70 protein-coding genes (1 of these 70 running past the window's edge) are annotated in these 90,923 nt (G+C 56.3%); 35 read left to right on the top strand and 35 right to left on the bottom strand.

The window, feature by feature from the left end; all coding sequences use genetic code 11:
- Nucleotides 1-221: 221 nt before the first annotated feature.
- Nucleotides 222-1,412 carry a S8 family peptidase gene (locus EQG79_RS14970; RefSeq protein ID WP_129602263.1) on the bottom strand — a complete coding sequence of 397 codons (1,191 nt, stop codon included), beginning with the start codon at nucleotides 1,410-1,412 and terminating at the stop codon, nucleotides 222-224.
- 109 nt (nucleotides 1,413-1,521) lie between these two features.
- Entirely contained in the window at nucleotides 1,522-3,360 is a 1,839-nt protein-coding gene (locus EQG79_RS14965) for a hypothetical protein (protein ID WP_240699356.1), read from the bottom strand.
- 165 nt (nucleotides 3,361-3,525) lie between these two features.
- On the opposite strand from EQG79_RS14965, the gene leuS reads away from it, so the two are divergent.
- Together leuS and EQG79_RS14955 are read left to right on the top strand one after the other, a co-directional pair.
- A complete protein-coding gene (gene leuS / locus EQG79_RS14960) occupies nucleotides 3,526-6,399 on the top strand; it encodes a leucine--tRNA ligase (protein ID WP_129602262.1) in 2,874 nt (957 codons plus the stop codon).
- Nucleotides 6,400-6,465: 66 nt separating this feature from the next.
- Entirely contained in the window at nucleotides 6,466-8,724 is a 2,259-nt protein-coding gene (locus EQG79_RS14955; RefSeq protein WP_129602260.1) for a fused MFS/spermidine synthase, read from the top strand.
- Nucleotides 8,725-8,792: 68 nt separating this feature from the next.
- On the opposite strand, the gene EQG79_RS14950 is transcribed toward EQG79_RS14955, so the two are convergent.
- Together EQG79_RS14950 and EQG79_RS14945 are read right to left on the bottom strand one after the other, a co-directional pair.
- Complete coding sequence (locus tag EQG79_RS14950) at nucleotides 8,793-9,809, bottom strand: LLM class flavin-dependent oxidoreductase (RefSeq protein ID WP_129602258.1); 1,017 nt, start codon at nucleotides 9,807-9,809, stop codon at nucleotides 8,793-8,795.
- A gap of 191 nt (nucleotides 9,810-10,000) precedes the next feature.
- Nucleotides 10,001-10,369, bottom strand: coding sequence for a hypothetical protein (locus EQG79_RS14945; RefSeq protein ID WP_129602256.1), 369 nt, complete (start codon nucleotides 10,367-10,369; stop codon nucleotides 10,001-10,003).
- A gap of 186 nt (nucleotides 10,370-10,555) precedes the next feature.
- Between EQG79_RS14945 and EQG79_RS14940 the strand changes: the two genes are divergently transcribed.
- Nucleotides 10,556-11,413, top strand: a complete 858-nt coding sequence (locus tag EQG79_RS14940; RefSeq protein WP_129602254.1) for a glycerophosphodiester phosphodiesterase family protein — start codon at nucleotides 10,556-10,558, stop codon at nucleotides 11,411-11,413.
- A 49-nt stretch (nucleotides 11,414-11,462) separates the two neighbouring features.
- Here the strand turns inward: EQG79_RS14940 and EQG79_RS14935 are convergent, their stop codons facing one another.
- A complete protein-coding gene (locus tag EQG79_RS14935; protein ID WP_129602252.1) occupies nucleotides 11,463-12,107 on the bottom strand; it encodes an NAD(P)-dependent oxidoreductase in 645 nt (214 codons plus the stop codon).
- Nucleotides 12,108-12,168: 61 nt separating this feature from the next.
- Complete coding sequence (locus EQG79_RS14930; RefSeq protein ID WP_129602250.1) at nucleotides 12,169-12,579, bottom strand: RrF2 family transcriptional regulator; 411 nt, start codon at nucleotides 12,577-12,579, stop codon at nucleotides 12,169-12,171.
- Nucleotides 12,580-12,690: 111 nt separating this feature from the next.
- Between EQG79_RS14930 and EQG79_RS14925 the strand changes: the two genes are divergently transcribed.
- Nucleotides 12,691-13,140, top strand: a complete 450-nt coding sequence (locus tag EQG79_RS14925) for a ribosomal maturation YjgA family protein (protein ID WP_206445589.1) — start codon at nucleotides 12,691-12,693, stop codon at nucleotides 13,138-13,140.
- 50 nt (nucleotides 13,141-13,190) lie between these two features.
- Here EQG79_RS14925 and EQG79_RS14920 read toward each other — a convergent pair whose 3' ends face one another.
- Genes EQG79_RS14920 through EQG79_RS14905 form a run of 4 tightly spaced genes read right to left on the bottom strand, consistent with a single transcriptional unit; the run spans nucleotide 13,191 to nucleotide 19,407 of the window.
- A complete protein-coding gene (locus EQG79_RS14920; RefSeq protein ID WP_077919809.1) occupies nucleotides 13,191-14,789 on the bottom strand; it encodes a carbon-nitrogen hydrolase family protein in 1,599 nt (532 codons plus the stop codon).
- The gene (locus tag EQG79_RS14915; protein WP_077919808.1) at nucleotides 14,789-15,826 is read right to left on the bottom strand and encodes a threonine aldolase family protein; all 1,038 of its coding nucleotides are present in this window, start codon (nucleotides 15,824-15,826) and stop codon (nucleotides 14,789-14,791) included. The genes EQG79_RS14920 and EQG79_RS14915 overlap by 1 nt, the downstream gene beginning before the upstream one ends.
- On the bottom strand, nucleotides 15,816-17,717 hold the full coding sequence (locus EQG79_RS14910) for a hypothetical protein (protein WP_077919807.1): 1,902 nt from the start codon (nucleotides 17,715-17,717) through the stop codon (nucleotides 15,816-15,818). The genes EQG79_RS14915 and EQG79_RS14910 overlap by 11 nt, the downstream gene beginning before the upstream one ends.
- A gap of 52 nt (nucleotides 17,718-17,769) precedes the next feature.
- Nucleotides 17,770-19,407, bottom strand: coding sequence for a hypothetical protein (locus EQG79_RS14905; RefSeq protein WP_129602248.1), 1,638 nt, complete (start codon nucleotides 19,405-19,407; stop codon nucleotides 17,770-17,772).
- Nucleotides 19,408-19,662: 255 nt separating this feature from the next.
- On the opposite strand from EQG79_RS14905, the gene EQG79_RS14900 reads away from it, so the two are divergent.
- The 3 genes from EQG79_RS14900 to EQG79_RS14890 all read left to right on the top strand — a co-directional run bounded on the left by EQG79_RS14900 (nucleotide 19,663) and on the right by EQG79_RS14890 (nucleotide 21,992).
- Nucleotides 19,663-20,643 (top strand): OmpA family protein, encoded by a 981-nt coding sequence (locus EQG79_RS14900; RefSeq protein WP_129602246.1) that lies wholly within the window; start codon nucleotides 19,663-19,665, stop codon nucleotides 20,641-20,643.
- Between the two features lie 70 nt (nucleotides 20,644-20,713).
- The gene (locus EQG79_RS14895; RefSeq protein ID WP_077919804.1) at nucleotides 20,714-21,205 is read left to right on the top strand and encodes a hypothetical protein; all 492 of its coding nucleotides are present in this window, start codon (nucleotides 20,714-20,716) and stop codon (nucleotides 21,203-21,205) included.
- Between the two features lie 76 nt (nucleotides 21,206-21,281).
- The gene (locus tag EQG79_RS14890; RefSeq protein WP_129602244.1) at nucleotides 21,282-21,992 is read left to right on the top strand and encodes a hypothetical protein; all 711 of its coding nucleotides are present in this window, start codon (nucleotides 21,282-21,284) and stop codon (nucleotides 21,990-21,992) included.
- Between the two features lie 50 nt (nucleotides 21,993-22,042).
- On the opposite strand, the gene EQG79_RS14885 is transcribed toward EQG79_RS14890, so the two are convergent.
- The 5 genes from EQG79_RS14885 to EQG79_RS31545 form a co-directional block, all read right to left on the bottom strand.
- Nucleotides 22,043-22,762 (bottom strand): endonuclease III domain-containing protein, encoded by a 720-nt coding sequence (locus EQG79_RS14885; RefSeq protein ID WP_077919802.1) that lies wholly within the window; start codon nucleotides 22,760-22,762, stop codon nucleotides 22,043-22,045.
- Between the two features lie 50 nt (nucleotides 22,763-22,812).
- The gene (locus EQG79_RS14880; protein WP_129602242.1) at nucleotides 22,813-23,514 is read right to left on the bottom strand and encodes an SIR2 family NAD-dependent protein deacylase; all 702 of its coding nucleotides are present in this window, start codon (nucleotides 23,512-23,514) and stop codon (nucleotides 22,813-22,815) included.
- A 67-nt stretch (nucleotides 23,515-23,581) separates the two neighbouring features.
- Nucleotides 23,582-25,858 carry a glycoside hydrolase family 20 protein gene (locus EQG79_RS14875; protein ID WP_129602240.1) on the bottom strand — a complete coding sequence of 759 codons (2,277 nt, stop codon included), beginning with the start codon at nucleotides 25,856-25,858 and terminating at the stop codon, nucleotides 23,582-23,584.
- A 114-nt stretch (nucleotides 25,859-25,972) separates the two neighbouring features.
- Nucleotides 25,973-28,642, bottom strand: coding sequence for a type I DNA topoisomerase (gene topA / locus EQG79_RS14870; protein WP_129602238.1), 2,670 nt, complete (start codon nucleotides 28,640-28,642; stop codon nucleotides 25,973-25,975).
- Between the two features lie 416 nt (nucleotides 28,643-29,058).
- On the bottom strand, nucleotides 29,059-29,874 hold the full coding sequence (locus EQG79_RS31545; protein WP_129602236.1) for a CHRD domain-containing protein: 816 nt from the start codon (nucleotides 29,872-29,874) through the stop codon (nucleotides 29,059-29,061).
- 499 nt (nucleotides 29,875-30,373) lie between these two features.
- Here EQG79_RS31545 and EQG79_RS14860 point away from each other — a divergent pair, with 499 nt between their 5' ends.
- Nucleotides 30,374-32,656 carry an aconitate hydratase gene (locus EQG79_RS14860; RefSeq protein WP_077919797.1) on the top strand — a complete coding sequence of 761 codons (2,283 nt, stop codon included), beginning with the start codon at nucleotides 30,374-30,376 and terminating at the stop codon, nucleotides 32,654-32,656.
- A 117-nt stretch (nucleotides 32,657-32,773) separates the two neighbouring features.
- On the opposite strand, the gene EQG79_RS14855 is transcribed toward EQG79_RS14860, so the two are convergent.
- Complete coding sequence (locus EQG79_RS14855; RefSeq protein WP_129602293.1) at nucleotides 32,774-34,306, bottom strand: helix-turn-helix domain-containing protein; 1,533 nt, start codon at nucleotides 34,304-34,306, stop codon at nucleotides 32,774-32,776.
- Nucleotides 34,307-34,526: 220 nt separating this feature from the next.
- On the opposite strand from EQG79_RS14855, the gene EQG79_RS14850 reads away from it, so the two are divergent.
- The 3 genes from EQG79_RS14850 to deoC all read left to right on the top strand — a co-directional run bounded on the left by EQG79_RS14850 (nucleotide 34,527) and on the right by deoC (nucleotide 36,512).
- Nucleotides 34,527-34,916, top strand: coding sequence for a hypothetical protein (locus tag EQG79_RS14850; RefSeq protein WP_129602235.1), 390 nt, complete (start codon nucleotides 34,527-34,529; stop codon nucleotides 34,914-34,916).
- A 79-nt stretch (nucleotides 34,917-34,995) separates the two neighbouring features.
- A complete protein-coding gene (locus EQG79_RS14845; RefSeq protein ID WP_129602234.1) occupies nucleotides 34,996-35,709 on the top strand; it encodes a GntR family transcriptional regulator in 714 nt (237 codons plus the stop codon).
- 29 nt (nucleotides 35,710-35,738) lie between these two features.
- The gene (gene deoC / locus EQG79_RS14840) at nucleotides 35,739-36,512 is read left to right on the top strand and encodes a deoxyribose-phosphate aldolase (protein ID WP_129602232.1); all 774 of its coding nucleotides are present in this window, start codon (nucleotides 35,739-35,741) and stop codon (nucleotides 36,510-36,512) included.
- Nucleotides 36,513-36,595: 83 nt separating this feature from the next.
- Here the strand turns inward: deoC and solA are convergent, their stop codons facing one another.
- Nucleotides 36,596-37,759 carry an N-methyl-L-tryptophan oxidase gene (gene solA / locus EQG79_RS14835; RefSeq protein ID WP_129602229.1) on the bottom strand — a complete coding sequence of 388 codons (1,164 nt, stop codon included), beginning with the start codon at nucleotides 37,757-37,759 and terminating at the stop codon, nucleotides 36,596-36,598.
- Nucleotides 37,760-38,009: 250 nt separating this feature from the next.
- On the opposite strand from solA, the gene EQG79_RS14830 reads away from it, so the two are divergent.
- The gene (locus tag EQG79_RS14830; RefSeq protein ID WP_129602227.1) at nucleotides 38,010-38,408 is read left to right on the top strand and encodes a T9SS type A sorting domain-containing protein; all 399 of its coding nucleotides are present in this window, start codon (nucleotides 38,010-38,012) and stop codon (nucleotides 38,406-38,408) included.
- 220 nt (nucleotides 38,409-38,628) lie between these two features.
- Nucleotides 38,629-40,593: a response regulator gene (locus EQG79_RS14825; RefSeq protein ID WP_129602225.1), complete on the top strand. Its 1,965-nt coding sequence runs from the start codon at nucleotides 38,629-38,631 to the stop codon at nucleotides 40,591-40,593.
- 51 nt (nucleotides 40,594-40,644) lie between these two features.
- Here the strand turns inward: EQG79_RS14825 and EQG79_RS14820 are convergent, their stop codons facing one another.
- Nucleotides 40,645-41,517 carry an AraC family transcriptional regulator gene (locus tag EQG79_RS14820; RefSeq protein ID WP_129602223.1) on the bottom strand — a complete coding sequence of 291 codons (873 nt, stop codon included), beginning with the start codon at nucleotides 41,515-41,517 and terminating at the stop codon, nucleotides 40,645-40,647.
- Between the two features lie 133 nt (nucleotides 41,518-41,650).
- Here EQG79_RS14820 and EQG79_RS14815 point away from each other — a divergent pair, with 133 nt between their 5' ends.
- The 5 genes from EQG79_RS14815 (at nucleotide 41,651) to EQG79_RS14795 (ending at nucleotide 49,758) form a co-directional block, all read left to right on the top strand.
- Nucleotides 41,651-42,667 (top strand): zinc-binding alcohol dehydrogenase family protein, encoded by a 1,017-nt coding sequence (locus EQG79_RS14815; protein WP_129602221.1) that lies wholly within the window; start codon nucleotides 41,651-41,653, stop codon nucleotides 42,665-42,667.
- A 44-nt stretch (nucleotides 42,668-42,711) separates the two neighbouring features.
- Nucleotides 42,712-44,370, top strand: a complete 1,659-nt coding sequence (locus EQG79_RS14810; protein ID WP_129602219.1) for an alpha-L-fucosidase — start codon at nucleotides 42,712-42,714, stop codon at nucleotides 44,368-44,370.
- A gap of 354 nt (nucleotides 44,371-44,724) precedes the next feature.
- The gene (locus EQG79_RS14805) at nucleotides 44,725-47,757 is read left to right on the top strand and encodes a SusC/RagA family TonB-linked outer membrane protein (protein WP_129602217.1); all 3,033 of its coding nucleotides are present in this window, start codon (nucleotides 44,725-44,727) and stop codon (nucleotides 47,755-47,757) included.
- Nucleotides 47,758-47,780: 23 nt separating this feature from the next.
- Nucleotides 47,781-49,214, top strand: a complete 1,434-nt coding sequence (locus tag EQG79_RS14800; protein WP_129602215.1) for a RagB/SusD family nutrient uptake outer membrane protein — start codon at nucleotides 47,781-47,783, stop codon at nucleotides 49,212-49,214.
- Nucleotides 49,215-49,488: 274 nt separating this feature from the next.
- Nucleotides 49,489-49,758 (top strand): hypothetical protein, encoded by a 270-nt coding sequence (locus EQG79_RS14795; RefSeq protein WP_077919784.1) that lies wholly within the window; start codon nucleotides 49,489-49,491, stop codon nucleotides 49,756-49,758.
- Here the strand turns inward: EQG79_RS14795 and EQG79_RS14790 are convergent, their stop codons facing one another.
- The 5 genes from EQG79_RS14790 to EQG79_RS14770 all read right to left on the bottom strand — a co-directional run bounded on the left by EQG79_RS14790 (nucleotide 49,759) and on the right by EQG79_RS14770 (nucleotide 59,372).
- Nucleotides 49,759-50,658 (bottom strand): FHA domain-containing protein, encoded by a 900-nt coding sequence (locus EQG79_RS14790; protein WP_129602214.1) that lies wholly within the window; start codon nucleotides 50,656-50,658, stop codon nucleotides 49,759-49,761.
- Between the two features lie 65 nt (nucleotides 50,659-50,723).
- Nucleotides 50,724-54,701, bottom strand: a complete 3,978-nt coding sequence (locus EQG79_RS14785) for an FtsW/RodA/SpoVE family cell cycle protein (RefSeq protein WP_129602212.1) — start codon at nucleotides 54,699-54,701, stop codon at nucleotides 50,724-50,726.
- Between the two features lie 55 nt (nucleotides 54,702-54,756).
- Complete coding sequence (locus tag EQG79_RS14780; protein ID WP_129602210.1) at nucleotides 54,757-56,421, bottom strand: serine/threonine protein kinase; 1,665 nt, start codon at nucleotides 56,419-56,421, stop codon at nucleotides 54,757-54,759.
- Nucleotides 56,421-57,866, bottom strand: a complete 1,446-nt coding sequence (locus EQG79_RS14775; protein WP_077919780.1) for a PP2C family protein-serine/threonine phosphatase — start codon at nucleotides 57,864-57,866, stop codon at nucleotides 56,421-56,423. The genes EQG79_RS14780 and EQG79_RS14775 overlap by 1 nt, the downstream gene beginning before the upstream one ends.
- A 507-nt stretch (nucleotides 57,867-58,373) precedes the next feature.
- Nucleotides 58,374-59,372 carry an FHA domain-containing protein gene (locus tag EQG79_RS14770; RefSeq protein WP_129602208.1) on the bottom strand — a complete coding sequence of 333 codons (999 nt, stop codon included), beginning with the start codon at nucleotides 59,370-59,372 and terminating at the stop codon, nucleotides 58,374-58,376.
- Nucleotides 59,373-59,721: 349 nt separating this feature from the next.
- Here EQG79_RS14770 and EQG79_RS14765 point away from each other — a divergent pair, with 349 nt between their 5' ends.
- The 3 genes from EQG79_RS14765 (at nucleotide 59,722) to EQG79_RS14755 (ending at nucleotide 67,238) form a co-directional block, all read left to right on the top strand.
- A complete protein-coding gene (locus tag EQG79_RS14765) occupies nucleotides 59,722-60,486 on the top strand; it encodes an MBL fold metallo-hydrolase (RefSeq protein WP_165358906.1) in 765 nt (254 codons plus the stop codon).
- A 748-nt stretch (nucleotides 60,487-61,234) separates the two neighbouring features.
- Nucleotides 61,235-62,632, top strand: coding sequence for a tetratricopeptide repeat protein (locus EQG79_RS14760; RefSeq protein ID WP_129602204.1), 1,398 nt, complete (start codon nucleotides 61,235-61,237; stop codon nucleotides 62,630-62,632).
- A gap of 109 nt (nucleotides 62,633-62,741) precedes the next feature.
- Complete coding sequence (locus tag EQG79_RS14755) at nucleotides 62,742-67,238, top strand: DUF2610 domain-containing protein (protein ID WP_129602202.1); 4,497 nt, start codon at nucleotides 62,742-62,744, stop codon at nucleotides 67,236-67,238.
- A 177-nt stretch (nucleotides 67,239-67,415) separates the two neighbouring features.
- Here EQG79_RS14755 and EQG79_RS14750 read toward each other — a convergent pair whose 3' ends face one another.
- On the bottom strand, nucleotides 67,416-68,393 hold the full coding sequence (locus tag EQG79_RS14750; RefSeq protein ID WP_129602200.1) for an AraC family transcriptional regulator: 978 nt from the start codon (nucleotides 68,391-68,393) through the stop codon (nucleotides 67,416-67,418).
- Between the two features lie 240 nt (nucleotides 68,394-68,633).
- On the opposite strand from EQG79_RS14750, the gene EQG79_RS14745 reads away from it, so the two are divergent.
- Both EQG79_RS14745 and EQG79_RS14740 read left to right on the top strand, forming a co-directional pair.
- The gene (locus EQG79_RS14745; protein WP_129602198.1) at nucleotides 68,634-69,032 is read left to right on the top strand and encodes a nuclear transport factor 2 family protein; all 399 of its coding nucleotides are present in this window, start codon (nucleotides 68,634-68,636) and stop codon (nucleotides 69,030-69,032) included.
- A 47-nt stretch (nucleotides 69,033-69,079) separates the two neighbouring features.
- Nucleotides 69,080-69,454, top strand: coding sequence for a hypothetical protein (locus EQG79_RS14740; protein ID WP_077919773.1), 375 nt, complete (start codon nucleotides 69,080-69,082; stop codon nucleotides 69,452-69,454).
- A gap of 196 nt (nucleotides 69,455-69,650) precedes the next feature.
- On the opposite strand, the gene EQG79_RS14735 is transcribed toward EQG79_RS14740, so the two are convergent.
- Entirely contained in the window at nucleotides 69,651-70,493 is an 843-nt protein-coding gene (locus EQG79_RS14735; RefSeq protein ID WP_129602196.1) for a hypothetical protein, read from the bottom strand.
- A gap of 270 nt (nucleotides 70,494-70,763) precedes the next feature.
- On the opposite strand from EQG79_RS14735, the gene EQG79_RS14730 reads away from it, so the two are divergent.
- Genes EQG79_RS14730 through EQG79_RS14720 form a run of 3 tightly spaced genes read left to right on the top strand, consistent with a single transcriptional unit; the run spans nucleotide 70,764 to nucleotide 73,695 of the window.
- The gene (locus tag EQG79_RS14730) at nucleotides 70,764-71,723 is read left to right on the top strand and encodes a hypothetical protein (protein WP_077919771.1); all 960 of its coding nucleotides are present in this window, start codon (nucleotides 70,764-70,766) and stop codon (nucleotides 71,721-71,723) included.
- A 39-nt stretch (nucleotides 71,724-71,762) separates the two neighbouring features.
- Nucleotides 71,763-72,350 carry an RNA polymerase sigma factor gene (locus EQG79_RS14725; protein ID WP_129602194.1) on the top strand — a complete coding sequence of 196 codons (588 nt, stop codon included), beginning with the start codon at nucleotides 71,763-71,765 and terminating at the stop codon, nucleotides 72,348-72,350.
- Nucleotides 72,319-73,695, top strand: a complete 1,377-nt coding sequence (locus EQG79_RS14720; RefSeq protein ID WP_129602192.1) for a hypothetical protein — start codon at nucleotides 72,319-72,321, stop codon at nucleotides 73,693-73,695. The genes EQG79_RS14725 and EQG79_RS14720 overlap by 32 nt, the downstream gene beginning before the upstream one ends.
- Nucleotides 73,696-73,877: 182 nt before the next feature.
- Here the strand turns inward: EQG79_RS14720 and EQG79_RS31625 are convergent, their stop codons facing one another.
- Nucleotides 73,878-74,126, bottom strand: a complete 249-nt coding sequence (locus EQG79_RS31625) for a DUF4113 domain-containing protein (RefSeq protein ID WP_369822681.1) — start codon at nucleotides 74,124-74,126, stop codon at nucleotides 73,878-73,880.
- 217 nt (nucleotides 74,127-74,343) lie between these two features.
- On the opposite strand from EQG79_RS31625, the gene EQG79_RS14705 reads away from it, so the two are divergent.
- Nucleotides 74,344-75,213 (top strand): alpha/beta hydrolase, encoded by an 870-nt coding sequence (locus EQG79_RS14705; RefSeq protein WP_165358905.1) that lies wholly within the window; start codon nucleotides 74,344-74,346, stop codon nucleotides 75,211-75,213.
- Nucleotides 75,214-75,531: 318 nt separating this feature from the next.
- Here the strand turns inward: EQG79_RS14705 and EQG79_RS14700 are convergent, their stop codons facing one another.
- Complete coding sequence (locus EQG79_RS14700) at nucleotides 75,532-76,140, bottom strand: hypothetical protein (protein ID WP_129602188.1); 609 nt, start codon at nucleotides 76,138-76,140, stop codon at nucleotides 75,532-75,534.
- Nucleotides 76,141-76,162: 22 nt separating this feature from the next.
- Here EQG79_RS14700 and EQG79_RS14695 point away from each other — a divergent pair, with 22 nt between their 5' ends.
- From EQG79_RS14695 to EQG79_RS14670, 8 genes are all read left to right on the top strand, one after another.
- A complete protein-coding gene (locus EQG79_RS14695) occupies nucleotides 76,163-76,462 on the top strand; it encodes a hypothetical protein (RefSeq protein ID WP_165358904.1) in 300 nt (99 codons plus the stop codon).
- Between the two features lie 14 nt (nucleotides 76,463-76,476).
- Nucleotides 76,477-76,719, top strand: a complete 243-nt coding sequence (locus tag EQG79_RS14690) for a hypothetical protein (RefSeq protein ID WP_129602184.1) — start codon at nucleotides 76,477-76,479, stop codon at nucleotides 76,717-76,719.
- A gap of 3 nt (nucleotides 76,720-76,722) precedes the next feature.
- Complete coding sequence (locus tag EQG79_RS31015; RefSeq protein WP_165358903.1) at nucleotides 76,723-76,878, top strand: hypothetical protein; 156 nt, start codon at nucleotides 76,723-76,725, stop codon at nucleotides 76,876-76,878.
- Nucleotides 76,871-77,155, top strand: a complete 285-nt coding sequence (locus tag EQG79_RS14685; RefSeq protein WP_129602182.1) for a hypothetical protein — start codon at nucleotides 76,871-76,873, stop codon at nucleotides 77,153-77,155. Before EQG79_RS31015 ends, EQG79_RS14685 begins: the two co-directional genes overlap by 8 nt.
- The gene (locus tag EQG79_RS14680) at nucleotides 77,145-77,537 is read left to right on the top strand and encodes a hypothetical protein (RefSeq protein WP_129602180.1); all 393 of its coding nucleotides are present in this window, start codon (nucleotides 77,145-77,147) and stop codon (nucleotides 77,535-77,537) included. The genes EQG79_RS14685 and EQG79_RS14680 overlap by 11 nt, the downstream gene beginning before the upstream one ends.
- Before the next feature lie 1,029 nt (nucleotides 77,538-78,566).
- Complete coding sequence (locus EQG79_RS14675; protein WP_129602178.1) at nucleotides 78,567-79,295, top strand: hypothetical protein; 729 nt, start codon at nucleotides 78,567-78,569, stop codon at nucleotides 79,293-79,295.
- A gap of 18 nt (nucleotides 79,296-79,313) precedes the next feature.
- Nucleotides 79,314-79,487, top strand: a complete 174-nt coding sequence (locus tag EQG79_RS31010) for a hypothetical protein (protein ID WP_161492709.1) — start codon at nucleotides 79,314-79,316, stop codon at nucleotides 79,485-79,487.
- A gap of 2 nt (nucleotides 79,488-79,489) precedes the next feature.
- Nucleotides 79,490-79,855: a hypothetical protein gene (locus EQG79_RS14670; protein WP_077919756.1), complete on the top strand. Its 366-nt coding sequence runs from the start codon at nucleotides 79,490-79,492 to the stop codon at nucleotides 79,853-79,855.
- Between the two features lie 15 nt (nucleotides 79,856-79,870).
- Here the strand turns inward: EQG79_RS14670 and EQG79_RS31005 are convergent, their stop codons facing one another.
- The 8 genes from EQG79_RS31005 to EQG79_RS14630 form a co-directional block, all read right to left on the bottom strand.
- Nucleotides 79,871-80,020, bottom strand: a complete 150-nt coding sequence (locus tag EQG79_RS31005; RefSeq protein WP_165358901.1) for a hypothetical protein — start codon at nucleotides 80,018-80,020, stop codon at nucleotides 79,871-79,873.
- A 764-nt stretch (nucleotides 80,021-80,784) separates the two neighbouring features.
- On the bottom strand, nucleotides 80,785-81,087 hold the full coding sequence (locus EQG79_RS14660; protein WP_129602174.1) for a hypothetical protein: 303 nt from the start codon (nucleotides 81,085-81,087) through the stop codon (nucleotides 80,785-80,787).
- Between the two features lie 86 nt (nucleotides 81,088-81,173).
- Nucleotides 81,174-81,713 carry a hypothetical protein gene (locus tag EQG79_RS14655; protein ID WP_129602172.1) on the bottom strand — a complete coding sequence of 180 codons (540 nt, stop codon included), beginning with the start codon at nucleotides 81,711-81,713 and terminating at the stop codon, nucleotides 81,174-81,176.
- Between the two features lie 608 nt (nucleotides 81,714-82,321).
- A complete protein-coding gene (locus EQG79_RS14650; protein WP_129602170.1) occupies nucleotides 82,322-82,954 on the bottom strand; it encodes a hypothetical protein in 633 nt (210 codons plus the stop codon).
- On the bottom strand, nucleotides 82,951-83,730 hold the full coding sequence (locus EQG79_RS31000) for a hypothetical protein (RefSeq protein WP_165358900.1): 780 nt from the start codon (nucleotides 83,728-83,730) through the stop codon (nucleotides 82,951-82,953). Before EQG79_RS31000 ends, EQG79_RS14650 begins: the two co-directional genes overlap by 4 nt.
- Before the next feature lie 2,064 nt (nucleotides 83,731-85,794).
- Nucleotides 85,795-89,262 carry a phage tail tape measure protein gene (locus tag EQG79_RS14640; RefSeq protein ID WP_129602166.1) on the bottom strand — a complete coding sequence of 1,156 codons (3,468 nt, stop codon included), beginning with the start codon at nucleotides 89,260-89,262 and terminating at the stop codon, nucleotides 85,795-85,797.
- Between the two features lie 54 nt (nucleotides 89,263-89,316).
- Entirely contained in the window at nucleotides 89,317-89,787 is a 471-nt protein-coding gene (locus tag EQG79_RS14635) for a hypothetical protein (RefSeq protein WP_077919750.1), read from the bottom strand.
- Nucleotides 89,784-90,923, bottom strand: the 3' portion of a protein-coding gene (locus tag EQG79_RS14630; RefSeq protein WP_077919749.1) for a hypothetical protein. The gene runs 960 nt beyond the window's last position; the window shows 1,140 of its 2,100 coding nt (coding positions 961-2,100); its start codon lies beyond the right edge, outside the window; its stop codon occupies nucleotides 89,784-89,786. Before EQG79_RS14630 ends, EQG79_RS14635 begins: the two co-directional genes overlap by 4 nt.

Genomic DNA, 90,923 nt, shown 5'->3' with positions numbered 1-90,923 from the left:
GCTGGGTACCCAGAACCGGCAATCGGCACCGAACTGCTTCAGTGCCGATTTATCGGTTACGGGTAGCTATCTCGAATGCCTTGATGGTAGTCTTTGCCATCACTCAAAATTCGGGATGACTCATGTTAGAAAAGAAGCATATACTGAACTTTCAGTATATGCTTCTTTTCTAAGAAACGTTCTGTACTAATTGGGTTTCCGTCCTCTGCGTTTAAACGTATTTACTCGCCGGCAATAGGGTCCGGCGTGCCGTCTGGGTCGCCGGTGACGAAGCCGCGCGTTGGGAGTTTGCTGCCCCGGATCAGCAACAGGCCGGCCACGTGCGGAGCTGCCATGCTGGTACCACTCAGAACCGCGTACCGGCCATCCTTGTAGGTCGAGGTGATACGAACCCCGTAGGCACAAACGTCAACGCTGGAGCCGTAGTTGGAGAAGCTGGCAAACCGATTGGTTCGGTCCATAGCCGATACGGTGAAGACGTTGGTAGTATTGAGCCGGGCGGGAGTGGCTTCGTTGGCGTTCTGGCCGTCATTGCCGGCTGCGATGGCGAACAGGATACCGCTGTTGGCTGCCTGCCGGATGGCGTTTTCCAGCGTTACCGATACCCCCTCGCCACCCAGGCTCAGGTTCACGACATCACCGGCTTTGCCATTCTGACGAACATAGTTTACGGCCTGAATAATACCCGATAGCCGCCCTTCGCCCAGCTGGTTGAGCACTTTCAACGCTACCAGCCGTGCCCCCGAAGCCACCCCCGTTACCCCAACGCCGTTATTCCGGGCGCCGATAATGCCGGCTACGTGGGTGCCGTGCCCGTTCTGATCGTCGGCCGAGATAACCCCACTCACAAACGAGCGGCTACGCTCCGTGTCGACGTTCAGATCGGGGTGGTCGAGGTCAATGCCAGTATCGACTACCCAAACCGTTTTGCCGGTCTGCAAATCGCCCCGACCGTAGCCGGTCTGCTGAACGTTCCAGTACACGGTGCTGGGCGCGGCCACATCGACGCAGTTGCAAATCGACATAATCCGATCTGGCTCGACCATAGAAACGGTCGGGTCCTGCCGGAGCTGCTTGGCTTCGGCAGCGGACAGATGGGCCAGGAAACTGGTCTGCTCCGTGGAGGCCAGCAGCTCCGGCGCATCGTCTTCGATGCGGTGGCGAGCCAGTAGCTGGTCAATCCCGGCGCGGGCGGCACTTATCCGGGCGTTGGGCGAGCCGGGCAGCGACTGCTCAGGCTGGTACGTGACGATGTACGAACCCGCGATGGCCTGGCCGTTATTCGGCGAAGCCTTAACAAGACAGTCGGCCGAAAACGTAGGGTTAACATCGCGGTCGGAACGGCAACCGAACACAGCAAGCCCCGCCAGCACAACATACGTAGCCGTTGTAGAGAAAATAAAACGTTGCATGAACGAGTCAGGAGGATAAAATTAGCCTGAGAAAACAGTGGGTACACCTAGCTCATACGCGAATCAACAGTCAACCGTTGCGGCTGTTACTAAAACGTTAAACCGGGGTTTATGGTGCAGCTAGGCGGCTCTTTTCTGCCAGTGGCCGGATCGGAATGAACACCACCCGTCCGGCAACGGGGAAGTGCGTTTCGATCATGGGCTGGCCCAAACGCCGGTAGAACTCCGCCACCTGGTCCGGCGTCAGTAAATCGGGGTAGAGATTGATACCCGCGAAGTTATTTGTCCGCAAAAAATTGATAAAAAAGCGCCAGTCAGCTTCCGTGAATGACCTTCCAGGTGTCAAAAGCCTCGGCCAGCCATCGCGCAGGAAGGGTTGAATCTGGCTGGGGTGAAGCCGCCCGAAATACTGACCGACTACGTGTTTGTCGTAAAACCGACGAAAGGTGAAAACTGCATTCTGTTGTTTGTAGTAGGGACAAAGCCCTTCGGCCATGCCGGGTCCATCGGCTCCGACGGCGCAGAAGGGCCAGTCGAGAACGGCCTTACCCGGCTGCTGACGGATGGTCTGGCAATAGCGGAGCAGGTCATCAGAGGCCACGAGCGTAGGCAGCGTGGTGCGCAGGTACAAGCCATATGACCATTCGCTGACCATTAGCAGCAACACCCCAGCCGTGGCGATCAGACCGGTTCGGTTGGTAGGCCAGCGGAGCGGTAAAGCCAGCAGGACCAGCAGAACCGGATAAACCAGGCTGGCCCGGCCGCCGTGCCGGTTGAAGCTAAACCAGGGAAACAGCTTGAGCGTAGGCAGTACCGCCGGATGATACAGCAGACACAATACCAGCATCAGCACCACTGGCAGCCACAGTCCAACCTGCCGCCGGGTCTGCCACAGTACCACGCCAGCAAGAATGGTCAGGTATAACCCCGGGCTACCCTGCCCGTAGCTCTCGAACGTATCCCGCAGCCACGACTGGTAAGGCACAACAAAGGCGTCCAGGCCCGGGAGATGAGGTAGAAACAGCCGTAACGGATGCGACCAGGCGCGGAGGGGAGGCATGGCGGCAAAATCGAACTCCCAGGCCGTGAAGGCGATCTGGAGGGTGAGCGGCAGGTACAGAAAGGTGCTGATAAGAATCAGAACCAGCATCAGTAGCAACAGGCGAGACTGGCGGGTCCAGGAAGCGGCCAGGTACCGACTCAGCTGCGCCATCCATTGGGCCGGACGGGGGTGTTGTCGGTAGAGAACGACGCCCGCAACGGGCAGCGCCAGGGTGGTGAACGTAAGCGCATAACCCGCTACATAGCCCAGCTCTTGGCTCAGCACCTGCACATGGAGCCATACCCACAGCAGAACGAACACCAGCGAAACCAGTTGTCGGTTCACAAGGTCGTGAAGCAGGCAATAGGTGGCTATCATACACAGGATAGTCCAGTGGCCGACGCAGACGTTCATATGGACCGGAAACTTGAAGATCGCATAGAGGTTGAAAACCGACACGATCAGCCCGGCTGCAAACGATCGGCCGGTGCCAAAGCGGGGCTGAAGCAGCAGGTACGTTCCCAGCGCGGCTACCAGCAGACTGTAGATGTAATAATACTGGAGATAGGGACCGGCATGCTCACCGTGAAACTGGTAACACAGGGCGTACCAATAGTCGCGCTCAAACCCCCAGGGCAGAAACACCTGGTTCAGGCCATAGGGGTAAAACGATTGGTTATTAACCAGATCGAGATGGGGGAAGGGCCACAGAGAGAGATTTTTGCCGAAATAATAGCCCGCGTACTCGTACTGATCCGTGTCGTCGCCGTCGGACAGGGGGCGGCTGAAATCATCCACGACCCAGGCGCCCAGGATAGCCGTAAGGATGGTTAGAAACAGGGGCCAGTGCCAGCCAGCGGCAGCGTGGGCGGGTCGGTGAATCGAAGCGGAGGAAGCAGTGGGCATGGGAGTGGACAGGCGATTGTCGGAAGGAGGTGGGCAAAAGTCTCAGTAAACGGCTATTTTTGCAAACCAGAGACCGGGCCAACCGACTCGTTTGGCCCGCAAGCCAAGTATCTGACAGACATACATACGATTCAGATGGGCTAAAAAACCCATCCCTCCTTACATATGGCCGATTATAACCACCGCGAAACCGAGCAGAAATGGCAACGGTTTTGGGACGAAAACCAGACGTATCGCACGCAGACCAGCACCGGCAAACCGAAATACTATGTGCTCGACATGTTTCCGTATCCTTCCGGAGCCGGACTGCACGTTGGTCACCCGCTGGGCTATATCGCTTCGGATATCGTGTCGCGGTACAAGCGGCTGAAAGGCTATAATGTCCTGCACCCGATGGGATTCGATAGCTTCGGCCTCCCCGCCGAGCAGTACGCTATTCAGACCGGTCAGCATCCGGCCCTGACCACCGAGCAGAACCTGACGCGCTATATCGAACAACTCAAAAATATTGGCTTCAGCTACGACTGGTCGCGCGAGGTGCGAACCTCCGATCCAGCTTACTACAAGTGGACGCAGTGGATTTTTATGGAACTGTTCCGGTCGTGGTACAACAAAGACACGGACCGGGCCGAGCCCATCGAGACCCTGCTGGAGAAGTTTGCCACCAACGGGACCACCGATGTCAACGCTGTCTGTGACGACGACCGCGAGGGCGGAGCGCCCCTGACGTTTACCGCTGCGGAGTGGAACGCCATGTCGGCCGAAGAGTCGTACGAAATTACGCTCAGATACCGCCTGACCTACCTGGCCGATGCCGTTGTGAACTGGTGTCCGGCCCTCGGTACGGTGCTGGCCAATGATGAAGTGAAGGACGGCGTTTCGGAACGGGGCGGCTACCCCGTTGAGCAGAAACTCATGCGCCAGTGGATGATGCGGATTACGGCCTATGCCGACCGGTTGCTCACTGGTCTCGACACCATCGACTGGACCGAATCGATCAAGGAACAGCAGCGGAACTGGATCGGCAAAAGCGTTGGCGCCAGCGTGAAGTTTCCCTTGCCCGACGCGCCGGTGGCGGGTGAGCAGCCCAAAACCATCGAAGTATTTACCACCCGTGTCGATACCATCTATGGCGTAACCTTTATGGTGCTGGCTCCCGAACATGAGCTGGTGCCGGGCCTGACTACGCCAGAACAGCGCGACGCGGTTGACGCCTACGTAAATGCCGCCAAACTGCGTTCCGAGCGTGATCGTATGGCCGAAACCAAAGTCGTATCGGGCGTATTCACGGGGAGCTACTGCCTCAATCCGCTCAACGGGGAGAAGGTGCCTGTTTTCCTGGCCGATTACGTGCTGGCCGGGTACGGTACCGGTGCTGTTATGGCCGTTCCGTCGGGCGATCAGCGCGATTATCTGTTCGCTAAGCACTTTAATTTGCCAATTGTGCCGGTGCTGGACGCTCAGAAAGAGATAGATATCCAGGCCGACAATACCAAAGAAGGGCGGTACATCAACTCGGGTATCATCAACGGTATGACCTATGCCGAAGCCGTACCGACGCTGATTGCCTGGCTCGAAGCCCGCGGACTGGGCCGTGGAAAGGTTAATTTCCGGATGCGCGACGCCGTTTTCAGCCGCCAGCGCTACTGGGGCGAACCCGTACCGGTCTATTTCAAAGAAGGAGGGTCAACGGGACGGCTGCCCTATCTGATCGACGAACAGGATTTACCCGTTGAACTGCCGGCGGTTGACAAATACCTGCCCACCGAAACCGGCGAGCCCCCGCTGGGCCGCGCCGAAGGCTGGAAGTACAAAGGGCAGTATGAGTACGAGCTGAGCACCATGCCCGGCTGGGCGGGCTCGTCGTGGTACTGGTACCGTTACATGGACCCGCAGAACGAGACCGAGTTTGCGAGCCGCGAAGCCATCAGCTACTGGCAGAACGTAGACCTGTACATTGGTGGTACCGAACATGCTACCGGTCACCTGCTCTACAGCCGTTTCTGGAATAAATTCCTGAAAGACCGGGGCTACGTGCCGCAGGAGGAGCCGTTCAAAAAGCTCATCAATCAGGGCATGATTCAGGGCCGGAGCAACTTCGTCTACCGGCTCAAAGGGACCGGGCAGGAAGGGCAACCCGCCGTTTTTGTGTCGCTCAACCAGATTCAGGGTAGAGAGGTGACGCCCTTGCACGTGGATGTGAACATCGTTGAGAACGACGTACTCGACATTGACGCGTTTCGCAACGCCCGGCCCGACCTGACCGAAAACGCCGAGTTCATCTGCGAACCCGACGGCCGCTATGTTGTAGGGGCCGAAGTCGAGAAGATGTCGAAGTCGAAGTTTAATGTCGTTAATCCCGATACGATTGTGGAGCGCTACGGGGCCGACGTGCTGCGTTTGTACGAGATGTTTCTCGGACCGCTCGAACAGGCTAAACCCTGGAACACCAACGGAATAGATGGCGTATACCGGTTCATCCGTAAATTCTGGCGATTGTTCTATAAGGACAATGCTGCCGGGGCATCGGATGCCGGATCGAGCCAGTGGATAGTGACCGATGAGCAGCCGACCCCCGCCGAGCTAAAAATTCTGCACCGGACCATCAAGAAAACGCAGGACGACATCGATGCCTATTCGTTCAACACGTCGGTAAGCTCGTTCATGATCTGCGTCAACGAGCTGGCCTCGCTCGACTGCCATAAGCGCTCGGTATTGCAGGACCTGGTGCTGCTGCTGTCGCCCTTTGCGCCCCATATTACCGAAGAGTTGTGGGCGGCATTGGGGAACGAACCAGGAACCGTTTCGCAGGCCAGCTTCCCGGTTTTCAACCCGGCCTATCTGGTTGAAGATGCCTTCGAGTACCCGATTCAGATTAACGGCAAAGTGCGTACCACGATCAGTTTCGCCATCGACCGCGCGCCGACCGACATCGAACGGGAGGTGCTGGCCGACGAGATCGTTCAGAAATGGCTCGAAGGAAAGACGCCCAAGAAAGTGGTTGTCGTGCCAAAGCGTATTGTCAATGTGGTGATATAGACGATTTTGAGCCATATTGGGCCCAGTTTCCTGATAGTCGGGAGGCTGGGCTTATTTTTTTTAGGCATGTCATCTAACCGTAACCGTCTATTTGTTCTACTTCTATTTTTTCTGTCCGGGTTTGCTGCTTTACTCTACCAGGTTGTCTGGCAGCGGCTCCTGGTGTTCTACACCGGCTCCGATACGGTCAGCATCAGTCTGATAGTTTCAGCTTTCATGACCGGGCTGGGTATTGGCTATCTGGCCGGGGGGCGGCTGGCCGACCGGTCGGCACCGCCGGTCAATTTGCGTTACTTTATCGGGGCCGAGCTGGGCATTATGGGCTTTGCTGCGGGTAGCAAATGGCTCCTGTATGACTTTCTCTACGCGTCTGCTCCACCCCTGGGCGATAGTCCCATTATCCTGTACGCTATTGTGTTCGGAGTTCTGCTGGTGCCCACGTTTCTAATGGGGCTATCGTTGCCGGTGCTGTCCCGGGCGTTCCGGTTCGGCGAAATGGACCAGCAGGCGCGTTACATCAGCCTGCTGTATTTCATCAATACGCTGGGAGCATCGCTGGGGGCCCTGATCACGGGATTCCTGCTGGTCCGGCGGCTCGGGTTCGACCAGGCTATCTGGGTGGGTGCGGCCCTGAACGGCGTTTGTGCGGCATCTGCATATCTGCTGAGTCGACAGGCATCTTTGTCCGGGGAGGTGTTGGTCGGCGGATCGGATGCGGGCCCAAAAGTGCCCCTGCGGCTTACGCCGGTCCTGACGATCTGGTCGGTACAGTACTTTATGTCAGGGCTGGCAGCGTTATCACTCGAACTCATCTGGTTCAGGATACTGGAAACCCTCATCAAGTCGGTGTCGCTGACGTTTGCCGTGCTGTTGGCCATCTACCTGGGGTCAATGGCTATCGGTACCGTAGTGGGCACCCGGTTCGGCAACCGGTCGGCCCGTTGGCGTGAACGTCTTTTCCTGGTGTGTCAGCTAAGCCTGTACGCGTACACCATTCTGGCCCTCACGGCGTTTTTGTACGGTATTGCCCATTGGCCGGTCCTGCGGTTTCTGTGGGATTACTTCGCCAGTGGAGAGCCGGTTCTGACTCCGCGTTTCAGCATCTTCACCTACGGCCTAGTACCGGTCTTTCTGCTGTTTTTACCCACCTTCCTGATGGGAATGAGTTTCGCCTTGTCCCAGTCTCTACTCCAGGACAAGCCCGATGAAGTGGGCCGCCGGGTGGGCTGGTTACAGTTTGTGAATATTGCCGGATCGGCCGTTGGAGCATGGGGGATCACGTGGGTGGGCTTCCCGCTGCTCGGTACCGCAATGCTCGTACGAATTATCGGGTGCCTGGGGCTAGTGTACATCATCGTGCTGGCTGTTCGTCGGCACTGGTCCGCTGGTCTGGCCGTCGTCATGGCCGGTGCGCTGGTACTGGTGAGCCTGACCATACCCGATAATGCGCGGTTCTGGCAGCTGATGAATGGCATCGAAACGCCCGATCAGTTCGTCTTCGACGAGAACGAATCGGCAGTGTCGGTGATCAAACGGTCGCCGGATCGGAAGCTGGGTGTCGTTTTCGTCAACGGGTTGGGTCAGAGTGCGCTGCCTTACTCGACCGACGAGATTCATACGTTACTGGGAGCGTTGCCGCTCATGATTCATCCCCGGCCCGAGCGGGTGGCCGTGATTGGTCTGGGATCGGCCGGTACGGTCAACGGGATAGCCGGTCGGGCAGAAACGCAGCGGATCGATTGTTTTGAGATTGCCACTAACCAGGCGGCTGTACTGGCGGAGTATGCGGAGCAGGCAGGCGATTCGGCCATACAAACCCTGCTGCACGACGAGCGGCTGCATCTGATTTTTCGGGATGGGCGATACGCTATCCGTAACCAGGCCATTCGCTATGACATCATCGAAGCCGATGCGCTGCGGCCAGCCTCTGCCTATTCGGGTAATGTATATTCGAGAGAGTATTTTGAGCTGCTCAGGGCGAAACTGAAACCCGGCGGACTGGCTGTTACCTGGTGTCCGACGGCGCGGGTGCTCAATACGTTTCGCTCCGTTTTTCCGTACGTCGCCTACTGCGATAAACTACTGCTCATCGGGAGTAATCAACCCATAAAACTGGACTGGGCCGCCATTCGGCAACGGGCTGGCAGTGTTTACAGCCGGCAGCATTATGGGCGGTCAGGGATACAGATAGAGCCCCTGCTGGCCCGCTACGGCCACGGTATGCGGTTGTTGCCGGCCACTGCGACACGCACGGACGAAATCAATACCGACCTGTTTCCCAAAGACGAATATAGCATCCGGGTCAACGATCGGGCCCGGTTCTGATCGACAGGGGATCGTTCCTGGTAGCAGCCCCACTTACGTGAGCCAGGGCTACTACCAGGGAACCGGCTTTAGTGGACTACCCCCTGCAGTGAGGTATCGGCCAGCGCCTGTCGTACCTGGGCGGTCAGGGTGAGCGAATGTTTGCGGGCCTCGTGGTCGAATATCGGCGCGGTAATAATCAGCTCGTCGGCCTGCGTCTGGTCAAGGAAACTGGCCAGGCCCCGCTGTACCGTTCCGGCCGAACCAACCGCCGAGCAACTCAGCACCGACTCGATACCCGCCAGTTCATAGTCGGGCCACAACGCCTGAATATCGTCGACCGGGGGTTGCATCTGCCGGGCTTTGCCGCGCCGGATGTGAAGAAACTGTTGCTGAACGGAGGTAAACAAGCGCTCGGCTTCCTGATCCGTATCGGCGGCTATGACGTTCACGGCCACCATCGCGTAGGGTTCCTGTAACTGAGCCGAGGGCTTGAACTGCGACCGATAGACCTGCAGAGCCCGCATCAGCTGCGCCGGCGCGAAGTGGGAGGCAAAGGCATAGGGTAAACCCAGCAGGGCGGCCAGCTGAGCCCCGAACAGGCTGGATCCCAAAATCCAGATCGGTATGTCTAAACCAGAGCCGGGAATAGCCTGAACGAACTGGCCGGAGTCGTCGGGTTGAAAATAGCGCTGCAGCTCAATGACATCCTGCGGAAACGTATCGGGCCCTGTGGCGTCCCGGCGTAGCGCCCGGGCGGTAGCCTGATCGGAGCCGGGCGCGCGACCCAGACCCAGATCGATTCGGCCGGGATAGAGCGACTCCAGCGTGCCGAACTGTTCAGCGATGACCAGGGGCGAATGGTTGGGGAGCATGATACCGCCGGAGCCAACGCGGATAGTCTGGGTGCCGCCGGCTACGTACCCAATCACGACCGAGGTGGCAGCGCTGGCAATACCAGGCATGTTATGGTGCTCGGCCAGCCAGTACCGGTTGTAGCCTAGCTCTTCAGCATGCCGGGCCAGATCTAATGTATTCTGTAGCGCCTGACTGGCGGTGTTGCCAGCCACAATGGGCGATAAATCAAGAACTGAAAAGGGAATCATACTACGTTGATGGGCCGTTGGGCCCGGTTTACGGCAACGGGCGGCCTGATCCGGTTGGATGAAGCACCGATGCTTACCTATAGGCAACAACGCAGCTTGCCCGAACGGTTCCTGGCCATAATCAGCCGCGAGCCTGGTCGGGGCGCAAACACAATGGTACGTAAACGGAAGGCTGTAGCTTCGAAGAAAAGTTACTCCTGCGGAAAAACGATCTGATCCTCTCCAGCCTGGGGCTCGAAGACGGAAACCCGAAAGCCGCTGGCCGATTCGTTGGTGGCCGCATCGGGCAGGTTGCCGGTGCTCAGGTAATCGAGCAGCTGTTCGGTCCTGGCGAAGTTGATCGTTTGGGTTGCCGGGCGGTCATGGAGCCGATCCGTGTCTGACGAGTCAGCCTCAACGGGCTGGATCTGTACCGTAACGACGGCGTAGTCATGGGTGCGGGCCATCACCTCGAGCGGAGCACTGTCGGCCTGGTCGGTTTGTCGGTGAACGTTCAGGATGGTGAAGGCATTGCCCTGATTGCCCATGTTGTGCAGCAACCATTCATAGATAGTTTCCATAGGGTACGTTGGTATAGCGGGTGTTCTGCACAAGCTTCAGTGGTAACCGGCTTCGGGTACAACCTGACGGTCCTGATCCTTGTTCAGGGTTTCTACCCGACGGCCCCCGGCCAATTTATCGGAATCGCCATCCCGAATAGCCGGGTAAGCTAGGCCAGACGCTGTTCTTTTTAGTAGGTTTGCGGCATGAAAAACTGCATTGCTGTTAGTCTGCTGGCGCTTTCGCTGGTCACCTGCTCGCCCAAAACCTACACGCGCATTCCTGCCGGTGGGGCCTACCAATTTTTTAAGTACACACCTGGGCAGCCCGCCCGTATTTCAGCCCACCGGGGTGGGGGTGATCTGAAAGGATATCCCGAAAACTGCATCGAATCATTTGCGTACCTGGCTAAACAAACTCCCGTCATCATCGAGTGCGACATCGACCTGACCAAAGACAGCGTACTGGTGATGATGCACGACGCCACCCTCGACCGCACCACAACCGGAACCGGCAAGCTTATCGAAAAAACCTACGCTGAGTTGAGCCCGTACCGGCTGGAAGATAACCAGGGTAATCAGACACCCTACAAAATTCCTACGCTGGAGCAGGTTCTGCGTTGGGGAAAAAATAAAGTAGCCTTTACCCTCGACGTGAAGCGAAACGTATCGTTTGAGAAGATAGTCGACATGATCCATCGCACCGGCGCGGGCGACTATGCCGCTGTGATTACCTATAACGCGCAGGATGCCGGCAAGCTGCACAAGCTCGACCCGGCGCTGATGATCTCCGTCACGATCCGCAACCGTGCTGAATACGACCGACTGCGTGAACTGGGCGTGCCGGACAATCGCATGATTGCTTTCGTGGGCGTCAAAGAACCGGACAAGGCGTTATACGATTTTCTGCACCAGAAAGGGATTGCCTGCATCCTCGGCACCCTGGGTAACCTCGACCGGCAGGCCGCTGCCAAAGGTGACCAGCTCTATAAAAAATTTGCCGACAACGGGGCCGACGTAATGAGTACCGATCGGCCCCTGGAAATGGCAAAGGTGCTGTACTAAACGCTGACGCCCCGGCCTGCTGGTTTCGATCAGGCCGGGGCGTCAGCGTTTAATAGCCGAGCGTGAACCGCTGCCGAACAAACTGGGGTTGCTCCACCTCATTCAGAATAGCCACGGCCAGGTCGGCTACCGAAATGGCTGATCCTCCGTTTTCATCGAAAACGGGCTGGTCAGTGCCGAGTCGGAACGTGCCGGTACGCGCGCCGGGCGCCAGCCCGATGGCCGGACTGATAAAGGTCCAGTCCAGGGTCGTATTTTTCCGAACGATGTTGAGGTAATCGCGGGCCGCCGTAGCGCCTGCCTTCCAGTCGGCCGGAAACTGAGGGGTGTCAACCAGTTGAACACCCGGCGCCACCTCCAGGCTTCCCGCTCCGCCCACAACCAGCAGTCGTTTAACGCCTGCCTGCTCAGTGCCTTTCTCGATTGCTTCGCAGCCAGCCAGAAAATCGGTATACAGGTTCGGGTTTGTCCAGCCTGCGTTGAATGAGTTGATAACGGCATCGTGGCCCGCTACCAGTGTCGCCACCGTATCGGCCTGCTGTGCATCGCCCGGCTGAACGTTCAGGTTGGGGTGGGTGGTCGTGATTTTATCAGGATGGCGAACAATGGCCGTGACCGAATGACCGCGTTCCAGCGCTTCGGTAAGTACGGCAGATCCGACAAAGCCAGATGCGCCAATAAGGGCAATTTTCATACGTATAACCGATTTATGTAAAAAAATGTAATAAAAATTGTTACAGTTATGGGTAAAAAAATTAATCGAACCGGCGGCTGAAGTCGGCCAGTGTGCTGTCGCCCAGTTTCTGAACGAGCGCTTCCTCGGCCTCCTGATAGAGCGCTTCCAGATGCCGGTTGATTTCTTTGCCGACGGGGCAATTGGGGTTGGGTTTGTTACGGGAGGTGCCGAGAAAAGGGCCCTGGCGGGTGGCCAGAAAGATATCCGACACCCGCACCTGATTAGCCGGTTTGGCCAGCCTGCTTCCCCCGTTCTTGCCTTCGCGGCTGACTACCAGCCCATTTCGACGGAGGTTGCCAATCTCCTTACGAACCAGAACCGGGTTTATGTTGATGCTGCCCGCAATCAGATCCGACGACACCCATTCACCCTCAGCCGCTTTGGCCAACAGGGTAAGAATATGCATCGATATCGTGAATTGTCCGGTCATTACTGTAGTTAATAATGTTACAGTTTGTAATGAATAATAATTCCCCCTATCGCTGAAATTTTTTGTAGACTGCATGTACCAACTGCATACAGGCAGCGGGCAGATGAGTACATGGCAACCAATCAGACCGCAACTACAGACCGACAGGAATCCGTGTCGATTCAGCGTAACCGGCTGGCGTACGTGGGTTTTGTTGCTCTTGCGTTGCTGGCAGGGCTGGCTTCCCGTCGTTTTTTCGGCGGCATCCCGTTTATCGGGCTTTATGCGGGTGATGTTCTCTGGGCGCTGATGGTTTTTTTCGGCTTTTGTACCCTCCTCCCCGGTTGGCCTGCCGGCTGGCTGGCGCTGGTGACGCTGTTGTTCTCGTTTGGGATAGAAGCCAGCCAGCTGATTCACGAACCCTGGCTTGAGGCTATCCGGGCAACCCGGCTGGGCGGGCTTATACTGGGCTTTTCGTTTGTGTGGAGCGACCTGCTTTGCTATAGCCTCGGCGCGCTGATCGGGTATCTGATGGACGCGTACCTGATGCCAGGCCGATATCGGCGTATACTAAAGCGGTAACGTCGCGGAGAAAGCAAAAAAGGCCTTCGCTCAGGAAGGCCTTCTGTTCATTAACTGGCTACCACAATGACCGGCGCCACTTCTTCGGGGTCGTTGTCGGGCGAGGCCTTTTTCTGCTTTAGTGCCTTCTTGGCGGCCTTTTTCAGCGTAACATCGTAGAGGTCGGTTCGCCGGTCTTTCAACACCTGTACCGACCCGTGTTCGTGCAGCTCTTTCAGCAGGCTCAGGTCGACGTCGGCGATCAGCACCATTTCCGTATTTGGGGTCGCTTCTGCCTTCACCGCGTTGGTCGGAAACTGGAAGTCAGACGGGGTAAACACCGCCGACTGCGCAAAATTGATGTCCATGTTGTGCACCTTCGGCAGATTGCCGACGCAACCCGAAATTGCCACGTAACATTCGTTTTCGATTGCCCGGGCCTGGGCGCAGTGCCGTACCCGTGAATAGCCGTTCTGGGTATCGGTCAGGAACGGAACGAACAGAATCTGCATGCCCTGCTGAGCCAGAATCCGACCCAGTTCGGGGAACTCAACGTCGTAGCAGATCAGCATCCCGATCTTGCCGCAGTCGGTGTCGAAGGCGCGGATCTCGTAGCCGCCCACCATGCCGTAGTGACGCACCTCGTTGGGGGTGATATGGATCTTTCGGTACTCTTCGTAGGAACCATCGCGCCGGCAGAGGTAAGCCACGTTGTACAGCTTGCCATCACTGTCGACCAGGGGCATACTGCCGCCAACGATGTTCACATTATACGAAATGGCCAATTCGCAGAGTTTGTCGCGCACCTCTTCGGTAAAGTCGGCCAGTTTACGAATGGCTACCGGCTCGGGCAGGTCGTTGAAGTCGGCCATGAGCGGGGTGTTGAAAAACTCCGGCAGCACCATAAAGTCGGCCCGGTAATCACTAACCGCGTTGGCAAAAAACTCAACCTGATCCAGGAAAGCGTTCAGGTTTTTGAACAGCCGCATCTGCCACTGGATAACGCCCAGCCGGATAATGGAGTCGGTATGGGGGCGTTTGTCTTTCTCGACAACGTAATAAATGTTGATCCACTCCAGCAGGGTGGCGTACTCCTTCGACTCCGTATCGCCGGGCAGGTAGCCGCGCAGGACCTTCCGAACGTGGAAATCGTTCGAGATCTGGAAGGTCAGCGTGGGGTCGTAAATTTCTTTCTGCTTTACCTTGGCGATGTATTCGCGCGGGCTCAGCTCGTCAGCGTATTTATTGTAGTTCGGGATACGTCCACCCGCCAGAATCCCTTTCAGGTTGAGGGTTTCGCAGAGTTCTTTTCGGGCGTCGTAGAGCCGTCGGCCCAGGCGCAGGTCGCGGTAGTCGGGGTGCACGAATACCTCGATACCATACATGTAGTCGCCCTCGTCGCTATGCGTTTTGAAGGTATAGCCACCAGTAATTTCGTGGTAGGTGTGGTTGTCGCCAAACTGGTCGTACTTCACCCGAATGGCGAGCGCACAGGCCACCACTTTCCCGTCGACTTCAACGCAGAACTGGCCTTCGGGGAAAATCGTGAGCAGCTTGTTGATCTTACTTTTCTGCCAGTAATCTCCGCCAATGCCGCTGTATACCTCAATCATGGCCTCCTTGAGGTCATCGTAATCATCTTTCTGTAGTGTTCTGGTCTGAATATGCATCAGTAGGTAGTCTCTAAAGTCAATTGCTGGAGTGCCCCGGCCATCTGGTCAATGTGCTCGTCGGTCAGGTGCAGATGGGTAACAAACCGAACCAGGTGCTTACCGAAGGTGATCCCCCGGATACCAATTTGCTCTAGTTTCTGAACATAATCAGCCGCTAAAAGGGTTTCGGATAGTCTGAAAATGACAATATTCGTGTCGATCGGATAGATTTCCTCTACCTCGGGCCGGTTGCTGAACAGCGTCCCGATCCGGCGGGCGCGGGCATGGTCCTGCCGAAGCCGTTCAACGTGGTGGTCGAGGGCGTAAATACCCGCAGCCGCCAGAAAGCCAGCCTGGCGCCAGCCCCCGCCCATGAGTTTTCGGTACCGGCGGGCCTGCCCGATGAAAGAGGCCTTCCCCAGCAGTAGCGAACCGACCGGACAGCCTAAGCCTTTCGAGAGGCAGATACTGATCGAGTCGAACAGTTGCCCATAGGCCTGGGTTGGGTCGCCGGTTTCGACGAGGGCGTTGAAAAGCCGGGCCCCGTCGAGGTGCAGCAGCAGGCCGTGTTCGTCGCAGACCTTGCGGATAGCCGCTATTTCGGGAATGGTATAGTAACAGCCCCCGCCCTTGTTGACGGTATTTTCCAGCACCACCAGCCGCGACAGGGGTTTGTGCGGATCGGCCGGACTGTAGATGTAGTCGCGGATGAGGTCGGGGGTTAGCTTCCCCCGTTTTCCCTGGGGCAGACTGACCGAAGCCAGCGCATTGGCCATGATACCCCCGCCTTCGTACAGATACACGTGCGAGAGCTGATCGCAGATCACATCGTCGCCGGGGCGGCAGTGGGTCCGGATCGCCAGCTGATTGGTCATGGTGCCGCTGGCGCAGAAAAGAGCCGCTTCCATACCGAATATATGAGCAGCTTTAGCTTCCAGGGCATTTACAGTGGGGTCGTCGCCGAGTACATCGTCGCCCAAGGGGGCGTTAAACATAGCCTCGCGCATGGCGGGCGTGGGTTGAGTAATGGTATCGCTACGAAGGTCAATCAGCATAATCAGGTTGTCCGTTACCCGACAAATTTAAGGGATATTGGCGGACATGAACGGTTGGATAAAACAAGCTGGTATCGGCCAGCAGCCGGATGGAGGCCAAACCGGGCAGATGCTGATCCCGCCGTTGCAGAAAATGGCTCATGTTGGTCAGGTTGCGGGGATGAGGTCCAATCAGTAGGCCGCCTTTTAGCAGGGGAATGGCCGTTCGGAAGGTATCGCGCTGGCCAGACCGGTACGTCAGCTCGACATGAAGCGACGGGGGTTGAAAAAGCAGCCGCTGGAGCGCCCCCATGGGGCGATACCGGCAGTCGATCTGCCAGCGTTGCCAGCAACCGTCGGCCGGCCGTACCGGAACAGAATGACCTATCTGGGCAACCTGAGTACGGAACGGGGCCTTGTAGTCGGTTTGACGGATCGGTTTCTTCCCCAGCAGCAGCCAGTCGCCCTGCTGATCAACAACGGCGTAGTGCGTACGAAGGGCCAGCTTGGTGGCGGGTTCGTCGTTAAACGGATCGCGGCCATCGATGGCATCCCAGGCGATCACCACATAGTCGGCCGCGCGGGCTGAGCCGTAGTAAGCCGCGTTGAGCGAGTCCAGGTAAGCATCGGTAACCTGGTAGGTCTGCATAATGGGACGGGGCGTATACCGCAGTTTATGGTGATAAAGCAGGGCCACATCGGCGGGCATAATGTCAACCCGCTTCTGGTTCAGCCGGTTTAGCCAGGATACGGGGAAGCCCATCCGGTTGGTTACCAGCGAGGGCCTGACGGGGTTCCATACATCCTGTCCGTAGCTAAAGGCCTGGCTGACCCAGCGGTACGGAAAACTACTGTCCCAGTTATACGCAACCAGCTTCGGCGCGGCCAGGGCCAGTAGGATCATGGGCAGCACCGCCCACCGGCGAACAGACGAATGAGCCGAAAACAACGCCAAAATCGTGAACGGCAGCAGCCCGTACTTATAAAAGAAACCAATGTGCCCGGCGTCGGCCCGGACAAAGGATTCCTTGAAAAGAACGAAGAGCTGCAACGCTACCAGCCCGAACAGGACGCCTTCCCGGCGGAGGAACCCGGGAAGCTGCCCCCGCTTCAGGAGCTGGTACAACGGCCAGCTCAGCGCGCCGATGGATAGGCCCAGGATCAGGAGGCTTACCAGTATAGCCCGTTTGTTCTGAACCAGGTACATGACGTCGTTGTAAGAATCGATCAGGTGCCACTGGGCAACGAGGTAGGGGCCCAGCTGAACAGGCAGCAGCACCACGCTCAGGGCCAGCAGACCTGCCATGCTGCTCATGCTGATCAGGAGGTGACGGGAGGTCATCTCACCCGTCAGCCGCTGAATCAGGGCGTAGATAACCAGGCTGCCCAGGCTGACAAGGCCCACATTCGCTTTCATGTAGAAGGAAAGGATGGCGATGACCGACGCCCCCACCAGTAACCAGGCCCGACGGGTACGCTGATAGTAACCCAGATAGGCCAGCACGAAGAAGTAGAAGACAAAAGGAATCTCAGTCCCCGCGGCCAGCGTATGCAGGGTGACCAGCCCGGCTACGATTCCGTACCGCAGCCAGGAGAATTGGTTGCCAAGAACAAACCATATGATTATGTATACATGAAAAACGTAAACCAGGTCCAGGAGAACAATTTCCCAGCTCTCTACCGCAATCGGGAGTCGGGTCGTGTACCAGCCCAGGGGGCCATAGGTGAATATGAAGTCGGTACCGTAGTCCAGCCCGGCCGCCCGGGCCAGATGCAGGGCAATGGCCCAGGATCCGTCAAGGCCATCGAGTGGGGTATTATAAACGACCCATCGGTTGAAAACGAGGAGGGTGAATACGAAGCTTACCAGCAGCCTGTATAGCCGCTGACCTGACGCGTGCGTGCCAGTCATGAGTGAATCTGTATGGTGTGGAAGAAAAAAAGCCCTAAAACAGCACAGGTATCTATTGCCCCGGATCGTGCGTGCCGAAATAGCGGAGCGTCAGCACTTCGCCGGGTGCGACAAAAGCCGGACTGTAGTTGTGCGCAATCTCGAACTGCTGCACTACATCTTTCCAGGCAGGATGACCCGTCATGGTTAGTTTGTAGGTGTGCATCTGTCCGTCATTTTGAACGACCAGGGGGACGTACTGATCGTCAGGCCCCCGAATGCCCCTGGGAAACCGGGTTCGGTTCTGGTCCGGATACTGACTGTTGAAGCCGTTGGGTTCCTGCCCGTTCAGCAGCCAGGCCAACCGCAGAGGAACCTGAGCCGGAGCACCGGGCGGGCCGGTATATGCCATACGGATGTACAGGGTTCCGGATTGACTGGCGGGCCAGCTGCCCGTCGTTGAGATGAGTTTAGTACCCCGGGCGTTGGTGACGCCATTTTCGGTTTTGCCGGTGAACATAACCCGCCAGTCGTCGGACGAGAACGGTTCCTGCTGATCATAGCCGCCATCCTGGATGAACCAGCCGTTACGGCCACCGGCTTTGTTGAACGTAAAATCGGGCACCATCTGCCGGGGCTGCGCGTATACGTACTGACGTATATCCTGCTCACTGCCAAGTATATACGTGTAATCTTTGTGCCAGATATTGTCGCTGTCTAAATGAACCATGGGCCGGTTGCCTACATAGGTCAGCGTCAGGCTTCCTTCGCTGTTGTCGGGCGAGGGGGTCAGGGCGGCTACGTTGTAGTTGGCCCGGAAGAAACCGGGGCTATATAACCCAATCAGCCGGTCTGGCGCAATCTCGACGCCTTCCCAGGGTTCGGTCAGGTAGAAAGGCGTGCTTTGCTGGGTAGCCATGCTGCCGATACTCCGTTCAATGCCGTCGCTTACGGTTGTTGGTTCGTTCTGATAGGGGCGTGAGCCGGTGTAGAAATGAACCTTGCGGTGCCCGCTGATCATCATCATGGGCCATTCCTGCTCTTCGACATTATAGAACGTTTTGTCGGGTCGCTGGTGGGTTAGTCTGACCTTGACGTGCACTTTGTTGCTGTCGACGCCAACCCACTGTTCGTAGAAAAAAGGCAGTCGGCGGGCATCCTGATGGGCCCAGGACAAACACTGGGCTTTCGTATAGATCCAGCCGTTCACAATGCCGTGAACCAGGATGGGAGATGGGTTAAATCCATCGTCGCCAGCCTGTAGTGGATTATAACCGATGTTTTTCCAGCGGGGCGAGTCGTCGGCGAAGCTTCGGGGCCCACCGTACGAGGCCATGCCTGACTCGCGGCCCATATCGTAGAAGTTGATGAGGGCCTGGTTGCTGACTTTGTCGTAGATCTGAATGCTCCCTCCGTAATCCCGCCGAACCTCGACCCGTAGTATTGACGATTCGGCCGCCGATACCGGTCCAATGGGTCGGCCGTTGATGGAGTTGGGGTTGGTACCCATCCAGGCGCTCGACTCGGTCGGCGTTTCGTACGTAAAAGGGCGGGTAGGGGGCGGGAGGGGCGGCAGCGCTACCGTTTTGGGAATGTCGGGTGGTTCGGCTGTCTGGTCTACGGCGGTGACGCCGTTTTGACAACGGCTCAGCAGGGCGAACACCATTAACAGCAGTCCCGCACGGAGCAAAGCCGGAAGGATATGGGTCATGATAAGATGGTATGGATGTTAGTTCTATAGAACTACTTACAAAACTAGTCTTTTTCGGTTATGGATAGGTGATGTCGGTAACTAATTGACAGACTGGCTGGGGTTCGTGCTACTATGGGTGGAGACAGCATATTGAGATTCCCTGACAGTCTTGTATTTATACTGCTTGCATGTATTTTTGAGCAACCTTTTCCGGGATCGCCGTCTAATAGCCGCACTCGAAACCGAGAGGTACTTTCTAACCCCACTATCGCTATGTTCACCAATAAAACCCCTTGGATTATCCTGCTGGTGCTTTGGATGATCGGTTCAACCTGGTGGCATGTCTGCAAAATCAAGCAGTTGTGCGTTGACGATCTGCCATCGTCCACCACCTTGCCGACCGTTGCCATGCCCTCGCTAATCATTGCCGACGGTGACCGGTTCAGGCTCGATATGGCTGGCAACTTCAGCTTTGCCAAGTCGGGAGCCAATGCCAATATGAGTGCGCTGGGCGGATCGCTCGATTCATTAACGGCTTATCTCAAAACTACCGGCCGAACCATGGAGATCAGAGGGTATTACGCATCGACGGAAGCGAATACCAGTTCGTTCCCCAATCTGGGCCTTGCCCGCGCCGAGGGCATCAAACAGTATCTGGTGCAGCAGGGCGTTCCGGCGGCATCGCTGACTACGAAAGGCGTATTGCAGGATGATCTGACGTTCACGGCTGCCGGTGACTCGCTGTATGGTGGGCTAAACTTTGTCTTCGACGGAGCCGACAGCGCGTCGCCTGTCGATACGACTCTGACCGATCTGACCACCGATACGACGTCGACCGCTACTGCTCCGGCTACCGAAACCGTGGCTGCGGGCATCACCGAAGCGGGGTTGGCTGCCAAAGAAAAATTCACGACGGTTTTTGAGCCCATCGATCTGTACTTCCCGCTGGGCGAGGCCAACTACATCAAAACTCCCGAAACCGCTAAATTCTTTAAAGAAGCCGTTGCGTACCTGTCAACGCATAAAGAAAAGAAGCTGGTACTGACCGGCTATACCGATAACTCCGGTCCGGACGACGTAAACCTGCGACTCTCACGTGACCGCGCCAACCAGGTCAAGGCCAGACTGCGCCAGTCGGGCATCTCGCCCGATCAGATCGTGACCGACGCCAAAGGGGAAGCCAATCCTAAAGCCTCTAACGACACTCGCGAAGGCCGTAAAGCCAATCGCCGGGTTATGGTCGTAGTCAAGTAATACATCCTCTCATCTGCTCGGGCCGACCAGCCGGTCGGCCCGCAGTCGTACTTTTAACTCCAACAGTCGTATGTTTGACATGAACCCCCTCAACCTGCCCGAGGCCCAGATGCAGCAGTGGATAATGCTGTTTGTGGCCGGAATGCTGGGTTTTATCATTGGTTATGTATCGCGGAAGAGTACGGTCCGTCAGCTCGAAAGCGAGCTGGCTACAACCGAACGGGCCGTTGATGACTGTCAGCGCATGCCCACGGCGTCGGCCAGTAGCAGCACCGAGGAAGCCATCGTGCTGAATCGGATAGCAGCCCGTGCGGGTGAGCTGAATTTTAACCGGATTGGCCTGGCCTCTTTAGACGAAGCCGACGATCTGAAAATCATTGTTGGTATTGGGCCTTTTCTGGAGAAAAAGCTGCACGCTGTGGGCATCTACACGTTTCGGCAGATTGCTAACTTCAACCGGGAAGATATCGATCAGGTAAACGATGTGATCGAGTTCTTCCCGGGTCGTATCGAGCGTGACAACTGGGTGGGGCAGGCAACGGACCTGATTAAAAAACAATAAAACGCGATTTGATGCACAGGTAGGCCTTCATGAGGTCCTACGTACCGAATACTGAAACCTAAAAACAGACAAAATCATGTTTGGATTAGATCCATTGAGTCGCCCGGTTGCCATAGCCGAAATACTGTTGCTGCTGGCGTTTGCCGCGCTGGTTGGCTGGTTGCTGGGACGGTTGATCCTGGCCGGCCGCATCCGGACACTGCGGACCGCACTCACAAACAAAGAAGCCGAGCTGGACGAATGCCGCCGGACCAAGTTTATGTCGACCTCGGGACGGATGCCGGCTGCTTCCGTGCCCGCCCGGCCCGCGCCCGTAGCGGAGGTACCGCCTACCTATGTTCACGCCGACCCGCTCGAGCCGGCCCTGAGTTTCGATACGACCCCGGACCCAATCGATGCCGATCCGCTGGTACCGGTCGTCGCTACCCGGGAGGCCGAGGCCGTTGGGCTGGCCGGTACCGATGCCGGCGCAGTAGCCGAGAACTCGGAAGTGGCCGTGCTGAGCCGGATTGCGGCCCGCGCCGGTGAACTGAACTTCGACCGGATCGGTCGGGCTACAGCCGCCGAAGCTGATGACCTGAAGGACATCGTGGGCGTAGGTCCATTTCTGGAGCGTAAATTACACAGCCTCGGTATCTACACGTTCCGGCAGGTGGCCAACTTCACCAAGGAAGACATCGATCAGGTAAACGAAATCATCGAGTTCTTCCCCGGCCGCATCGAACGCGACAACTGGGTCGATCAGTCAAAGTCATTTTACGAAAAGAAATACGGAGCCAACTCCTGATCTGGCTCGTTCCTTCCTTGTTGCCGTCGTGCCAGTTGCTGGTACGGCGGCTATTTGTTTTTACGGCTGGGTGTGCTGCTGAGAGCCAGGGTCAGGCCAGACTGGAAGTAAACACACTGGTCGCGAAGGACGCATTCGCCACAGCGGGGATTGTACCAGGTACACACCCGCTGGCCATGCCAGTAGAAGTGTTTGTGGAAGTTGAACAAGACGAGAGGATCGGCAGGCAGGCGTTCCAGCAGGAGCGTATGGGCTTTTTCGGCGCTGACTTTAGGACCGATCAGACCGAGTCGCTGGGTTACCCGATGGACGTGGGTATCAACGGGCAGTACCGGTTTCTGAAAGTTGAACAGCAGCAAGAGGGTGGCCGTTTTCAGCCCGATACCCGGCAGGTCGGTTAGCCATTTCATGGCCTCGTCGGTAGACAGGTCGCGCAGAAAGTCGATGTTGGCCACACCGGTTTCGCGGATGAGGTGAGCCAGCAGATTCTGAATATACGGGGCTTTAACCTCGGGATAATTAGCCGTTTTGATGGCGTCGATCAGGTCCGGCAAGGGCGCATCCCGCACAGACTCCCAGCTTGGAAACCGCTCGCGCAGGGTTCGATAGGCTACCACTTCGTTATGGTGGGTAGTCCGGTGCGACAGGATGGTGCCGACGAGTTCATGCATCGGGTCTGCCCGGCCATAGATAGCCTGAACCCCGTAGAACTCATTGAGCCGCTGGTGGGCGTCCAGGGTTTTGGTTGTCTCGTCAGATTGGGATGTCATGGAACAGAAACGTTGAGCGTTTCTGATGAACCCGGTTTGGCTGATACTGTTTACGTCGTGCCCGACAGCAGCTGGTCGGCTAGCTGAGTCAGCCCCACCGTTGCGGGCTCCTGAATAAAGGTTACCTCCGGCGTTTTGCGCATACTGGGTGTGTGTGGGTCGACCACGTAAACAGGAACGCCCTTCCGTACACCATAGACCAGGCCAGCGGCCGGATAAACGTTCAGGGAGGTACCGACCACAATAAAAATGTCTGCCTCCCCGGCAATATCCATGGCCATGTCCATCATCGGTACGGCCTCCCCGAACCAGACGATATGCGGCCTCAGCTGAGAGCCTTTCTCACAAAGATCGCCTTCTTTGAGCTCCCAGCCGTCCATCGAATAAACGAGCGATTCATCGACGGTGGATCGGGCTTTGAACAGTTCGCCGTGCAGGTGTACAACGGTAGATGAACCGGCTTTTTCGTGCAGGTTGTCAACGTTCTGCGTAACGATGGTAACGTCGTACTGCTCCTCCAGCCTGACCAGCGCATAATGGCCCGCATTGGGTTGAACCTGGAGGGCCTGTTTCCGGCGCTGGTTATAAAAATCCTGAACCAAGGCCCGGTTTCGGCGCCAGGCATCGGGGGTGGCTACGTCTTCGATCCGGTGGTTTTCCCACAGCCCATCCGACGCCCGGAACGTGGGGATACCGCTTTCGGCGCTGACCCCCGCCCCCGACAAAACAACAATCTTTTTGCGTGTGTCCATGAAATAAGGCAAGCAGCCGGGCGGAGCAGGTTGGATTTTACCCGGCTGCTTGGCTCCTTAAAGATACCTATTCGACCACGATTTCGTCGGTGGCAAACCAGGTTTTTTTGCCTTCACTGGGGTGCCCGGCTGGGCAGACACCGGCGTTTTTAGCGCGTATACGCACGTAACGAGCCCGACCCGTCCGGAAATCGGCCACCACAGGCAGGATCGACCAGGGGCCGTTCAACTCGTAGGTTACGGGTTGGGCAATAGCCTCTTTGAAGTCCTGCCCATCGCGCGAGAGAGCCACCTCTACGGAGGTCGGCGGGAAGCCTCCTTCCAGAATGATCTTCAGGAAATTGAGCGACACTTTCGAGACACTCGTAACCTCGCCCAGATCCAGCGTCAGGTCCAGGTCGGTGCCGTAGACACTGACCCACTGGCGCCGGTCGCGGGGTGTTTCGCCCCGTACGCCATCGGTCAGTTTCAGGTTGTTGGCGGTAGCATCGCCCTGCGGAGCAGTGGCGTAGGTGTAAGGCTTATTCTTAGCCTTATGCAGGGTGAAGGTTTGGGTGAGCCGGCCCCCCGTCTGGGTGATAGCGCGCAGGGTTGTTGTCTTGGTCAGGGTGATAGGGCCGCTGTATTCGCTGCTCTTCTCGCTGGGTTCTTTGCCATTGGTCGTAAAGAAAATGCGGCTGTCGGCATCGAGCTTGGTTAACTTCACCTGAACCTGCCCCTGCTCATTGGCCTGCGTTTGCGCCGATATATCGAACAGTCGTTTGGCGTAGTTGACCCGGCTGGCGTCCAGTTTGGGAAGGTGATTCTTTAGCCGCATCGCAAAGTCCTCGAAGTTGCGCGGGCCAGCGGGCATCCAGCCGATCTCGGCCAGCGCCAGCGCCCGGGGCCAGACCATATACTCGACCGACTCCGGGGTTGGCATGTACTCGGTCCAGATATTACCCTGCACACCCAGAATATACTTCTGCTGCTCGGCCGTTAGCTCAGCGGGCATGGGTTCGTAGGCATAGACCTTATCGAGGGGCAGGTAGCCGCCAATGGCTAGGGGTTCGGTGGCGGGGTTGCCCTGGTAATAATCCAGGTAGCAGTTATCGGTAGGGGTCATGATGACCGTATGCTTCTGTTTGGCAGCAGCGATGCCACCCGCTGTACCGCGCCAGCTCATGATCGTTGCGTTGGGGGCGACACCGCCCTCCAGAATTTCGTCCCAGCCAATGATACTCCGGCCTTTGCTGTTCAGGAATTTCTCCATCCGCCGGATGAAGTAGCTCTGCAGTTCGTTTTCGTCTCTGAGCTTATTCTTCTTCATAAGCTCCTGGCAGAACGCGCTTTGTTTCCAGGCCGTTTTCGGGCACTCGTCACCTCCTACGTGTATGTACTTACCCGGAAAGAGAGCCACAACTTCGGTCAGTACGTCCTGCAAAAAAGTAAACGTTTTCTCCGACGGGCAAAATACGTCGTCGAAGACACCCCAGTGGGTAGCCACCGTATAGGCTTTGGTGGGTTCGCAGCCCAGCTCGGGATAGGCAGCCAGAGCGGCCCGCGCGTGACCCGGCATCTCGATTTCGGGAACGATCGTGATGAAGCGGCTCTGCGCGTACCGGACTACCTCCCGAATGTCGTTCTGCGTGTAGAACCCGCCATGCGGTTTGCCGTCGTACTGCATGGGGTAGTTCTGGTAAAACTGACCAACGAGGGTTTCGGGGCGCTGGCTGCCGATCTGGGTCAGCTTCGGGTATTTCTTAATCTCGATCCGCCAGCCCTGATCGTCGGTCAGGTGCCAGTGGAAGGTGTTCTGTTTATGCATGGCCATCAGATCGATGAACTTCTTCACGAACGATACCGGCATAAAATGGCGGCTGACGTCCAGCATCAGACCCCGATGGCCGAAGCGTGGTTTATCGGTAATCTGGCAGGCGGGCAGTCGGTTGTCCGTCAGGAGTTGCCGCAGGGTCTGGGTGGCGTAGAACAGGCCCCGTGGAGTTGCGGCTTCGGCAGTTACTTTACCCGGTGCTACGGTCAGTTTGTAGCCCTCGTCGCCCAGGGTTAACTTTTTGTTGATGGTCAGGAAAATATGCGCGCCTTTGGCCAGGGCCGGGCTGGCAGCCGCCAGGGTAAGGGTGGGTCCATTGGCTGCTTTGACCTGACTCGCAAAGGTCTGGGCTACGGCCCGTACGCCCGCATCGGTACCGGGCGCGGTAACCACACGGGTGGTGCTGGTAATGGAAAACTGGCCATCCTGACCGGCAAAACGGGCTGGAAACGGAATGAGGTTATACTGGTTTTCGGGTTGTTGACCGATAGCTGCAAAAGAGAGGAGTAACAGACCAATCAGGTACTTCATACGGAAGATGGGGCAAGAATGAACGGGCAAGGTAAGCACGATCGACCGTATGAAAAAGCAACCCCCCATCCAGATGGTCTGGATGGGGGGGTGAGGCTAGCCATTTTCGTTGGCTTATTTAGACTTGGCCGATGGCTTCTTGACCGTCGTTTTTTTCGCCGTCGGCGCTTTGGCTGTAGCCTTGGTTTTACCGGTTGATCCTGCCTTTTTCGCCGTCGGTTTACCGGCGGACTCTTCGCCCTCGCCGGCCAGTTTCAAACAGTCTTCCAGGGTCAGCGAGGCCGCGTCTACATCCTTCGGGATGCGTACGTTTCGTTTGCCCACGGCCAGATAAGGGCCGTACTGACCGTTTACAATCTTGATCTCGGGCCGCTCGGCAAACTCTTTTATGTACTTGTTGGCTTCTGCCTGCCGCTTCTGCTGGATGAGCTCGATAGCCCGCTCCAGGCTGAGCTCGGCCAGCGACTCATTGCGCGGGATGGAAATGTATTTGTCGAGGTGCTTCACGTACGGACCAAACCGGCCTTTGCCCGTGGTAACCAGTGTGCCCTCAAACTCGCCCAGCGATTCGCTGACCGACTCGGCCCGTTTCTGCTGAATCAGCTCAATAGCCCGTTCGGCTGAGATCGTATAAGGGTCGTCGTCGCGGGTGAGCGATACGTATTTGCCGTCGTGCTTAACGTAGGGGCCAAACTTGCCGATACCGATGGTCATGGCCTGGTCTTCGAAGAAACCAACCTCACGGGGAAGGGCGAAGAGGTTCATGGCCTCGTCGAGGGTAATGGTTTCGATCAGCTGGCCGTCGCGCAGGTTGGCATAGCGGGGCTTCTCTTCGTCGCTGGCTTCACCGATCTGCACGTAGGCCCCGTATTTGCCCAGTCGGGCCGAAACGGGTTTGCCGGTAGCCGGATCTGCGCCCAGCACGCGTTCGCCGGTTTTGAACGACACGCCCGATGAACCCTGTATATCTTCAATGTTCTTGTGGAAATCAACGTAGAAGTCGCCAAGCATGGTTTGCCAGTTAACCTTACCATCGGCAATTTCATCGAACTCTTTCTCGACCGTAGCCGTGAATTTGTAATCGACAATGTCCGGGAAGTACTCGACCAGAAAATCATTTACTACAATGCCCGTGTTGGTCGGGAAGAGCTTGGCTTTTTCGGAACCGAACGTTTCCTTTCCGCTCGTCTCGCTGATCTGATTCTGCTGCAGGGTGTATTCGACGTACTTACGCTCCTGGCCGGGCTTATCCTGCTTGACAACATAGCCGCGGTTGATAATCGTTGATATGGTTGGCGCATAGGTGGAAGGACGGCCAATGCCCATTTCTTCGAGTTTCTTCACCAGCGAGGCTTCGGCGTAGCGGGGCTGCGGCCGGGTAAACTTCTCGGTAGCTTTCATCTGACCGAGGGTCAGGTCCTGTCCGATGCGGAGGGGCGGGAGCATGCCTTTGGCATCTTCATCATCCTCGTCATCTTTCGATTCCATATATACCCGCAGAAAGCCGTCGAACTTGATGACCTCACCCTGCGCAACCAGTTCTTTAGGGAAGCCGGCCGAGTTCGATTTGCCGCTGGCAACGGGCGCATCGAACGGGCTGTCGTCCAGGTTAGCCTGTACCGAAACTGACTGGCCATTGGCAAAACCAATGGCAATCGTCACGGTGGTGCGCTCCAGCTGGGCGTCGGCCATCTGCGAGGCAATGGCGCGTTTCCAGATCAGTTCGTAGAGTCGTTTCTGATCGCGGTCGGCGCCGGCGTTGCGGTCGTTGAAGTTCGTGGGCCGAATGGCTTCGTGGGCTTCCTGGGCCGACTCGTTTTTGGTTTTGAACTGCCGGGTCTGCACGTACTTGTCGCCGAATTCGCTTTCAATTTCGGCTTTCGCTTTGCCGATGGCTTCCTGCGAGAGGCTGGTCGAGTCGGTACGCATGTAGGAAATCTTACCGGCTTCGTACAGATTCTGCGCGATGCGCATGGTTCGGTCTACCGAGTAGCCCAGTTTACGCGACGCTTCCTGTTGCAGGGTAGAGGTCGTAAAGGGGGGCGCGGGCGACTTCTTGGCGGGCTTGGTCTCCAGGTTCCGGATCGTAAATGAAGCGCCAATGCAGGCATCCAGGAATGCCCGGGCATCGCCGGCGGTGGGGAAGTTCTTCGGCAGCTCAGCGTTCAGTACCTTATTGCCGTCGACAATGAACTGGGCCGTAACTTTAAACGACGATTTCGACGAGTGGGCATCGATTTCGCGCTCGCGCTCTACGACGAGCCGCAACGCAACCGATTGCACACGCCCGGCCGATAAACTCTGTCCACCTTTGATCTTGCGCCATAAAACGGGCGAAAGTTCGTAACCAACCAGCCGGTCCAGCACACGCCGGGCCTGCTGAGCATTCACCAGATCGACGTCGATGGTACGGGGCGACTGGATGGCGTTCAGGATCGCGTTTTTGGTGATTTCCCGAAAAACGATGCGTTTGGTGTTGTCGCGCAGGCCGAGGGCTTCTTTCAGATGCCAGGAGATAGCTTCGCCCTCGCGGTCATCGTCCGTTGCCAGCCATACCTCTTCGGCCGACTTAGCCAGCGATTTCAGTTCACTCACCAGTTTTTTCTTGTCGGGCGATATTTCGTACGAGGGCCGGAATCCGTTCGCGACATCGACGGCCAGTCCGTCTTTGGGCAGATCACGGACGTGGCCGAAGCTCGACTTCACGGTAAAGTCTTTGCCTAAGTAGCCTTCAATGGTCTTGGCCTTCGCTGGCGACTCCACAATGACTAAGTTCTTCGACATGTTGTGTGTTCAGGTTGATAATGGCTCCGGGACATTTATCCCGCGGTAGATTACATCAGCATTTCAGTCCAGACCGGGTCAATCTGGCCGACGTCCATACTGGCTGACCTTATGCAGGTCGAGCCAAATATAGGCGCAAACAAATTGACTTATGCAAATGCACAAAATGCGTACGGCGGGAAAAGATCGGAGAATGGCTCCCTTTTATAACGCCATACGGTTGGTCAACGTTCGTTTACTGGGTCGTAAGGCGTGTATAAATCAACGTTTAATTACTTTGTTTTAGTTACTACCAAAATACATGCCTGATTCGGGCTAAATAGCTCCTGATCGGTTGCCTGGTTGAACCCGGAGGGGCCCAAAAAAGGGTATCCCATACTATAGGATACCCTTTTTTGGGACGGGCTGTAGTCCGTCTATGGCTTGATGTCGCCCCGAATCTCACCAGCCGGGTAGGCTGCGGTATGGAGGTTGGCATAGTAAAATCCGTTCAGCAGACTGTCGACCCGGCCAGGCGTTGCCAGGGTCGTAGTGCCGGAGATGGGTGAGCTCAAACTGGTGAAAGGAATCTCAACGGGCCCATTACCAATGGTCGAGTAGGGGGTAATGCGGTGCAGGTGCCCCATAACCGGCGTCAGGCCCGAATAGGTAACGGTATAGCTGAGCACCCGGGTAACCGGATCGACCAGCCCCGTAAAGGTCCCCGTACCCGATGACGTAACGGGCGTGGGTTTTTCCGACGCTCCGTTGAGTGTGGCTTTTAGCCGAATTATCCCTTTAGGCCGAATGTTACCTCGGATCTCACCGGCGGGGTAGGCTACCGTATGGAGGTTGGCGTAATAGAATCCGTTGATCAGGCTATCGACTCGGCTGGTCGTTGCCAGGGTTGTCGTACCAATAATAGGCGAATCGAGGGTAGTAAAGGGGATCTCAACCGGTCCGTTGCCAACCGCTGAGTTGGGCGTGATGCGGTGCAAATGGCCCATGGTTGGCCGCAAACCGGTGTAGGTAACGGTATAGCTGAGCACCCGGGTCGAGCGATCAAGCACGCCAACGAACGAGCCAGTGGCGGCTGTTGTTACCGAGACTGGCCGTTCGGCGGCCCCACTCAGGGTGGCTACCAGCTCAATTCTGGCGTCGGGCGGAGCAGCCTGATGATCGTTACAGGCATAGAAGGTGGCGGCCAGACAGACGAGTAACGCCACGGCCAGCAGGGTAGCTAGTTTGTTCATATAGGTAAAAGAGTAAGGGGTATAAGTAGAGTTTTGTCAAAGCTACTGATACTTATGTAATTACCACTAGAGCCAGCAGGAGATATACGTAAGATTGTGCCGACCGGGTACGGTCTGTTAAGGCTACCGGACAAAAAAAGGGTCTTCATAAAAGTTAGCCCACACAAGAGCTTGTTTGGGGAAGCTATTGGCTGAGGTTAGTCGGCTCGAAAGGCGGGCCTTTTCTACCCCCCCAGCCCCCTAAAGGAACGGTTGGCCGCTGCCGGAGCCCATTCGGCGAGGCTGGGGGTGAGAAATCCGGATATGAATCTTCGGGTTATGATGAGTCAACAGCCCCTGTCGCCGGGAATCTGAGCCGGCTCGGGCAAGCTAGCCGTGAGAATATTTCCAAAACGAAATAGAATCCTCTAATTTTGACCCGCTAACTGGAATCCATTTACTGAATTTGCTGGTTAGCTTACTAGATACCCTATTCAGTACCTTATAATCCGTTATTATCATGGCTTTTGATGTCGACATGATTCAACGCGTGTATGCCGGTTTGGGCGAGCGCATTGAAGCAGCCCGGCAGGTAGTGGGCCGCCCACTGACCCTGTCGGAAAAAATCTTATACAGTCACCTCTTTGCCGGTGCCGGTACCTCGGCCCAACCCACGCAGGCATATGAGCGGGGTAAAGCATACGTAGACTTCGCGCCTGACCGGGTAGCTATGCAGGATGCAACGGCCCAGATGGCCCTGCTGCAGTTTATGCAGGCCGGTCGGCCGCAGGTGGCTGTTCCATCGACGGTGCACTGCGACCACCTGATCCAGGCTGAAGTAGGTGCCGATAAAGACCTCGACATTGCGAAAAGCAAAAACAAAGAAGTATATGACTTCCTGGCGTCGATCTCGAATAAATACGGCATTGGTTTCTGGAAGCCGGGCGCCGGCATCATTCACCAGGTGGTGATCGAGAACTATGCATTTCCGGGGGGCATGATGATCGGTACCGATTCGCACACGCCCAATGCCGGTGGTCTGGGTATGATTGCGATCGGTGTTGGTGGGGCCGATGCCTGCGACGTGATGGCGGGCCTGGCCTGGGAGCTTAAAATGCCCAAGCTGATTGGCGTAAAACTAACGGGTAAACTGAGCGGCTGGGCATCAGCCAAGGATGTGATCCTGCGGGTGGCGGGTATCCTGACCGTAAAAGGCGGTACGGGCTGCATCGTCGAATACTTCGGCGAAGGGGCCGAAAGTCTGTCGGCTACCGGCAAAGGTACGATCTGTAACATGGGTGCTGAGATCGGCGCTACCACGTCGATTTTTGCCTATGATGAGGCCATGGCCAACTACCTGCGGGCTACCAGCCGCGCCGATATTGCCGATGCGGCTGAAGCCGTAAAAGCGCATCTGCGTTCCGACGACGAGGTCTATGCCGACCCGGCAACGTACTACGATCAGCTGATCGAGATTGATCTGAACACCCTGGAGCCGCACATCAACGGCCCGTTCACGCCCGATCTGGCCTGGCCGCTGTCGAACTTTGCCAAAGCGGTGAAAGAAAACGGCTGGCCCGAAAAACTGGAGGTAGGCCTGATCGGTTCCTGCACCAACTCGAGCTACGAAGACCTGACCCGGTCGGCGTCGGTAGCGGCTCAGGCGGTTAGCAAAAACCTGAAAGTCCGGTCGGAGTTCACCGTTACCCCTGGCTCGGAGCTGGTGCGGTTTACGGCCGAGCGCGACGGGCTGCTGGGCACGTTTGAAGACATGGGGGGCGTAGTGCTGGCCAACGCCTGCGGACCCTGCATCGGCCAGTGGGCGCGTCACATGGACGATCCGACCCGCAAGAACTCGATCATCACGTCGTTCAACCGCAACTTCGCCAAGCGGAACGATGGCAACGCCAGCACCCACGCCTTCGTGGCGTCGCCCGAAATCGTGACGGCTCTGGCCATTGCCGGTGACCTGACCTTCAACCCGATGACCGATACGCTGACCAACGAAAATGGGGAGCAGGTGAAACTCGATGAGCCGCAGGGTATCGAGCAGCCCGTTAAAGGCTATGCCGTCGACGACGCCGGTTATCAGGCTCCTGCCGAAGACGGATCGGGGGTTCAGGTAATCGTATCGCCCACCTCGGATCGTCTGCAGTTGCTGGCTCCGTTTGCTGCCTGGGAAGGTACCGACCTGGCCGGTCTCAAGCTGCTCATCAAAGCCAAAGGCAAGTGTACTACCGACCATATTTCGATGGCCGGTCCGTGGCTGAAATACCGCGGGCACCTCGACAATATCTCGAACAACATGCTGATCGGCGCTGTCAACTTCTACAATGAGAAGACCAACAGCGTGAAAAACCAGCTCACGGGCGAGTACGGCGAAGTACCGGCGGTGCAGCGGGCGTATAAAGCGGCTGGCATCGGATCGGTCGTGGTAGGCGACGAGAACTATGGCGAAGGCTCATCGCGTGAGCACGCGGCTATGGAACCCCGCTTCCTGGGCGTTCGGGCCATTCTGGTGCGGTCGTTTGCCCGTATCCACGAAACCAACCTGAAAAAGCAGGGTATGCTGGCGCTGACGTTTGCCAACCCAGCCGACTATGACAAAATTCAGGAAGATGACAGCATCGATATCACCGGCCTGACCGAGTTCGCTCCGGGTCGTCCGCTGGGTATTGTGCTTCACCATGCCGACGGTACCACCGATGAGTTCCAGGCGAATCATACCTACAACCAGGGACAGATCGAGTGGTTCAAGGCGGGTGCTGCGCTGAACATCATCCGGATGAAGCAAAACGCGTAAATCCGATGACGGACCTGCTGTCTGTCATTGACTATAAAAAAACCGGCTGGCGGTCCTTACGGATTGCCAGCCGGTTTTTTTGCATCTCACCCGGACATGAGTAGCTGTTGGATTCGGTTACTTCAATTTTTCAACGGCTTCTTTCAGGCCGGCAAACTGACGTTTCTTCTGAAGAATCGTCGGGGCGGCCACCCGTTCGCGGCAGTCGAAGATCCCGCAGCGTTCGCAGGCTTCGTTCACAATCCGAAAGGGGATGTCGTTGTTGGTCGTCGTCAGGAATTTCATCTTGGCCCGCAGGGCATCGTTGATCGCGAAACACATCGACACGCTCATATTCTGCTGGGCGGTCTGGCCACCCACGCGGGCCTGGAACGGGTGGGCTACCGAAACAATCAGGTACTGTTGCCGGGTGTCGAAATACTCCGATACCTGCGCCCGGCAGAGCGTACCGTCGAAGCCTTTGTTCTGTTGCAGAAACGATAGCTCCTGCAGGATGGTCAGCGCGATCCACCGGCGACAGTAGTGCTCATCGACCATGCCGCGGGGCCCCTGTTGCCGCGACAGGTGCATCTCTTTGGTCAGATGAAAGGTCGTTTGGCCCGCCGTATGGTTGAACCGGTAAAAGAAAAGCTGATCGATGCCGAACGCACTCGGCAGCACGTTGCTGAGCCGGTAGAAGAACCGCTCGGGCGTAGCGCCAAAGTCGGTGATGAGCTGCAGAAAATCGTCATTGCTCCAGGTGTCGCGGGCAAACAGCGCGCTCAGCCGCTCCACCAGCTGGTCGCGCCGGATCAGGATGGCGCCGGCAAAATAAGACGCTTTGTAGTTATTCAGAATCTGCTCGAACGACTCGGCCTCAACCCACGAATAGGTGTAGGGCCGGTTTTTGAGGCTCATGAACTGAAACCCCACTTCGCGGGCCAGAATGAACGACCGCTGCTCGAGCGTAAGGCCCGCGTTGAGGTGCAGGGTTCGCTTTTCGGCCGGGGCATTTGCGGACGATACCGCCCGGCCGGGCCTGAAAATAGACCGCAGGGCCGTCAGTTCGGGCTGCGTGAGCGGGTCGAAGTACTCGATATGAATATTGTACTGGGTCTTGAGCAGGTTGGTCAGCAGGGCTTCGTCGACGGCCTGACCCGAGGGCGCAAACTGATTGAGGAACCGTTCGGCATCAGCTTCGATATCCGGGAAAAAGTTGTCGTGCATTTCCTGATACGAGCGCAGCATGGTCAGGTACAGCCGTTCTACGCTCATGTTGTAGGTGAGGGCGATGTCCATGAACGTACGGATCATGGCACTCACTTTGGCGGGGGCTTCGGCCAGCAGCTCGAGCAGGTCAGACGGGTCGATGCCGAAGAGTTCGAGCGGTACCTCGGTCAGGAATTTTGACCGCAGCAGGTCCGAGATCGGTTCCAGTTTCTTGCTCAGCTTCAGGGAAACCAGCGTGTCATAGTCGACCTGCATGGCATTGGCAAGCGCCGAGATCTTGTCGGCTTTCGGGTATTTCCGGCCTTTCTCTATCTCGGTCACGTACGAGACAGACAGGCCGGCCTGCTGGGCCAGCTCACTGACCGACAGCCCCCGGTCAAGGCGGAGCTGGCGGAGTTTGAGGCCGAATAACAGGCGAATATGGTCAGCGGGTAGGTTCAATGGAATGAAGAACGATAAATGGTCAGAACCAGGTGATGGCAGGCTACTGGCAAACGGGCCAGTGCTGGTCACGTCAGTAAAAGTACGAAAAGTGCACGGGAACCGGTGTCATGTTCTGAAAAGGCTGCGGCTGTTCGGATGGCGTTGAAAAATACAACCCCGGTTCCAACCCTGTGCGGATCGACAGACTCTTCGGTACAACCTGATTGTTCCCGCCACAATGACCTTCATAAACCTAACGACGCTGGTTGTATGCCTGCTGACGCTCGGCGCCTGCCAGTTTACCCATCCTGAACACGAAATTCATTTTCGGGTAACCAACCAAACCGCTTCGGCCCTTGATCAGCTCCGGTTCTCGACAGCCGACGGACAGGGCCAAACGGCGGCTTACCGGCTACCGGCCGGTGCTTCCCTGACGGTTCCTTTTAGGTTCGCGAATATCGACAAAACGGATGGCAGCTACCACATGACCTACGTGCATGCCGCTACGGCTGATACCATAACCAGGGAATTCGGATACTACACCAACGGCCACCCACTCGACAAAGAACTGGTGCTCGACGTGTTCGCCGGCACGGTGCGGATAGGCCGGGTTGCGCATTCGTACTAAGCCAGTATATGACTGCCTGATCGGGAGAAAATAGCTCGCCTGTACTTGTCTAGACAAGTTGGGGTGCCTACATTTGTCTATGCTTACCCGCCCGCGTCAGTACCTGCTTATCTACGAGTCGCTGAAGACCCAGCTGACGGCTGGTGTTTACCCCAAGGGGTCGTTGCTGCCGTCGGAGAACGAGCTGGCGGGTCAGTTTCAGACCACGCGAACAACCGTCCGGCAGGCGCTTACCGAACTGGTCCGGGACGGCTATATTGAACGACAGCACGGGCGGGGGAGTATTGTTCGGTCCGAACGGCAGACCCTGGGTTTGCTGTCGTTCCAGGGGTTTTCGGAGGTGGTAGCCGGTGACCATGCGGTTCGGACTACCTTTCTGAAACCCATCACCCTACAGGACTGGCCGTCGGCCTTCGTTTTTCCGCTGACCGATACCGAACGGGTTCTCGATTGTCTGGCGCTGGAACGGATCCGGTACGCGGATGAACACCCGGTCATGCTCGAGTACACCTTCGTGCCCAACGTCGGTCTCGACGATATGCTGACCAACGACCTGCTGGACGGCTCCCTGTTTCGAACCCTGCACCAGCGCTACCAGCTTGCCATCATCGACATGCAGCAGCGGCTCTATGCCGTGGGTGCAACGGCCCGGCAGGCGGCTGTGTTCGGGTGTGCGCTGCATACCCCTTTGCTGTATATGGAGCGCCGGTATCTGACCAGCCGGCCGGGACTGCACGTGTATAGCCAGTTATACTGCCATACCGATAAGTACGCCATCAGCAATGGTCTGTAACCCTTAAACCCTGTATAAACCACGTAATCATGACGCCTAATCAGACTTTGATCCGCGAGATCGCCAAGATGATCGATCATTCGCTGTTGCACCCCACCCTGACCGACGCCGAACTGCGCGAAGGCTGCCAGCTGGCGCTGCGTTATGAGGTAGCGTCGGTCTGTATCAAGCCCTATGCCGTACCCCTGGCCAGTGAGCTGCTGGCCGGCTCTGACGTGCTGGTGGGTACGGTCATCGGTTTCCCGGCCGGTAACAGTGCCGTTTCCATCAAGGTGGCCGAAACCATTCAGGCCTGCCTCGACGGCGCCGTCGAGATCGATATGGTCGTCAATCTGGGCAAGGTGCTGGCCGAAGACTGGGACTACGTGACCAGCGAAATCCGGTCGGTTAATACCGCCTGTACAGACCATGGCGCTATTCTGAAGGTTATTTTCGAAAATGACTACCTGCCCGATGATCGCTACAAGATTCGTCTGTGTGACATCTGTACCGAGGTAGGGGTCGCGTTTGTCAAGACATCGACAGGGTATGGCTTCGTGAAGGGAAGCGATGGCAAGTACAGCTACGAAGGCGCTACCCTGCCTGACCTGCGCCTGATGCTCGACCACGTTGGCCCCGGTGTGCGCGTTAAGGCGGCCGGTGGTGTACGAACGCTCGATGGGCTGCTGACCGTCAAAGACATGGGCGTATCGCGGCTGGGCGCTTCGGCTACGGCAGCTATTCTGGAGGAAGCGTACCGGCGGTTCGGTGCTGTAGCGGCCGACACGCCCGTAGCGCCCATAACCGAAGGTAAAGGCTATTGATCAGTGGGCCGTAGGCTGGCCACCGGGCTGCTTGCAAAGTATTCGTTCCGGTGGTCAGACTACGCCCGGTTGCTTTACCGTCGTCAGGAGCGGTCGAAGCGGCTTAGCTGGAACGGGCTGATAGTGAACCCGGTCCGGCCCTCCAGGGCCAGCTCGGCCAGCACCTGCCCAACCGCGGCTGAGTGTTTGAAGCCATGTCCCGAGCAGGCCGAAGCCAATAGGACGTCGCGATGCTCGGGGTGCTGATCAATGATAAAGTCGCCATCGGGCGTCATGGTGTAGAGGCAAACGACCGACTTCACGCACTGTGGTCCGATACCGACGAAATTAGGCGCAACGTACTGCTCGTACATCTGCCGGGTTTCCGACTCGCTGACGGTCCGGTCTACCGTGTGCGGACTAGTGGCGTACTCGTAGGTTTCCGTAGCCAGCTTGATCCCTCCCTCTGGGCCACCCACCGCCGGAAACCCGTATACATTCCGTTCGTTCAGGATAAACACCGGCAGGGCATCGGGTGTGTAGCGGGTATAGTCGCCTTCGATGCCGAACCAGTACAGCACCTGCCGGTTCACCGTCAGCAACTCGCGATATGGGGTCTGGCGCAGCGATTCGGTGATCCAGGAACCGGTTGTCAGGATTAGCTTCCGGCCGTGGTAGACCCCCTGATCCGTCTGTACCCGAATGCCGCCATCGGTGGCCGTAAACCCGAGCAGACGCTCCTGCGTACGAACGGTAGCGCCCTGCTGCCGGGCCTGTTCCAGCTGGGCAGTCACGCAGCGTTCCGGCCGCAGAAAACCGGCTTCTTCTTCAAAATACCCAATGTCGCCCGGTCGGTATCGGAACTGGGGAAACTGCCTCCGGAGCGACTCGGTATCCAGTACCTGGTGGGGAATGCCAAACTGCTCGGCGGCCCGGATGGTAGTGTCGAGCCAGCCCGGCTTATGATGCATAGCCACCGTTGAGTTCGGCTGCCCCACGAACAGCCCACCCGTACTGGTCAGCAGCTGATGGCCGGTACGTTGCTCGAGGTCGCGCCAGATGGCATAGGAGCGCAGCGCCAGCGGTACAAAATGGGCACCTTCGCCAATGGCCTGCCGCGTTATTCGGGTATCGCCGTGGGTCGACCCCATCGTATGCGGGGGCGAAAACTGGTCAAAGCCCAGCACTCTGGGCGTATGGGCCGAGAGCTGGTAGAGGGCGGCACTGCCCATGGCACCAAGCCCAACAACAATAGCATCGAAGATCATAGGCTGTACATAGGGGTGGGGTCATGGCCGCAGGGGCACAGGCCAGCCTGCCGGGCAAAAGTAGGGGTATGGGTTTGGTTGGGACGGCCTGTAGCCATAAAAATCAGCGGCTGGAGGACGCCCAACCGGTTCGTCTGGTATCCATTCTCAAAAGTAACAGGGATTGACTCATTTGTGACAGGCGCTCCGCCCGGTCTGGCCGACCTTTGATCTATCCAAAACGGACAAACCGATTCAACTCCATACAATCATGAAAACGCTCATCAAACCCCTGCTCGTTGCCTTTTCGCTGATCCTGATCAGCCTGACTGTTTCGCTGGCCGCTGGTAACCCCGGCCGTCGCCCCGCCCGCATCGCTACCTTCCAGAGCGGTGTCTATATCACCGCCGAAGGGAAAGTTAAAGTGGCTCTCGATAAACAAACCGGTGGCGCCGTTACGCTTCGACTGATGACCGCTGCCGGCCAGGAGCTATTTGTTCAACAGGTTGGCAAGAATCAGACGATGACCCGTATGCAGCTGGATGTGAGCAACCTGCCCGACGGTGCCTATCAGCTGGTTGTTTCCAACGGCGTAGACACCACGACTCACGAACTGACGCTCGCTACCAAACAGCCGGTAGCCAGCCCCCGACGCGTTGTGCTGAACTAAACAGATAATCCGTCTGTAGCCTTTCCTCAGTAACCCGATTAACTACCTCAATCAGGACGGCACGGTCAGGGATCGTGCCGTCTGTGTATAAACCAGTCCGATGGTATAGCTATAGCTGGTCAATCGATTTTTGTGTAGTACATTGGCTCCGGGTTGGGCCTGTACGCACAAGACCGGCTTACCTTTCCCAACGAGCTTATTACGTGCTGCTAGCTGATCGATGAAGACCAAATTACTTCTGGTAGACGATGAAGCCGATCTGGCGGCTCTGTTTCGCCAGCGTTTCCGCCAGGCTATTCAAAAAGGAACCTACGAATTTGTCTTTAGCCAGGATGCGGAGGAGGCTCTGTCGATTCTGGAACAGCAGCCCGATATCGATCTGGTGCTGACGGATATTAACATGCCCGGCATGGATGGACTGACCCTGCTGGATCGCATAACCCGAACCAACCCGCTGCTGTGTACGATCATGATCACCGCCTATGGCAACATGAATACCATCCGGACGGCGATGAACAGGGGGGCCTTCGACTTTGTTACCAAACCCATCGACTTCGAAGACCTTGAAGCAACCCTCGTCAAAGCCACCCACCACGTTCGGCAGATGCGGGAGGCCCGGGAGCTGAAGCTCATGGACGAGGTGAAGACGCGCTTCTTTACCAACATCACCCATGAGCTGCGAACCCCACTGTCGCTGATCGTTTCCCCGGTCGATAAACTGCTGGAGACGGCAGACCTGCCCGACGGTTTGCGCGAGCAGCTGCTTACGGTGCGTCGGAATGCCCGCCAGAGCCTGCGGCTGATTGATCAGCTGCTGGCCATCGACCAGCTCGAAGCCCGGCAGGTAGAGCTGGTCGACCAGATCGGGGATCTGCCCGAATTCGTAGGGCAGGTCGTCGAGCTGTTCCGCCCGTCGACGGCGACAAAAAATCTGCAGCTAGTGTACGAGACCGACCTGCCCGCGGGGAGCTACCGGTTCGACGCCGGCAAATGGGAAACGATCCTGTTCAACCTGCTGACCAACGCCATTCGATTCACCGACGTTGGCTCGATAACCGTTTCGCTCCGGCAAATAACCACGGGCGTTCGCCTGACGGTTCGCGATACCGGCATCGGCATCACGGCACATAAGCTGCCCCATATCTTCGATCGTTTTTATCAGGGCGATAATCTGCGCATCCGGTCCAACGACAGTACCGGGATCAGCCTGGCGCTGGTACGCGAACTGACCCTGCGGCTGGGCGGGGTCATTGAGGTCGATAGCCAGATTGATGGGCCTAACGGCGAGTCGGGTACGGTGTTCGTGCTGGATCTACCCGTTCAGCGCACAAGCGAAGCGCAGGCAACTCCGGCGGCCATAGTCCCCGACCTGGTGATCGACCTGCCGGCGCTACCCGGCAGCGCAGCTAAAAAACCGGCCACCAGCGGTGCTGAGTCGACCCCGCTGGTCCTGGTCGTTGAAGACAATGCCGAACTGCGCGAATTCATGACGACCGAACTGGCTACGAGCTACCGCGTACGGTCGGCGGCTAACGGCTACGATGGCTGGGTTCTGGCCAAAGAAGAACTGCCAGCTATCGTGATTACCGATCTGATGATGCCCCGGCTGGACGGCTACGACCTGATTGAGCGGCTGAAGTCCGATCCGGCCACGGATCATATTGCGGTTGTGTTGCTCACGGCCAGCGTCGGCGAGGAGCAGCGACTGCGGGGACTGAGCCTAGGCGCCGACGATTTCCTGGCCAAACCGTTTCACCTGGGCGAACTGCGGCTGCGGCTACGGAACCTGCTGAACAGCCAGCAACGCCTGCGGGAACATTACCGGCAGCAGCTGGCCCAACCCGATAGCGCCACGCCACTGGATACCGTCGGCGATCAGTTTCTCAAAAAGGTATACACGCTCATCGAAGAACATCTGGACGACTCCACCCTGAGTGTAGAATGGCTGGCCGATAAACTGGCCATGAGCCGGAAAGCGCTGTACCTGAAAATACATAACCTCACCCACCTCTCGCCCGTGGAGCTGATTCGGCAATACCGGCTTCGGAAAGCCATCGATCTGCTCCGGCTGGGTCATAGCGCGGCTGAAACGGCGTATCTGGTGGGTTTTGAAACCCCGTCGTATTTCACGAAAGTGTTCCGGGAGTTTTACAAGCAGACGCCAACCGCCTACGTCAAAGGCTAACCGGCGGAGCTGGGCCGGCAGCAACGGGGTGGCCCGGAGCGTTCTGATCGGTTACAGGGGCCTGGTGGCAAACGAGCGCTGGTACTGGAGGGGGCTCTTGCCGGTAATGTGCTTAAACTTTTTATAGAAGCAGGTAAAATTATTAAACCCGCTTTCGTAACAAATCTGCTTGATACTCATGTTCGTGTTGATGAGGAGCTTGCAGGCATTGCCTATGCGGATCTCCAGCAGGAACTGCGTATACTGCTTGCCGGTTCGGGACCTGAAATAGCGGCAGAACGAATTCGGAACCAGGCCCGCCAGCGAAGCTACATCGTCGAGCCGGATCTTTTCCTGAAAATGGTTGAGGGTGTAAGCGTAGATGGTGTTTATCCGCTCATGTTCCACCTCCGAGGCTTCGTGCTGGAAGCCCATCGACGCCAGCAGGCAGCTTTCGTCGGCCTGGCTGGCCGACAGCAGACACTCCATCAGCGCAATCAGCTGGTACGTTCCTTCGGCTTTATACAGCGTTTCCATCAGGCCGGCCACCCGCTGACCGGCCTCACCCGTGAGCCGGATGCCCCGCCGGGCCCGGTCCAGTACGGCTTTCAGCACCGCGTTCTCGGGAAGACTCAGAAACCGGTCGCCCCAGAAGTTTTCGGTGAAATGGATAACGGTCGAATAAGGTTGCTGGCTGGCTTCGGCCGCGTCGTCCCGGTCGTAGTGCCAGTAGTGAGGCAGGTTAGTACCAACCAGCACCACATCTCCGGGGTGGAACCGGCGAATGTTGTCGCCGACAAACTGGGTGCCGCTTCCCCGGTGAAAGTGAATCAGCTCCACTTCAGTATGGCAGTGCCAGCGGCTGTTGATGTTGGGCAGGTAGTCACGCCGAACGCTGAACGATCGGTTGGGGGCCGTGGCGACCTGTAAACGTTGAGGCTTCATTACATTATTACACGTAAAAACGGGTCTTAATGTTGTAAACAGGTTAAAATAGCTTACTATGTTGGTAATTTACTAATTAATCGGCAAAAAGAAATAGTAGTCCTTTGCGCTGGGGATCACAGCGCCCTTCTGTATGAAAACACTTACCTGCACCGCACCTGGTCAACTGGATTACCGAACCGACTCGCTGCCGGCGCTCCAGCCTGGGCATGCGATCATCCGGGTCACCCGAATCGGTATCTGCGGCACCGACCTGCATGCCTATGAGGGTACGCAGCCGTATTTCAGCTATCCGCGCGTGCTGGGACACGAACTGGCGGGCGAACTGGTCGAAGTCGACGGCGATACGGGCTTCGTTCCCGGCGAGGCCGTTACCATTATGCCGTACTTTCACTGCGGCCGCTGCATAGCCTGCCGGGTTGGCAAGACCAACTGCTGCGAGCGGATGCAGGTTTGCGGGGTCCACATAGACGGCGGTATGACCGAATACCTGATGGTGCCAGCTTACGCGCTGCTTCATGGCCACGGCCTGACCTACGACGAACTGGCGCTGGTTGAGCCGCTGGCTATCGGGGTGCACGGGCTTCGGCGGGCGGGCGTACAGGCGGGTGAGCACGTGCTGGTGGTCGGCGCGGGGCCCATCGGCCTGGGCATCATCGCGTTTGCGCAACTGGCCGGCGCGCAGGTAACAGCGCTGGACGTTAACGACAGCCGGCTTGGTTTCTGTCGGCAGCAGCTTGGGCTGACCCGTACGGTTAACCCCCGTACCGAAGAGGCTCATCAGGCGATCAGTGCCTATACCGGCGGGGACATGCCGACGGTGATTATTGATGCTACCGGTAATCTGAACGCCATTGAGCAGAGTTTCAGCTATCTGGCCCACGGTGGCCGCTACGTACTGGTCGGTCTTCAGCGGCAGCTCATCAGCTTCAGCCACCCTGAATTTCACAAACGGGAAGCCACCCTCATGAGCAGCCGCAACGCGACCCGTGCCGATTTCGATCAGGTCATCGACGCCATCCGGGCTGGTCATATCGAGGCTTCCAGCTACATCACCCACCGGGTTCTGTTCGATCAGGTTGGTGAGCAGTTCAGCAGCTGGCTCGATCCCGACACGGGTGTGATTAAAGCCATGGTGAGCCTACCCTGATCAATACAAACTGATTATTCGTAAACCCTTAATCCAGTATTTTAATGAACAGACGACACATCCTGAAGGGGATAGGGGGCCTCGTACCCGGCTGGTATTTGTCACAGCTGCCCGCCTGGGCACGCCCCGCTGCCTGGTCTGGCCCTGGCGAGCCAATGGCAACGGGAAAGTTCAAGCCCACCTGGGAGTCGCTCCGGCAGTATAGCGTACCCGACTGGTACCGCGATGCGAAGTTTGGCATATGGGCCCACTGGGGCGCCCAATGCCAGCCCGAACATGGCGACTGGTACGCCCGATCGATGTATGACGAAGGCAGCAACGACTACAAGTTCCACGTCGAGAAATACGGCCATCCCTCCAAAGCTGGTTTTAAGGACGTTATTCATCAGTGGAAAGCCGAAAACTGGAATCCTGATCAGTTACTGAGCCTCTACAAACGGGCCGGGGCGCAGTATTTCATGGCGATGGCGAATCACCACGACAATTTCGACAACTACGACAGCAAGTACCAGTCCTGGAACTCGACCCGGCTGGGGCCCAAGAAAGATATCATCGGGGGCTGGGCCCGGGCTGCGCGTCAGCATGGGCTTCGGTTTGGGGTCAGTATACACGCTGCCCATGCCTGGACCTGGTACGAAACCGCCCAGCGCGCCGACAAAAACGGGCCGCTGGCGGGCGTACCCTATGACGGAAAGCTGACCAAAGCCGACGGAAAAGGTACCTGGTGGGAAGGCTACGACCCGCAGGAACTGTATGCCCAGAACCACGCCCTGAGCGAGGGAAGTGAAAAAACCAATACCATCCACCGGCAGTGGGAGTGGGGGAACGGCGCCAATGTACCGACGAGCGAGTACATCGAAAAATTCTACAACCGCACCGTTGACCTGATCAACAAGTACGAACCCGAGGTGGTCTATTTCGATGATACGGCGCTACCACTCTGGCCGGTCAGCGATGCGGGGCTGCGGATTGCGGCCCACCTGTACAACAGCAACATGAAGCGCCACGGTGGTAAGCTGGAAGCCGTCGTGAATGGCAAAATTCTGACGCCCGACCAGCAGAAATGCATGGTCTGGGACATTGAGCGCGGCCAGTCGAACCAGATCGAGCCCTTTGTCTGGCAAACCGACACCTGCATCGGGAGCTGGCACTACGACCGGCGCGTCTACGAGGGTAACCGGTACAAGACGCCCCAGACGGTGATTCATACCCTGGCCGATGTGGTCAGCAAAAACGGTAACCTCCTCCTGAGCGTACCTGTCCGCGCCGATGGCAGCATCGACGAAAAAGAAACGGCGGTGGTAGAAGGCATAGCCAGCTGGATGGCTGTCAATAAGGAAAGCATTTTCGGGACCCGTCCGTGGCGGGTATTTGGCGAAGGCCCCGCCCTCGAATCGGCCGCTCCGCTCAGTGCCCAGGGCTTTAACGAAGGAAAAGGAAAACCGTTTGGCCCCGAAGATATTCGGTTTACCCAGAAAGGGAATACCCTGTATGCGATTGTGATGGGATGGCCGGCCAGTGGTGTCGTGCGTATTAAAAACCTGGGCACCAACGCAGCCGCGGCCCGGGACCAATCCGTAAAACAGGTTGAACTGATGGGACATACCGGCCCATTGTCTATAAACCGAACGGCCGAAGCGCTGGAAGTAACGCTGCCAGCCCGTAAAACCGGCGACTATGCCCACTGCCTCCGGATCGTGTAAGTAAGGCGTAAATCATAAGTGGTTGAAAGCCGGCGAACAGTCTTGTTTGCTGGCTTTTTGTTTTGCTCAGGTATTGAAGGGCTTGTAGTGGGCGACTGACGAAGCTATGGGTAAGGTTTATAAGATTATTCCTACTTAACAAGGGTTAAATACTGTGAAAGGTTAAAATAACTTACTAATCAGATAATATATAAACCCTATAAATTAAGAAATACTTTTCCTTTGTATCGTTCTATTTAGAATTGACTTGTCTGGCCGGACTTTCTGATTATCAGTGTATTTCTTTCATGTGTTCTGTCCTGCCCAGGGGCGGATACTGCTTTCTATTTCAGGCCTTTTTTCACCTATCAACTTATGAAACAGCACGTTTTACGCGTCTGGAAATTGTCCGCGCTTCCGGCCTGTATACTATTCTTCGGAACAGGCAACGGTCTGTCGGTCTATGCCGCTTCTAACCATTCGGTCAGGATAAACTCATCAACCTTGCAGGCTGACCGGCCTGTTACGGGGAAAATAACCGGTGATAACGGGGAAGCGTTGCCGGGGGTCAACATCCAGATCAAAGGCACTACCCGCGGTACTTCCAGCGATGCCAATGGCGCCTTTCGGCTGAGTATCCCCGACGAGACAGGGACGGTGCTGGTGTTCTCGTTTATCGGCTATGTGTCCCAGGAAATACCCATCGGCAATCAGTCTACGGTCGATGTAACCCTCAGGACCGACAGCAAATCACTCAATGAAGTGGTCGTCGTGGGCTACGGAACCCAGCGCAAAGCCGACCTGACGGGAGCCGTGTCGGCCATTTCAGCCGGTGATTTCGATAATACCATCAATACGAACGTGGGCCAGGCGCTGCAGGGTCGGGCTGCCGGAGTACAGGTTACCCAGAACACCGGCAAACCTGGCGACAATGCCATCATTCGCGTACGGGGCGTTGGCACGACTGGTAACAGCAATGCGTTGTACGTTATCGACGGCGTTATTACCGATGGCGGCATTGCCAATATCAACCCCGATGATATCGAGTCGATGACGGTACTGAAAGACGCGGCCTCGTCGGCTATTTACGGCGCCCGGGCCGCTAACGGAGTGGTGCTGATCACGACCAAACGAGGCAAAGCTGGGGTTGGGCGGGTTAGCTTTTCCATGTATTACGGCACCCAGAAAGCCTGGCGGTTGCCGAAGATGGCTAACGCACGCGAGTTTGCGACGTTACAGAACGAAGCCCGTCGAAACGCCGGTCTGGCTCCCTACTGGAATAATCCGGATTCGCTGGGAGTGGGTAACGATAAAATCGGGGAGATTTTCCAGACGGCTCCCATTCAGAACTACCATCTGTCGGTATCGGGTGGGTCCGAGAAATCGCAGTATTCCGTATCGCTGGGCTACTTCAATCAGGTCGGTATCGGCATCGGCGTGGGCTACGACCGGTACTCGCTGAACGTTACCTCAGACCACCAGGTGCTTAAAAAACTGCGATTCGGCAACAGCCTGTCGCTGACGCGCGGTAACCAGACCAGCGGCCAGTGGAACGAGACCTTCGTGAACGCCATTCGGTTCTCGCCCACGATTCCGAAATACATGCCCGATGGGAACTATGGCTATGCTACCCTGCCCGGCGAACAGATCGGATACCTTTCGTCGCTCGGGAGCGCCTACCTGTTTCAGAACGACCTGGCCCGCTACCGGTTGCTCGGCAATGTGTACGGCGAATATCAGTTTACTCCTGAACTGAAGTTTCGGGCTACCATCGGTACTGACATCATCTTTGAGAACGGCACCAATTTCGTACCTACCTACGCGTTCGGCGGTCGAACCAATACGGTCAATTCGCTCGACCGGTCCAATGTCATCAACCTGACGTGGCTCAACGAAAACCTCCTCTCGTACGATAAGAAAATCGGTAAACATGGTATTTCGGCGCTGGCCGGTATTACCCAGCAGTCTAACCGCTTCGAGAATTTCACGGCCCACCGCGAGAGTTTCCCCAATAATGACATTCGGGTGCTGGACGCGGGTGCGCTGAACGACCGGGCCCGGGGAAGCGCATCCGAATGGTCGATTCGGTCGTTTCTGAGCCGGGTTAATTACAACTATGACGAGAAGTACCTGCTCTCAGCCAACCTCCGGGTCGATGGGTCGTCGCGCTTTGGGGCGGGTAATCGGTATGGGGTGTTCCCGTCTTTCGCGGCCGGCTGGCGTATTTCGGGTGAGCCGTTTATGGAAAATGTGCGGCTGATCAACGACCTGAAGCTGCGGGCCAGCTGGGGCCAGCTCGGTAACCAGGAGATCGGGCTGTACTCGTTCACGACGGGTCTGAACCTGGGTCAGAACTACGTGCTCGGCAGCGGCCAGACGGTGGCGCCGGGGGTAGCTCCCACGGCACTGGGAAACCCGGATATCCGGTGGGAAACTACTACGATGCAGGATATTGGTATTGACCTGGCCCTGCTCAACAACCGGGTGTCGGTAACGGCCGACTACTTCATTAAGGATACCCGCGACATGCTGGTGCAGGTGCCTATTCCGGGGACTACGGGGGTTACCACCGCGCCGTACCAGAACGTGGGGGCCGTGCGTAACTCGGGCTTCGAGCTGGCCGTCACCTACCGGCAAAACGCAGGTCCGTTTCGCTGGGACGTGAGCGCCAATATGGGAACCATTAAGAACCGGGTGATCTCGCTGGCGGGTCTGCCCATTATCTCGGGCGTGTTCAAAACCGCCGAGGGGCAGCCGATCAACTCCATATTCGGCTATGTGCAGGAGGGTATTTTCCAGAATCAGGCCGAGATTGACGGTCACGCCCGGCAGCAGAATGCCCAGCCCGGCGACATCAAATGGAAAGATATAAACGGTGATGGCATCATCAATGACCTTGACCGTGACTATATCGGTAATACCATTCCGCGCCTGTCGTACGGTCTGACGGCCAATGCCAGCTACAAAGGGTTCGACCTGAGCATTTTTGTGCAGGGCATCCAGGGGCGTGAACTCTACCTCGACGGAACCGGTGGTCGACGGCTCATGGACAACTTCGACAACACAACCGCCGATTACCTGAGCCGCTGGACCGGACCGGGAACCAGTAACCGCGTGCCCCGGCTGGTTTGGGGCGACCCCAGCAACAACCGGCGTACGTCTAGTTTCTGGGTATATGACGCCAGTTACATGCGGATACGTAACCTGCAGCTGGGATATACCCTGCCGAAAGGGACGCTGGGACTGGGTCGGCTGCGGGTGTACGCCAGCTGCCAGAACCTACTGACACTTACGCCTTATCCCTGGTTCGACCCGGAAGTGGGGGCGGGTATCGATAATAACTTCACCGACCTGATGACCTATCCGCAGCCCCGTACCATCCTGGGCGGTATCAACATCGATTTTTAACGGGTTCCCCAACCATAATCTCTATGAAAAAGATACTCGTAGCAGCCGCACTCTGCCTGGCCGGTTGCCAGAATGATTTCCTGGAAAAACAACCGCTGAATGCGGTGACGGCCGATAACTTTTACCAGACTGCCGACGATGCAGTCCGGGCCATCAACGCGGCTTACAAGCCACTGATGTACAATGGCGTTGGTCAGTTTGGTCTTGCCTATTACGGCAATAACCAGGCGGGCGATTCAAATACCTATGGCGATGATGCCAACTGGGTAGCGATCGAGAATTTTACCGTAAATGCCGATAATCCGGCCGTCAGAAGCTCCTGGACATCGTTGTATCAGGTCGTATTCCGGGCCAACCTGGTGCTCGAACGGGTGCCTGCCATCGCGATGGACGCCAGCCTGAAAGCGCGGATTCTGGCCGAAGCGTCGTTTTTGCGGGGGCTGTCGTATCACTACCTGGTGCTGCTTTTCGGCGACGTACCGCTGATTACCAAACCGCAGTTCAACGCCAGCGAATTTCTGGTGTCGAGAACCCCCGCCGATCAGGTATATGCGCAGATCGTCGCCGATTTTCAGGCAGCCGAGAAAAGCCTGCCGCTTACCTACGCTGCCGCTGATCTGGGGCGGGCTACGCAGGGAGCAGCCAGGGCGTTTCTGGCCAAAGTTTACCTGTACCGGAAGCAATGGGCCGAAGCCGCCAGCAAGGTGAAAGAAGTTGTCGATTCACGCGCCTACAGCCTCACAGATCGTTACTTCGACAATTTCGAACTGGCTACGGAAAACAACCGGGAGTCTATTTTCGAGATTCAGTATGCCTCGTTTCTGGGCGGTCTGGGCAACGCGACCAACAACTACGACGCGCCCCGTGGCTCGGGCTTCACGCTGGACGGCGGCTACGGCTGGGCACAGCCTACCCAGAACTTTGTAAGCTCGTTTGCGGCTAACGATCCCCGGAAAGGCTTCACAATTTTTCAGGCGGGCGATGTTTTTCAGGGAATTACGTTCAATCCGGCTTCGTCATCGACTGGCTACGGCTCGCGTAAGTACGTAGTGGGTAAAGGAGCGAACATCGGCCGAAGCGACGACCCGAAAAATTTCATCCTGATGCGGTATGCCGATTTGTTGCTGATGTATGCCGAAGCCCTGAATGAGTCGGGCAAAACGGCAGAAGCGCTGGCGCCTATCAATCAGGTACGGGCCCGTCCGGACGTCAGGCTGCCGGCCCTGAGTTCGTCACTTTCGCAGGTCCAGCTTCGGCAGGTAATCAAAGATGAACGCCGGGTAGAGTTGGGTATGGAAGGTCACCGCTGGTTCGATCTGGTACGGTGGGGCGATGCTGCGGCTTTCATGCGTTCGATTGGCAAAACTAACTTCCGGGAAGGAATCAGCGAGCGCTTCCCCATTCCTCAGGCCGAGCGGGATGTCAACCCTAATCTGACCCAAAATACAGGCTATTAACCCCCGCGCCGGTTGATGACCAGGTGATCGGCCTCTTCGGTTCAAAATAGTATTACTTACAGCATTGATACTACTGCTGAATTGGTTAGTAATCAGTATGTTGTATAAACATGTAAACTTTTTTTTACATAAAAAACCGCCTTATTTTCGAAAATAAGGCGGTTTTTTATGTTTTGTAAATTTATTTTGTGACTCTTAAAAACTACTTTATGGATCCATTCGTAAGTATTGAGTAACAAAAAAACCTTAGTGAAGACTTATACCTATCTGCACCATGGCAACACGTCCAACGATCTTTGTTAACCACAAACCTGGTGATCTCTACTTTACTGTTAGCTTCCGCAACGACCCTCATTTAACCACTCAGATCGGCAACCTCGAAGGCGCTTTGTGGAACGGCGCCTACTGGGAAGTGCCCGTTTTTGCCCCAACCAAACGCCTGCTCGACGGCAAAATGATGCCGGTCAATCAACTGAAAATGGTTGTCGATCGTCGCCGTCTGCCGGGGCTCATGAGCTACCCCGTCGATTTCACGAAACTGTAACTACTGGAGCTCAAACAGCAACAGCACCTCTCCGCCCAGTTCGATCTGGTCACCCGACTGAAGCGGGTAAACCAGGGTGGCGATATCGGCCCGCTCGATGGTATCATCCGGGTGAATAATCTTGGTTTTATTACCACTGGCGGGCAAGCCGCCCGGATCGACCAGCAGGGCGTAGCGCCGTTGAACGCTATCGTAGCGGATCGACGCGTGGGCCCGGCTAACGGCGCCATTGCCCTTTCCTCGCTGCGCGTCGAAATCGGGATCGTCGTCATTGACGATAACGATATCGTTGGTGCGAACCCGGCCCGAGTTAGTCTGGGTAGTCTGTCCGCGTCCAATACAGAAGCTGGTTTGCCGGGTGGGATCGAGGAGGTATTCAGGCTGCCTTGTCTGGCCCACCAGGGTGATGAGTTTGCCCAGTACGGGCGTATCGTCAGGTTTCGAGCTATCGACGATGAACAGGCTGATGTTGCCGTCGCGGTAGGTGCTGGCAGGCAGCTCGTCGGCGAAGAAGGTATAATCGAACAGCCAGTTTTTGGGCAGTGTGATGTAGTTGTCGGCCAGTTGTCGGCTCAGTTCCTGTTGAAATTTCCCTGGCTGGCTGGCCCATAACGCCACCTTGTACAAGGCCTGTTCTTCCGGATCGCTGCTCAGGATACCCAGCCGAATGCCGACGGGAACCGTATCCGGCTCGTTCTGATAGATCCGTAGTTTGCTGACAATAAACCGGATCAGCTGCTCCCGACGCTGAGCTGCGGGCGGAGGCCCGGCAGGTGCGGGCACAGGGTGGGCAGCAACCGGTTTGTCCGGCAATGGAGACTCCGTTGTTAGGGTAGCCGTGGGGCGCGACCCGGGGGAGCCGAACCCGAACCAGTTTTTTAGGTTTTCCAGTAGACTCATCGCAGTAAGGTATCGTTGGCCCGGCCCGCCGGATTGGTCGGGGAGCTGTTAGTCAGGTTTATAGGTTAAAAACTCCCCAGGTAATTCCGCTGGTTCAGGATCGGTGCCACTACCTCGTTGGCTAGCTGCACGGCATCGGCCGACGACTCACCCAGCTCGATCCGTATGGCCGTGACGGTATGCGAACGGCCGTTGGGAGTCGGGGCAAAAAAAACGTACCAGCCGTCGTTCTGCTGTTCGCCCTGCACGATGCGTTCGGGGGTGCCAGTCTTACCGGCTACCCGGGCCACACTGATTTTAGCCCGTCCGCCCGGATTCGATTGTTCGATCATGAACGAGGTCAGTTGCTGAGCATAGTCGGCCTGTCGGGCCAGGGGTTTGGCGGGGAGCAGGGGTTGTGACTTGCCGGCCCGTTTCAGCACGTAGCGCGAGGGTTGCATGCGCCCGCTGTTGGCGATAGCCGCTGCCATCCGGGCCAGCGACGCGGGCGTTGAGGTCAGTTTTCCCTGTCCCCAGGCCAGCCCCGAAAACTCGCTGCGGTACCGGCGGGGGTACCGGGTGCTCTGGTATAAGTTACGCCGAACGACAAACGACGAGTCGCGCCAGTGCTGCCGTATCTGTTGCTGCTCGGCTTCGGTATGCGTATCCGCGAACGAATAGCCTCCCATCAGGTCGACATTCATCCCCGTGGCCAGGTAGAGGTCGGCGAGTTCGCTGTCGAGGGCGTTGTCGTTGGCGGCCCGGATAAAGTAAACGTTGCTTGACCGGACAATAGCCCGGCGCATGTCGACGGTTTCACCGCAGGGTTCCGATTCCCGCGTGCCGCGCCGGATGATCTCCGCGCACGAAATGGGGTAACTGACTTCAGACGCCGACGTGCCCAGCTTGTTGAACGCGGCCATTGCCGTCAGGATCTTGGCGGTTGAGCCGGGGGCGGTAGCGTAGGTCATACCCAGGTCGCGTTCGGTGACCAGATAGGACAGTTTGAGCCGATCCCGATCGGGTAACAGCATCGTTTCGGGCGTTTTCAGGTTCGGCAGCGGGTACATGGCCGAGGCCAGCACATCGCCCGATGCCGCATCCATCACCACAACCGACAGCCGTTTGGTCGTAAAGTCCGACTGGGCGAGGGCCTTTTGCAGACTAACCTGTAACTCGGCGTTGACGCTCAGGTGCAGATCGCGGTTGCGGGCTTTGCGCTGCTCCACCTCGCGGCTGTCGATACCCGCCCGCAGGGCCGGGGCCAGCTCCCGGTAGTCGTAGACCGACAGGGTGCGGGTCTGCTGAACTGACGGGCTGAACCGGTCGGCGCGGTAGCGGGTGGCAACCAGGGTTGTTTTTCGGGGGCGGCTGTTGAAGCCGCGCAACTCGCTGAAGTGGGTCGCTTCGGCATAGTAGCCGTTGCTCTGCCCCCAGAAAAGCTGGGTATTGAGGTCGCCGGTCCAGAAAAACAGCTGCTCGCCAAACGGGTAATAGCGTTGCAGCCGTTTCTGGGTCAGGCGGGACAACTCCTCGGGGGCCAGCCCGCTCTGCCGCAGCCGGGCGCGCTGCTGGTTGATCAGCTGCGGTGAGCTGGTGGCCAGGACCAGCCCATTCCGGTCGTAGAGCGTACCCGAAGCCAGCACGCGCGTTAGCCGCTCGATTCGGGGGTTGTAGCTATAGACCGGATCGCCGGTGCGGGTAACGACCCGGGCGGGCCGCACAATGTACTCGTCGCCCCGCCAGCCGATAACCGGTATCAGCCTGCCGATCAGGATGACTACTCCCAGCAAAAAACCGGCGATACCGGCCATCAGTACTACGTCATACTGTTTCTCCAGATACTGCCGCTGTTCGGCCTGGCCGGGTCGGTTGGCCACGCTGAAAACGACCCCCATGGCCAGCAGGTTGATAATCAGGGATATTTTGCCATAACTCAGAAACGGTACGCTAATGCCGGTCAGGGGCAGTAGCCCGAGCGATCCGCTGGCGATGATCAGAAACTGGATACCGGTCGAGATGGCGATACCGGCCACCAGGAAAAAGCTGAATGGCTGGCCAGCCCGGCGGGCGTGCAGAAAGAGCCGATGAAGCAGCAGCCCCATCAGCAGAAATACGGCGATGACGCCCAGCCCGCCCAGCTCTTCGCCTACGCTGGGCAGTATCATATCGGTATGGGCGGCTGGCATGGCATTGGCAAATCCTTTGCCGAGACCCTGCCCGGTCCAGCCACCCGATGCCAGGGTCCAGAAGCTATGGGCCAGATGATCGCCCCCGTACACGTCGTTGTCCCAGGGGTTGAGCCACATGGCTTTTCGGTCGGCCAGCCGGTCGCCCACGAAAGGCAGCTGATCGCCGAAGGTGAACATGGCCATGACGAGCAGCAGCAATACCGGGGCCTCGGTCAGCAGAGCGGCCCAGCCCAGTGCCGTCCGCGACCGCGCTTCGCCCTGCCAGACCATGTAGGCAACCAGGGTCGCCAGGGTCAAGAGCGTTGCCAGACTGCCCGGTAAAAACCATAGCGCAACGCCGTAGCCCAGCCCGGTGGCCAGGGTCAGGGGGAGGTTACCGCGGGCAATGCTGTAGAAAAGCAGAAAGGTAAAGCACACAACGAGCGCTGGCCCCATGTCGCCCAGCAGCAGGTACAGCAGCATAAGAATCCCGGCTCCGGCCAGCGCGCCGGCGCTCACGGCAAATCGCCAGCGCAGGTCGGGCAGTTGCCGAAGCTGCTGCTCATGGGCTGCGAAGAACCCGGCAAAAAACAGCAGGAGCAGGTATTTGGTGATTTCGCTGGGCTGAAACGTCAACCCCAGCACCGACAGGTTAACCCGAACGCCACTGCCTTCTGGCCCCGACCCGATCAGCAGGGTGAGGAACGCCAGCCCCAGCGCCAGAACCAGCCAGGTCCAGCCCGACAGCCGCACCGACGACCGGCTTCGGAACGTAACGAGCCAGTCAAACCGCCAGTCGGCGTAAAAACGACCCACATTCAGCTGCGACAGAACCGCCATACCAGTCAGCCCGGCGGCTACGCCCTGTAGCGTTTGCCAGGCGTAGAGCATATCCTGCACCGGGTTCTGAATGGCCAGCAGCGTCAGTATCGAAATGCCCGTCAGCAGCATCAGCACGGGTAGCAGCAGCGGGTCGGGCGCAAACCGCCGGAGCGACCAGAACCCCTGAACGGCCCAGAACGCCAGCAGAAACAGGCCGGCTATGGCCCAGAACTGAGCGGTGAAGGCCGAGGGCGTTCGTACCGTAAAGGCATGATCGGTCTTGAGCTGGCCGTAAACGACAGAGCCAATGAGCCGGAGCTGATGCGGTCGGCCGGTAAACGAAAACTGCGGATCGCGGCTGAGCCGGCTGGTTCCTTTGCGGCTCCCGAACTCAAACCCGGGTTTCATCGGCACCACGCTGTAGCCCGATCCGTCGGTCAGACCCGTGAAGGAAAACTGGCCGTCGGTATCGGTTCGGGCGTAGGTGAAGCGGTCGGGCAGGGTATCGGGGCGGGCCGTGGCGGGGTGTTGCCTGAGCTGCACCAGTACGCCGGCCATCGGTTGGTCGTCGCGCAGAACCCGGCCCGAAAGGCCTACCGTGCCTGTACCGGCACTGACGCTAGCGGCATACGGGCGCGGACTGGTTTGTTCCTGCCGGTATAATACCGAATCGAACCCCATCTGCTGGCGGGATGCCTGGAGCCGACTCTGAAAATCGACCCCGCCAATCCGGCTGCGCCAGGCCACGGGAGCCAGCACGGCGAACTGTCGCTTGTTGATCGCCCCCAGATTCTCGGGCGCACCGTACTGGTTGAGTTTGGTAGCCAGCGAATCGGCAACCAGCGCTCTGTCTTTTGGATCGGTATAGTAGTTGCCGCTATTGAGCAACCGCTGGATAGCGGCCGGTTTGAGGCCGGGCGTCAGGGTGAGGGCCTGCCCGCTGGCCAGGGCGTCGGTGGCGCGGTTCAGGTCAGGGTACAGATTCAGGTACAGCCGGGCAAACAGCAGCAGGAGCATGCCGGAAGCACCGAGCAGATACAAACGTCCTGACGAAGGGGAAGCTGGGGTCATACAGTCAAACGGTGGTGCTTGTGCGCATCAGATGAAGGGAGCAGGTCCGGGACGATCAATCGAGGGAGTCAGACTCGTCGGATTCGTCATCGTCGGGGCTTTCCATAATCGTCATCAACGAATCCAGGTCGGGCGCAAATTGGTGATTAATCACTTTGCAGGTAACCCGAACGCCCCGGTCGCTGTTGGGGGCCGTACGGGTCAGGGTCATGTTGGGGCCAACGGGGCTGAAAAATACGTTTTCTGACTTGTACAGGCCGCCATTGTCCTTGTAGTAATTGACCCGTACCGCCACCGACGCAAAGTCAACCGAGCTGGGGTTGCGCAGCTGAATCTTCACGTTTTTGATGCCCCCGAAGAAGCCAACCTTAAAATCGGTCACCTCGGCGCTCAGTTCACCAACGGCGGCTTTTGCCTGCTGTTTGCGCAGAGCGAGCTGCCGTTCGGCTTCCTCCTGTTGCTGCCGGAGGGTCTCTTCATCCAGCGCAGCGGAGTCGGTGGTGATACCGTCGAGGCCCGTACTTACTGGCGCTTCGGTGCTGGTCTCTGGCCGGTTGCCGTTTTGTTTCGGGAGCAGGAAGAAGTAATACACACCGGCGCCCGCCAGTAACACGGTCAACGCCAGTATCCCCCACGACAGTCCACCCGATACCGACTGACGCGGCCGACGGGGCTGCGGAGCCGGTGTGGCAGCCGCTGCATTCGTGGCCGGGGGCTCGGCTGGCGGTTGAGAAGGGCGCGTTGCGGTGTGTGTTGTGGCTGATACCCCGGCTCCCGGGGTGGCGGGGGCGGGCGAATGCGTGTAGGCGGGACCCGCTACCGTCACCGTTGGCGGAATAGGAACGGGTCGGGCGTTGCTGGCCCGGTTGGCCTGCAGGTAGTTCAGCTCGGCCTGTTTGAGCAGCCACGTCAGCTCGTCGGGGTCACTAATCCGGTCGGCGGCTTTTTTCTGCAGCAGCCCCCGCAACAAATCATTAAAATGGCTGAGCGGCTGACTGACCGCGTCGACCGTCAGCACGGGGGGCGCTTCGGTCAGTACCTTGTTCATGAACGTGACAATACCCGAATGATCGTCGAGCGCGAAAGGTACGCTGCCGTGCAAACATTCGTACAGCACGACCCCCAGCGAGTAATAATCCGTAGCGATGCCTACCCCCTTGGGATCATTGAATTGCTCGGGCGATGCGTATTCATAGGTCATCAGCGACTGGCCGGTCAGGGTGGTCGACTGTTCATGCAGCCGCGCCACGCCGAAGTCGGTGAGGAGAAAATGCAGCTCACCGCTTGGCAGGGGCCGGTACAGGATATTTTCCGGTTTTATATCGCGGTGGATGATGCCCTGCGGGTGGATGGCTTTGAACGCGCTGGCCATCTGTAACCCCAGCCGAATCGTCGTGGGTACGTCGATGCGTTGCTGACCGGCAAAGAGGTTCTTCAGGCTACCGCCTTCGATCAGCTCCATAACGATGTAAGGCAGCTCGGCTTCGACCTGCACCTCCCGCACTTTGACAATATTTGGATGGGCAATGCTGGTCATAATGGCCGACTCCCGCTGGAACCGGCGAATGGTCTCGGCATCGGTGTTGAGCGCGAAGTGCTTGATGGCCACCAGCTCGCCCGTGGCCAGATGACGGGCTTTGAGGATACGGGCGTTGCTGCGCCCCAGCTCACTCAGCACCTCATAGCCAGGAAATCGGGTGTCGAATCGTATGGTGGACATTAGGGACGTACGGGTTTGGGTGAATCGGTCTGGCTTTGTACGCTAACCTGAATAACGGCATTCTGGAAGCTGTCTTGCCGGATTTCTGCGCGAATGGGCAGGTCTACCTGCTGAAAATGGACCTTGACGAGCTGTAGCTTCGTTTCGCGGCTGGTTTCGATGCCTGTCTTAAAGCCACTGATTACTATATTTTCTAAACGAGTCGGTCCCGCACGCAGTATACGTAACGCTACGGCCGACCGCATCGTATCCGCGGGCACCAGTACCGTTAACCGCTCCGTGCCGACAATGCTCTGCAGCGAATCGGCGAGGAGCAGGGGCGAGTTGAGCCGGATGGTGTCGGGGGGCAGCACCAGGCGTTTGTCGGCACTCCGGTACGCCACCCGAAGCAGGGAGTCGAGCGGACTGGCCGGTCGTAGTTCGGTTGCCGGCGCACCGCTGGCCAGGCTGTCGGCTGGAGCGCTTGCATTTTCGGCCGTACCGGTCGGGTCTGCTGCCTGATGTTGGTACCATACAAACCCGGCCACCCCCGCAGCCAGCAGGCCGAGCACCAGCCAGCGTCCCGCCCGGTTGCCGGATTGTTGCCGGGCTGATGCGGAGGGTGCCGGAGCGGGCGCCGTTGCGGGGGGCGGCAGTGGGGTGGGTGCCACCACCCGGTCCGACTGGGGCTGGTCGGCCATGGGCGGGCGGGCTGGTTGGGCGGTGTTGGTAGCCAGCACGACCGTAATATTATCGTTGCCGCCCGCGTCGTTGGCCAGCTGCACCAGATCGGCCGCTTTTTCAGGAAGGGCTTTTTTCGGGTCCAGCACCGATCGGATCTGGGCCTGGGTAATCATATCGGTCAGCCCATCGCTGCAGAGTAAGAGCTGATCGCCCGGCCGGAAATCGGATTCGCCCGATTCGAGGAAATCGGGATCGTCGACCCGGTGGGCGGCCGACCCGACTTCGCGCAGAATCTCGTTTCGGCGGGGGTGCTGCATGGCCTCGGCTTCGGTCAGCTCGCTGGCATCTTCCCGAACCCCAACCAGCGAGTGGTCGTGGGTCAGCTTGGTGAGGGTACCCTGCCGGTAGCGGTACAGGCGGGTGTCGCCCACATGCGCAAAAAAAAGTTTCCCGGACTGGCTATCGACTACGGCAACCGTCAGCACGCAGCACATCTGCGCCAGCGCGCGATCCTGCTGCCGCCGGGTGTTGATCTGGTTATTGGCAAAAACGACCGCTTCGCGCAGCATCGACAGCGGGTTTCCGGTTGGGGTGGTCATGTACTGGGAAATCGACTCCTGCGCAATGGCCGCAGCCTGATCTCCGCCCGCATAACCCCCTACGCCATCGATCACCGCCAGCAGCGCACTGCCTTCCGCCCAGATCGGGGCGCAGATAAACGTATCCTGGTTATCGGTTCGGCGCTGGCCGACATCGGTCTGACCGGTAATTTCTAACGACATCGAATTCGGTTACTGGTTAATAACTGTATAGGTACCTCGTTTACCCCCAGGCACTACTCCCGAAGGAATTGTTTGGGTCGGGCATTTTCTGACTTCTGTTGGCTACCTGCACACCCCCCAACCCGCTAAGAGGTTGTTTGGGGAAGATAGTTGCTGACTTTAGTCGGCTCGAAAGGCTGCCTTTTTCGCCCCCCAGCCCCCTAAAGGGGGAGCCCATTCGGCGGAGCTAACTCCCCCTTTAGGGGGCTGGGGGGTGAAAATCCGGTCTCTTCACGGCTTTACCTTTTTATCAACACTTCCCCAAACAACCCCTTTATGGGGCCGGGGGTAAACGAAAGGGTAAAACTACCAGGAGCAAACCATACCTCCACAGCCCCCACTCAATCGCCATCCACAAATCACTCAATCACAAATCATCACTTACCGGGGCAGGTTTCGGAAGTGCTGAACGACGAGGGCGACGACAAACAGGAGCAGCAGCACCGCAAGCAGGGCATCGAGCATAGGTCAGACTGTACGTTGAAAATGAAGGGTAACCATGTTGTTGAGCAACACCTGCGCCGTATCGGGCAGTGGGTGCCACTGCGGACTGGCGGGTTCGCTTCGCGCAATCAGCTGCTCGTTGACCCGGGTTTCGTTGCGGCTGAACGAGGCTATCTGAAACGAATCGGAAGCGTCGTGGTAGCGAATCCGGGCGTGGGGATTCGAGACGTAGGCCGATTCGAGCAGCAGGTAGTTCGGGAAATGCTGGTTGTCGGGTTCTTTGCGGGCTATCACGATTTCGCGGTCTCGCATCCGGCAGCTGCCTTCCTTATTCAGTTCGGCCAGATAATACGATATCTCGGCCAGCACATCGCCGGGTTTCTGGGGCTGGCTGGGAGCCATGCGGGTGCCGCTGCCTACCGCCGGCCGGGCCGGGGACGCGGGCGTGTCGAACCCAAACCGAACCACAAACGCGCCCGGCTCGCGGAAGTCGATATGCTGGAACATGTTCAGGTCTACGTCTACCTTTTCGTAGCGGTTGGTTTGCCGAACCCGGCGCGTCACGTTGAGCCGGTCGGGCGTCTGGCTCTGTGCGTTGCCGGGCAGAATACCGGTCAGCGCCCCCACCACGAACACATCGGTCGGGCTGACGGGCTCACCACCGAACTCGCGCCCGCCCCCGAACTTAAAAAACCAGCTGGACGCTACCGGCACCACCCGTTCATACGATGGCTGCTGCGCGTCGATACTAGCCCTGAAGGCATTGACGGCTTCGTTGACAATGACCGGAAACGCATTTTGCCGTTCCTCGTAGGTGTCGGGGTGCAGAATGATCAGAAAATGGGCGTTGAACAGCAGGCTGGACCCGACGGACTCGCGCCGGATGGAATCCTCGAACGAGGCAACCAGTTCGTGCAGAATCCGCGTGTTGGTAACGGTAGCGGTCGGGTTGGACTGGGCGTCGCTGGTCGGGACCAGGAGCTTGCCCAGTTTACTAAGCCAGGTCGTTGGCTGATTGGCCATGGATGAATACAAGAAGGATGCTTGCTAGAGGGTTAACGGTGTGGGTGAAAAAATCTGTCAGACCAGGTCGGTTTTTTGAAATCCGGCACGTCTACAGGGTAAAACGAAAACCGCGAAAGATAGTCGGCCTTCGCCAGTTTCGTCGCTAATCTTTGTAAGCGGTGGTTAAAACCGGCAGGCAGCAGCCCTCAGCTGCCCGGCAGTGACGGGGCCTCGACCGTTGGTGAACTGCAATGGGGCCCGTCTATCGGGTTAGTTTCGTAGGTTTGCCACCAACAGGCCGGTTAGTGGCTGCGAGCCCGGCTCCGCAAGCGCCTGCCCATCTTCACGTCTTATTGTCTGTTCATCTGTGAAAACCACCGCACTCCGCGAAGGACTGTTTACGGTAAATGCCGACAAGGTGTTTACGCCCATCGACGATCAAACCGACGTATCATCGCCCGAGCTGGCCGGCAGGGTGGTGGTGGCGGTACAGCCGTTTCTGGTCTGTACGCAGACCGACTTCATCCTGCTCGATACCGGACTCGGCTACAGCCGCGATGGCCAGCTGCAGATTCTGACGGCCCTGGAGCGGGAGGGGGTTACGCCCGGTCAGATCAGTAAGGTGATTCTGTCGCATCTGCACAAAGACCATACGGGCGGCATCGGCCACTGGCTGAGCGACGACCAGTTTGCACTGAATTTCCCGAACGCGACCTACTACGTGCAGGAGCGGGAGCTGGCGTTTGCCCGTCAGCAAACCGGTAACCCGTCGTACCACGCCCCCACGTTACGGGTGCTGGAGAATCACCCTCAGGTCGAGTGGCTGCATACGGACGAAGGCCAGCTGAACGACCAGATATGGTACGCCGTGAGCGGGGGGCATACGCCTTTTCATCAGACTATAACCATTCGGGAGGGCAGCGAGACCCTGTTTTACGGAGCCGACGAGGTGCCCCAGTTCGGGTATCTTCGGCGAAACGTTGCTTACAAGAACGACTACGACGGTAAACGCGCCCGGGATTCGCGCAAACGGTGGGTCGAGCAGGGCGAAGCCGGGAACTGGACGTTTCTGCTCTATCACAACCGCCAGCTACCCTTCGCCACCTTACCGATCAACGCGGGTATTAAATAGCTGACCAGTCGAAAATGGCCGAGCTGGCCGGTGGTAAATGCAGTGCAGAATGTGTGAGCCATCAATAATTCATTCATACTCAATAAATATTCCTAGAAAAAGCCCTCCCAGGCTGTTACTTTTCTCACCCTGTTCGGAATATATCAGAGAGCCTGGGAAAGCAACGGATTTCTGTACAATAAGTAAACGGTCTTGCCATCTCAATGGTGAGCCTCAGGCTCTTCACCACAGTCCGCAGCTAAAGAACCAAAGCCTGTACAGGAAGCAATAGTACAGGCCATTCCATGAACCCAGGGTACCGACTCAACGAGTAAGACAGAAGAGCCAATAACTGATCAGTCTATACTGCGCCCAGCAGTAGCGCAGAACAGGCTGTCAGATTTACTTCGACACCAATACGGGTATATACACCATACCGAACGTGGATTGTGGTTTCCAGAGTAAGCTTTCTTTCTGGCTCCGTATCGGCGGGCGCCGGGGGAAGTTTGCCCTGGAGTGCATTGGGTATCTGCCGGGAAGAGTACGCCAACAAACAACAGTAAACGACCTGCCATGAACGACTGAGCCGACTGGAAAATACAGTCGGCTAACCGATTTTGAGCAAATCGTGACGGTACTGACGTTCAGCGCTGTACTAATCACCTACTTTTTCAAACACGGCTCTGTCTCACCTAACCGGGCCACACTTCGCATCGAGTTTTAACCTGTTCTATAAACGTGTTGTAACCCCTGCCAAACGCTAATTACTATGAAAATCTCGATCTACGGTTTGCTTCTTCTGTTTGCTCTTTCGGTAAAGGTATCGGCCCAACCGGCTGCTGGTTTGGCTCAGGCGTTACGCTACATTAAGGCTGGCAACACGCTGAGGGAAGCTAACCAGTTTACGCAGGCCGCTAAGTATCTGAACCAGGGACTTGCCGGAGCCAAAAATGCCAAAGATGCCTACTGGATGGCGGCAGCCTACGAAAATCTGGGGTGGCTGTACCGGGATATGAATGATGCAACACAGGCTACCTTTTACCTGAACAAAGCGTTTGACCTGTATAAAGGAAAGTACAGCGTCAGCGCATTGGCCCTGCAGAAGTTCGTAGGTGGTCTTAAGAAACAGGAGGAGATTTACGGCGGTATCGACATCGGGGCCAGAGGGGTAAAAGTTTCGGTAATTGCGCTCCAGTACGCATCCAATGGCCGTCCGAATTTTAGAATTATCAAGGCGGAGTCGATTAACACGGGGGCGGCCGAGGGGACGCCTGCTGCTTTTGCCGCCACCGCCAAAGCCGTTCGCAGCTACCTCGATACACTCCTCAACCGACGGAGCATCGTCCGGAATCGTGTTTTTGTCGTAGGCAGTAGCGGACTGAAAACCGTGCTGGAAAATGCCAGCAAACTGCCCGACCTCAACAAAGCCCTCAAATCGGAACTAAGTTCGGTATGGCCCAACGATATTCCTTTTATCGACGCGGCTACGGAGGCTGAACTAACCGTCCGGGGAACCATTGCCCAGAATGAATGGCTCACAACGGCCACCCTCGATATTGGCAGCGGCAACACCAAGGGCGGCTACTTCACGGCGGATAATCAGTTCGAATATGTTGACTTTCCGGGTACGTCGGCCATGACCCGCAAAATTCAGGACAGTGGTAAACCCGTTGCCCAGTCTGCCCAGCAGGTATATACGGACGAGATGCAATCGGTGGTGGGGCGGGAACTGGGGCGCAAGCCGGAGTTTGAAAACCGCCGTAAAATATACGTGTTCGGCGGGATAGTCTATGCCCTGATTACCTACCTGCACCCCCAGGAGACCAACAAAACGGTCGTTCAGTTCAGCTACAAGGATGCGCTGAAGTTTCAGGACCTGGCCATCCGCAATTACGAAGCGCTCACGAATCCTGATATGAGCGGCATCGACAGCGATGACGTTTTCAAAAAAGCACAGGCCGATGTGAAGACCGTTCGGGAAAAAATCTTCAAACGCGACGAAATCATTGCCGGCGCCACCCTGCTACGAGGCATCCTGGAAGAATGTCGTCGGAATAATCCTGAAACCAAAGAGTTTCATTTTCACCGGAACGGTCAGATTGGGTGGATTTCGGGCTTCATCATGAAGATGATCGAAACCGAATATCAGCAGCAGAAAGAACAGTAAATCAGCCCGAACCAGTACATGGGCCGGCGGTCTGAAAAGCTGGTGTTCAGACCGCCGGCAAGACGTTTTCTGTTGAGAACAAACCAACTCGTTAACCTCTCCGATACTCATGAAAAAAGTGCTGGTATTAGGCTGCGCCCTGCTGATGTTGAGCGGTGTAGCTTCGGCTCTTAGGGCTCAGTCAACCGATAAAAAACGAGGCTCTCAGGCGGCCGCGGAAGAAACCTCATCGACCTTTAAAAACATTTACGCGCTGATTGTTGGGGTCAGCACCTACGGCAACCGGGATATTCGGGATTTGGAATTTGCCGACGATGATGCCCAGCTGTTTTACACCTACCTCCTGGCCGCTTACCCCAACCAGGCTAAGCCGGGAAACATTCATCGGTTACTCAACGAGCAGGCTACTGGGGCTGAAATCGAACGAAAGCTGGCCTGGCTCCGGGACCAGGCCAACGAAAACGACCTGGTCATCTTCTTCTTTGCGGGGCATGGCGGCATTGACAACGTCGGCATCAACCGGGGGCAGGCCTACCTGATTCCTTACAAAAGCTCGCTGGCCTCGTTGAACGATTCCAGAGCCATCAAAATGACCGACGTCGATGACTTGATGAATAATCAGATCTCGGTTACTAAAAAAGCGACCACCATCTGTATCCTGGATGCCTGCCATGCGGGGAATAGTACCAATAACCAGCAGATGGCTACCATCATCAACGAACGGCTCAGTCAGCAACAGGGAAACGTTATCAAGATTCTCGCATCACGGTCCAATCAACTGGCCGCTGAAGATCCGTCGCTCTGCGGAGGACACGGGGTGTTTACCTATTTTCTGATAAAAGGGCTGCTCAAAGAAGCCGACAAGGATGGAGATAATCGGATAAGCCTGGCCGACATGAATGATTTCCTGCCGGGCAAGGTGCGCGAGAAAACAAAGGGCAGCCAGGACCCGGTGGTGCAATATCAGAACAATCTGCTGCTCAATGGCTGGCAGGGGGGCAGCAAAACCGAATTCGACTGCCTGCTCGACCAAAAAACGGGAGCCTCCCAGCCCATCGCCTACGCCGAGTATGATGAGAAAAAATTAATTGGTGACCAGCTCAACCCCACCCAGATGCGGCACTATGAGCAGTTCACGAAAGCCCTGGCCGCCCGTCGGTACTTAGAACCGGCAGGTGATAACGTACTACACTACTTCGACATCCTGCGCGACGACCGCGTGGCCCCGGCTTTGCTGAACCAGATTCGGGGACAGTGGAAAGCTGCGTTTCAGGATTATGCCCAGGAACTGGTGCTGGTTTATCTGAACGAACGCCCCATACAGGACCCCACCGAGTATGAGCGGGCTGCCCGGATGATGCGGCACGTGCTGGACGCATCGCAGCCCACCGACGATGAGTACAAGCGCCTGCAGGCCCAGCAAATCTGGCTGGCCAGCTTCAACGAATCCCAAAAAATAACCCTGGGTATCTACCGAAACTCGCAGAACGAGCAACGGAAACAGCGCCAGGCCATTGTAAATGATCTCAAACGGGCCGTTCAGCTAGATCCCGAAGCGGCTTATCTGTTTAATACATTAGGCCGCAACTTTGAAAAGCTGGGCCAGACCGAGGAAGCCAGAAAAGCATATCGAAAAGCGATTGAACTGGCCCCCCGCTGGACCTACCCCCGTAATAATCTGGCTGTCACCATCAACGACCGGGAAGAGAAGATCAAACTTTATGAGGAGTGTATTCAGCTTAATCCCAAATTAGATGTGGCGTACACCAACGTGGCTCAGCAATACCTGGCCAAAGGCGATACGCTGAAGTGCCGGCAGATGCTGGAACAGGCGCTGGTGCTGTGTAATGCAACAAAAGACGCTTACTACCGATACAGTCTGACCTGGGTGTATCAGCAATACGCGGCCCTATACCGCAAACGGGAGAATCGTCAGTTGGCTGAGTACTATTATAAGCTGGCGGTTGACAACAGTGACCCCAACGACATCGATAGCCGCATGACCCTGGCCAACTACTACAGCGAAATTTATGAGACCAATAAAGTAGATGCGCTCCTCAGCGGCATAATGACCCAATGGGCCAACGATGCCCGTCCGTATGCTGAGTTGGGGTATAAATACATGCAGATTTCGGATTGGGCGAACTCGGAACGCTATTATCTGGAAGCGATCAACCGGGACAGCCTGAATGCCAACTACTACGCCAATTTAGGAGACATATACAGAAGCACAAAGCGATATGACAAAGCCCTGGAAGCGGCTAACAAAGCTATCCGGCTTGACCCCGAAGAAGATACGTATGTGAGTGCCCGGGGGAATGTGTTTCTGGAACAGGGCGATTACGACAAAGCCATCAAAGATCATGAACAAGCCCTGCGCCTGAACCCGAATTCAGCGTTTGCGCTCGGTAACCTGGGGCATGTCTATACCATTAAAAAAGACTATGCTAAAGCGGAAACGTACTTCCGGCAGGCGCAGACGTTACGCAGCCAGGCTGAGTATTACTACAGAGGGATGGGATACGCGATGTATCAACAAAAAAAGTACCCGGAAGCCCTGGTCGAGTACCAGAAAGCGTTGAAAATTAGCCCATCCAACAATGATACCTGGTTGAACCTAGCCGATGTGTACCGGGTAACAAACCGGCTCGATAGTGCCGTCACAATGCTTAATCAAGGAGTTGAGCTAAGTGGATACGTTAAGGAGCGCAAGTACAAGGAAGCAAAACAGCAGTTTTTGCGGACGGTTAGCCAGAATGAAAATATATTCTCTTATTACGCCTTAGGTTATCTGGCTGAGAAAGGCTACGGCGAGCCGACCAATCTGTCGGCTGCGGCCCGGTGGTATAGTTTTGCCGCTGAAATGGGAAATGTCATTGCGGCTCAACGGCTTATTCAGCTGTACCAATCGCGTCAGATTCGCATCGACGATGTGAAGGCAGAAATTGAAAGACTCCGGAAAAACACCGAAAAAGGCCGTAAGAAGTTTACAATCCCCGCAACGCTGGCCGATGGAAACAAAGCGCCGGTAGACCTGTACATCGAAGATTTTCCGCCCGATCCCAACGAGCCGATCCTGCACGAACTCCGGCGAATTAAAGAAACCCGCAAAGCCTCCATAGGGCAGGAGGTAATCGACGCTTTTGGGAAGTTATATGCCCTGGCCGTGAAAAACGGAGTTTCGTTTCAGGACCTTTGCGTATATGCGCTCAATGCTGCCAATGAAGATAAGCAGAAGACGACCGCACGGCTGACGAACTATCCGGCCAAAGCGCAGGCCGCTATCCAGAATAACCAGCTAGACAGCCTGAACGCCTATATGCGGCAATCGGTGGTTACCTACCTGGGTGTCGATCTGAACGATACCGAGAAGTCGACCAAACAGCTGGTAGACTCGCTGCGGGCAGGAACCAGCCAGCCCGGTTTGTTCTATTATGCCCTCGGTTATCTGTTTGAACACACGCCGGCTGGCCGGTCGTGGGCAAAAGCGGAAACCTATTACCGCTACTCGTTTCAAACGGGGTATGATCCAGCTTATTACCGGCTTCTGACGCGCTTCACCCGGGAGATCCCGTCTACCTCGCAAGCCAACTGGCTGCGGGATAACTTTAACCGGAAAATTCAGGGATACACAGTAACCGGTAGTCTGGCCGACAGTTCGAGCCGTAAACTGACCATCTATATCCATGATTTTCCGCAGGATGCCCGAGATCCAATCGCCGATGAGCGCCGGCGGTTGCAGGACGTTTTTGGGGCTACACTCTCGCCCGTACTGGTAAAAAATTTCAAAGAGCTGTATGCCCAGTCGCAGAAGAACCGACGGTCGTTTCAGGAGCAGGTCCAGTTGGCTGTTGCGTCGAAGCCAGCTGAGACCAACGCAGAAGGATCAGCCGAAAAACTGGTCAAACAGGGGGATGTGCTTTTCGAACAGGGCAAGTACAAAGAAGCCGCGTTGGCTTATATGGCAGCGGTAAAACAAACGGACAGTAAAACGCAGCGGGCTGAGTACTGGGTCAAAATCGGTAATAGCATGATGTTGCTGAAGGATCATACTATGGCGCAGGGAAGCTATCAACTGAGTGCTTCCCTGCATCCAACGGCCTGGGCGTACTACTGCTCCGGCTACGATTACGCCCTCCAGACAAAATACGATTCAGCCGCAATCCGCTACCAACAGGCCATTGACTTAAATCCGGGCCGGGCGTCGTATCACCGGGAGCTGGGGCGGTTATACTATGATCAAAAGAACTATACGGCAGCGATCAGCGCACTCAGGCGCGCCCAGCAATTAGACTCAACCAACACGCAAACGTTAAACACCCTGGGTATCAGCCTGACCTATGCCAAACGTTTCGAGGAGGGATTAGCCTGTTTTCGAAAAGCGATTGAGTTGAACCCGTCCGAGTCCAGCGTTTACCTGTATAATATGGCGTGTAATTATGCGCTACAGGATAAACGTGCTGATGCATTGAACTACCTCGAAGAAGCCCTGAAAAAGAAATACGCCGATTATGAGGGAATCAATAAAGACCCCGACTTTGCTACCCTTCGCACTACCGATGCGTTCCGGCAGCTCATGGCCAGGTATTTTCCTAACCGGAAGTAAACCCCACCCAAGGCCCGGGTACTAACAGCATAAAAGCCAGGATACCCAATACCCGTCGTCAGCCCATCAGGCTGGACAAGCTGCCGCGTTGATGCGTGAAAAAGGGTAGGGTCATCCGGCTCCGAAGCGTGAGGCCCGCCCCCATTGTCTTTCCTTTGGGATGAGACGTATTGACCTTCACATGCCGTCAAAAAATGGTTGCGTACGCCATTTCTTGACGGCATGGAGGTACGCGCTGGGGCTGGAGTAGCCCAGTACATAGGCGATGTCCTGGGTCCGGAGCGAGCGGCCCTCCTCCAGGTAGTGCGACAACTGCCGTTTGAGATCGTCGGCGATGATCCGAAACGACGTGTTTTCCTGGGTAAGCCTGCGCTGAAACGTTCGGTGGCTCAGGGAAAACTGGGCCACGACCTGGTCCAGCGTTGGCAGTTCGGGGGCGCATAGACTGAGCGTCATGGTACGCACCTGCTGGGCAAATGGCGTTTGGGGGTTGGGCGACTGGTCGAGCAGCTGAAGAAAAATCGGGAGCAGGGTTTCGATTTGCCGGAGGTGTCGGCGGTTGATCGGACCGGCCACTTGCCCTGTCGTCAGCCGGAGCCGGTGCGCGTCGGCCCTTACCACCGAACTCTGACACAGGCGCCGGTACTCGCTCAGGTCGTCGTGGGGAAGCTGCACCTCCGAAACCGGCCCTTCAATCAGTACGCCCAGCTCGCGGTACATCAGAAACAGCACCGAATCCAGGATATGCCGCCGAACGGGCCCCTCGGGCAGGTCGCTCTGTAACGTAATGACCAGATGCTCCGGACCGACATCGCTGGTCAGGCTCACCACCGAAAATGTCTGGTTAAGGTAGTCGTCCAGCAGCCGCATGGCCTGCCCGATGCTGGAGGCCGCCAGCGAAATCTGGTAGATCAGCCCCAGGGCTTTCAGATTCAGGAAACAACCATAATGCAGGCCGAGGTGCGGATCCCGGCTTAGCTGCAGCATCTGCTCCCAGACCTGGCAGTACTCGCTACGACTGACGCGGCCCTTCCCGTCGGTTCGGTCGGCGTCGGGGGTATAGAGCAGGCGTTGCAGGGCGGACCGGTCTATGCCTTTGCAGGCGGCATAGTCCAGCAGGTTGGCCAGATGAAGGGAAGACAGCGTCGTTGCCATAGTCGGTTGCCGTTGAGCGTTGGCGCAAAATACGGCGAATTTGGCGTAAACTATCAATACTCCCCGCAGCGGTCCGCCGACCTTTGTGCTGTTCAGTTACGCAAACCGAAAAAGAGTATGAGCCAAAACCATGTCGCCCTCCGATGGATCTCCCTAAGCCTGCTGTCACTGCTTGCGGTTGGTCGGCCCGCATCCGCACAGGTATATCCGTCACATCAACCTAATCAGTCCGCAAACGCCATGACAAACCAACCCTCCGACGTCGTTGCCCGGTTTTTAACCGCCGTTCAGCGCGGGGACCAGTCCCAGCTGGCCGCGCTGGTAGCCCCCAACATCCACTGGTCGCAGCCGGGCCGCCACCGCTTCGCCGGACTGAAAAAATCCAGTCAGGAGGTCTTCCAGATGGTTGGTGTTATGATGGAAGCGTCGGCGGGGACGTTACGGTTGACCGACGTTAAACCGCTGACGGTTAACGGCAATCAGGTCGCTTGCCTGATGCACTGGCAGGCGGTGCAGCCGGGCGGGGGCACCCTGGACGTCGACAATATTGACGTCTATACGGTCGAGGACGGGAAGCTGGTGGCAGCTACCATTTTTTCGGCCGACCTCAGGCAGGAAGACGAGTTCTGGGGCCGCTAAGCCAACGACGGATATAGCCCATTTTTTTCACTCAATCGATTATTCCAATGATTTCTCTAAAAACAACCCTGCTGATCAATGGCGTAAGCTCGGCCGCAACGGGCCTATTGCTGGTACTACTGGCCGACCCTATAGCTACCCTGTTCGGCGTGGCGGCCACCGATCCGTTCATCGGCGTCGGTCTGTTTCTGCTTGTATTCGGCGTGTTTGTGCTAATCACCAGCCTCAGAACCCCTATTAATCCCCGCGCGGTTAGACTGATTAGTACGCTGGATATGCTCTGGGTGGTAGCCAGTATCGTTGTCGTTGTCTGGCTGGCGGCTACGATCAGTCTGTTTGGTCTGATTGCTATTGCCGCCGTTGCAATATGGGTAGCGGCCATGGCTTACTTACAAACCAAAGGACTGAGCGCTTTTCCCTGAACCACCCGGCTGTACGATACCAGGCCGGTCAGCTATTGCCCATGTTTCCAGTGTCTACAGTCTTCGCCGTAACCCATCCGGCGAAGGCTGTTGGCCGGGTTAGTCGGTCCTCTGTTGGCCGTGAACACCGATCGGCCAGTCTATATGGATGACTTCCCTGGTATCCGGTTAGTAAGATACCAGGGAAGTAGCCGGCTTAATAACTTTCGTATTCATACCGCAGCACAACACCCGGCGAAACCGCCCGGGTAGGTAGTCCCTGCTCGTTGAATTCGTACTGGATGGTGTAAACATCCCTCGGCTGAGCCTGCGTGGGTGAACCAAAATTATCAATCATCGACAGCTTGAGTACATTGTTGCGGCTAAACCGACGCATGTCGCCTATGCCGGGTCCAATTAATCCGAAAAACGGATTTGACCGGTTATCGTAGGTAAAATCAGAGGCCACCCGGCTCGAACTGCCTGCCTGACTGATCGTGCGGCTTAGATTGCCACCGGCGAAGGTTTGCTCATAAGCCGAACTGGCCCCCGACTGGGGCGAGGTGTCTGTGAAACCAATGGGCTGGTTTTGACCATCCATTCTATAAACCGATGTTTTTATGGCTCGGAGTGGTGCATATTGACCATTGATCGTTGTCAGCAGCGAAAGCGTGGCCCGCACCTCCCGCTGGGCGTCGTCATAGGCAAAAATAGTCTGCTCCCCGGTGACATTCTCTCGGGTGGTGTACGAATACAGGATGCTCGTTATGCGGTCATTGGCATCGTAGGTAAATGTAGCCGTATCCCCCAGATAAACATATCCGGATTGGCGACCCTGCTGATCATACAGGAATTCCGTTATGCCGGGAAGGCCCGGCGAGGTGCTGACGGTTCGTTTGAGCCGTAAGCGAGGCTGGCCGGGGTCGTTCGTGCGGGTAGCTCCCAGTCGTAGTAGCTGTGGCGGTTCCGGCTCTACAAGGGATTGATTTTGGGTGCAGGCACTTAGGCCCAGAAACAGGCTTATTGTCAGGCCCGTTAAACTACGCGTGATGTGTACCATGGTTGTAACGATTTGGTTGAGTGAAAAAACAAACCCATTCGACAGGGCGGCCAAAACGGTTGCGGATTAGTCAACTGAAACCCATCACGCTGCCGTCGGGACGATAGACACCCCAAAAGACACAAAGTGTTGCATAGCCCGACAAACGGGCAGGGCAGGCGGGGTGTCAGGAAAAAAAATAGGATTGGTTGCAACAGCGTACCTTAGGTTTCGTGTCTGTGAAGAGGGGACGTAAAGCCCAGGAGGGAATGCACAACACGATACCAACCTATGAACCCGCTCACTCGATTCGTCTGGATAGGCCTGTTGCTTGGCGTAAGCAGCTGTAACCAGTTTGTAGACCAGCAGCCCGAACCTGACGGCGGACCACCGGCAGAAACGGTGCAGGCGCTGCTCCACCGTTTTTCCCAGGCCGAGGAGGTGCGCTTCAGCACCCTACTGAACAACAAACTGTGGCAGGTCGACTTCAGCCAGCATCGGCTGCGCTACCAGGGCCTGATGGGCCCCGGTCAGCTTTTGACAGCGGATCAGCTCCTGGACGGTAACCTGCCCGACTCGCTTACCCGCGTCCTGCACGCAACGGTATTTGCTGGAGGAACGATTGCCCGGCCTCGTCTTCACCTGTACGAGAGAGGCTGGTCTGGTCCCGTGGGGGCGGCTGAGCCAACGGCGTTTGTTTTGGCGGATTACACCTGGCAGCAGCAACCGTATACGGCTTTTTGGCGTGTTTCCGGGCGCAACACCGATCGATCGTGGTATAATGTCACGATAACCCCTTTTCAGCGGGCTTCTTATTCGGCCGAGGGCCAGCAGGAGATTCCGGAACTCATTCAGGCGCAGCTGCGCAACGACAACATGACCTTCCTGTTCGCCCAGGTGCAGGTAGATGCCGCCGGCCAATCCACGTACATCGTATCCGCGTCTCAGCAGGGGCAATTCTGGAACCTTACCTTTACGAGTGACGGACAGTTGATCGCCGTTCGGAATCAGGCAACGGTGCATTTCTTTCAGGAGACGAATCAACTGCCCCCGGCGGCACAAGCGTATCTCCGCCGACCTGAGCTGGCGGGCTTTGCGCTGGCCCGTGGCGGCTCCTACGCCCGCCATTCGTATGGCTCGCTGAACACCTACGAATTTACCGTCGAAAAAGGCACAGAAGCCTGGGATCTGAGGTTTTCGGACTCCGGACAGCTGATCAGTCGTAGCTACCGCCTTTACGGGACTTTTTGAGTCGCGTCTCCTGAGCCCTCTACTCCCCAGTCTTCCTGCATGGCATTTTTTGGTCGTAAGTCCTACAAAACCCTTACCGAACTGGTAGCGGGCTGCCAACGGCAGGAGCCCAGGGCGCAGCGGGCTTTCTATGAACGCTACCAGGAGCGCATGTTAGGGGTTTGCGTCCGATACGCCCGGACCGTGGCCGAAGCGGAAGATATTTTTCAGGAAGCGTTCCTTAAAGTTTTCACCCACATTAACGACATAACGAAGCCCGAATCGGCCGATAGCTGGGTCAAATCAGTCGTGGTGCGTACGGCCATCAACTATTATCACCGCACCACGCTACCCCAGGAACACCTGACCAGCTACGAGTCCAGCCACGAATCATTGGCCAGTGATGAGCACCTGCATATACTGGCCGGTTACAATCTGGAGGTTTTGCTGGGTTTGCTGGCCCGCCTGCCCGATCTGTACCGGCTGGTGGTGAATCTATATTTGATTGAGGGCTATTCTCACGCCGAAATAGCCCTTTTACTCACGATTCCAGAAGCCACGGTCCGGTCGCGCTTTAGCCGGGGCCGACAGCTACTACTAACCGATATCGAACAACATGGCATCCAACGACACGAACTCCTGGGATGAGGACCCCCATGCGCTGATGCGCCAGCGCTGGCAACAGGCGTTTGCGGATCACCGCATGCCGGCCCGGCCTGATTTGACCCGGCGGATCTTTGATTCGCTAAACGCCGGACGTAGACGCAGATGGGCCTACCGGACGGTGAAGCTACTCGGCAGCCTGTTGCTGTTACTGGGGGGCGGAGTTGGTCTAAACCCTTTAGTAGAGCGCCCAGGCCGGTCTACCGGCCAAACGAACAGGATAGAGTCTGCCCAACCTGTTAGTATGACCGGGCAGACTTTACCCCAACCACGGGCCATCGACGCCCGGGCAGATCGAGGCATCGAACAGCAGCGTACAGCGGCTACGACCCTAGCCGACCGGAAAGATATCCATCCCGTTTTACCCACTGAGGGAGTGACTCGCCCAGGCATCACCCGACCAACTCGATTTGGCGGTAAGCCGACACCTGTTTATCGGGTAGCGGCAAAAGAGACTTCCTCGAAGCGCTCCACGCGTTTTGATCTGCCCGGTAAACGACCTTCCGTACAGGATAACCCTGTTCCTGATGAGTACCTGGTCAGCCCAAACGCGCAGCTGACCGATCAGTCGCAGCCAGATATCCTCGGGGCAGCCGTTTCGGGACCGATGGACAGAGTGGTTTGGGAGCGGCTCAAACCACTGAGCCTGCTCCCGCCAACGGGTACATTCGATAACCATCTTCGGCTGCCATCCGCACTCGACGTTACGGTTCAACACCTGACCAGGCCGGTAACCGCCCGACGAAGCGGCCGATGGTTTGCCGAGATTACCCAATTGAGTCATTTTCAACTGATGACCGCCCCGCCCAATGCTACAGCTTATCTGTCGTCAGTAGGCTCTCCGGCCGCTTTTTCGCCCACTACCTGGGGCGTGCAGATGGCCGGCGGGCTACGCTGGTCCCGCTGGCAGCTTCACGGGTCGATTGGTTATCTTCGCCGATGGGCCTATTACACCGTCAGCGAGAACAGCTACCACCTGAGGTCGGCGCCGGACAACGCCTACCAGCTCGTCCGGGAGACATACGCTGTAGCGGAGAATAAGCGATTACCCCTGGTTGGTCTTGGCGTAAGTCAGCAGCAGCTTCTGTTCCGGGGGCGCTATGCGGCCGAGCTGGGGGGGCAGATCTCTTACCTGCCCACTATCAACCAGTCACTACTGGCTTTGCGGGGCGGCATTGCCCGACAGCTTCCGCTCGTTCGGGGGGTGGAGCTTAGGGTGAAGCTGAAGGTCGACTATGGCCTCAATCAGCTCCGGGACGAAGCTAACCAGCTTACCCTGCGTCCACTCATGGTAGGCATTGGCATACAGGTACAACCCCGGCCGAAGTAGCCGATCAACTAAGGCCGTCAGTTTGGGCGTGGGGAAGAAATCGACCAGCAGTCAACAGGCGGTGCTGATAGCCTGGTAAAACGCAGCCGGGCAACAAGAGCAGAAAGGACAATAGCGTTGCCCGGAGAGCCTCTGCTAATGAACTTTCAGAATGTCGTTCCAGCGGGTGGTGTAACACGGACTCAACAACTCCTGTGTCCCCAGTCGGGGGTAAACGACTGACTGGCCAGCCGCACCCGATCCCGGCCGTGGCGTGCGTTGAGCCGGTCTATTACGCCCGACAACGTCAGCAGCCGCTCGTTTGGCCCCTCTACGAAAATGCCCTGTTGCCGATGATCGGCCGGAACGAAGTTCGACAGGATGATGCCGATTTTCTGGTAGTTGTAGCCGAATCGGTATACGGCCCCGCGTGCTGACTCGGTATAGCGCAGCAGCTCAACGGTACTTGAGGTGGGGCAGGCTAACCGTCTGACTGCCGCAATACGGCCGGGCGGTTCGTGGGAACTTAGGCGGCAGGCCTAGTGCTAGTGCGTGTTATACCGCTATATTTGAACTGATCGAAATCGGTATGTCCCCCTATTGTATGAAGCCTTATTCCCGTAGCGGTCATTCGAAAACTTGATGTCCAACTTTGTCATTCTATATAGTATGAAACTGTTTACCTACTCCTCTCGATGGCTGACGAGCCTGTTTTTCGTGGTAGCCTTCCAGGCTCAGGGCCAGCCTGTCCAGCCCTATACCTATCCACCCAGTGAGGTGGTGAAAATTCACTCCAGGCTGTTAAACGAAGAGCGAAAAGTGTATGTGCATTGCCCTAAAGTAGACTCTGCCTATGCAAACAGTCGATTTCCGGTCTTATACGTTCTGGATGGGGACAATCATTTTGAACTCTTTGCTCAGTATGTTGACTATCTGAGTCGGCCCGATGTGTTGGCCATGCCCAAGATGATCGTCATCGGCATCCCAAATACCAAGCGGACCCGAGACCTTACGCCAACAAACAGCATCCTTAACTACGAGGGCAAACCTGATAGTAGCTCGTATCGAGGCAGTGGAGGAAACGAAAAGTTTTTACAATTTATGGCGACCGAGTTGATGCCCGTGATCGAGAAAAAGTACCCAACAGCGCCCTATAAAATTTTGGCCGGCCACTCCTTTGGGGGCCTTGCGTCGCTTCATTGTCTGTTGACCCATCCCGATCTGTTCGATGCGTATGTTGCCGTAAGTCCATCCCTGTGGTGGGACAAGGAGTATGTGTTGAGAATGACCGATGAGAAACTGAAAAGTGCTTCAACCTTACACAAAACGCTTTTTCTTAGTGACGGTAATGAAGGCGGAGCGGATTCGTTTTTTCATAAACATCTATTAAAACTGGAGGCAACACTCGCCGGGAAAAAGCTGAAAAAACTTGATTATCGCTATAAGCATTATCCCACCGAAACCCACATGACCGAACCTGTTGTGGCTTATTTCGATGCGCTGCGCTTTATTTTTAAGGACTGGGAAAAGCAGCACTGAGGACTGAAGCGTCGCTATCGGGCATACGCTGAGAACAGGTAATGAGACAAGAGAAGCCGGAAGCTACAGCCAGCGGCCGTTTTGACGAAGATGCCATACAGATGTCTTTCTGACAACCGGTACTTTGCTTCAACTCCCCCGTTTTTTAGGGTCGCTGAAATCTGCGGTTTCGGCAGGGCACAAAAAAAGCCCGAAACAGTTTTCGTCTCGGGCTTCTGGCGTTATGTGAGGTCTTTTTGCAGAGAGAGAGGGATTCCTCAAAACCTGCCATACATATAGTCACTGCCGTGTTCTCTTGCTTTGAGAACGGGGTGCCACCTACTTTACAATGGGTTGACCTACGAAAGCGTACGATGTACCGAGCATGTTTGTTAAACTTGCTATGTAGTAGTCACGCATGTTTAGATCGAATTTGAAATCCCCAGTGGAAAGCGGCAAACAGATAGCACCCTCAGGCTTTCCCAATAGATCCAGTAACTTTTCAATCTGTCGGTCTTTCGCCCTCAATTGCTCCTCGAATACCTGCTTTAGCTCTCTTATCTCTTTCTGAATATCGAATGAGTCGTCTATTGATTCACTTTTAGTTTGTGATAGGCTTTTATAATTGTAGTGTTGGCTAGTGTCGTCGCTAAAATAAGAAACATCTACATTGAGCTTATCTGCTATGGCCAGCAAGGTACCATATTTGGTTGTACCCCTTTTGAGCATAGTATAAAACCCTGCTTCAGACATTCCGATCGCCCCAGCTAGGCTCTTAACAGTCCTGATTGGACTCGTCTTCTCCCCAACTCGATCTTTGATTTTTTCAAGAAGTTGCTCCATGGCAAAAAAATATTTGTGTAGTACTTGTAAAATTTGAGTTGTTGCTTTACTATTGCATTGTTGTTTTTGTAAATGGCTGATACAAATTATGTAAGCAAGCTCCATAAATGCAAGTTTAATAATGCAAATGGCTCAGAATTTAGCAGTTGGCAAAAATCCGCTCTGGACAGCCTATCAAGACGCTGGATCATTGGTGCGTGATGAAATTATACTTGAGCTAAAGAGACAAGGCCTGTTTCGTTATTGGCTAGTTACTGCTAGTAAAGAGGGGTACGACCTTAAAAAAAAGGTGAAGGCCCCAATGCGAGACATTTTTATCAGGCTAATGCCTGAAACAGCCACACTCTTTGGCTTGCCTGTCCCCCGAGGAGCAGCTGGTAAAAAGAAAGCGGCTGTCAACGACGGTACACTATCCCTTTTCTCATAATGTCCACTTCAACCATGACCACCTTAGAAGCCGAAGAAGCCTGGCTGGAACAGATCGAAGCCAGTAAGCTGGTGGGTATTTGTTTGCTTGACGCCGAGGGGCGGCTCGTCCAGCGGCTCGATGATGATCCGACCCTGAAAGAAGCGATTGCGGACTGGCAGGCTCAGCGTATCCGCGAGTTGAACCGATCGGCCTTTCGGGGCCAAGCAGCGCGCTACGAGCTGCCTGGTGAAAGCTATCAACCCCAAACCGCTTGAGCCATGAGCTACCTGTTTGAATTTGACTCGTTCATCCTGCTGCTTGCCATAGCCGCGCTGCTGGGGATCGTAGGCATATGGATGGTGCTGTTAGCCTGGCGTGATAACCAGCGCGTAGACAGGGCGATCAACTCGATGAAATCCCAGCGCCATGTATAATAACCTCGCCGACTTCTTCGTCGCCCACCAGGTCGATCACCTACTGGAGACCGCCCACCAGGGGCTCACTAAAGCTGAGCGCTGGCAGCTTATTGATCAGCTCGATCAGGCGACCGACCAGTACCAACGCTGGAAGCAGCGACTCCAGCCGAGTCAGATCGCTCACCAGCTACTTACTCAAAAGCTGCGCGCGATTCGCCTGAAACGGTTTCAGGTCTGGAATTCCTTCTACCCGGCGATGTCCACCGCTATAAAGATCGGCATCCATGCAGCTTGACTTCGACAACATGGCTAGCCTGCTGGAGCCAGGTAAGCAGGAAATAATTCTCGACCATTTCAGATTGGGGCCTGAATTTAAGGATCGTTTCAATCAGCTATCTGACGCCTTTAGTTTGCACGTCACCCGCTTGCTGCAACAGGCTCATGTCTCGGGCGACACGGAGCCGCTTCACGAGAGCCTGCTGCTAAAAACGTTGTTCGGCATGGCTGATCAGTATATCAAGCCCGAGTCGGCCCGCGAAGTAGCCTGCGTCGCTTACATGGTCAGTAGCCTGCTGGCCGGCACCCACGCCATCATTAGCCCATACGTGGCTATAATTCACTTGCGGGCTTCCGCATCTCAAACCACTACATTTTATGGAGGTACAGCAACAGCTTGAGGACCGGGCCGCGCTAGGCCGGGCTCTCGCAGAGCTAGTCAAGGCGACGCGTCTCATGCGCCAGGCTCAGACAAAATATTTCAGGAGTAGGACCTCTACGGCCCTGTCCGAATCGAAAAAGGCGGAGGTTATAGTCGACCGACTCCTCCAGCAGCAACCAGAACCGACTAAGCCGGTGCAGATATTATTGGGTTCATCACAGACGTAATTCGGATTGGCCACCTGGCTTCCGGGTGGCCAATTTAAAGCGTGCTGTTGACATCCCTGCAGACAGATATAACCCAGCCATATTCCGAATTGTATGTGATTGATTGGTTAGTGTTTATGTCTGCGTACAGTTGAACGTACATAGTAAGATAGTTCGCTAGGCAGGGGCATGTTGCGTGTTTCGTTTGCTCCCCGCTACGGAAAGGTAAATTTTTCCTGGAACGAGGTCACAGGGGTGACTGCGTAGGACCTGCCCTGCGCAAGCGGTTCGAATCCGGCGTTTCAACTACTTGTCCCTCCGGGGACTGGTATGCTTACCTCAAGAGGTAGAGGTAAGTAATGGTGTGGATAGAACGAGTGAACACCGGAGCCGCTGGCTCCGGTGTTCCTTCTCTGCTCCACGGTAAAACTAACCCGTTAACACACAGGACCATGCTTCACCCGTACACGCCCCCTTAATTCCCCTAACCATATTGCCTCCAGCATTACCCGTCCGAAGCTCGCGATTTCGGAATGCAGTATTGCTATAATACTACCCCAAGGCTAGTGCGTATAGGGGTAAACGGTATCTCTATGCCAGTTGCGCAAGCAGCGTTTTTTTGCCACCGACTTTGCAGTTATTCGGTTAGGATAGCTATATAAGAAAAGTTAACAACGGTTATTCTTAGGTTCTAACGTTGTCAATTGTAGTTAACCTGTACTGAAGTTAACTTAGTTAGGGCGCGAAAAAAAATCGAAAATGAGTCGGGCCTCACTCACTCAGCCCAGTATAACCTAGTCTCTCTAATCGCGCCAGATGGGCGCCTGTGATTACCGAAAACCATGACAATGCAACCAGCCGCCTACAACCGTAAGCCCAATACCGGTACGCCCAAATTTGAAGCTGATCCAATTAACAGCACTTTTCGCTGGGAGCTGTACTTAACCCCGGGAAATGCCCGCAACCGCATCAGCCTGATGGATGGCTACAGCAAGGGCATGGGCTTCGAAAACCCCAACAAGGTGCTGCTCCTGTACCGCAAGCTGATTAACCCGCTGTTGCCCTATTTATCGCGCTGTGACGCTATGGTGATCTACGAGCAAGTGCCAGGCCTGCCCAAGGAGCTGCATACGAAAGTGCTGGAGATTTACAGTAACCAGTACCGGGCGCATGGCTGGGTCAAGGATACGGCCGTCATCACCGAGTATCTGGATAACTACTTCAATCACTACGTAAGGACTGGCACCATGCCGCCCCTGGAGGATCGGCGCAAGAATGTGCGGCAGCCCGTGTACATGCAAGAGCTGGACCACACCAAGCATCACTTTGCTACGCTCGATGAGCTGCGGGTTTTCTGCCGCAGTCGATCAGAAAAATACTCCGAGATCTGCATGCGGGGATGGTACTACCGGCACGCAGAGTATCAACCTGAACTGTTCGAGAATGAAGTGACGGATATGATAACCGACGCACTCGCTCACCAGGTACATACAGCAACGACGTACGAAGAGGCCGAGCGGGCTCAGAATAGCTTGACTAATCTGCTCACCAAGCACAAATCGAATCGTTGATCTCTGATCACAACGCTCATGAACACACCATTGCATACCATCCCCTATACCGTTGCCGTCTGGCTGGGTGACCGTTTCGTTATCCGTCTGACTATTTGGGCCGCAAACCGATATACTGCCGAGCAGCTGGCCGGCGTGGATCTGCACGCGGCTGGCAAAGTCTACGATACCATCACTGCTATTGCTGTTTAGCCATGATCTCACTGAAGCTGACCCCCAACGAGTTCAAGGCGCTGATCCTGTTTGTCCGGGGTGTGGTGGACATGCAGAGCCGCCTGCCGATCAGGAATCAGCAGCTGTCGGGTCTGGTGCTCGAGCAGTATCTCGGGAAGTGGCGACCACATCAGCTGCTGGCCTGGGGGCAGCGCACTGCCGGCAAGGAGTTCAAACTGAATCTGTCCCTTCCGGTGGCTAAGGCTTTGCATCAGGAAATGCAGCATTCGGTGCTGATGGGCTGGCAGCAGCTGCTGCTGGGTAAGCTGGACCAGGCGCTGATCAACTACCAAATCCCGCTACTGGAAAGCGTACCAGTTATCACATTCCGGTACGGCTCAAACTGAAGCCGTACCGGAATGTCAGTCTAAAACCGTCAGACGGGTTAGTTCCCCACTAATTTCGTCAAGCCCTTTTTGGAGCTGTCTGATTTTAACTTCCAGAAATAGTTTCTTTTGCTGGAGTAGTTCGACGCGCCGACGGGTGCGCTCGGCCAGGGAGAGTCTTGGCATGAAGTAAAGTAGGCTACCGGCAGTCAACGGGCGGTGCTGCCTGTCCCGCTGCTAAGTTCATACCAAGGGGTCAAACTACCTGCATCATTACAATACAGGAACGGGGGTGCAGCACCGCCCACTAACTGGACGGTGCTACCCCGTGGTAATAATGAACTTAGCAGGGCAAAAGTAGTAAAAAGGACGATAGGCCTGGTCAATTCATCCATTGAGAGCTCTGTATTTAGCTAAGAACTGACCAGGGAATAACAACAAATCTGTTTTAGCAACAGGCTGCTTTCCAGTAGTATATATTTTGGTTAGTTTGACGCGGAAGCCTGGCCAATTTTCCACGGAAACAAGTGATTAATGGCTGCGAAACTTCCCAAGATGGCCAGGGCAACTTGTAGACGCGGCACTGCCTCAAATTGGGCCGGCCCTATCTCGTTCCGGTTCCGTCGGTGGTTGGCCCTTTGAATAGGATGATGCCCGGCTCCGTACCGTGTTTATGCCAGACGCGCAGTAACGAAGCAATGTCCTCGTGGTGCGTTACAATCGCATCGTTTAGATTTTCAAGGTCAGGAGCGGACGGATCATGCTGATTGATTAAAGAGTAAATTCGTAATGGGTAGCCGAAGGGGGCATCAGCCTGATTAGTTGAGAGCTCATCCATAGGCAAAGAGAGAAGGGCGCTCTCAAAGATGGCTTAATAACTTGAACCGCAAACAACTACACGTTGAAATTATTCCATATAAGATATCCGGTTCCCTGAGACAAAGCTTGTTTCACTCTTTTGTGCTTGCCTTATAGGCGAACACGCTAGCGTTTGAACGGGGGACAAAACTGTGAATATAGAGTGAGAGAACTTTGTCCGTGTGGTAAAAGGCCAGCACCTGCTGGATTGGGTAAATTGTTTGCCCGAGTTTAATAAATTTATGGCCAAATGCCCAGGTGGTACTCTGCTGGTAGAGCGCTACTGAACCTGCTGGGAGTGACGAGTCGACACGGTAGATCCGGATCAGATTGACCTGCCTAAGGGCAATAATTTCCTGTAGATTAAGAATAAGTTGTTCGGCCGAGGTGGTCATGTCTATCTAAATGATTATAACTGTATTGGCAGGGGGCATAAATCAACAATCAACCATTCGTACAGATTGACGGGTACGATGGGTAATCACGTACTGAATAAAGTCTGGCAGTACCTGTGAACAACCCGCTGACAAGCGTTCAGCTGTTGAGTCAGGAAAGTGACCTTCAATTCGGGTTGAACTAATGGGGGGCTCAAAGGTGGGAGTGGGGGAACAGGCTGCCGAACAGGTGCGAGAGGTCCTTGCTCATCAAGCTGGTCTAGGCGGTCCAGAGCTAATCCAATGGCCAACACTCCATCATGCCAAGGCTTTAGCAGGGAGTAGTAGTCCTGGTCAGTCGTTGGTGAATGATAAATATCTTCATGGGCTACACCTGACGCGAGAACGCGGTCGTAGGCTAGAAATAAACCCTGCCGGGCGTCTTCCCGAAATAACTCCCAAAAAGTGGCTCCCTCGTACCAGTTCTGCAAAGCAGGCAGGTCAAGGGCGGCAAAATGGTTGAAGGAGCACACCTCAAAATTGACGAGCTCTCCCTGCTGGTTACGAATCGCTCGCGAATGCATGACGCCAAACGGAATGGCGTATTGCTGGTCTTGCCAGATGAACGATGACGCAGGTGCAGCCATTAGGATATGTATATGATGTAAAGAGTTATAGAATTACAATAAAGGTAAATTAATAGTATACATATAAACTATTAATTATAGATAATATTAGTTACAGGAAAGTGATATAAAAAAGTAGTATAATCAATAATAGTCTATAGATTTAGCCTATTTTTGTAGGTTATGTGAGTCTCTCCTATTTTTTTACTCAACGTCCGTGAAAAGTCAATTCGCTATGCCCACCCAGCCTCATTTTGACGAACTTTTCGCGCGCTACGTGGAACGTATCCGTACAGCCTACGAGCTACCTGCTGATTATCCAGGATTCGAAAAACTCCATGAGTTGGCTTCACCGAAGGTAACGGGGCCTTCACTAGACATTGACGAATCACCGCATTCCTGAACTGCGGTCTTACCTGAACTGCGGTCTTATTAGATGCTTGGACGGCAGGTAAAGCGCATGAGTTCATGTCTACGCCAAAGCATACTGAATGACAGTTTAAGAGGCCGGGATCGGCTGTCTATAGAGCCGCCAGATTAGCTTCAGTTCAAACTGCTTAGTTCTTTTGGCTAAAGAGGCATAGCTTTCAGCTGCCGGGCGTTCTTTCTACTTGACGATGTGTAGGCAATCAATTGCTTATACCAAGAAAGACCTTTGCCTCCGGGATTGTAAACTTTAAAATGCCTCCCTGATAAATTATGCGCTGAGCCTGGGCTGTTGACTGCGCTACTGATACTACATGATCCATATTAATGATGACGACGTCGGTTATGGTTGGCTCGTGGCCGCAAGACCAAATCGCTAAGTCATTCCAGTTTCCTGATTTAACGGATTCGCAGGCGTTAACGACAGGCGGAGTGGGGTAAAAAACGGTAATCAGCGTGCCGTCTATGACATTAGTCCCATCCTGATAGCGGATTGCAACGCGTAAACGTAGAAGTTCATCCGATAGGCTTGCTATCTGATTGGTATCTTGGCCCACGACCAGCGTCTCCGGATTAGGCGTATCCCACGTACCGGATCGCGCGCTCCCCGTGATATCACTGCCCGTGTACACATGATTGTTCTGAAACGTCAGGCTTACTCTACCCACGTACCATATGTTTTTCGCTGAGTCGCTATGAAACAAAAGTAACGTGTCCTGCTGGCTGACTAAAGCGATCTGCCGGTAAGACCAGGTCTTGTTGAGTAAGCGTTCTGACTGAGCGTTTGCCCCTATCCCGAGCGCTAGGCTTATTAGGAGTGTGAAGAACCAATTCATCGTGGTAGATTAGTAAACGCTTCACGTAGCCGAAAATCCACTCGCTTAAACAAGCGTGGCCCCGCTGTTGCATTCTGTTCGCCCATACTTTTTCCTAGTGCAACAGCACCGGCAGCCGCGTTTTGTACGGGCATAAAGGAGAGTAAAGGATTGAGCACCGGAGGGATACCGATAAGCGGATAGCCCAAGTCCGCCAGGTAATGCCTTCCGACTCCAATGGTAACAATCTTGATTCGATCACAATCCTCGATGACGGACCGGACAACCTTACCAGGATAAAACACATGGCCAGGCTTGGTATAATTCGTGATCGTAAAGGTGGACTCATCGATGAACTGAGCAATCGGATTGGCAATCGGAATGTTCGATTGCTCAGGCTGGAATGGCTTGGCTACAGCGTAGTAGCTGGGTTTGTTGAACCCATATTCCCTACTGTAATCATATAGCTGTTTCAAATTAACAGCCATACTCAAGGGGCCCGCTAAATTGACTACCTCACAATTAGAAACGGGCGTGTCGTCAATTTTAAATATCAAATCGGATCCAATGAGTTGAAAACCATCGGCCACCAGTGAGGCACCCGAAGAATTGCCCGTTGCGTAGGGAAACTCGTCGGCTTTAAATACGTTAAAGTCTTTACGGCTTTTCATCAACTCAAATACCTTTTCTTTGGTGCAATTCGTATTCCCATCCGCTTTGTTGCAGACGATTGTCTCTACACTGAAGTGGTGATAGTCGGCCCGGCCATCCCGGGCGTAGGTGTCGATTTCATTCATTTTGTCATCGTTACACTCAGGTGCCTTGGCAAGAATACTTACCGCTACAGGATCGGATACTTCGCCGGGGCATCCGTTGTCGTTGCATTGGGTATAAAATACCGTCCCAACCTCATAATGCGGGTAGGCAGGGCCAAATACCCGGTACGTGCTGCCGTCACTGTTGCCGGATCCTATATTACTTAGAAATAGAGGCTTTCCCTGGGTATCGCAGCTATAGGCCCAACTGGTGGGGTTACTAGATTGGTTATAGGGGAAGTCTGAGATGCCCAACTGAGCTACTGTATTGGGGCAAACCGAGCTAGTCACCGTGGTTGATTCCCCGCGTTTAACTATCGCGTGCAGCGATGTCAGACTGGGCTTGGGAGGGGATGGTATCGAGATGATTATTGCGTAAGTACCCACATACTTTTTGGTTTTCGTCTCCTGTCCAGGACAACTGTTTGTTGGTACTATATCTCGATCTTCCCAACTCACGGTAACAGGTCCTGTAGCGGTTATGCGGGCTTTGGCGTACCAATACGCTGGGGTCCCGGTCAAGGATTGAGGAACGTACTTTAGCTCCAAAACGGATATACCTGGCCCTATCAGCTCCAACGTATTATTGACTTCTTCCCGGTCGATCACAAATCGGCATTCACTGGCGTTACCAACTTGCCGGTAATACGTGGTCATTTGCCTGGGAGACCGAAGAGAACCATCCGTATACTGAATCTTTAATTCGACGACTGAGTCCCCGCAAACTCGATTAAGATCAAAGGGTTGCCTTAGGGCACTGGTGATATCTTCAACCGTTTGAGCTTGACCGAAAACGCTCAGGCCTGTACATAGGCAGTAAGTGAAGGCTAGCAGGAAGCAAACCTGGCGACAAGTGAGGTTTAAGCAAGATTTAATCCAGGAAGGAGGGGCGAGAATGGTGCTCATAGTAAGGTCAGGTGGATAGATCAGCTTGGGTAATTAATTCCTAGTGCTGACTAAACCTACGAGTTAATAGCATCTGATTTTAGTCTTCTGGTTGCTGATCTGACGTTGAATTTACCAGACGGTATATCGAGGGCCCTGAACACGGAGTCCCAATTGCATGATGACCCGAATGTCCATCTTGTACGAACTAGTTCAGGTAGATCAAACAACGGTGCCAGAATACCGGCAGGAACTGTGTTTAGGGGCTACTGTGTTTGCTCCCAGAGTAGGTCATGTTAGACCTAAGAGGTGTAATGCTCAATAGCCGGCTCCGGTTGGGATCGGCTATTTTTTACTGATTCGGCCAGACGCTGCCGGAACCTAGTCGTTTGCAGTCTACAGCCACAATCGGTGGGCTGTTTCAGCGTTGACTGGATGTCGTGACGTAATTTATGAGCCCGGTTTCCTGCTTGAAGAGGTGATGGTTCAACCGGGCGGCTGGATAGGGTATTTATATCCTGCCGTAGCGTTTGGAGTTCTACGATCAGGACGCTAAAATTAAGCACTCTGATCCTCTATTTATTACTCTCCGACAGGGAGGCAGCTACCTAAGCAGGCAACAGGGCCGCGTAGTTGCCGGTTCGCTGTGTGGTTGAACACTCTTTGATAACGACAACGGGGAAGCGACTACACACTACACTAGCTAAGCCAGTACAATAAAAGAGGCATACCAGCGATTAACGCCAAAATAGCCAATAGCGCCAGCCAGTGCGTGCGGGCTGAGTAGCGAATATACCGGCTATTGCCCGCCACCAAATTTACGAGTTCGTTCATCCAGTGATGCCACATACCAGGTTTGAATTTAGTGAGCACGTGGGCTGTCCTCGGTATACGTTTCGACTGTTATCTATGAGGAGGCCCAATATCGGGCTTCCCGAAAAGATAGCCGTACGCTTGTTCCGGTATTGCCTGCCCGGTGGCTACTGCGTGTAAGGGAGCCGGTGCAAGATTGACACTTTCCTTCAGCATTGGCTTTCGTTCACTCGCCTACCCAAGATGCAAAAGTATAGGGGAACGAGCCGCGGGAGAAGACCGGCTTAAAAGCGTAAAGATTATTTAACAACCGTATCGTGGTTGGCTCATTTCGGCTCGCGTGCATATTTAGAGTTTATTGGAGGCCTTGATGTAGTCGATAAGTTCGGTTTCCTGCTTAAACAGGTGATAGTTCAGCTCAACCGGGCGGCTGGAGAGGTTGTTTATATCCTGCCGTAGCGTTTGTAGCTCCGCGACCAGGGCGCTCAAATCCAGCCCCTGATGGTCCCTGCTCCCTCGACTATTATCGGCCGCCGGCGGGATAGCCCCCTGAGTAGGTGACAAAGCCGCATAATTGCCCGTGCGCTGCATGGCATCCAGCATCCGGGCAAAATCGGCCACCACCGGATGCTGCAGGGCGCGGTTGCTAATCACAAACTCGCGGCCGGCTTCACCGGCTATATAGGACCTACGGCCCATGTTGAATAGGGTAGGCCCATCGGTAAAACCCGCTGGTCCGGCCGATCCCGGATACAGTTCCTCTAGGCCGGTATAACCGCCATCCGCTTTCGCGGCAATTTCAGTGGCGCCCTGGGCGGCAATGGCCGCAATGGCCGAGCCGGCCTGAATTTTAGCCGTCAGGATCGATTTGGCTAGGTAAGCTTCCCGGACACCGGGGGGCATGGCCATCACCGAGGGGCTGGCGGCCAGGCCCACAATCTGCCGCTGCATGTCGATTATAACCTGCGCAATGGCGAAGGCTTTCTGAGCCGCCAGGGCCACCTTGTAGGCCCGGGTGCCTTCTTTCAAAAAGGCTTTTAGCAACGTAGTACCCTGCAGATAGGCGTCGCGCTTGGCGTCGGCGAGGGCCCACTCGGCCTGCTTCATGCGCTCGGCGGCATCGTATTCGGTCTGGGCCCGCAGGTGCACCTGGGCATTCCAGTTCTCGGTCAGCTGGCGCTGGGTGTCAGTGACCTCCTGAGCGAAGGTTTGCTGGAGAAGGAGTTTCTGCTCCAGAAAGCGCTGCTCGCTTTCAAGCTCGAGCTGGCGGGCTTCGGCTTCCCCGATTTTTTTGGTGGCCAGATCCAGGCCAATCCGGGTTTGATCCCCCGCCCGGGTTTGCTCGGCTTCGCCCAGGGCTGCGGTATAGCCCAGCTTATTGTCCCGCTCGGCCTGCCTACGGGCCGACTCGTCGAGAAGCTCCTGCCGGCGCCGTTCGATCTCGGCGAACTCGACCAGGCTCAGCCGCTGAATCTCGTCGATTTTATCCTGATGATCTTTGGCCAGCTCATACATCCGGGTGTACTTCTCGGCGAAGGCGGCTACCTCCCGTTCGTAGTCGGACGCTTCGCCTTCGGCGATTCGCTGCCGGCTGTCGCCGAGTAGTTTCTCCAGTTCGTCGGCATCGCGTTTGGCATCGGCTTTCTGTTTAGAAGCCGCAGCCCGGCGGTCGTCCTCGCTGACAATCGTCGTGCTTGCCCCGCCATCCCGGCCCGGAGCAGGTCGCTCGTAGCGCTGGATTTGATTCAGGATGGTATCGTACTGTTTAAGCTCGTTGGTTAGGCCCGAGATGCCTCCTTCGAACTGCTGGCGAACGGCCAGCACGTTGGCCAGTCCCTGCTCCATAAGGTTCTTGGGAACGGCGGCCATGTTGCCCCCGGCTTTAATGACTGCCCATAGCTTTTGCCACAGACTGGGCTCCAGGGCGAGCATCTCCATTTCTTTCGCGCGCGCCTTCATCCGGCTCAGGCGGGCCTCCAGATCCAGGCGGGCGATAGCCACGTTTTTGACGTACTCGGCCCGCTCGGCCTGGCTCATGGCCGTGTAGTCCTGCAGCTGCTCGTTGAGTTTATCCAGGGTCCGGGTTTGTACCTCGGTCAGCAGCGTCATATCCCGCTGCAGGCGCAGCTTCTCCCGTTCCAGCCGCAAGGCCTGCTCGGTATTGTCCGAATAGGTTTTTACGGCGTAGGCCAGGGCGGCCAGCCCGGTCAGAACGACCCCGATTGGATTGGCAATCAGGATCGCGTTAAACGCCGTCCAGGCGGTGCGGGCGAGCGTTACGGCCGCCGTTTGCAGGGTAATCTGGCCGGTGAGTACCTGGGTGGTCAGGGCATACGCTTTAGTAGCCGTTTCGGTGATTACCAGCCAGCGAAACCCCAGTTCATAAGCAGCCCGCCGGTAGAGCTCGGCGGTCGTGTGGGCGACGGTGGCTGCGGTGGCTTTCAGGGTGGCCCCGTAGTAAGCTACCGTGGCTAGCATCAGTCCGTAGAAATAGTCCTTCATGCCGCTCAGAAAGGCCCCGGCCTGGGGCAACGCCCGGGTAAAGAGGACCAAATTGTGCAGGGCCGATACCAGAAACTGCTGCAGGGCTTCGCTGGTCAGCAGGCTGTTGAACCACTCGTTGAGTTCCTTTAAGTCCCGGGCCAGCTGGTGGTTCTTTTTTGTGAACTCCTCGGTCAGACTGGTGCCTTCGGCCATCGCTTTGGCCGCCAGATCCTGCTTCTCTTTAACGAAGCCCGTCTGATCAGCCAGCAGACTCATCACTTTGATGCTTTCCTGGCTTTCGACCTTGAGTTCTTTCAGCCGCTGGGCGACGGCGGCTGGTGCCATGCCTTCAAAACTGCGGGCCAGCGTCATCAAAAACTCGTTCGGGCTGGTGTTGATCAGCTGCTCGAGGGCGACTTTGCTCAGGCCCAGGTGCTGGGCAAACAACTCACTTCGATTGGCGGCCGTGAGCATAAGCCCTGTCAGACCGGACGAGGCAATCTCGGCCGACAGACCCAGCTCCTGCAGGGCGGCTCCCAGTCCCATGGTTTCGGCGAGTTTGGGCGCCAGCGCGCCCAGCTGGCCCATGCGGGTGGTGAACTCGGCGACGACGGCGGAGGTGGCCGATCCGGCGGCACCGAGTTCGTTGAGAGCCGAACCAACATCGTTGATCACCTGACCGGCGGGTAGATTGCGGGTTTCGGCAAAGAGTTTACCAATGCCCCCCAGCGATTTGGCCACCTCGTCGACGCCCCCCGAAAACTCGTCGCCGAGCGCGACGACGGCCTGGTCGACGTTCTCGACAAACTCGACCAGTTCGGCGTTGGGCACGCCCAGCTGACCGCCGGCAATGGCTATTTCGCGCAGCTCCTGGTTGGTCGTGCGGGTGTCGATGGCCTTGAGCTCCTGGTTGAGTTTCTGCACGCCTGCCGCGCTCAGGTTGGTTGCCTTTTCGATGTCGGCAAACGTATCCTTGAGCTTTAGGGTCCGATCGATCGTCGAGGGAATCAGGGCCACTAGCGATTGCAGGGCGGCCGTGATCGCGTTGCCGCCCACGACACCGACGGCGACCTGGGCCATTTCTTTCTTAAAGCGGCCCCAGGCGGTGGTCGTGTCGTCGATGCGCTGGCGCATCTGCTTCTGGGCGGCCAGCATCTTATGATACTCGGCCAGTTTGGCTTTGTAGAATTCGGGGTTGTCGGCTTCCTTGAGCTTGAGCAGGGCCGACCGCTGGCGGGTGACCTCCAGGGTAATTTCTTTGAGGTTGGTTTTAGCCTGCTGGCCGTTGATCACCAGATCAATGACGGCCCGCTCGGTCTGGGTTTTTGCCACGGCAGTTGCGGGTTAAGCGTTGCCGCGGGTGACGTGTCGCGTGTAAGGCGTGTGTTAGAGTCGGAGCTCAATGCGCGTACTGAGGGCGCTTTCCAGAGTCTCCAGGGGAATATCAATATGGTGCTGCACCAGCAGCTCGCGGAGCCGGTGCGTTTCGTAGCCTTTCCGGCGGCTGTACCAGCGCACCGGGATCCGGGTTCGTTTCTCGCCGTTGGCCCGAACCCGCTGGTAGGTAGCCAGGGCGGAATCGGTTCCCTTGCCCACGCCCATGTCGACAAAGCGGCCGTACTGCAGAAAGCTGATCTGACTGCCCCGTACGTCGTCACCGGCCCCGATCAGGGCCATGTGCCAGTTGTTGCGCAGCTGATACGTCCGGCTGAGTGTTCGGCGCCAGCGGGCCCGTTTTCGCCCGTAGAGTTTTTGGTTTAGATCCTCGCGGAATCGGTCGACGGTAATGCGCTGCCATGCCTGCACCAGTCCTTTCAGATTGATCCGTTTGTTGATATCAAGATCGTCGTAGCTCATAGCAGGGTATAGCCGTCGCCCGGATCGAGCTGGATGGTTCGTTCGAAAATGCTGATGCGCCGATCGGGTCCGTACACATTCTGGGTCGCTACAAAATCAGTCGTGACTATCGTCTGGTGGGTATTGACGACATAGGTCGTCACGTATTCTTCCCCTTCCAGCACGCCGGCCATCCCCGGCATCCGCTGACGCAGGTTAACGGGTAGACCCGACGGAATAAAGGGCTGCGTGCGGCCCGAATCGCTCCAGCAGCGCACGGTGACCGATTGTTTCCAGACGGGGTAGGTGCCGCTGGCGGGGGAAGGTACCGGCAGCGGCTGGGCTACCTTGGGGCCCAGAACGATGTCTACCCAGACAACCGGATCATCAAACTCGCCCGGCAAATCCAGACCGCTGGGCAGGCTTAACACCTCCAGCTTGACAATGGCCAGCCCGTCGGGGCCTGGACTCTCGGCCTGGACCTTACTGATTAAGTAGGACCGCCGAATGTGATCGTCCAGGCTCAGACTGACCGTGCCGTGCAGGGGGAGCGCGCTGAGCACACTTACCGGCAGGAGCAGTTTCTGGGTGATTGGCCGGGTCTGGTTGCGGAAATAAACGTAGTTCCGCAGCGCCCGGCGCCACAGCCCGTACCGGCCGGACAGCATACAGGCGTCCGTCCCGACGATCTGCTGCCGGCCGTCCCGCACGTCGGGCGTGCCCAGCGGGTGGGGGCGACCGGTCGAGTCCTGGGTCATACCCCGGTAGCTGAGCAGCTTTAGCCCCACCGGGTTCCGTATCTTCCCGGTCTCATCGAGGTAGTGCTCACTGGCCTTGTAGGCCTCGTCGAGCAGGTTGCCGGGCTGACGGACGATGGGCACAAACCAGCGACCGGCCGCGCTGGCGGGGCTGTTTTTAGGGGCTAGTGTGGAGGCTTCGTAGCTGAGCTGGGTAGTGCCCACGCGCAGGTTGAGCAGCTGCTGGCCATCCCCGATTGTCAGGGGGGCGGGCTGCAAGAGTTCCCCTTTCTCCGTTTTGTAGAGGGAATCGGCGGAGTCTACATAGTCAATCACCCGGTAGCCTTTGCCAAACGGGTCAGTACAGTCGTAAGGTCCCGACTGATAGGGGGTCAGATCCAGCAGGGGCGGCTGGGCTAC

Source organism: Spirosoma sordidisoli, assembly GCF_004138325.1.
GTDB classification, from domain to species: Bacteria; Bacteroidota; Bacteroidia; order Cytophagales; family Spirosomataceae; genus Spirosoma; species Spirosoma sordidisoli.
This window is presented reverse-complemented; position numbering and strand designations above follow the sequence as displayed.

What these genes read in the sequence shown, in the direction of transcription:
- EQG79_RS14635 (WP_077919750.1), bottom strand. Translation starts at nt 89,787, where the DNA reads ATGAGCTACGACGATCTTGATATCAACAAACGGATCAATCTGAAAGGA.
- EQG79_RS14955 (WP_129602260.1), top strand. Translation starts at nt 6,466, where the DNA reads ATGTCATCTAACCGTAACCGTCTATTTGTTCTACTTCTATTTTTTCTG.
- EQG79_RS14790 (WP_129602214.1), bottom strand. Translation starts at nt 50,658, where the DNA reads ATGAGTCTACTGGAAAACCTAAAAAACTGGTTCGGGTTCGGCTCCCCC.
- EQG79_RS14780 (WP_129602210.1), bottom strand. Translation starts at nt 56,421, where the DNA reads ATGTCCACCATACGATTCGACACCCGATTTCCTGGCTATGAGGTGCTG.
- topA (WP_129602238.1), bottom strand. Translation starts at nt 28,642, where the DNA reads ATGTCGAAGAACTTAGTCATTGTGGAGTCGCCAGCGAAGGCCAAGACC.
- EQG79_RS14810 (WP_129602219.1), top strand. Translation starts at nt 42,712, where the DNA reads ATGAACAGACGACACATCCTGAAGGGGATAGGGGGCCTCGTACCCGGC.
- EQG79_RS14820 (WP_129602223.1), bottom strand. Translation starts at nt 41,517, where the DNA reads ATGAAGCCTCAACGTTTACAGGTCGCCACGGCCCCCAACCGATCGTTC.
- EQG79_RS31015 (WP_165358903.1), top strand. Translation starts at nt 76,723, where the DNA reads ATGAGCTACCTGTTTGAATTTGACTCGTTCATCCTGCTGCTTGCCATA.
- EQG79_RS14945 (WP_129602256.1), bottom strand. Translation starts at nt 10,369, where the DNA reads ATGGAAACTATCTATGAATGGTTGCTGCACAACATGGGCAATCAGGGC.
- EQG79_RS14695 (WP_165358904.1), top strand. Translation starts at nt 76,163, where the DNA reads ATGGCTCAGAATTTAGCAGTTGGCAAAAATCCGCTCTGGACAGCCTAT.
- EQG79_RS14860 (WP_077919797.1), top strand. Translation starts at nt 30,374, where the DNA reads ATGGCTTTTGATGTCGACATGATTCAACGCGTGTATGCCGGTTTGGGC.
- EQG79_RS14965 (WP_240699356.1), bottom strand. Translation starts at nt 3,360, where the DNA reads ATGCCCACTGCTTCCTCCGCTTCGATTCACCGACCCGCCCACGCTGCC.
- EQG79_RS14680 (WP_129602180.1), top strand. Translation starts at nt 77,145, where the DNA reads ATGCAGCTTGACTTCGACAACATGGCTAGCCTGCTGGAGCCAGGTAAG.
- EQG79_RS31000 (WP_165358900.1), bottom strand. Translation starts at nt 83,730, where the DNA reads ATGAATGAAATCGACACCTACGCCCGGGATGGCCGGGCCGACTATCAC.
- EQG79_RS14745 (WP_129602198.1), top strand. Translation starts at nt 68,634, where the DNA reads ATGACAAACCAACCCTCCGACGTCGTTGCCCGGTTTTTAACCGCCGTT.
- leuS (WP_129602262.1), top strand. Translation starts at nt 3,526, where the DNA reads ATGGCCGATTATAACCACCGCGAAACCGAGCAGAAATGGCAACGGTTT.
- EQG79_RS14850 (WP_129602235.1), top strand. Translation starts at nt 34,527, where the DNA reads ATGACCTTCATAAACCTAACGACGCTGGTTGTATGCCTGCTGACGCTC.
- EQG79_RS14775 (WP_077919780.1), bottom strand. Translation starts at nt 57,866, where the DNA reads ATGTCGTTAGAAATTACCGGTCAGACCGATGTCGGCCAGCGCCGAACC.
- EQG79_RS14770 (WP_129602208.1), bottom strand. Translation starts at nt 59,372, where the DNA reads ATGGCCAATCAGCCAACGACCTGGCTTAGTAAACTGGGCAAGCTCCTG.
- EQG79_RS14760 (WP_129602204.1), top strand. Translation starts at nt 61,235, where the DNA reads ATGAAAATCTCGATCTACGGTTTGCTTCTTCTGTTTGCTCTTTCGGTA.
- EQG79_RS14785 (WP_129602212.1), bottom strand. Translation starts at nt 54,701, where the DNA reads ATGACCCCAGCTTCCCCTTCGTCAGGACGTTTGTATCTGCTCGGTGCT.
- EQG79_RS14670 (WP_077919756.1), top strand. Translation starts at nt 79,490, where the DNA reads ATGATCTCACTGAAGCTGACCCCCAACGAGTTCAAGGCGCTGATCCTG.
- EQG79_RS14905 (WP_129602248.1), bottom strand. Translation starts at nt 19,407, where the DNA reads ATGACCCATATCCTTCCGGCTTTGCTCCGTGCGGGACTGCTGTTAATG.
- EQG79_RS14915 (WP_077919808.1), bottom strand. Translation starts at nt 15,826, where the DNA reads ATGCTGATTGACCTTCGTAGCGATACCATTACTCAACCCACGCCCGCC.
- EQG79_RS14685 (WP_129602182.1), top strand. Translation starts at nt 76,871, where the DNA reads ATGTATAATAACCTCGCCGACTTCTTCGTCGCCCACCAGGTCGATCAC.
- EQG79_RS14930 (WP_129602250.1), bottom strand. Translation starts at nt 12,579, where the DNA reads ATGACCGGACAATTCACGATATCGATGCATATTCTTACCCTGTTGGCC.
- EQG79_RS14660 (WP_129602174.1), bottom strand. Translation starts at nt 81,087, where the DNA reads ATGACCACCTCGGCCGAACAACTTATTCTTAATCTACAGGAAATTATT.
- EQG79_RS14920 (WP_077919809.1), bottom strand. Translation starts at nt 14,789, where the DNA reads ATGCATATTCAGACCAGAACACTACAGAAAGATGATTACGATGACCTC.
- EQG79_RS14875 (WP_129602240.1), bottom strand. Translation starts at nt 25,858, where the DNA reads ATGAAGTACCTGATTGGTCTGTTACTCCTCTCTTTTGCAGCTATCGGT.
- EQG79_RS14755 (WP_129602202.1), top strand. Translation starts at nt 62,742, where the DNA reads ATGAAAAAAGTGCTGGTATTAGGCTGCGCCCTGCTGATGTTGAGCGGT.
- EQG79_RS14845 (WP_129602234.1), top strand. Translation starts at nt 34,996, where the DNA reads ATGCTTACCCGCCCGCGTCAGTACCTGCTTATCTACGAGTCGCTGAAG.
- EQG79_RS14910 (WP_077919807.1), bottom strand. Translation starts at nt 17,717, where the DNA reads ATGACTGGCACGCACGCGTCAGGTCAGCGGCTATACAGGCTGCTGGTA.
- EQG79_RS14825 (WP_129602225.1), top strand. Translation starts at nt 38,629, where the DNA reads ATGAAGACCAAATTACTTCTGGTAGACGATGAAGCCGATCTGGCGGCT.
- EQG79_RS14885 (WP_077919802.1), bottom strand. Translation starts at nt 22,762, where the DNA reads ATGACATCCCAATCTGACGAGACAACCAAAACCCTGGACGCCCACCAG.
- EQG79_RS14705 (WP_165358905.1), top strand. Translation starts at nt 74,344, where the DNA reads ATGAAACTGTTTACCTACTCCTCTCGATGGCTGACGAGCCTGTTTTTC.
- EQG79_RS14795 (WP_077919784.1), top strand. Translation starts at nt 49,489, where the DNA reads ATGGCAACACGTCCAACGATCTTTGTTAACCACAAACCTGGTGATCTC.
- EQG79_RS14970 (WP_129602263.1), bottom strand. Translation starts at nt 1,412, where the DNA reads ATGCAACGTTTTATTTTCTCTACAACGGCTACGTATGTTGTGCTGGCG.
- EQG79_RS14675 (WP_129602178.1), top strand. Translation starts at nt 78,567, where the DNA reads ATGACAATGCAACCAGCCGCCTACAACCGTAAGCCCAATACCGGTACG.
- EQG79_RS14925 (WP_206445589.1), top strand. Translation starts at nt 12,691, where the DNA reads ATGGCAACCAATCAGACCGCAACTACAGACCGACAGGAATCCGTGTCG.
- EQG79_RS14725 (WP_129602194.1), top strand. Translation starts at nt 71,763, where the DNA reads ATGGCATTTTTTGGTCGTAAGTCCTACAAAACCCTTACCGAACTGGTA.
- EQG79_RS14900 (WP_129602246.1), top strand. Translation starts at nt 19,663, where the DNA reads ATGTTCACCAATAAAACCCCTTGGATTATCCTGCTGGTGCTTTGGATG.
- EQG79_RS14800 (WP_129602215.1), top strand. Translation starts at nt 47,781, where the DNA reads ATGAAAAAGATACTCGTAGCAGCCGCACTCTGCCTGGCCGGTTGCCAG.
- EQG79_RS14740 (WP_077919773.1), top strand. Translation starts at nt 69,080, where the DNA reads ATGATTTCTCTAAAAACAACCCTGCTGATCAATGGCGTAAGCTCGGCC.
- EQG79_RS14890 (WP_129602244.1), top strand. Translation starts at nt 21,282, where the DNA reads ATGTTTGGATTAGATCCATTGAGTCGCCCGGTTGCCATAGCCGAAATA.
- deoC (WP_129602232.1), top strand. Translation starts at nt 35,739, where the DNA reads ATGACGCCTAATCAGACTTTGATCCGCGAGATCGCCAAGATGATCGAT.
- EQG79_RS14830 (WP_129602227.1), top strand. Translation starts at nt 38,010, where the DNA reads ATGAAAACGCTCATCAAACCCCTGCTCGTTGCCTTTTCGCTGATCCTG.
- EQG79_RS14650 (WP_129602170.1), bottom strand. Translation starts at nt 82,954, where the DNA reads ATGAATTGGTTCTTCACACTCCTAATAAGCCTAGCGCTCGGGATAGGG.
- EQG79_RS31545 (WP_129602236.1), bottom strand. Translation starts at nt 29,874, where the DNA reads ATGAACAAACTAGCTACCCTGCTGGCCGTGGCGTTACTCGTCTGTCTG.
- EQG79_RS14720 (WP_129602192.1), top strand. Translation starts at nt 72,319, where the DNA reads ATGGCATCCAACGACACGAACTCCTGGGATGAGGACCCCCATGCGCTG.
- EQG79_RS14655 (WP_129602172.1), bottom strand. Translation starts at nt 81,713, where the DNA reads ATGGCTGCACCTGCGTCATCGTTCATCTGGCAAGACCAGCAATACGCC.
- solA (WP_129602229.1), bottom strand. Translation starts at nt 37,759, where the DNA reads ATGATCTTCGATGCTATTGTTGTTGGGCTTGGTGCCATGGGCAGTGCC.
- EQG79_RS14690 (WP_129602184.1), top strand. Translation starts at nt 76,477, where the DNA reads ATGACCACCTTAGAAGCCGAAGAAGCCTGGCTGGAACAGATCGAAGCC.
- EQG79_RS14735 (WP_129602196.1), bottom strand. Translation starts at nt 70,493, where the DNA reads ATGGTACACATCACGCGTAGTTTAACGGGCCTGACAATAAGCCTGTTT.
- EQG79_RS31005 (WP_165358901.1), bottom strand. Translation starts at nt 80,020, where the DNA reads ATGCCAAGACTCTCCCTGGCCGAGCGCACCCGTCGGCGCGTCGAACTA.
- EQG79_RS14730 (WP_077919771.1), top strand. Translation starts at nt 70,764, where the DNA reads ATGAACCCGCTCACTCGATTCGTCTGGATAGGCCTGTTGCTTGGCGTA.
- EQG79_RS14805 (WP_129602217.1), top strand. Translation starts at nt 44,725, where the DNA reads ATGAAACAGCACGTTTTACGCGTCTGGAAATTGTCCGCGCTTCCGGCC.
- EQG79_RS14700 (WP_129602188.1), bottom strand. Translation starts at nt 76,140, where the DNA reads ATGGAGCTTGCTTACATAATTTGTATCAGCCATTTACAAAAACAACAA.
- EQG79_RS14940 (WP_129602254.1), top strand. Translation starts at nt 10,556, where the DNA reads ATGAAAAACTGCATTGCTGTTAGTCTGCTGGCGCTTTCGCTGGTCACC.
- EQG79_RS14895 (WP_077919804.1), top strand. Translation starts at nt 20,714, where the DNA reads ATGTTTGACATGAACCCCCTCAACCTGCCCGAGGCCCAGATGCAGCAG.
- EQG79_RS31010 (WP_161492709.1), top strand. Translation starts at nt 79,314, where the DNA reads ATGAACACACCATTGCATACCATCCCCTATACCGTTGCCGTCTGGCTG.
- EQG79_RS14880 (WP_129602242.1), bottom strand. Translation starts at nt 23,514, where the DNA reads ATGGACACACGCAAAAAGATTGTTGTTTTGTCGGGGGCGGGGGTCAGC.
- EQG79_RS14935 (WP_129602252.1), bottom strand. Translation starts at nt 12,107, where the DNA reads ATGAAAATTGCCCTTATTGGCGCATCTGGCTTTGTCGGATCTGCCGTA.
- EQG79_RS14950 (WP_129602258.1), bottom strand. Translation starts at nt 9,809, where the DNA reads ATGATTCCCTTTTCAGTTCTTGATTTATCGCCCATTGTGGCTGGCAAC.
- EQG79_RS14815 (WP_129602221.1), top strand. Translation starts at nt 41,651, where the DNA reads ATGAAAACACTTACCTGCACCGCACCTGGTCAACTGGATTACCGAACC.
- EQG79_RS14750 (WP_129602200.1), bottom strand. Translation starts at nt 68,393, where the DNA reads ATGGCAACGACGCTGTCTTCCCTTCATCTGGCCAACCTGCTGGACTAT.